This window comes from Pseudomonas sp. NPDC089534, assembly GCF_044749305.1.
GTDB classification, from domain to species: Bacteria; Pseudomonadota; Gammaproteobacteria; order Pseudomonadales; family Pseudomonadaceae; genus Aquipseudomonas; species Aquipseudomonas ekonensis.
Genome location: NZ_JBIVHR010000001.1, coordinates 57,672 through 173,014, shown reverse-complemented (window position 1 = coordinate 173,014; position 115,343 = coordinate 57,672). Strand labels below are relative to the sequence as shown.

General features: G+C 61.6%; 96 protein-coding genes and 2 pseudogenes (2 of these 98 cut by a window edge). 47 read left to right on the top strand and 51 right to left on the bottom strand.

What is annotated here, in order from left to right:
* Positions 1-847 carry the 5' portion of a sterol desaturase family protein gene (locus ACIP0B_RS00695; RefSeq protein ID WP_400828921.1) on the bottom strand. Its footprint begins 8 nt before the window's first position, so the window shows 847 of its 855 coding nt (coding positions 1-847); it begins with the start codon at positions 845-847; its stop codon lies off the left edge, out of view.
* A gap of 68 nt (positions 848-915) precedes the next feature.
* On the opposite strand from ACIP0B_RS00695, the gene ACIP0B_RS00690 reads away from it, so the two are divergent.
* A complete protein-coding gene (locus ACIP0B_RS00690) occupies positions 916-1,896 on the top strand; it encodes an AraC family transcriptional regulator ligand-binding domain-containing protein (protein WP_400828919.1) in 981 nt (326 codons plus the stop codon).
* 62 nt (positions 1,897-1,958) lie between these two features.
* The gene (locus ACIP0B_RS00685) at positions 1,959-2,459 is read left to right on the top strand and encodes a cupin domain-containing protein (RefSeq protein WP_400828917.1); all 501 of its coding nucleotides are present in this window, start codon (positions 1,959-1,961) and stop codon (positions 2,457-2,459) included.
* A gap of 64 nt (positions 2,460-2,523) precedes the next feature.
* Here ACIP0B_RS00685 and ACIP0B_RS00680 read toward each other — a convergent pair whose 3' ends face one another.
* From ACIP0B_RS00680 to ACIP0B_RS00630, 11 genes are all read right to left on the bottom strand, one after another.
* The gene (locus ACIP0B_RS00680) at positions 2,524-2,793 is read right to left on the bottom strand and encodes a hypothetical protein (RefSeq protein ID WP_400828915.1); all 270 of its coding nucleotides are present in this window, start codon (positions 2,791-2,793) and stop codon (positions 2,524-2,526) included.
* A 541-nt stretch (positions 2,794-3,334) separates the two neighbouring features.
* Entirely contained in the window at positions 3,335-4,072 is a 738-nt protein-coding gene (locus ACIP0B_RS00675) for an NUDIX domain-containing protein (RefSeq protein WP_400828913.1), read from the bottom strand.
* 230 nt (positions 4,073-4,302) lie between these two features.
* Positions 4,303-5,214 (bottom strand): LysR family transcriptional regulator, encoded by a 912-nt coding sequence (locus ACIP0B_RS00670; protein WP_400828911.1) that lies wholly within the window; start codon positions 5,212-5,214, stop codon positions 4,303-4,305.
* 142 nt (positions 5,215-5,356) lie between these two features.
* Positions 5,357-5,644 (bottom strand): LysR family transcriptional regulator, encoded by a 288-nt coding sequence (locus tag ACIP0B_RS00665; protein ID WP_400828909.1) that lies wholly within the window; start codon positions 5,642-5,644, stop codon positions 5,357-5,359.
* Between the two features lie 20 nt (positions 5,645-5,664).
* Positions 5,665-7,107, bottom strand: a complete 1,443-nt coding sequence (locus tag ACIP0B_RS00660; protein ID WP_400828907.1) for an efflux transporter outer membrane subunit — start codon at positions 7,105-7,107, stop codon at positions 5,665-5,667.
* Positions 7,104-10,244, bottom strand: coding sequence for an efflux RND transporter permease subunit (locus ACIP0B_RS00655; RefSeq protein ID WP_400828905.1), 3,141 nt, complete (start codon positions 10,242-10,244; stop codon positions 7,104-7,106). The genes ACIP0B_RS00660 and ACIP0B_RS00655 overlap by 4 nt, the downstream gene beginning before the upstream one ends.
* 14 nt (positions 10,245-10,258) lie before the next feature.
* On the bottom strand, positions 10,259-11,401 hold the full coding sequence (locus ACIP0B_RS00650) for an efflux RND transporter periplasmic adaptor subunit (protein WP_400828903.1): 1,143 nt from the start codon (positions 11,399-11,401) through the stop codon (positions 10,259-10,261).
* Positions 11,402-11,471: 70 nt separating this feature from the next.
* Positions 11,472-12,332 carry an oxidoreductase gene (locus ACIP0B_RS00645; RefSeq protein WP_400828901.1) on the bottom strand — a complete coding sequence of 287 codons (861 nt, stop codon included), beginning with the start codon at positions 12,330-12,332 and terminating at the stop codon, positions 11,472-11,474.
* Between the two features lie 221 nt (positions 12,333-12,553).
* Positions 12,554-13,510, bottom strand: a complete 957-nt coding sequence (locus ACIP0B_RS00640) for an SDR family NAD(P)-dependent oxidoreductase (RefSeq protein ID WP_400828937.1) — start codon at positions 13,508-13,510, stop codon at positions 12,554-12,556.
* Between the two features lie 41 nt (positions 13,511-13,551).
* The gene (locus ACIP0B_RS00635; protein WP_400828899.1) at positions 13,552-14,421 is read right to left on the bottom strand and encodes an oxidoreductase; all 870 of its coding nucleotides are present in this window, start codon (positions 14,419-14,421) and stop codon (positions 13,552-13,554) included.
* Between the two features lie 48 nt (positions 14,422-14,469).
* Positions 14,470-15,336, bottom strand: coding sequence for an oxidoreductase (locus ACIP0B_RS00630; RefSeq protein ID WP_400828897.1), 867 nt, complete (start codon positions 15,334-15,336; stop codon positions 14,470-14,472).
* A 104-nt stretch (positions 15,337-15,440) separates the two neighbouring features.
* Between ACIP0B_RS00630 and ACIP0B_RS00625 the strand changes: the two genes are divergently transcribed.
* Positions 15,441-16,367: an AraC family transcriptional regulator gene (locus ACIP0B_RS00625; RefSeq protein ID WP_400828895.1), complete on the top strand. Its 927-nt coding sequence runs from the start codon at positions 15,441-15,443 to the stop codon at positions 16,365-16,367.
* A gap of 107 nt (positions 16,368-16,474) precedes the next feature.
* Complete coding sequence (locus ACIP0B_RS00620; RefSeq protein WP_400828893.1) at positions 16,475-17,488, top strand: CobW family GTP-binding protein; 1,014 nt, start codon at positions 16,475-16,477, stop codon at positions 17,486-17,488.
* Between the two features lie 52 nt (positions 17,489-17,540).
* Here the strand turns inward: ACIP0B_RS00620 and ACIP0B_RS00615 are convergent, their stop codons facing one another.
* The 4 genes from ACIP0B_RS00615 to ACIP0B_RS00600 all read right to left on the bottom strand — a co-directional run bounded on the left by ACIP0B_RS00615 (position 17,541) and on the right by ACIP0B_RS00600 (position 22,288).
* Entirely contained in the window at positions 17,541-18,314 is a 774-nt protein-coding gene (locus tag ACIP0B_RS00615; protein ID WP_400828891.1) for an N-acyl homoserine lactonase family protein, read from the bottom strand.
* A gap of 222 nt (positions 18,315-18,536) precedes the next feature.
* Positions 18,537-19,307, bottom strand: a complete 771-nt coding sequence (locus tag ACIP0B_RS00610) for an SDR family NAD(P)-dependent oxidoreductase (protein WP_400828889.1) — start codon at positions 19,305-19,307, stop codon at positions 18,537-18,539.
* On the bottom strand, positions 19,304-20,731 hold the full coding sequence (locus tag ACIP0B_RS00605; RefSeq protein ID WP_400828887.1) for an MmgE/PrpD family protein: 1,428 nt from the start codon (positions 20,729-20,731) through the stop codon (positions 19,304-19,306). The genes ACIP0B_RS00610 and ACIP0B_RS00605 overlap by 4 nt, the downstream gene beginning before the upstream one ends.
* A 60-nt stretch (positions 20,732-20,791) precedes the next feature.
* Entirely contained in the window at positions 20,792-22,288 is a 1,497-nt protein-coding gene (locus ACIP0B_RS00600) for an aldehyde dehydrogenase (protein WP_400828885.1), read from the bottom strand.
* A 361-nt stretch (positions 22,289-22,649) separates the two neighbouring features.
* Between ACIP0B_RS00600 and ACIP0B_RS00595 the strand changes: the two genes are divergently transcribed.
* The 3 genes from ACIP0B_RS00595 (at position 22,650) to ACIP0B_RS00585 (ending at position 24,998) form a co-directional block, all read left to right on the top strand.
* Positions 22,650-23,099: a nuclear transport factor 2 family protein gene (locus ACIP0B_RS00595; RefSeq protein WP_400828883.1), complete on the top strand. Its 450-nt coding sequence runs from the start codon at positions 22,650-22,652 to the stop codon at positions 23,097-23,099.
* An 87-nt stretch (positions 23,100-23,186) separates the two neighbouring features.
* Complete coding sequence (locus ACIP0B_RS00590; protein WP_400828882.1) at positions 23,187-24,107, top strand: transporter; 921 nt, start codon at positions 23,187-23,189, stop codon at positions 24,105-24,107.
* A gap of 96 nt (positions 24,108-24,203) precedes the next feature.
* A complete protein-coding gene (locus ACIP0B_RS00585) occupies positions 24,204-24,998 on the top strand; it encodes an SDR family NAD(P)-dependent oxidoreductase (protein ID WP_400828880.1) in 795 nt (264 codons plus the stop codon).
* A gap of 70 nt (positions 24,999-25,068) precedes the next feature.
* Here the strand turns inward: ACIP0B_RS00585 and ACIP0B_RS00580 are convergent, their stop codons facing one another.
* Together ACIP0B_RS00580 and ACIP0B_RS00575 are read right to left on the bottom strand one after the other, a co-directional pair.
* Positions 25,069-25,995 carry an alpha/beta hydrolase gene (locus tag ACIP0B_RS00580; protein WP_400828878.1) on the bottom strand — a complete coding sequence of 309 codons (927 nt, stop codon included), beginning with the start codon at positions 25,993-25,995 and terminating at the stop codon, positions 25,069-25,071.
* A gap of 14 nt (positions 25,996-26,009) precedes the next feature.
* Positions 26,010-26,915 carry an alpha/beta hydrolase gene (locus ACIP0B_RS00575; RefSeq protein ID WP_400828876.1) on the bottom strand — a complete coding sequence of 302 codons (906 nt, stop codon included), beginning with the start codon at positions 26,913-26,915 and terminating at the stop codon, positions 26,010-26,012.
* Between the two features lie 100 nt (positions 26,916-27,015).
* Between ACIP0B_RS00575 and ACIP0B_RS00570 the strand changes: the two genes are divergently transcribed.
* On the top strand, positions 27,016-27,930 hold the full coding sequence (locus tag ACIP0B_RS00570; protein ID WP_400828874.1) for a LysR family transcriptional regulator: 915 nt from the start codon (positions 27,016-27,018) through the stop codon (positions 27,928-27,930).
* On the opposite strand, the gene ACIP0B_RS00565 is transcribed toward ACIP0B_RS00570, so the two are convergent.
* Positions 27,906-29,117 carry an MFS transporter gene (locus ACIP0B_RS00565; RefSeq protein ID WP_400828872.1) on the bottom strand — a complete coding sequence of 404 codons (1,212 nt, stop codon included), beginning with the start codon at positions 29,115-29,117 and terminating at the stop codon, positions 27,906-27,908. The two genes, ACIP0B_RS00570 and ACIP0B_RS00565, sit on opposite strands and share 25 nt — an antisense overlap.
* Positions 29,118-29,457: 340 nt before the next feature.
* On the opposite strand from ACIP0B_RS00565, the gene ACIP0B_RS00560 reads away from it, so the two are divergent.
* The gene (locus ACIP0B_RS00560) at positions 29,458-30,726 is read left to right on the top strand and encodes an acetyl-CoA hydrolase/transferase family protein (RefSeq protein WP_400828870.1); all 1,269 of its coding nucleotides are present in this window, start codon (positions 29,458-29,460) and stop codon (positions 30,724-30,726) included.
* Positions 30,727-30,731: 5 nt separating this feature from the next.
* Here ACIP0B_RS00560 and ACIP0B_RS00555 read toward each other — a convergent pair whose 3' ends face one another.
* The gene (locus ACIP0B_RS00555; RefSeq protein WP_400828868.1) at positions 30,732-31,655 is read right to left on the bottom strand and encodes a LysR family transcriptional regulator; all 924 of its coding nucleotides are present in this window, start codon (positions 31,653-31,655) and stop codon (positions 30,732-30,734) included.
* 467 nt (positions 31,656-32,122) lie between these two features.
* Here ACIP0B_RS00555 and ACIP0B_RS00550 point away from each other — a divergent pair, with 467 nt between their 5' ends.
* Positions 32,123-33,376 (top strand): OprD family outer membrane porin, encoded by a 1,254-nt coding sequence (locus tag ACIP0B_RS00550; protein WP_400828935.1) that lies wholly within the window; start codon positions 32,123-32,125, stop codon positions 33,374-33,376.
* Positions 33,377-33,436: 60 nt separating this feature from the next.
* Here the strand turns inward: ACIP0B_RS00550 and ACIP0B_RS00545 are convergent, their stop codons facing one another.
* On the bottom strand, positions 33,437-34,264 hold the full coding sequence (locus ACIP0B_RS00545) for an alpha/beta fold hydrolase (protein WP_400828866.1): 828 nt from the start codon (positions 34,262-34,264) through the stop codon (positions 33,437-33,439).
* Positions 34,265-34,554: 290 nt separating this feature from the next.
* Between ACIP0B_RS00545 and ACIP0B_RS00540 the strand changes: the two genes are divergently transcribed.
* The 14 genes from ACIP0B_RS00540 (at position 34,555) to ACIP0B_RS00475 (ending at position 50,295) form a co-directional block, all read left to right on the top strand.
* Entirely contained in the window at positions 34,555-36,174 is a 1,620-nt protein-coding gene (locus ACIP0B_RS00540) for a GMC family oxidoreductase (protein ID WP_400828864.1), read from the top strand.
* A gap of 22 nt (positions 36,175-36,196) precedes the next feature.
* Positions 36,197-37,669, top strand: a complete 1,473-nt coding sequence (locus ACIP0B_RS00535) for an aldehyde dehydrogenase (RefSeq protein ID WP_400828862.1) — start codon at positions 36,197-36,199, stop codon at positions 37,667-37,669.
* Positions 37,670-37,979: 310 nt separating this feature from the next.
* On the top strand, positions 37,980-39,125 hold the full coding sequence (locus ACIP0B_RS00530) for an acyl-CoA dehydrogenase family protein (RefSeq protein ID WP_400828860.1): 1,146 nt from the start codon (positions 37,980-37,982) through the stop codon (positions 39,123-39,125).
* A 33-nt stretch (positions 39,126-39,158) separates the two neighbouring features.
* Entirely contained in the window at positions 39,159-39,656 is a 498-nt protein-coding gene (locus ACIP0B_RS00525) for a MaoC/PaaZ C-terminal domain-containing protein (protein WP_209965898.1), read from the top strand.
* A 5-nt stretch (positions 39,657-39,661) separates the two neighbouring features.
* A complete protein-coding gene (locus ACIP0B_RS00520) occupies positions 39,662-41,020 on the top strand; it encodes an acyclic terpene utilization AtuA family protein (RefSeq protein ID WP_400828858.1) in 1,359 nt (452 codons plus the stop codon).
* Position 41,021: 1 nt separating this feature from the next.
* Positions 41,022-41,363: a hypothetical protein gene (locus ACIP0B_RS00515; RefSeq protein WP_400828856.1), complete on the top strand. Its 342-nt coding sequence runs from the start codon at positions 41,022-41,024 to the stop codon at positions 41,361-41,363.
* Positions 41,364-41,375: 12 nt separating this feature from the next.
* Positions 41,376-42,557 carry a lipid-transfer protein gene (locus tag ACIP0B_RS00510; protein WP_400828854.1) on the top strand — a complete coding sequence of 394 codons (1,182 nt, stop codon included), beginning with the start codon at positions 41,376-41,378 and terminating at the stop codon, positions 42,555-42,557.
* A 77-nt stretch (positions 42,558-42,634) separates the two neighbouring features.
* Positions 42,635-43,849, top strand: a complete 1,215-nt coding sequence (locus ACIP0B_RS00505; protein WP_400828852.1) for a CaiB/BaiF CoA transferase family protein — start codon at positions 42,635-42,637, stop codon at positions 43,847-43,849.
* 25 nt (positions 43,850-43,874) lie between these two features.
* Positions 43,875-45,032, top strand: coding sequence for a CaiB/BaiF CoA transferase family protein (locus ACIP0B_RS00500; RefSeq protein ID WP_400828850.1), 1,158 nt, complete (start codon positions 43,875-43,877; stop codon positions 45,030-45,032).
* 30 nt (positions 45,033-45,062) lie between these two features.
* Complete coding sequence (locus tag ACIP0B_RS00495; RefSeq protein ID WP_400828848.1) at positions 45,063-46,220, top strand: CaiB/BaiF CoA transferase family protein; 1,158 nt, start codon at positions 45,063-45,065, stop codon at positions 46,218-46,220.
* Positions 46,221-46,368: 148 nt separating this feature from the next.
* Entirely contained in the window at positions 46,369-47,007 is a 639-nt protein-coding gene (locus ACIP0B_RS00490; RefSeq protein WP_400828846.1) for an NAD(P)-dependent oxidoreductase, read from the top strand.
* A gap of 60 nt (positions 47,008-47,067) precedes the next feature.
* Entirely contained in the window at positions 47,068-48,363 is a 1,296-nt protein-coding gene (locus tag ACIP0B_RS00485) for an NADH:flavin oxidoreductase (protein ID WP_400828844.1), read from the top strand.
* A gap of 31 nt (positions 48,364-48,394) precedes the next feature.
* Positions 48,395-48,982: an isochorismatase family protein gene (locus ACIP0B_RS00480; protein ID WP_400828842.1), complete on the top strand. Its 588-nt coding sequence runs from the start codon at positions 48,395-48,397 to the stop codon at positions 48,980-48,982.
* A gap of 20 nt (positions 48,983-49,002) precedes the next feature.
* A complete protein-coding gene (locus ACIP0B_RS00475) occupies positions 49,003-50,295 on the top strand; it encodes an acetyl-CoA hydrolase/transferase family protein (protein WP_400828840.1) in 1,293 nt (430 codons plus the stop codon).
* Positions 50,296-50,388: 93 nt separating this feature from the next.
* Here the strand turns inward: ACIP0B_RS00475 and ACIP0B_RS00470 are convergent, their stop codons facing one another.
* The 11 genes from ACIP0B_RS00470 to ACIP0B_RS00420 form a co-directional block, all read right to left on the bottom strand.
* Entirely contained in the window at positions 50,389-51,708 is a 1,320-nt protein-coding gene (locus tag ACIP0B_RS00470; protein WP_400828838.1) for an MFS transporter, read from the bottom strand.
* A gap of 178 nt (positions 51,709-51,886) precedes the next feature.
* Complete coding sequence (locus ACIP0B_RS00465) at positions 51,887-53,089, bottom strand: acetyl-CoA C-acetyltransferase (protein WP_400828836.1); 1,203 nt, start codon at positions 53,087-53,089, stop codon at positions 51,887-51,889.
* Between the two features lie 10 nt (positions 53,090-53,099).
* Entirely contained in the window at positions 53,100-54,029 is a 930-nt protein-coding gene (locus tag ACIP0B_RS00460; RefSeq protein ID WP_400828834.1) for an electron transfer flavoprotein subunit alpha/FixB family protein, read from the bottom strand.
* On the bottom strand, positions 54,029-54,778 hold the full coding sequence (locus tag ACIP0B_RS00455) for an electron transfer flavoprotein subunit beta/FixA family protein (RefSeq protein ID WP_400828832.1): 750 nt from the start codon (positions 54,776-54,778) through the stop codon (positions 54,029-54,031). Before ACIP0B_RS00455 ends, ACIP0B_RS00460 begins: the two co-directional genes overlap by 1 nt.
* On the bottom strand, positions 54,775-55,602 hold the full coding sequence (locus ACIP0B_RS00450) for an HpcH/HpaI aldolase/citrate lyase family protein (protein WP_400828830.1): 828 nt from the start codon (positions 55,600-55,602) through the stop codon (positions 54,775-54,777). The genes ACIP0B_RS00455 and ACIP0B_RS00450 overlap by 4 nt, the downstream gene beginning before the upstream one ends.
* The gene (locus ACIP0B_RS00445; RefSeq protein ID WP_400828828.1) at positions 55,596-56,441 is read right to left on the bottom strand and encodes a MaoC family dehydratase N-terminal domain-containing protein; all 846 of its coding nucleotides are present in this window, start codon (positions 56,439-56,441) and stop codon (positions 55,596-55,598) included. Before ACIP0B_RS00445 ends, ACIP0B_RS00450 begins: the two co-directional genes overlap by 7 nt.
* Before the next feature lie 10 nt (positions 56,442-56,451).
* A complete protein-coding gene (locus ACIP0B_RS00440) occupies positions 56,452-57,609 on the bottom strand; it encodes an acyl-CoA dehydrogenase family protein (RefSeq protein ID WP_400828826.1) in 1,158 nt (385 codons plus the stop codon).
* Between the two features lie 46 nt (positions 57,610-57,655).
* Entirely contained in the window at positions 57,656-58,561 is a 906-nt protein-coding gene (locus ACIP0B_RS00435; RefSeq protein WP_400828824.1) for an SDR family oxidoreductase, read from the bottom strand.
* Between the two features lie 21 nt (positions 58,562-58,582).
* The gene (locus ACIP0B_RS00430; RefSeq protein ID WP_400828933.1) at positions 58,583-59,722 is read right to left on the bottom strand and encodes an acyl-CoA dehydrogenase family protein; all 1,140 of its coding nucleotides are present in this window, start codon (positions 59,720-59,722) and stop codon (positions 58,583-58,585) included.
* Positions 59,723-59,751: 29 nt separating this feature from the next.
* Positions 59,752-60,822 carry an acyl-CoA dehydrogenase family protein gene (locus ACIP0B_RS00425; RefSeq protein ID WP_400828822.1) on the bottom strand — a complete coding sequence of 357 codons (1,071 nt, stop codon included), beginning with the start codon at positions 60,820-60,822 and terminating at the stop codon, positions 59,752-59,754.
* Between the two features lie 26 nt (positions 60,823-60,848).
* Positions 60,849-61,712 (bottom strand): MaoC/PaaZ C-terminal domain-containing protein, encoded by an 864-nt coding sequence (locus ACIP0B_RS00420; RefSeq protein ID WP_400828819.1) that lies wholly within the window; start codon positions 61,710-61,712, stop codon positions 60,849-60,851.
* Positions 61,713-61,994: 282 nt separating this feature from the next.
* Between ACIP0B_RS00420 and ACIP0B_RS00415 the strand changes: the two genes are divergently transcribed.
* From ACIP0B_RS00415 to ACIP0B_RS00400, 4 genes are all read left to right on the top strand, one after another.
* A complete protein-coding gene (locus tag ACIP0B_RS00415; RefSeq protein ID WP_400828817.1) occupies positions 61,995-63,644 on the top strand; it encodes an electron transfer flavoprotein-ubiquinone oxidoreductase in 1,650 nt (549 codons plus the stop codon).
* Positions 63,645-63,668: 24 nt separating this feature from the next.
* Positions 63,669-64,025, top strand: coding sequence for a hypothetical protein (locus tag ACIP0B_RS00410; RefSeq protein WP_400828815.1), 357 nt, complete (start codon positions 63,669-63,671; stop codon positions 64,023-64,025).
* Positions 64,026-64,056: 31 nt separating this feature from the next.
* Positions 64,057-65,622: an MFS transporter gene (locus ACIP0B_RS00405; protein WP_400828813.1), complete on the top strand. Its 1,566-nt coding sequence runs from the start codon at positions 64,057-64,059 to the stop codon at positions 65,620-65,622.
* A 120-nt stretch (positions 65,623-65,742) separates the two neighbouring features.
* Positions 65,743-66,792, top strand: coding sequence for an NAD(P)-dependent oxidoreductase (locus ACIP0B_RS00400; RefSeq protein ID WP_400828811.1), 1,050 nt, complete (start codon positions 65,743-65,745; stop codon positions 66,790-66,792).
* 249 nt (positions 66,793-67,041) lie between these two features.
* On the opposite strand, the gene ACIP0B_RS00395 is transcribed toward ACIP0B_RS00400, so the two are convergent.
* The 3 genes from ACIP0B_RS00395 to ACIP0B_RS00385 form a co-directional block, all read right to left on the bottom strand.
* Positions 67,042-68,088, bottom strand: a complete 1,047-nt coding sequence (locus ACIP0B_RS00395; protein WP_400828809.1) for a hypothetical protein — start codon at positions 68,086-68,088, stop codon at positions 67,042-67,044.
* Between the two features lie 260 nt (positions 68,089-68,348).
* On the bottom strand, positions 68,349-69,938 hold the full coding sequence (locus ACIP0B_RS00390; protein WP_400828807.1) for a nuclease domain-containing protein: 1,590 nt from the start codon (positions 69,936-69,938) through the stop codon (positions 68,349-68,351).
* A 3-nt stretch (positions 69,939-69,941) separates the two neighbouring features.
* Positions 69,942-72,140 carry an McrB family protein gene (locus tag ACIP0B_RS00385; RefSeq protein WP_400828805.1) on the bottom strand — a complete coding sequence of 733 codons (2,199 nt, stop codon included), beginning with the start codon at positions 72,138-72,140 and terminating at the stop codon, positions 69,942-69,944.
* 292 nt (positions 72,141-72,432) lie between these two features.
* On the opposite strand from ACIP0B_RS00385, the gene ACIP0B_RS00380 reads away from it, so the two are divergent.
* Positions 72,433-73,356: a hypothetical protein gene (locus ACIP0B_RS00380; protein WP_400828804.1), complete on the top strand. Its 924-nt coding sequence runs from the start codon at positions 72,433-72,435 to the stop codon at positions 73,354-73,356.
* Between the two features lie 4 nt (positions 73,357-73,360).
* Positions 73,361-74,497: a hypothetical protein gene (locus ACIP0B_RS00375; RefSeq protein ID WP_400828802.1), complete on the top strand. Its 1,137-nt coding sequence runs from the start codon at positions 73,361-73,363 to the stop codon at positions 74,495-74,497.
* Between the two features lie 633 nt (positions 74,498-75,130).
* On the opposite strand, the gene pqqA is transcribed toward ACIP0B_RS00375, so the two are convergent.
* Positions 75,131-75,202 (bottom strand): pyrroloquinoline quinone precursor peptide PqqA, encoded by a 72-nt coding sequence (gene pqqA / locus ACIP0B_RS00370; protein ID WP_063607997.1) that lies wholly within the window; start codon positions 75,200-75,202, stop codon positions 75,131-75,133.
* A gap of 76 nt (positions 75,203-75,278) precedes the next feature.
* Complete coding sequence (locus ACIP0B_RS00365; protein ID WP_400828800.1) at positions 75,279-77,336, bottom strand: PQQ-binding-like beta-propeller repeat protein; 2,058 nt, start codon at positions 77,334-77,336, stop codon at positions 75,279-75,281.
* 441 nt (positions 77,337-77,777) lie between these two features.
* On the opposite strand from ACIP0B_RS00365, the pseudogene ACIP0B_RS00360 reads away from it, so the two are divergent.
* Together ACIP0B_RS00360 and ACIP0B_RS00355 are read left to right on the top strand one after the other, a co-directional pair.
* Positions 77,778-78,585: pseudogene (locus tag ACIP0B_RS00360) on the top strand (IS5 family transposase).
* Between the two features lie 343 nt (positions 78,586-78,928).
* The gene (locus ACIP0B_RS00355) at positions 78,929-83,428 is read left to right on the top strand and encodes a tetratricopeptide repeat protein (RefSeq protein WP_400828798.1); all 4,500 of its coding nucleotides are present in this window, start codon (positions 78,929-78,931) and stop codon (positions 83,426-83,428) included.
* An 835-nt stretch (positions 83,429-84,263) separates the two neighbouring features.
* Here the strand turns inward: ACIP0B_RS00355 and ACIP0B_RS00350 are convergent.
* The 3 genes from ACIP0B_RS00350 to ACIP0B_RS00340 all read right to left on the bottom strand — a co-directional run bounded on the left by ACIP0B_RS00350 (position 84,264) and on the right by ACIP0B_RS00340 (position 89,542).
* Positions 84,264-85,208 (bottom strand): hypothetical protein, encoded by a 945-nt coding sequence (locus ACIP0B_RS00350; RefSeq protein WP_400828796.1) that lies wholly within the window; start codon positions 85,206-85,208, stop codon positions 84,264-84,266.
* A 397-nt stretch (positions 85,209-85,605) separates the two neighbouring features.
* Positions 85,606-87,714 carry a hypothetical protein gene (locus ACIP0B_RS00345; RefSeq protein ID WP_400828794.1) on the bottom strand — a complete coding sequence of 703 codons (2,109 nt, stop codon included), beginning with the start codon at positions 87,712-87,714 and terminating at the stop codon, positions 85,606-85,608.
* Between the two features lie 151 nt (positions 87,715-87,865).
* A complete protein-coding gene (locus ACIP0B_RS00340) occupies positions 87,866-89,542 on the bottom strand; it encodes a hypothetical protein (RefSeq protein WP_400828792.1) in 1,677 nt (558 codons plus the stop codon).
* A 918-nt stretch (positions 89,543-90,460) separates the two neighbouring features.
* Here ACIP0B_RS00340 and ACIP0B_RS00335 point away from each other — a divergent pair.
* Together ACIP0B_RS00335 and ACIP0B_RS00330 are read left to right on the top strand one after the other, a co-directional pair.
* Positions 90,461-90,778 (top strand): hypothetical protein, encoded by a 318-nt coding sequence (locus tag ACIP0B_RS00335; protein ID WP_400828790.1) that lies wholly within the window; start codon positions 90,461-90,463, stop codon positions 90,776-90,778.
* Between the two features lie 201 nt (positions 90,779-90,979).
* Entirely contained in the window at positions 90,980-91,273 is a 294-nt protein-coding gene (locus ACIP0B_RS00330) for a hypothetical protein (RefSeq protein ID WP_400828788.1), read from the top strand.
* A 103-nt stretch (positions 91,274-91,376) separates the two neighbouring features.
* On the opposite strand, the gene ACIP0B_RS00325 is transcribed toward ACIP0B_RS00330, so the two are convergent.
* Positions 91,377-91,865: a hypothetical protein gene (locus tag ACIP0B_RS00325; protein WP_400828786.1), complete on the bottom strand. Its 489-nt coding sequence runs from the start codon at positions 91,863-91,865 to the stop codon at positions 91,377-91,379.
* A gap of 124 nt (positions 91,866-91,989) precedes the next feature.
* On the opposite strand from ACIP0B_RS00325, the pseudogene ACIP0B_RS00320 reads away from it, so the two are divergent.
* The 5 genes and pseudogenes from ACIP0B_RS00320 to ACIP0B_RS00300 form a co-directional block, all read left to right on the top strand.
* Positions 91,990-93,267 (top strand): annotated as a pseudogene (locus ACIP0B_RS00320) (RHS repeat domain-containing protein); the annotation flags it as partial.
* Positions 93,264-93,734, top strand: coding sequence for a hypothetical protein (locus tag ACIP0B_RS00315; RefSeq protein WP_400828785.1), 471 nt, complete (start codon positions 93,264-93,266; stop codon positions 93,732-93,734). The pseudogene ACIP0B_RS00320 and the gene ACIP0B_RS00315, both read left to right, overlap by 4 nt.
* A gap of 159 nt (positions 93,735-93,893) precedes the next feature.
* Positions 93,894-94,115 (top strand): hypothetical protein, encoded by a 222-nt coding sequence (locus ACIP0B_RS00310; protein ID WP_400828783.1) that lies wholly within the window; start codon positions 93,894-93,896, stop codon positions 94,113-94,115.
* A gap of 43 nt (positions 94,116-94,158) precedes the next feature.
* Positions 94,159-94,359: a hypothetical protein gene (locus ACIP0B_RS00305; protein ID WP_400828781.1), complete on the top strand. Its 201-nt coding sequence runs from the start codon at positions 94,159-94,161 to the stop codon at positions 94,357-94,359.
* Positions 94,360-94,521: 162 nt separating this feature from the next.
* Entirely contained in the window at positions 94,522-94,701 is a 180-nt protein-coding gene (locus tag ACIP0B_RS00300) for a hypothetical protein (protein ID WP_400828779.1), read from the top strand.
* 483 nt (positions 94,702-95,184) lie between these two features.
* Here ACIP0B_RS00300 and ACIP0B_RS00295 read toward each other — a convergent pair whose 3' ends face one another.
* The 6 genes from ACIP0B_RS00295 to ACIP0B_RS00270 form a co-directional block, all read right to left on the bottom strand.
* Positions 95,185-95,634 carry a DUF2846 domain-containing protein gene (locus ACIP0B_RS00295; RefSeq protein ID WP_400828777.1) on the bottom strand — a complete coding sequence of 150 codons (450 nt, stop codon included), beginning with the start codon at positions 95,632-95,634 and terminating at the stop codon, positions 95,185-95,187.
* Positions 95,635-96,018: 384 nt separating this feature from the next.
* Positions 96,019-96,966 (bottom strand): LysR family transcriptional regulator, encoded by a 948-nt coding sequence (locus ACIP0B_RS00290; RefSeq protein ID WP_400828931.1) that lies wholly within the window; start codon positions 96,964-96,966, stop codon positions 96,019-96,021.
* Positions 96,967-96,973: 7 nt separating this feature from the next.
* Positions 96,974-97,594, bottom strand: a complete 621-nt coding sequence (locus ACIP0B_RS00285; protein WP_400828775.1) for a TetR family transcriptional regulator — start codon at positions 97,592-97,594, stop codon at positions 96,974-96,976.
* A gap of 28 nt (positions 97,595-97,622) precedes the next feature.
* Entirely contained in the window at positions 97,623-99,011 is a 1,389-nt protein-coding gene (locus tag ACIP0B_RS00280) for an efflux transporter outer membrane subunit (RefSeq protein ID WP_400828773.1), read from the bottom strand.
* On the bottom strand, positions 99,008-102,148 hold the full coding sequence (locus ACIP0B_RS00275; protein ID WP_400828771.1) for an efflux RND transporter permease subunit: 3,141 nt from the start codon (positions 102,146-102,148) through the stop codon (positions 99,008-99,010). Before ACIP0B_RS00275 ends, ACIP0B_RS00280 begins: the two co-directional genes overlap by 4 nt.
* A gap of 43 nt (positions 102,149-102,191) precedes the next feature.
* Positions 102,192-103,322, bottom strand: a complete 1,131-nt coding sequence (locus ACIP0B_RS00270; protein ID WP_400828769.1) for an efflux RND transporter periplasmic adaptor subunit — start codon at positions 103,320-103,322, stop codon at positions 102,192-102,194.
* 217 nt (positions 103,323-103,539) lie between these two features.
* On the opposite strand from ACIP0B_RS00270, the gene ACIP0B_RS00265 reads away from it, so the two are divergent.
* A complete protein-coding gene (locus ACIP0B_RS00265) occupies positions 103,540-104,304 on the top strand; it encodes an IclR family transcriptional regulator (protein ID WP_400828767.1) in 765 nt (254 codons plus the stop codon).
* 140 nt (positions 104,305-104,444) lie between these two features.
* Here the strand turns inward: ACIP0B_RS00265 and ACIP0B_RS00260 are convergent, their stop codons facing one another.
* The gene (locus ACIP0B_RS00260) at positions 104,445-105,332 is read right to left on the bottom strand and encodes a LysR substrate-binding domain-containing protein (protein WP_400828765.1); all 888 of its coding nucleotides are present in this window, start codon (positions 105,330-105,332) and stop codon (positions 104,445-104,447) included.
* A gap of 119 nt (positions 105,333-105,451) precedes the next feature.
* Between ACIP0B_RS00260 and ACIP0B_RS00255 the strand changes: the two genes are divergently transcribed.
* Positions 105,452-106,405 carry an amidohydrolase family protein gene (locus ACIP0B_RS00255; RefSeq protein WP_400828764.1) on the top strand — a complete coding sequence of 318 codons (954 nt, stop codon included), beginning with the start codon at positions 105,452-105,454 and terminating at the stop codon, positions 106,403-106,405.
* A 205-nt stretch (positions 106,406-106,610) separates the two neighbouring features.
* On the opposite strand, the gene ACIP0B_RS00250 is transcribed toward ACIP0B_RS00255, so the two are convergent.
* Positions 106,611-107,363 carry an SDR family NAD(P)-dependent oxidoreductase gene (locus tag ACIP0B_RS00250; RefSeq protein ID WP_400828762.1) on the bottom strand — a complete coding sequence of 251 codons (753 nt, stop codon included), beginning with the start codon at positions 107,361-107,363 and terminating at the stop codon, positions 106,611-106,613.
* A 103-nt stretch (positions 107,364-107,466) separates the two neighbouring features.
* Between ACIP0B_RS00250 and ACIP0B_RS00245 the strand changes: the two genes are divergently transcribed.
* The 6 genes from ACIP0B_RS00245 to ACIP0B_RS00220 all read left to right on the top strand — a co-directional run bounded on the left by ACIP0B_RS00245 (position 107,467) and on the right by ACIP0B_RS00220 (position 114,602).
* Positions 107,467-108,378 carry a LysR family transcriptional regulator gene (locus ACIP0B_RS00245; protein WP_400828760.1) on the top strand — a complete coding sequence of 304 codons (912 nt, stop codon included), beginning with the start codon at positions 107,467-107,469 and terminating at the stop codon, positions 108,376-108,378.
* 252 nt (positions 108,379-108,630) lie between these two features.
* Positions 108,631-109,947, top strand: coding sequence for an alkaline phosphatase D family protein (locus ACIP0B_RS00240; RefSeq protein WP_400828758.1), 1,317 nt, complete (start codon positions 108,631-108,633; stop codon positions 109,945-109,947).
* 86 nt (positions 109,948-110,033) lie between these two features.
* On the top strand, positions 110,034-111,440 hold the full coding sequence (locus ACIP0B_RS00235) for a hypothetical protein (RefSeq protein WP_400828756.1): 1,407 nt from the start codon (positions 110,034-110,036) through the stop codon (positions 111,438-111,440).
* Positions 111,441-111,829: 389 nt separating this feature from the next.
* Complete coding sequence (locus ACIP0B_RS00230; RefSeq protein ID WP_400828754.1) at positions 111,830-112,654, top strand: MipA/OmpV family protein; 825 nt, start codon at positions 111,830-111,832, stop codon at positions 112,652-112,654.
* 72 nt (positions 112,655-112,726) lie between these two features.
* Positions 112,727-113,416, top strand: coding sequence for a response regulator (locus tag ACIP0B_RS00225; RefSeq protein WP_400828752.1), 690 nt, complete (start codon positions 112,727-112,729; stop codon positions 113,414-113,416).
* Between the two features lie 10 nt (positions 113,417-113,426).
* Positions 113,427-114,602, top strand: a complete 1,176-nt coding sequence (locus tag ACIP0B_RS00220) for an ATP-binding protein (protein WP_400828750.1) — start codon at positions 113,427-113,429, stop codon at positions 114,600-114,602.
* A 32-nt stretch (positions 114,603-114,634) separates the two neighbouring features.
* Here the strand turns inward: ACIP0B_RS00220 and ACIP0B_RS00215 are convergent, their stop codons facing one another.
* Together ACIP0B_RS00215 and ACIP0B_RS00210 are read right to left on the bottom strand one after the other, a co-directional pair.
* A complete protein-coding gene (locus ACIP0B_RS00215) occupies positions 114,635-115,177 on the bottom strand; it encodes a hypothetical protein (RefSeq protein ID WP_400828748.1) in 543 nt (180 codons plus the stop codon).
* A gap of 74 nt (positions 115,178-115,251) precedes the next feature.
* A protein-coding gene (locus ACIP0B_RS00210; RefSeq protein WP_400828746.1) for a PucR family transcriptional regulator crosses the window boundary here: on the bottom strand, positions 115,252-115,343 show its 3' portion. It continues 1,168 nt past the right edge of the window; only the last 92 of its 1,260 coding nucleotides appear in the window; its start codon lies beyond the right edge, outside the window; its stop codon occupies positions 115,252-115,254.

Here is a 115,343-nt window from a genome sequence, read left to right as displayed (position 1 = left end):
CCAGCTCCTGGTTGGCGGTTTTCCGGGGTTGCGGGCGCTTGTCGCGCACCAGCGGCCAGAACAGCTCGTGCTGCCAACTGACCGGTCGCATGTCCTCGATGCCGTAGTGCTCCGGCCGGCGCCGGGTGATCCTGGCCGAGCCGAACAGCACATCCCAGAAGAACAGTAGGTTGCCGAAGTTGCCCTTGTAGTGGGTCACGCCGTCGTCGGCATTGAGTCCGTGGTGTGCGGAATGGGTGGCAGGCGTGGAAATGGTGCGCTCCAGCAGCCACATCAACGGGCGCAGCACCGGGATGCGGTAGAGCCGCTCATCCCACGGCACGCTGCTGTGGGCCCCGAAGATCACCAGCATCTTGACGATCAGGTAGCCGAAGTACACCGGGGCCAGGCCCATGTAGAGCAGGGCGCCGGAGAACCACAGCCCGGGCATCAGCAGGTAATAGAAGCTGTTGTTGCGGTAGACGATGCGGATGCTCATGTACGGCGCCGAATGATGGGCGCGGTGCAGCGAGTACAGGAACGGCACCTTGTGGCTGAGGCGGTGCCACCAGTATTGGGTCATGTCGTCCAGCACCAGGAACAGGCACAGCCCAAGCAGCCAGTGCAGGCCGGCGAGGCTGTCTTTGGTCTGCGGCGCGAAACGGTCGAGCAGCCAGGCGCTGAGGAACGTCACCAGCGGCAGCGTGACGCCCATCAGCAGGCCAGAACCGATGATTTCGATGACCGCGTCTCGGCGTTGGGCACGGGGCTGCCTGAAACAGGTGCAGGCGATCTCTAAGACGATGAAGCCGATCAGGATGGCGCCGATGATCGGGATCGGACTGTTGGTTATTGTTGTTGTATTCATGGCACTCTCTGGTTGGGGCCGACAAGGCCGGTGCCAGACAATAAAAAACCAAGGGCCCGCCGCACGATATGCGCAAAACGGACAGAATCACCCGAGAAGCGGCCAACCCGATGCCGGAGCGGTTTCACCGCGGGCCATTGGGGCGGGTGCTGGAGCGTTATCTCCACAGCCGTTCCTCACAGCCGCGAACCCACTACAGCATGGTCGCCCTGGAACAGCTTTGGGCCAAGGCCGCCGTCCATGATCCGGCCATCGGCCTGCATCTTTTCTCGCATTTCCGCCGCCAGGACTGGCACGTGCTGGCCCATGCCTGCCTGTTCAGCGCCAATCTCGAAGAGGCGATCCGCTTCTGGGCGCGCTACGCGTCGCTGGCGTCGGACATGGACCATGTGGAACTGGTCGAGGAGGGTGACTGGCTCGGCGTCGAGTTGCGCATCGATGCGCCGGCGAGCCTGGCGCGTTACGTGGTCGAGCATTACTGCGTGATGTCGGTCAGCGTGCTGCGCGCCGGCATGGACAGGGCAGTGCTGCCGCAGCGAGCCTGCTTCGCGCATGAGAGGCCTGACTATCATGCCGAATACACACAGTGGTTCGGTGAAGATGTCCGGTTTGGTTGCGACCACAATCGTGTGTATTACGATCGCGTCAGTCTGCAGCGGCCGCTGCACACGGCACACGTCGGCATGATGGAAGTGCTGTGCCAGGAGCTGGACCGCCGTCTGGCCCGCCAGCATCAACTGAGCGGCTGGGCGGGAAGGGTGGCACAGGGAATCCGCCAGGGCTTGCTGGCGAGCCAGAAGCCCAGCCTGGAAACCCAAGCACAAGCGTTGCACCAAAGCGCCCGGACACTGCGCCGGCGCCTGGAAGAGGAAGGCCACACGTTTCGCCAACTGTTTGACCGGGTTCGCGCGGAGACGGAACAGTATCTGGAGCTGCAGGGGCTCAGCCGGGCGGAAATCGCGGCTCAATTGGGCTACAACGATCTGGCGGCTTACGTGCACGCGCGCAAGCGATGGCGTGGAGATTTGGATGACGAAACATGCGAATAAATTATAACTACGCTAAATGACTGTTTAGTTTAGTTATATTAATCAAGTCGAGGACCGAACGATTGAAGCGATATGACGCACTGGAACTGGCGGCCGCGCTCAACCTGGAGCCCCATGCCGAAGGCGGTTTCTACCGGCGCACGTATCAAAACGATCTTGAACCCATGATCGACACGCCCGACGGCAAACGCCATTTGATGTCGTCGATCTACTACTTGCTGACCGAAGATGCGCCCATCGGGCATTTGCATCTGAACCGATCCGACATCGTTCATTACTACCATGTGGGCGATGCGATCGAGTACAGCCTGATCCTGCCGGACGGCACATTGAAAACCGTCGTGATGGGCGCCGATGTCTTGGCCGGCCAGCACTTGCAGCTGTACGTGCCTGGCGGCGTCTGGAAAGCCTCGCGGTTACTGGGTGGGGAGCACGGATTCGGATTGATCAGCGAGGCGGTGTCGCCGGGCTTCGACTATGCGGACATGAAATTGGGCGAACGAGATGAACTCACTGAGCGGTTCCCGCAACATCGGGCATTGATCGACAGACTGGCCTTGTGATGCCCGGACAGGGCGCAATCGACAGGCTCTGGTGCGCACTCACGCACCAGGCCTGCCTTGACAATTACCACTGGCCGCTAACGAGACAGCCAACGATTTCCCAGCCGCTGTACTCCCACCAGGAATAGCGTTCATCGGAGCAACTTCTGGCCAGGCTCGCCAACTTGATCTCGCCAGCTTTTGGCTGCGTTCCGAATGGCGTATCCAGTGAGGCCGTCACAGGGCCGACGGTTTGCGGCGCCTGGATGGCGGTCGGATGCACAGAAGCGCTCGCGACCGTTGCGGTGAATACGAGCGTCGCGGATACGGCCAGAGCCGCTATGGACTTTTTCATGTTCGAATCCCTTCAGTTATCTGACATGCAACTTATGCATTGGCCAGACCTGCATGAACCAACAATCTGAACAGATCGGCCATTTGCGTGGAGTGACGCAATCAAAGGCTAACACCAGGCCGGATCCGGAACAGTCGCTCAAGTGTGCTATTGACAAGGCGGTGGTCGAAGGATTGGAAAGAGGCCTGAGTGGTCGTGATGCTGGCTTTCAATCTTGCCAAGACGGGCCCTGATGATCGCATAGGAATATGCGCATAATGTATATTATGTTAAATAGTGTGTCGGGTCAGAAGCGCTCATGATGTCCACTTCCACTAACCCCGGTCGGTTTTGCTGTGAACGTTGAGACCGAAACGGAATTCTGTCGCATCACCGGAAACAATCCCTTCCCAACGCGTTGCCCTCGACCAAATGACTTCCGATCAACTGCGTGCTCTCGCTGCGCAGTTGCTATCGAAGGTCGACACCATGGGCCGAGAGAGCCGTCGCGACAAGACCATCATCGAACAGCTCTCTCACGAGATCGCTATTTTTGTAGTGGTCAACAAGGAGCCGTAAAAATCTCTTGTTTTTTGTGAAGCCCGATGTTGGCGGAATACTCCGTGCAGACGAGCCCTTGGCTGAACGCTACATCGCTGACCAGCTGCCGGTTGGACAGGCTGTTGCAGGGGTCTGCCAGGTAGGCTTGCAGCTCTACCCATTTGGCTTCTTCGATCTCGGCGGTGTCCAGTACGTTGATACACTGCGTCAAGGCCGTCATTCGACAGATGAAGTGAATGTTAGATTTGCCAAATTGGTAGGGATGTTTGGTGGTAAACGCCACGATGGATTCGCACTTCGATTCGATCCCGGTCTCCTCCAGCACCTCGCGCTCGATCGAATCCTGAATTCGCTCGGCAGCGTCTACATGCCCCCCCGGCAGCTTGAACCCGGTGGTACCTCGCTCCTTTATGACGAGGAGTTCCCCTGCGTCGTTAATGACGATGGCGCCCGCACCTACGGTGTGAGTGGGTATGAATGGGACGAATGCCTGTTCGAATGGGCGGCGCACTAGGGTCAGCTGATCGGTCAGACAGCTATGGAAGGAGAAACCGGCGGCGGTGAAGACCGGAATGTCTTGAGCGTTGCTGATCGGCAGTGTGATCCAGGCCAGAGCCAGGCGCTCATGCTCGATTAGGGCGACTAACGCGTCGACGGCATCACGCAACGCTTGCGGGTCGTCCGGTAGCGAAGCGGCGTCGACAATGACGCCGTTGAATCTGTCCCGTCTGAATTCCACGGCTCACCTTTGGATTGATCGATCTGCCGAGATTGTAGTGAGGTGGGCACGGCTTTGCGAATGTATCGCGCGCAGAGTTTTTCAGGATATTGGCGTTAGCTAATAGCTTCGATATCGGCCGTTTTGTGTTAGGGCGCCTATTGTTTTAATTATTTAATCGGAGCGCGCCACCTATTATCCTGGCTTAAGGAAAAGTGCGTGACGTAATTATCTCCAGCACTCGATTGTTCCTAGGCCCTCCGATCACCCATGAATTGCTCAAGCTTCTTACGCAACCAGCGCTCTGCGGGATCGGAGTCCGTGACGCTCAGCCAGACCATCGACCACTCCAGATTCGGTGTGGCGAACGGCAATGGTTCACCCCGTAAAACACTGCTTTTGCCCATTGCCAAGGACAGGTGATCGGGCAAGTTACATAGCAGGTCTGTGCCTTCCATCAACGCCGGCAGAGTGCTGTATTGGGGGACCGACAGGACCACCCGACGCTTACGATTGATCGCAGCCAACCATTCATCGGCGAAGTTGGATATGTTAGCAACATGAGACACGACAACGTGCGGACGGGTGCAGTATTCGTTGAGGGTCAACGGATCATGTGAGCTATCGGCCCGAACCACCATTGGCTGTACTCTGCGCAACGATTTGCGTTTGGCATTGGCCGGCAGATCACGGACCAAGCAGACACCTGCGGTAATTTCAGCGGACATCAGCAGCTCAGAAATATTCCAGTAATTGGCCTGCTTAACGACGATCGTGACCCCTGGTGCCTCCTCACGGATATTCCGGAGCAGCGGCGGCAGCAGGCTGTATTCCACATCGTCAGACAGGCCAATGCAGAATGTCGTGCTGCTGCTGGCTGGATCGAAATCCTGCGTTAGGCTCAACGCTACGGACATGGCGTCCAAAGCGGGCGAGAGATAGTGGATGATCTCATTGGCCCGCGCGGTAGGTTCCATACGATGGCCGACACGAATAAACAGAGGGTCATTAAACAAGGCCCGCAGACGGTTGAGTGCAGCACTAATGGTCGGTTGAACAAGAAAGAGCTTTTCGGCCGCACGGGTAAGGTTACGTTCTTGCATCAGGGTCTCAAAGACCACCATGAGTTTGATGTCGGCCTTGCGCAGTTCATTGCGATTCATAAGTAGACCTTGGGTCGAGCATTTGTGTTGCATTAAAGTTGACATCGGGATTTTGACCGTCATTAAAACTCAAGGTCTCCCAAGAATTTAAAATTCATGAGCGACTCGACCCCATGACGGTCTAATTCCGATCATCCCTCTATCAATCTACCTTCAACATAGTTATCACTTCTTGAAGTTCGATGAGAATGGGGTTTAGCAAACCCGCAATCATTGTGGCGCGGGGAGTTGGGCTGACACCATTACTACAGCGAACGAACAGTGGATCGGCAAAGTCCCTACGAAGCCTGTTGAGCACATTACTGACAGCGGGTTGAGTCAGCCCCAACGCCGAGGCAGCACGCGACACCTGCCCTTCCCTTAAGACCACCATGAACACAACTAACGCATCGAAATCCACGCGCTTGAGTAATTGCTCGTTAAGTTGCATGTCAGTGTTACCTGAAGGTTTCAGGGCTGTTGGGAAGCGACGTTTTCCTGGTGACTGGCGACGGTTTCGCTGCGCCACCCTCCTCCAAGCGCCTTGAACAGGTTCACCTCGGCGACTAACTGGTCCAACCGGTTCTGGATCAGTTGCTGTTGGGCCGCGAACAACTCGCGCTGGGCGTCGAGCACAGCCATGTAGCTGTCCACGCCTTCGTCATAGCGCTGACGAGCCAGATCGTAATAGGCCTGGTTGTCCTCCACCCGCCCCCGTTGGCTCTGCAACTGCTGGCCGTAGGTGCCCCGCGCCGCCAATCCGTCCGCGACCTCCCGGAAAGCGCTCTGGATCGCGCCTTCGTACGCGGCCACGTTCATGTCGCGGCGAATCCGTGCGTAATCCAGATCAGCCTTCAGCCGACCGGCATTGAAGATCGGCAGGTTGATCTGCGGCATGAACTGCCACATCCCCGAACCGCCCTTGAACAGGCCGTCCAGCTCTGCACTGGAGGTGCCGGCGGCGCCCGTCAGAGTGATGCTCGGGAAGAACGCTGCCCGGGCCGCGCCTATGTCGGCGTTGGCCGCCAACAGCCGGTGCTCGGCGGCGCGGATGTCCGGCCGGCGCAGCAACGCTTGCGAACTCAATCCGGTGGGGAACGCCGTGAACATCGGTTCGGCCAACGGTCGGCCCGGCGGCAGATCCGCCGGCAATCGTCCGCCCAGCAGGCGCTCCAGTGCGTTGAGGTCCTGGGCCACCTGGCGGGTGTACAGGCTCTCCTGCACCTGGGCTTGGGACACCAGCGTGCGGGCTTGCCGCACGTCGATCTGCGAGGCGGTGCCGTTGTTGAAGCGGTCTTCGACAAGGGCCTGGCCGGCGGCCTGAGCCTTGAAGGTGGAGCGGGCCAAGGTCAGTTGCTCTTGGTCGCTGCGCCAAGCCAGATAGGCGCCGGCAACGTCGGCCACCAGCGACATCTGCACGCTTTGGCGGGCCGCATCCGAGGCCAGATACTGCTCGGCGGCGGCGCGGCTCAGGCTGCGCAAGCGACCGAACACGTCCAGCTCGTAGGAAACGCCGAACGCCACCTGGTACTGGCTCTGGATGTTCGCCTCGCCCGTGGGCGACAGGTCGGCGGGCATCCGCTGGCGGCTGCCGCCCGCGCCCAGTCCGACGCTGGGGAACTGCTCGGCGCGCTGGATCCGGTGCAGCGCCCTGTAGGCCTCGACATTCAGTGCGGCCTGACGCAGGTCGGTGTTGCTGGCCAAGGCTTGTTCGACCAGGCACTTGAGCGCCGGATCCTGGAACACCGCCTGCCAGGCCAGCGCACTGGCGTCACCGCCCGGGGCAGGTGCGGCATACGCCGCGCCCTGTGGCCAGGTAGCGGGAATCTCCGCCACCGGGCGTTGGTCGTCCGGGATCAGGCTGCAACCGCCCAATGCAAACGCCACCGCCACGCTCAAAATCTTGAGCTTCATACTGTTTCTCCTTCCGGCACGGCGCGTTTCTTGCCGCGCCGTTCGAACAACGCCACCACCGCCACGTAGAACAACGGTACGAAGAACACCGCAAGCACAGTGGCGGTGATCATCCCCCCCACCACCCCGGTGGCCAGCGAGTGCTGGCTGCCGGAACCTGCGCCGGCGGCGCGGGCCATCGGCAGCACGCCGAAGGTGAAGGCCAGCGAGGTCATCAGGATCGGCCGCAGACGCAGACGGGCCGCCTCCACTGCGGCCTTGGCCAACTGCATGCCTTCGCGCTCATAAAGTTCCTTGGCGAACTCGATGATCAAGATCGCGTTCTTCGCGGTCAGGCCGATGGTCGTCATCAGTCCGATCTGGAAGTAAACGTCGGCGCTGAGGCCCCGACCCAGGGTCGCCAGCACCGCGCCGAGAATCCCCACCGGCACGATGGCGATCACCGCAGCCGGCACCGACCAGCTTTCGTACAGCGCCGCCAGGCAAAGGAACACGATCAGCACGGTCAGGGCGTAGAGCATCGGCGCCTGGCTGCCGGTCTTGATCTCCTCGTAGGACAGGCCGTTGTAGCTCAGGCCGACGCCGGCGGGCATCTGCTTCATGATCTCGGCGATGGCGATCATCGCGTCGCCGGTGCTGTAGCCCGGTGCCGGCTGGCCGAGGATCTGCACCGCCGAGATGCCGCCGAAACGCTCGAGCTTCGGCGAACCGGCGACCCACCGTCCGCTGGCGAAGGCCGAGAACGGCACCATCTGCCCGCGGTCGTTGCGCACGTACCACTTGTCGAAGTCCTCGGGGCCGATCCGCGAGGTGTCCTCGCCTTGCAGGTAGACTCGCTTGATCCGCCCGCGGTCGATGAAGTCGTTGACGTACATCGAACCCCAGGCCGCCGACATGGTGTCGTTGATCGACTGGATGCTCACTTGCAGCGTGCGCGCCTTCTCTTCGTCGATCTCGATCTTGTACTGCGGCTCGTCACCCTTGCCGTTCGGGCGCACGGCCATCAGCACCGGGCTCTTGGCGGCCAACGCGAGGAACTGGTCGCGCGCGGCCATCAGCCCTTCGTGCCCCAGGCCGGCGTTGTCCTGCAGATAGAAGTCGAAGCCCATGGCGTTGCCCATCTCCAGGATCGCCGGCGGCACGAAGGCCATCACTGTGGCGTCCTTGATGCCGGCGAAACTGGCGTTGGCGCGGTTGGCGAGGCTGAACACGTCCTTGCCCGCCGCATGGCGCACGCCCCAATCCTTGAGCAGGACGAACGCCACGCCGGAGTTCTGTCCGCGGCCGGCGAAGTTGAAGCCGTTGACGGTCAGCACCGATTCGACGATGTCACCCTCGTTCTTGAGCAGGTAGTCGGTGACCTGGCTCAGCACCGCCTCGGTGCGCTCGGCCGAACCATTGACCGGCATGCGCGCCTCGATGATCAGCACGCCTTGGTCCTCGTTGGGCAGGAATGCATTGGGGATGCGGGTGAACAGGTAGCCGGTGCCGACCGTGATCAGCAGGAAAATCAGCAGGTAGCGACCTCGCCGGCCGAGCATATGCTGCACGCCGCGTTCGAAGCGTTGGGTGCCGCGGTCGAAGGTGCGGTTGAACCAGCCGAAGAAGCCTTTCTTCTCGGTGTGCCCATGCCCTTGCGGCGCCTTGAGTATGGTCGCGCACAGCGCTGGCGTGAACACCAGGGCCACCAGCACCGAGATGCCCATGCACACCACCACGGTGACGGCGAACTGCTTGTAGATGATCCCCGCCGAGCCGCCGAAGAACGCCATCGGCACAAACACCGCCGACAGCACCGTGCCGATGCCGATCAGGGCGCCGGAGATCTGCTGCATGGACTTGCGCGTCGCCTCCAGCGGCGAAAGTCCCTCGTCATGCATCAAGCGCTCGACGTTCTCCACCACGACGATGGCGTCGTCCACCAGCAGGCCGATGGCCAGGACCATGGCGTACATGGCCAGGGCGTTGATGGTGATGCCGAACAGCGGCAGCACCGCGAATGTCGCCAGCAGCACCACTGGGATCGCCAAAGTGGGAATCAGCGTGGCGCGAAAGCTTTGCAGGAACAGGAACATCACCAGGAAGACCAGCACCACCGCTTCGAAGATGGTATGGACCACGGAGTCGATCGATGCCGTGACCACGGGGGTGGTGTCGTAGGGAAAAATCACCTCGACGCCCTCCGGCAGGTTCTTCGCCTGCTTCTCCACCACTGCACGTACCGCCTTGGAGGTGTCCAGCAGGTTGCCGCCCGGCGCCAGGCGCAAGGCCAGGCCTGAGGACTCATGGCCGTTGTGGCGGATACTGATGGAGAAGTTGTCGGCGCCCAGGGCGACCTTGGCCACGTCCTTGACCCGCACCTGCGAGCCGTCGTCGTTGACCTTGACCAGCACGTCCTCGAACTCCTTTGCGCTGGTCATGCGGGTCTTGCCGATGATCGTGGCATTGAGCTGCACACCGCCACGGGTCGGCAGGCCGCCGATCTGGCCGGAGGACACCTGCACGTTCTGCTCGCGGATCGCGGCGGCCACGTCGCTCGGGGTCAGCTGGAAGCTGTCGAGTTTGCTCGGGTTGAGCCAGATGCGCATGGCGTAGGGAGCGCCGAACAGCATCACGTCGCCGACACCGTTGACCCGGGAGATCGGATCCTGGAAGTCCGAGGCGATGATGTTGCTCAGGTCGAAGTTGTCCAGCTTGCCGGACTTGTCCACCAGGCCCACCACCAGGAAGAAGTTCTGCTGGTACTTGACCACCCGCAGGCCTTGGCGCTGCACCTCCTCAGGCAGGCGCGGCGTCGCCAACTGCAGTTTGTTCTGCACCTGCACCTGGGCGATGTCCGGGTTCACCCCCTGCTCGAAGGTGATGATGATGGTCATGCTGCCGTCGGCGTTGCTCTCGGCGGACATGTAGCGGAAGCCGTCCAGGCCGCTCATCTGCTGCTCGATGACCTGGACGACGGTGTCCTGCACGGTCTGCGCCGACGCCCCCGGATAGGAGACCTGGATGGACACGGCGGGCGCTGCGATGTTCGGGTACTGGCTGATCGGCATGTTCGACAGCGACAACGTGCCGGCAAGCATGGCGACGATCGCCAGCACCCAGGCGAAAATCGGTCGGTCGATGAAAAAGCGTGACATCTGCCCTGCGCTCCTCAGTTGGCCGCTTGAGCGGTGTCGGTGAAATCGGTGACCAGCTTGACGTTGCCGGCCTCGGCCGGCTCGACCAGAAGGCCTTTGCTCAGGCGTTGCAGCCCTTCGGTGACGACACGCTCGCCGGACGCCAGGCCTTGGCCGATCAGCCAGGCGTTGCCGACCGTGCGTAGGGTCTGGACCTCGCGCTGCTGCACGTGATTATCCGCACCCACCACCCACACCAGCGGCTGCCCGCGGCCGTCGCGCACGACCGCCTGTTGCGGAACAAGCAGGGCCGCTTCGTTCAAGCCCTCATTGAGCCGAGCACGCACGAACATGCCGGGCAGCAAGGTGCGCCGGGGGTTGGGGAACTCGGCGCGCAGAGTCACCGATCCGGTGGTCGGGTCAACCCTCACTTCGGAGAATTTCAGGGTGCCCTTGAGCGGATAGGCGCTGCCGTCGTCCAGCGTCAGGCCGACCTCGGCCTGGCGCTCGCCGTTCTGCAGACGCCCAGACTCCAGGGCCCGCTGCAGACCGAGCAGCTTGGTGATCGGCTGGGTCACGTCGACATAGATCGGGTCCAATTGGGTCACGGTGGCCAGCTCCTGGGGCTGGCCGCTGGTGACCAGCGCGCCTTCGGTCACCGAAGAACGCCCGATGCGCCCGGAAATCGGCGACAGCACTTGGGTGTACTGCACGTTGATCCGCGCCATCTGCGCATCGGCCTGGGCCTGCAGCCAGTTGGCTTGCGCGTCGTCGTACTGCTGCTGGCTGACGGCGTTGGTCTGCAACAGGCGCTGGTAGCGCTGGGCTAGGTTACCGGCGCTGCGCAAGTTGGCCTCGGCGCGGCCCGACTGGGCGTTGTAGGTGCGTGGGTCGATCTGGTACAGCGCCTGGCCTTGCTTGACCTCGCTGCCTTCAACGAAGGTGCGTTTCTGGAGGATGCCCGAGACTTGCGGGCGCACTTCGGCCACTCGATAGGCCGATGTGCGGCCAGGCAGATCGCTGGTCAGTTCCAGCGGCCGGGCGTTGACCTGATAGACGCCTACCTGGGGCGTGACCACCGCTTGTGCCGCATCCTGCTTGCCGCAGCCGACCAGCGCTGCAGCGAACGACAGGGGCAGCAACGCCGGAATGGCACGCAGGGAAGAGCTAAGAGCCACCTTGAGGTTCTCCTTGAAAATGTCGGAAAGGAAAAGCGGCCAGCGGCGATCGCCGCTGGCCGTAGGGCACTCAGAGCGCCTGGACGGGGTTCTTCACAGCGTCAGCAAAGGCAGTGTCCTCGCCCCGGGCGCGCCAAGGTGCGATGTCGCGGTTGCGCGAGGCGACGGCGCCTTCCCACAGTTGATAGGCGTCTTCGCCGAGCAGCAGGCGCACCGGAGCGACCGCGCTGTTGACCATGTCGACGATCACCGCCGCCCCTTTGGCCGGATCGCCCATCTGCCGGCCGTTCTGGCTGGCGTAGTACTCGGCCATGCCGGCGTCCAGCGCCGCGTATTCGGCGATCTCGCCCTCGGCCTTCATCGCCGCGCTGCCGGCGAAGTCGGTGCGGAACGCGCCCGGCTCGATCAGCGTCACGCGGATGCCCAGCGGTTTGACCTCATGGTGCAGCGCTTCGGTGAAGCCTTCGAGGGCGAACTTGGAGGCGTTGTACAGACCGCTGCCGGGAAAGGCCACCAGGCCGGCGATGCTGGTCAGGTTGAGAATGTGCCCGGACTGCTGCGCGCGCATCTGCGGCAGCACTTCGCGCGACAGTTCGGCGGCGGCGAAGAAGTTCAGTTCCATCTGGGCGCGGATCTGCGCAGAGGTGAACTCCTCCAGCGCGCCGTAGGAGCCGGCGCCCGCGATGTTCGCCAGCACGTCGATGCGGCCGAATCCGTCCAGGGCCGCGCGCAAGGCGGCTTTGCGCGATTGGGCATCGGTAACGTCCAGCTTCACGGCCAGGGCGCGACCGCCGTAAGGCGCGGCCATCGCCTGAAGCGGCTCCAGGCGCCGGGCGCAAAGCACCACGTTATCGCCCTTGGCCAGTGCGGCCTCGGCCAATTCACGGCCGAGGCCGGACGATGCGCCGGTGATGAACCAGGTCTTGCTCATTGCGATTTCCTTTATGGCGAGGGGGCGATGCGGCCCGACGTGGTGGCCTCGTCGCCCGAGCATTCGAAGTGTATGAACAGCGATAAGTTACCGGGCAAGGACGGTACTTCCCATGCTAGAAAGTACTTAAAACTTTATTGATCGTACGTAAAGCTTTCCGATGACCTGCCTGCACGCCTGCACGCCTGCACGCCTGCACGCCTGCACGCCGAAGACCAGGCTCAGGCGAAAGCATCGACGCCCGTCAGTTCGGCCGACAGCGCCCACAGGCGCTGGGCCTGCTCCGGATCTATGGCAAAGCTGCGCACCCCGGACTCGGTCGGCTGCGGGCTGTCGTCACGCGCGGCGACGTCGCAGTCCTCGCAATACAGTCCGCCCTTGCCTTCGAGCAGGGCTGAGGTGGCGGTCCATACGGTGGTGGCCGCACCTTGCGGCGGCGCCTTGAACGTCGGGTCGATGACTTCGCCGGCCTCGTTGAGCCAGCCCAGCGACGTCATCTCGGCCATGTCCATGTGTCGTTGCAGCGGCGTGTAGATCTTGCCCGGGTGCACCGAGAACGAACGCACGCCCTTGGCCTGCCCCAAGGTGTCCAGTTGCTTGGCGAACAGTGCGATGGCGGTCTTGGACTGCCCGTAGGCCAGCCACTTGTCGTAGCCGCTGTCGAACTGCACATCGTTCCAGCGCATGGGCGAATAGTGATGGCCCATCGACGACAGCGAGACGATCCGCGCCCCCGGCGCAATGGCGGGCCACAGTAGGTTGATCAGCGTGTAATGCCCTAGGTGGTTGGTGCCGAACTGCGACTCCCAACCGTTGCCCACGCGGCTTTCCGGGTTAGCCATCACCGCGGCGTTGCAGATGACGATGTCGGTCTGCCGGCCGCTGGCGACGAACCGCTGGGCGCAAGCGCGCACGCTGCCCTGGTCGGCCAGGTCCAGCGTGTCGACCTCGACATTCGGCAGGCCGGCCAGGGCCTGGGCGGCCGCCGCCGGATTGCGCGCCAGTACCAGCACTTGGGCACCTGCACCGGTCAACGCCCGAGTGGTTTCCAGACCCAGGCCGGAATGGCCACCCGTGACGATGATCCGCTTGCCGGACAGATCGATGCCGGCCAGCACCTCGGTGGCTGTGCTGTGCCTGCCGAAACCGGTGTTCAGGGGCGTCTGCGGGTCCGACACGGCCTTACCCTCCTCCAGGCCCCAAGCTGTTGTGGTGGTCATTACAGTTGGATCTCCACCAGCTCGGCACCGTCGAAGGCGGTGTCCTCGCCGCGCTCGCGCCAACGGTTCAGGTCTTCCTGACGCTTGCTGAGGGTCGCCTCCCAGATCGAGAAGGCATCGCGCCCCAGCATCAGGCGGATTGGCGGCGCCTCGCTGGCGACCACTTCGAGCATGCGCTGCGCGGCCTTGGCCGGGTCACCCATCTGTTTGCCGGCGGAGGTCTCCAGGTACGTCTCGAACGGCTCGACCATCGGGCGGTAAGCCTCAATGCGATCCACCGGGCGCATGTTCACGTCGCCGGCGAACTCGGTGCGGAACGCCCCCGGCTCGACCAGGGTCACGTGGATGCCCTGCGGCTTGGCCTCGATGGCCAGCGACTCGGTCCAGCCTTCGATGGCGAACTTGGCGGCGCAGTAGGGTCCTGCGGCGTTCATCGCCACCAGGCCGGCGATGCTGCTGACGGTGAGAATGTTGCCCGCACCTTGCTTGCGCATCTGCGGCAGGACGGCACGGGTCATTTCCGCGGCGGCAAAGAAATTAAGCTCCATCTGCTCGCGCAACTGCTCCAGGCTGAACTCTTCGCAGGCGCCGGCCACGCCCCGACCGGCCACGTTGGCCAGCACGTCGATGCGGCCGAAGCGCGCCAGGGTGTCGGCCACGGCCTTGTCGCGGGCGTCGGCGTCGGTGACGTCCACGGCCAGCGGCAGTACCCGATCCTCGAACCCCCGGGCCATGGCTTGAAGGCGCTCAAGGCGGCGAGCGGTGATGACGGCGATGTCGCCGTTGGCGATCACCGCCTCGGCGAGGGCTTTGCCGAAACCGGACGAGGCGCCGGTGATCAGCCAGACTTTTGCGGATGGATTGCTCATGTTGTCGTCTCCTGGGTCAGTGCGACCCGGTGAAAGAGTTGGGGCGGATCAGCCGCCGATGGGCTTCAGCTCGACGCCGTCGAACGCGGTCGCCAGGCCCCGCTCCCGCCAGGCATCGATGTCCTGGATGCGCCGTTCGATGGTCTGGTCCCACAGCGCATAGGCATCAGCGCCCAGCATCAGACGAACCGGCGCCGCGGAACGGTTGACCGCTTCGAGGATCACGCCGGCCGCCTTGGCGGGGTCGCCGATCTCGTGGCCGGCGGACTGCTCCAGAAAGCGCTCGACCGGGCCGACGATGTCGCGGTAGGTGTTGAGACGGCGGGCCGGACGCACATTGACGTCGCCGGCGAAACCGGTGCGGAACGACCCCGGCTCCACCAGGGTGACGCGGATGCCCAGCGGCGCCACTTCCATGGCCAGGGTTTCGGTCCAGGCCTCCAGGGCGAATTTGCTGGCGCAGTACGGCCCGCAGCCGGTGATCGGCGCCAGGCCCGCGACGCTGGTCACGGTCAAGATATGCCCGCTCCCTTGTTGACGCATCTGCGGCAGTACGGCACAGCTCATCTGGGTGGTGGCGAAGAAGTTCAGCTCGAACTGAGCCCGCAGTTCGGCTTCGGTGAACTCCTCGACCGCACCCAGCGAGCCGCTGCCGGCCACGTTGGCCAGCACGTCGATGCGGCCGAAGCGCGTCAGGGTGTCGGCCACCGCACGTTCGCGAGCGGCGGCGTCGGTGATGTCCAGGGCCAGGGGCAGCACTTGCGCCTCGCGGCCTTGGGCCAGTGCCTGCAAGCGGTCTTGGCGACGGGCGGTGACGGCGACCCGGTGGCCGGCAGCGATGACGGCTTCGGCCAGGGCCTTGCCGAAGCCTGAGGAGGCGCCGGTGATCAACCAGACGGTGTTCGGCGTGTTCATAGGGTGTTCTCCAGATGACGATGGCTGTGAAGATACGCCTTGAGCTCCGAACGAGCCATGTCGTAAAGTCCGCTTATCTTTGTTAAAAGTACGGAATCACGGCCATGGATCCTCTGTCCGACGTGCTGTCGCTGCTACAGCCACGCAACCAGTTCTATGCCGGCTTCGACGCCGCCGGTGACTGGTCCTTCGATTTTCCCGCCCATGACGGCATCAAGTTCACCGCAGTGATCCGCGGCAGTTGCTGGGGCATCGCCGAGGGGCTGGAGCAGCCGATCCGGTTCGAAGAAGGAGACTGCTTCCTGCTCAACAGCGACCGCCGTTTCATTCTGTCCTCCGACCCGGACCTGCCGGCCGAAGGCGGCGACCGCATCCTGGAAGCTGTGAGCCGCGACGGGATCGCCGTGCACAACGGCGGAGGCGAAGTCTTCCTCATCAGCGGCCGCTTCGCCTTTTCCGGCGACCATGCCGCCGTGCTGTTCGAGGCCCTGCCTGCCGTCATCAACATCCCCAAGGCCTCAAGCCAGGCAAGTGTGCTGCGCTGGTTGCTGGACCAGTGGGCGAACGAGCTGCGCAATCCGCAACCCGGCGGCGCACTCATGTCCACCCACCTGGCGCACCTGATGCTGGTGCAGGTGCTGCGCCTTTATCTGCAAAGCGCCAACGAACTGCCCAAGGGCTGGTTTCTCGCCCTCACCGACCGGCAGATCAGCCTGGCCATCGCGGCCTTGCACGCCGAGCCGTCGCGGCAGTGGTCCCTGGAGGAACTGGCGCGAATCGCCGGCGTTTCCCGCACGGTGTTTGCGCAACGCTTCAAGGCGTTGGTCGGCAACACCGCGATGGACTACCTGGCGCGCTGGCGGATGCTGATGGCCGCCAACCGGCTGCGCACCGGCACCGACAACGTGTCGACCATCGCTTTTTCCCTGGGCTACGAGTCGGAGAGTTCGTTCAGCACCGCATTCAAGCGCATCATGGCCGCCACGCCGAGCCAGTACCGGCGCCGGGCAGTCAGCATCGCCATGGAGTGACGGCCGCTGGCGCAAACGCGAATTGCCGGTTCGGGATTTGCGAATTGGTCGCCGTTGGCCCGTGGAGTAGCTTACGAGGCTCCTGACACGGCCCGGGGCCCACACCAATGATGCAGATTCCCGTAACGATCCTGACCGGCTTCCTGGGGGCCGGCAAAACCACACTCCTCAAAAGATTGCTTGAGGAACGGCACGGTCAGCGGCTGGCGATCATCGAGAACGAATTCGGCGAAGAGAACATCGACAAGGAGTTCTTGGTCTCCTGCAGCGAGGAGCGGATCTACCAGATGACCAATGGCTGCATCTGCTGCTCCATTCGCGAAGACCTGTGCGAAGCGCTCATGCTGCTCGCGCAGAAGAAGAAAGACGGTCAACTGGCGTTCGACCGGGTCGTCATCGAAACTACCGGGCTGGCCGATCCGGGGCCCGTCGCGCAAACGTTCTTTGCCGATGCGGCGATCGCCGGCCTGTACCTGCTCGATTCCATCGCGACCGTGGTCGACGCCAAACATGCCTGGCACCAACTCGACAGCCGCAAGGAGGCCGGCCGGCAAGTGGGGTTCGCCGACCGTTTGCTCATCAGCAAGTCAGATCTGGTGACGGCCGACGACCTCGACCGGTTGCAGCAGCGCCTAGCCCGCGTCAATCCGCGTGCACCGCAAAGAATCCTCCGCCATGGTGCCGTCGACCTCCAGGATTTCTTCGATGTGCGGGGTTTCAGCCTCGACGGCATCCTGGATATCGCACCGTCCTTCCTGAGCGCGACCGAACACCATTGCCCGGCCGATCACGTACACGACGGCCATTGCAGCCACCACGCTCATGATGAAGTCACCAGCTTCGTCTTCCGCTCGGCGAAGGCTTTCGATCCTGAGCCGCTTCAACGCTTCCTCGCGCAGCTTGTGGAGACCCACGGCCCGCAGTTGCTCAGGTACAAGGGGATCCTCGCCGTGAGCGGCTTCGACCGCAAGTTCATCTTCCAGGGCGTGCACCAGATCCTGGGCAGCACCATCGGCCCGCGCTGGAAACCCGAGGAGAAAGTGGAAAGCCGGATAGTCTTCATCGGCACCGACCTGCCTCGGGTGCAGATCGATGAGGGTCTCAGGGGCTGCCTGGCCTGATCCGGCCGGCCATGCGGACGCTTGGCGCATCCGCCTGGCCGGATCCACCTTATCAGGCGTGCCCGCCCTCCACCGTTCCCAGGCGTTCCCAGTCGTCAGGGTCATGGGGCACCCAGATTTCCGCCTGGGTGCTGACGCTGATTTGCTTGATGCGCTGGATCGACTGAATGGCCTGCAAGGCATTGATGTCGACCGGGCACGGACACATGGCCACCAGCCCGGAACGCAGATGCACCGTGTCTCCGGCGATCAGGAAGGTTTTCGAAGGCAGCTTCACCAGCAGGCTGAGCTCGCCCAGGGTGTGGCCGGGCGTCTGGTAGAGCACGAGGCTGCCGTCCCCGAACAGGTCGAGATCCTCGCGTAAGGGATTCCAGTTGAAGAAGCGCGTGGCTTCCAGATCCTGGTGCCGGTAGAAGCCGCGGTAGGCCGCGTCAGGCCAGAACGCATAGCGGATATCGGCCTCGGACATGTAGAACTCCGCCTGCGGAAACAGGAACATGCCGCCGGTGTGGTCGAAATGGGCGTGGGAGATGATCACATGGGTCACGTCGCTCAGTGCGAACCCGGCCTTGTTGATCTGTTTCTCCAAGGTATTTTCCTCCGGGCACTCCAGGGAAAAGACGTCGACCAGGTCACCGTAGACGGCGCGCGGATCGTCCCATGCGTCGGGAACAAGGCCGGTGTCGAACAGGATCAGCCCGCGCTCATGCTCGATCAGGAAACACGGGATCGGTACCGTCAGCGGGCCGTGCGTGCCCAGGGAAATGAGCCCGCTGTCCAGCGTAATGAAGGCGCCCGCCAGCGGCCACAGTCTTTTTGCCGTCATGATGGGTTCCTCCCCGAAAGGGGCTGGCGCGACCGTACAGGCGAGAACTCGATAGGACTTGTTGTCATTGTGTTTTCCCGAGTCAGGACAAAGGCTGCGACGGATACCTGGTCCGATCCTTCGGCAGCGGGAGGCATGGGCGGCGAATGGCTGACGCGCATCCGCCGGGAGTCCAGGTCATGCCGTGAGCGCCGCGAAACGCGGCGAATCGAAGGCGGTCCGTCAGACTGCGGTGTAACCGCCGTCCACCACGATCTCCGCTGCGGTGATGTAGGCAGACTCGTCACTGGCCAGAAACAGCGCGGCCTGGGCGACCTCTTCCGGCAGGCCTGGCCGGCCCATGGGGATCGCGGCGGCGAGCGTCTGCATAAGGACCTCGTCCTGGGTGAAGTCCGTCGCCATCGGCGTCGCGATGAATCCCGGCAACACGGAATTGACACGGATCCCCTTGTGGGCGAAATCAACGGCGATGGCTTTGCTCAACATCCGCGAGGCGCCTTTGGAGGCGGCGTAGCCAGGGTTCACGTTGGGGAAGGCGACCATCGAACCGATCGAGCCGATGTTCACGACGGTGCCTGCACCTTGTTTCCCGAAGGCCGCCGTCAACGCTTTGATACCCAGGAACTGGCTGTTCACGTTCACGTTCATCAGCCGTGCGAGATCGTCGCGTTCGATGGCGTCGAGCCCGCCCTGCTGTCCCAGGACGCCCGCGTTGTTGACCAGAATGTCGACCCTGCCGTAATCGCCCAGCGCCCGTTCGACCACAGAATGCCAGTCGTCCTCCTGTGTGACGTCCAGTACCGCCGGCAGCGCGCGCAGGCCCTCGGCCCGAAGTTCGGCGCTCAACTCACTCAAGGCGTCCTCCCGCCCCTTGACGTCGGTGACGACGACACAGGCACCTTGCCGGGCAAACAGCCGCGAGATGGCGGCGCCCATGCCCGATCCGCTGCCGGCGCCGGTGATGATTGCGACTTTGCCTGCCAATCGGCTCATTTCGTGGCCTCCGAATGTTCTTTCCGTGCGTCAGCGCTGCCTGCGGTCAAGCCGGCTGCCAGAGCGCTAGCTCCGGCATCGGCCCAGATCAGTTCGGCCAATGCGTCCACGCGGGGAAATTGAGGCTGCGCCGCAAGGCTCTCGCCCTTGGCGACGATCTGCGCCTTGGACATGGGCTTGAGCGGCGTGCCCACGCTGTCGACCACCAGCGCGGAACGGCTCGTGCCATCGGCAAAGCGCATCGTCACGCCGCTGGCGAAGTGTTTGGGGTAGTACTGGGCCTCAAGCGCCTCGCTCACTTCAAAGCGCACTTTGGCCGCGATGCCCAGAATGGCCTGATCCTCGAGAAACGCCTCGCTGTAGGCGTCATACCGGTTGGGACCGTAGGCCAGCGTCGCGCCGACGATGTAGGGACAACTGTACTGGGCCGTCATCGTCGACTCGGCACGGGTCATGTGCTGTTCGGCAACCAGCCGCGGGCCGGTGATCACAATCTCGGTGATGAGCCGTGCATCCACCCGGAAGCCGTCGGTCACTTCGGCGAGCGCATCGATGGTCGAGTGGAACAGCCGGCAGCAGGCATAGGGCTTGAGGCTGATGTTGTGCACCTGCAACGTGTCGCCGGGCACCACGTCACGCAGTGCGCCGCCGAAGATCGCCGCGGCCCCGTACGTGCCTTCCAGTGCCAGGCGCGGTGCCGAAACCGCCGGCAGCAAGGCGAAATCCGCCGCCATGACGCCGTTGCGCGCGCCGATCCCGGCGTGCACCCGCTTCACCTCGCCGCCGGTCGTCTCGACCGAAAACTGCATCGACGCCCCCGCCTGCGACAACGCGTGCCCCCAGGCGGCGATGACGGTCTCGACGTCGACCTCGCGCTGTTCGCTGAAGGCCCGCAATGCGATGCAGGCCGTGGCCGCACCGAAAACGCCGTACACGGCGGTCGGGTGAAACCCTCGGTGCACGGTGTCGAGGCCGCCGGCCGTGCTGCCGATCAGGGCCATGGCTTCGTAGCCGGCGGCCACGGCACGCAGCAATTGCGTTTGCGGCGCATCGGTCACCGTGGCTACCGCCAGGGCCGCCGCGATCACCACGCAGCCGGGATGGCTGGCGGTTTCGTTGTGGGTGTCATCGAGTTCATAGCTGTGTCCGGCGGTGCCGTTGACCAGGGCGGCGATGGCCGGATCCGTGCACCACTCGCCGCCCAGCACCCGGCACGGCCCTGAGCCGGCGAAGCGCCGCGACCACTGCGCAATGGCCCGCACGGCGGGACGGCTGCTGCCGAGCAGCGAGACGATGAAGTGGTCGAGGATCAGCCGGCGCACGGCCTCGGTGTCGTGCGCCGTGAGCGGAGCGTTCGCGACCCGACTGACATGCTCGGCCAACCGGCGCGTGAGCCCGTCGATGGTGTGAGTGGTTCCTGACACGTGTGACTTCCTCTGGATGAGATGGTCGTATGGGTGACGGGCCTGACGACAGCCGCCTGTTCAGTCGTCGTAAGGGTTGCTGAAGCGCCCCTCAGTGCTGAGGATCGTGGTGCGGGTCTCCAGGTACGGATCGAGCGCGTCGATCCCGTTCTCGCGCCCCCAGCCGCTGGTCTTGAAACCGCCGTAGGGGGTCGACCAACGAAGGTAGGAATAGGTGTTCACCCAGACCATCCCGGCGGTGATCCGGCTGGCCACGCGGTGCGCCCGGCCGACATCCCGTGTCCACAGGCCGGCCGTAAGGCCGTAGGGGGTATCGTTGGCGATGGCCAGCGCCTGCTCTTCATCATCGAAGGGAATCAATGACGCGACCGGTCCGAAGATCTCCTCCCGGGCGATGCGCATCCGGTTGCTCACGCCGGCGAAAACCGTGGGTTCGACGAAATAGCCGTCCGCCAATCCGCCGGACAGGATCCTGCGGCCGCCGGCGACGAGTTCCGCGCCTTCCTGGCGACCCAGGTCGACGTAAGACAGGGTCTTGCGCAACTGCTCCTCGCTGATCTGCGGGCCCATGTGGCTGCTGTCCAGGGACGGCAAACCAACCCGCACGCTGGCCGCGCGCTCACGGAACACTTCGACGGCCCGGTCGTAGATCGGGCGTTCGACCAGCACCCGCGAGCCCAAGGCGCAACTCTGGCCAGTCAACCGCCAGGCGCAGGCCGTGGCGGCATTCAGGGCGCTGTCTAGGTCGGCGTCGGCAAAAATGATGTGCGGCGCCTTGCCTCCCAGCTCGAACGAGAACCGCTTCAGGTTGTCGCTGCCTTCGCGCAGCATGCGCTTGGCTGTGCCCCCTTCGCCGGTGAACGAAATCTTGTCGACATCGGCATGCTGAACCAGATGCGCGCCGGCGATGCGCCCCAATCCGGGCACCACATTCACCACGCCCGGCGGAAAGCCGGCGGCCTGCGTCAGGCGGGCGAACTCAAGGGCCGACACCGGCGTCTGCTCGGCAGGCTTGATCACCACCGTGCAACCAGCGGCAAGAGCAGGCCCGACCTTGAGGCAGATGGAAAGCAACGGCGCATTCCAGGGAATGATCGCTCCCACCACACCGACAGGAACGCGGGTGGTGAAGCCGTGCATCCCCTCTTCCAAGGGAATCGTGGTGCCGTGGGTCTTGTCGGCCAAGGATGCGAACCACTGAAACCACTGCGCCTGAGCGGTGAGGCTGGCGCGATGGTCTTTGACCAGGTTGCCGTTGTCCCGCGATTCGATGCGGGCCAGTTCCGGCACGGCGGCGAGCAGCAACTCAGCGAGCCGACGCAGCAGCGCCGCCCGTTGGTGGCCGGGCATCCTCCCCCACTCGCCCACGAGCGCCTGACGGGCCGCGGCCACGGCTCGGTCGATATCCTTTATCCCGCCCAAAGGCGCTACGGCCCAAGCCTTTCCGGTGGAGGGGTCGATGCTTTCGATCAACTGGCCGTCGAGCGGGGTCACCCATTGGCCGTCGATGTACAGGTGTTCGTAGCGCGGCAGTGAGGCAGATGCATTCGGTTCCATGGACGTTCAACGCTCCGGCAGCCGGGACGCAGGCCTCCGCCCTGACGGCGTCCCGTTGTCCCGCACATGATTGTTCTTGTTGTCGTCGATGCCGCCGGTTCAAGACACCGGCGGCGCGGCATTGCATTCACTGTAGAGAGGCACGCTCCCCTGACCAATTGAGTTCTGTCGAAGTGCCGATTCGAAAACCGCAAAGCGGTCCAAGCCATTCGGCCGGCGCGAATCGCCGCTTCGAATTTTTTGACTTTTCCGGTGTGAGCGCCCTGTCTAGGCTGGCGATTCTGATTTCGGCCATTACAAGAAAACCCGTCGGCCCGCATTGTGGGGCCGGCTTCACAAGGGCAAGCCAAAGAGGAAAGAAATGGACGCAAGGACATTGGAACAGAAGGTTCAATGGCTCATTGATATCGAGGCCATCAAGGATCTGATGAGTCGGTACTGTCATGGCATCGACAAGCAGGATGAGCAAGGCTTCATGAACCTGTGGGCGCCGGACGCAACCTACGAACTGCCGCGGGGCACAGGATCCGGCATCGCCGGCATCAACGAATTGCTGCACAAGGTGTGGCGCGAAGTCCCAAGGTGCCATCACCACATCACCAATCCTCTGATCACCGTCGAACAGGACGAGGCCAGCGCCTGCACCGACGTGATCTACTACCGCCAGACCGCCGACGGCTTGCTTCAACTGCTCTCCGGCACCTACGCCATGCGGTTCCGCCGGTCGGACGGTGCCTGGAAAATCCGGCACCTGACGTTCTCCGCCTTCGACACCCGCAGCCCGGCATTCACCGAGAACAACGCACGTTAGTCCTCACGGCCGCTGCGCGCCCCCGCCAGGCGGCCGACCGCCGACCACGCACTTTCCAACCACAACAATAAAAGTGGAGAGTTCCCCATGCGCCGATTCCAGCCGGTCTGGATGTTTTCCGTTCGCCTGTGCAAACGTCATGTCCCGCTTCTCATTCCACTGCTGCTCGTCGCGTTCGCCCCGCCGCCTGTTTACGCCCTGGGCACCAACCTCGGCGATGCGGTCGCCCCGCCACCGGGGCATGACCTGCTCGCGATCTATCTGCTCGACACCAAAAACTCCAAGCTCTACAGCAACGGCAGCGTCGTTAGCAAACAGGCCAAGCTGGACGCGGTCACCACAGTCGTCCGCTACGCACGCCCCATCCAGTTGGGCAACCTGATCGCCAACCCGCAGTTCGCCGTGTTCCACAACAACCTCTCGCCGGAGCACGTCGATGGTCTGCGCCATACCTCCGGTGTGGCGGATCCGTTGATCGGCTTTCCGGTCTACCTGCTCAGCGACCATGACGCCGGCGAGTACCTGGCCGTCGCGCCCTTCCTGTTCCTGCCCATCGGCGAGTACGACCACAAGGACATGCTCAACCCGGGCGAAAACCGCTGGAAAGCCACCTTGCAGGTGCTCTATCAGCGCCGTTTGGGCAATGGGTTCAACCTGGAACTGGTGGGCGAAGGCACGGCCTACGCACACAACGACGACTACGGTCCCGACCGCAAGACCCTGCGCCAACGACCCTGGTACGAAACCAAGGCAGCGCTGACCCATCAGTTCAACGACGCAGGCCACACGCTGGCCGGTGCGGGCGTGTACCGCGACTTCGGGGGCCAGACAAAGCTGGACGATCGTTGGCAGGACGACCGCATTGCCACGACGGGCTTCTTCATTGAGGCCAGTACCTTCCTCAGCCGCTCTGACCAAATCCTGCTGGGGCTCTACCGGGACACCGATGTCGAGAACGGCTTCAAGGTGAGCCAGCAGTTCCGTCTGCGCTACCTGCACATCTTCTGATTCCGGCTCCAACGATCCCCCCGGAGCGACGCCGATGCAGACGCGTCGGCTCCCCGCCCGGGCACCCTGACACTCACCAAAAGAAGGCAATATCCCATGGCGTTCAATCTGAACGGAAAAATCGCCGTCGTGACCGGCGGCACACAAGGCATCGGCTTCGCCATCGCCAAGGCGTTGCTCGAGTCCGGTGCCGAAGTCGTCATCAACGGCCTGGGGCAGGACAAGGTCGACGCCGCGCTGGACAGGCTCCGGCATCTGCACCCCGATGCCCGCCTGCAGGGCGTGGAGGCCGACCTGGGCAGCGCCGCCGGCTGCAACAGGTTGCTCAAGCAGGTGCCCCGTTGCGACATCCTGGTCAACAACGCCGCCATCTTCGAGGTGGCCGACTTCTTCGAGACCGCCGATGAGGCCTGGGATACGTATTGGGCGGTGAATATCATGTCCGGCGTAAGGCTGTCGCGCGCTTACCTGCCGGGCATGGCCGACAAGGACTGGGGACGCGTGGTGTTCATCGGCTCAGAGTGCGGCATCAGCACGCCGCCCGACATGCTGCACTACGCCACCACCAAGACCGCCCTCCTCGGCTTGTCCCGCGGCCTGGCCAAACGCATGGCCGGCACCGGCGTGACGGTGAACGCAGTGTTGCCCGGCCCGACCCTGAGCGAAGGCGTGGAAGGCATGCTGCAAGAGCAGATCCGCCGCACGGGCAAGACGATCGAGGAACAAGGCGCCGACCTGGTCAAGGCCATGCGCCCTTCCTCGATCACCCAGCGGTTCCAGAGCGCGGAGGAAGTCGCCAACCTCGTGCTCTACACCTGCTCGACGCTGTCCTCGGCCACCACCGGCGCGGCGCTGCGGGCCGACGGCGGAGTCGCCGACACACCGATCTGATCCCGGTCGCAAAACGCCCGCGCCCCCACCAGGCCAGAGCCTGGTGGGGGCGCGGGTGCTGCCGATGCGCTCAGAGGTGCTTGCGAAAGAACGGCACCAACTGCTCCAGGGCCTTGGCCACCGGCCCCGGCTGGTCATACAGGTCGTAGTGGGTCGCCCCTTCGACCACCTGCAGGGTCTTGTCGCCGGAACGGGCGCGGTCGAACAGGTCGAAACCGTCGCGGAACGAACCGAACGCACCGGGAGCCCCGCCGCCGACGACAATGTGCAGCGGTTGCGTCAGCAGACGCTCGGCGAGGAAGAACGCGTCCCAGCCCAAGGCCGGCGCCACGCTGGTGAAGCGCAGTTGGTTCGGCGAACCGGGCTGTTGGCCCCGCGGCGTCTTGTAGTAGTCGACGGCCTGCATCACATCCACATCGCGGATGCCGGCCTGCTCGCACTCGGCCTGGGAGTTGGGGATGTAGGTCACCACCAGCGGATCCGCGCCCCGCGCCTCGGCGGTGCGCTGTTTGCCGATGGCTTCCAGGGTCTTCAGCGCGGCGTCGGCGCTCATGTCGCCTTCACGCATGATCCGCCCGTAATTGGCGGCCACCACGGTGCCCACGGCCTTGATCCGGCGTTCGGTCATCGCCGCGTTGACGGCGTAGCCGCCACCCCCGCAGACGCCCAGCACGCCGATCCGCGACTCGTCGACATACGGCAGCGTCACCAGATAGTCCACGGCGCAACGGAAATCCTCGACCCGCAGGCTCGGGTCTTCACTGAAGCGCGGCTCGCCGCCGCTGGCGCCCTGGGTGGACGCATCGAAGGCCAGGGTGATGAAGCCCTGCTCGGCCAGTTTCTCGCCGTAGATGGCGCCGGACGTCTGCTCCTTGCAGCTGCTGATGGGGTGGGCGCAGATGATCGCCGGGTACTGGCGGCTTTCATCGAAATCCTTGGGGAAGCGAATGTCGGCGGCCACAGTCCACAGACGGTTTTTGAACGTGATGCTTTTCATGGGTTGTACCTCGATTAAAGGTGCTGTTTGAAGAATGGGCCCAGCTTGGCCATGGCTTCGGCCACCAGCTCGGGCTTGTCGTACAGGCCAATGTGCGAACCGCCGGGCACCAGGTGCAGGTGCTTGTTCTTACTCGCGGCCCGTCGGTACAGGTCTTCGCTGATCCATCGCGTTCCGGCTTCGGCACCGGCGACGATCTGGATCGGCTGGGTCAGGAACAGGTCCACCAAGTGAAAGGCATCGAACGTGGCCAACTGCATCAGGCTGCGCAGCGGCGCCTTGCTCGGCGAACGAAGGTTCTGGGCCCGTGGGGTGCGGTAGTAATCCACGGCCTCGGCCAGGTCTGCGTTGGGCGCTTCTTCGCGGCTACCGGGCACGATCGGGAAATAGGCGGTTTCGCTGCCGTTGGCCTCTTCCGTGCGTGCGTTGACTGCAGCCTCCAGTAGTGCGAACCCATCCTGCGGCTTGCCCGTGCCGTCCCACCCCTGACGCAGGATCGCGCCGTAATTGGCGGCACTGACAGTGCCCACGGCCTTGATGCGCCGATCGCCCATGGCCGCTGCGGCGGTATAGGCGCCGCCGGCGCAGATGCCCATGGCGCCGATTCGGTCACGGTCGACATAAGCCAGCGTCGTCAGGTAGTCGACAGCGGCGCTGATGTCTTCGATCCGCACATAAGGATTCTCCAACTGCCGCGGCTGGCCGCTGCTCTCGCCTTGGTACGACGCATCGAACGCCAAAGCGACGAAGCCTTGAGCGGCCAGACGCTCAGCGTACAGTCCGCTGGTCTGTTCTTTCACGCCTCCGGCGGGATGGGTGCAGACGACGGCTGCGTATTTGCGGTCTTCCGAGAACCCTTTCGGAAGATGCAGAACGCCGGCCAAGGTCTCGCCGCCGCTGGGAAAGTTGACTGCCTTCATGTCGAACCTCATTGAGTGTCGGTGTGGAAGAAGTTTACGGCGACCGCGACCCGGTTATAATCCCGCAAAATCAGCATGCGGTTATTAGCCAGGCTTCTTAATGAACGGAAACAACCTCAAGGATCTCACCGCCTTCCTGATGGTGGCGGAAGAAGGCAACTTCACCCGGGCGGCGGCGCGCCTGGGCATCTCCCAGTCGGCGCTCAGCCAGGTGATCCGGGGCCTTGAGGCGCGCCTGGAACTGCGCCTGTTCGCCCGCACCACCCGCAGCGTGTCGCTGACGCCGGCCGGAGAAAAACTGCTGCAGCGGGTCGGCCCGGCCATGGCGCAGATCGACGCCGGCCTGCAGGAAATCACTGAACTGCGCGACAGGCCGGCGGGCACCGTGCGCATCAACGCCGATGAGTACGCGGTGCTCAACGTGCTCCAGCCGGCCATCAGCCGGGCCTTGCCCGCCGAGCCGGACATCTGTGTCGAGCTGAGCATCGACTACGGCCTGAGCGACATCGTCACTGGCCGCTACGACGCCGGGGTGCGGCGCGGCGGACTGGTCGCCCGGGACATGATCGCCGTGCAGATCAGCCCGCCGCACCCTATGACGGTGGTCGCCTCACCCGATTATCTGGCGCGGCACCCCGCCCCCCGGAACCCGCAAGCGCTGACCGAACACGCCTGCATCAACCTGCGCCTGCCCACACACGGCGAGTACTTTCCCTGGGTCTTCGCCAAGGCCGGCAAGGAACAGCGCATCAAGGTCGACGGTCAGTTCGTCGGCAACAACATCGCCTCGGCCCGGGACGCCGCGCTCGCCGGACTGGGCCTGGCCTACCTGCCGCGCGAATACGTGCTGGGCCTGCTCGAGCGCGGCGAACTGGTCGAGGTGCTGAACGGCTGGTGCAAGACCTTCGAGCCCTACTACCTCTACTACCCCAGCCGCCTGCACCGTTCGGCCGCGTTCCTTTGGCTGCTCGACGTGCTGCGCCATGACCCTCAGGCGGCACCGCGCTCCAGTTGATGGCGGCGCAGCATGATCATGCAGGCGCTGACCAGGATAACCAGCGACCAGACCCAGACCATCGGTGCCACACCCAGGCTGGAGGCCGCCACGCCGATGAGCATCGGGAACACGGTCTGCAGCAGGTTGTTCACCGACATGGAAATCCCCAACGCCTCATTCACGCGCCCCGGCGGCGCCACCTCGTAGATCAGCGCCAGCGACACCGGCGCACCGATGCCCAAGGGCAATCCCAGGGCTGCACTCAGCACCACCAGCGAAACGGTGCCGTGGGCGGACGGGATGACCGCGTAGATGCCCGCCGCGAGCACCAAGGCAATCACCAACGTGATGTTCGGATTGGCGTGCTTGACCAGCAATGGCGTGCAGAACCGCGAAGTCAGGGTGCCGAAGGCGAAGGCGCCGAGCATCCAGCCGGCCTGTGAGGCGGCAAGGCCGATTTGCGCGGCATGCAGCGACAGGATGAACGGGTACAGCGTCTGGTTGGCGGTGAAGATGCCGCTGATCACGATCCACAGGCGCAGGTCGCCGGTCTTCAGCAGGTCATAGGCCCTGCGCGGCCCCGAGGCGTCGGCCGCCCTCTGCTCCTCCCGCGCATAGAAGTGAGGGACGGCGCGGGTGCCGATGACCGAGAGCAGCGCGAACAGCCCCAGCACGCCGATGGCCGGCACCGCACCGAAATGCTCGAAGGCATGCGAGGCGATGACCGGCCCGAAAAAGTTGAACAGCGAATAGCTGAGCACCAGGTAGCCCAGCGATTTCGCCCGCTCGCTGACCTTGACCCCGAGCCCGACCGCCCGCGTCGCCGCCATGTGGGTGAACACCCCGGCGGTGCCGATCAGCCCTGATACGGCCAGTAGGGTGTAGCGGCTCGGCAGCGCCCAGTACAGCAATGAAGCGAAGATGATCATCGAAGTCGCCAGCCCTATCGCCGGCAACGTGCCGGCACGGTCCATCCAGCGTCCGAACGCAACGCTCAGCACCATCGGCATGGCGGTGCAGGCTGCGGCTATCACGCCGACCAGCATGCTGCCGGCGCCCAACGAAATGGCGATCAACGGAACGATCAGGCGTGAGGATCCCAAGGCCGCCATGACGAAGCCGGAGATCAGGAACGTCCCGGACAGTCGGGCCGCACTGGCCCCACTGAAGCTTGTCGCCTGGGCCCCGTCGGTGGGCTCTTGCATCAGCAATGCCCTCCCGCCTGACAACGTGAGTGTATCCAGGGTGTTTTCAAGGGGGCATCGGGAAACCGCATCGACCTACCGTTCTATCGAAAAGGGAACGCCCGCGCGCGCATGAGCCATGCGGTGCACTTCGGGCAAAGGGGCACGGGCACGATGCTGATGGCTGGCAGCCGCCCGTTCAATGCGTGTTTTCCGAACCGCCGGTTCGATACAGCCGAATGCGCAGGGCCGGCACCGATTCGTCACCCGCGAAGCCAGGCTTGCGTAATCATCATTTGTTCCGGACGGGGACAGGATCAAAGATCAGGCGACCCACAGGCCAGGACACGCCGATACCTCCATGAACACACCGCACTTACCACAGCCCGACACGACCGCCTTCCCCGACCTGACGCGGCTGATCCGCCCCGGCGACACCGTCATGTGGGGACAGGCCAACGCCGAGCCCCTGACCTTGATACAGGCGCTGGTCAACCAACGCCATGCCCTAGGTCGCCTGCGGGTGTTCCTCGGGATCGGCCAGAGCGACCTGCTGCGCCCCGAACAGGCCGATGCCATCGACTTTCTGGCCTACTGCGGAAGCGGCACCAACCGCGCCCTGGCCCAGGCCGGCGTGCTGGACATCCTGCCGGTGCACTACTCGCAGTTTCCTCGCCTGATCGAACAGAGGATGTTGCGCATCGATGTGCTGATGCTGCAGGTCTCGCCCCCCGATGCCTTGGGGCGGTACAGCCTGGGCCTGGCGCGGGAGTACCTGCTGCCGGCGCTGCGCAGCGCACGGGTAATTCTGGCGGAGGTCGATCCGTCGGTGCCTTGGACCTATGGTGGCCCCTACCTGCAAGCCTCCGATTTTGCTCTGATGATCCCTTCTTCCTTGACGTCCGTCAGTGCGCCGGCATCGGCTCCGGGCCCGCTCGAAACCGCCATCGGACGGCATGTCGCCGGATTCATCGAGGACGGCGCCACATTGCAGACCGGCATCGGCAACATTCCCGACGCGGTGCTGGCGCAGTTGCGCGACAGGCGCGAACTTGGCGTGCACTCCGGGGCCATCGGCGACGGCATCGCCACCCTGGCGCAGGCAGGCGTGATCACCAACAGCTGCAAGGGGATCGACGTCGGCGTATCAGTGGGCGGCGTGCTGATCGGCAGCGACACCGTGCGGCGCTACGCGCACTTGAACGACGCATTGGAACTGCGCGGCACCGACTACACCCACAGCCCCCATGTGCTGGGCAAGCTCGACCGTTTCGTGGCGATCAACTCGGCCATCGAGGTCGACCTCGGCGGGCAAGTGAATTCGGAGGTGGCGGGCGACCGTTACGTGGGCGGTGTCGGCGGCATTCTCGACTTTCTCCGTGCCGCGCAATCGAGCCGGGGCGGCGTGCCCATCATTGCCCTGCCCTCCACCGCCGGCAACCGCAGCCGGATCGTGGCCTCGCTGTCAGGGCCGGTGACGGTGCCGCGCAGCGACGGCTGCGTGATCATCACCGAACATGGCGTCGCCGACCTGCGCGGGCTGTCGCTCGCCCAACGGGTGAACCGGCTCATCGCCGTGGCCGCGCCCGAACACCGTGAGGCGCTCGAGCGACAGGCCCGCAGCCGTTGAACGCTTTATGACTTGGCGGCGCCGGGCGGGCTGGTCAGATACTCCAGCAAGGTGCGCGCGGCGGGGCTCGGCAAGCGCCCGTGAGGCGTGGCAATCGCGATGATGCGGTTGGCCCAGGGCTCGGCCAGGTCCAGGACGGCGACGGTATCCAGCATGTCCCGGCTGACATGGCACTCCGGCTGTACGGTGACGCCGAAGCCGGCCTGGACCAGGCTGATCGCAACGCCGGTGCTGCGCACCGTGAAGCGCGCCTCGAATTCCTGCCCCAGGCGCTTCGCCGCGACGCGAAATACCGGCAGCATGGCTTTCACCGCAATGATGCTTTCCGGCAGCAAGTCCTCGAAGGACACGCTGGCCCGGCCGGCCAGCGCATGGTCGCGGGGCACGATGGCCACCATCCGGTCCTTGCGGTAAGGCGTGACGTCGACGCCGCTCAGGTCGATCTCGTGAGCCATCGCGAAGACGCCCACGTCGGTCTCGCCATTGGCCACGGTGCGCACGATCTCGGCATTCTCCACTTCGCTGATGTGCAGTTCGATCAACGGATAATCATGGGCATAGTTGCCCAGCTCGCGCGCCAGGAACGGCGCCAGGATCGAGCGTACCGAGGCCACACGCACATCACCGCGGACCCCTTCGGTGAACGAGCTGATCTCTGCGCGCATGTCGTCGAGCTGGCCGAAGATCGAGCGCAGGTAACGCACCAGCACCGCACCGGCCGGGCTGGGCTGCACGCCCTTGGGATTGCGCTCCAGCAGTTTCACTCCGGCGATTTCCTCAAGATCCTGGATGCGCTTGGTCGCGGTCGAGGCGGCGATGTTCTCGCGTATGGCCGCGAGCCCGATCTGCTGTTCCTCCACGGCGGACAGGAACAGCTTCAGGGTGAACAGATCTACCTGGCGGATGAGGTGCATCTTGTTGAAAGTCATAGGCGCTCTGAAGGTGTGCGAATCGTCTTGTCATTATTGAGCGGATGCCGGCTGCAGCCTGTCGCCGACCGGCATCCACACGGTTTCACGCTGCCATCGACTATACCCCCTCACCCGCCCGACCGCTTGCCCATTACTGCACGGCTCGCCTGTCCACGCGTTTTTTCCGGACGCTCTGGCGCAAGGCTTTGCGGGCGCTTCAGCGGGACTGAAGCGGGGCTTCAGGAATGGTCACTTGAGCGGCTCTGCCCCTGCTCCAATAGTGACCCCGACGGATCGCGCCGCGTCGCGCCAATGCGTGAACATTCCTGCCGCGACCGTCAACGACAAGCCCGCCGATCATCGCCGGCAACCCGGTTGCCGACGTGCGCGCGTCTGCCTGAAAACAATAAAAAGAGGGTTGTAGTGTGGCTGAAGCAAAGCAACTTCCACTCGCGTTGATCGTGACGTTGAGCCCCATCTTCCCGATGGCCGCCCACGCCGACTTCGTCACCGACAGCAAGCTGAACCTTGGCTTGCGCACGCTGTATTACGACAACGACTACCGCGACAACACCAGCGGCCCCTCTCGGACCGCCGAGCTGGCGCAGGGCTTCAAGCTGGACTATCAGTCCGGCTACACCGACGGGCCGGTCGGCGTCGGGATCAACGCCCTGGGCTTGATGGGCGTGACCCTCGACAGCGGCAGAGGCCGCCATCAGGGCAGCTCCATGATCCCTTCGGACGGTGACGGTCCGGCTGATGAATGGAGCAGGCTTGGCGTGACGTTCAAGATGAAGGCGTCGAAGACCGAATTGCTGGCCGGCACGCTGTTTCCCAAGCTACCCATCCTGGTCGCCAACGACGGGCGCCTGCTGCAGCAGACCTTTCAGGGCGCGATGGTCACCTCCAGCGAACTGGACGGCCTAACGCTGGTCGGCGGCAAACTGGACAAGGCCACAGGGCGCGGATCGACCGACCGCACGGGACTGGCGGTGGGCGGTGGACGCGAACAGAGCGACAGCTTCACCTTCGCCGGGTTCGACTACAAGCTGGGCAGCAACCTGCTGCTGCAGTACTACCACGCCTCGCTCAAGGACTATTACCGCCAGGACTTCATCGGTGCCGTGCACACGCTGCCCATCGGCGAGACGCAAAAGCTAAAGACCGACCTGCGTTATTTCCGCAGCCGCGCCCAGGGCGCCAACGCAGACGGCCAAAGCGGCTATCAGGTGGCCGGCTTCACCCAGGACGGTGACGGCAAGATCGACAACGACACTTGGAGTGCGACGTTCACCTACACCGTCAACGGCCACAGCTTGCTCGCCGGCTACCAGAAGGTCTCCGACCACAGCGCCTTCGTCCAGCCGAACCAGGCAAGCCTGGGCGGCGGGGTCGAAGCCGCAGGGTCGAGCACCTACCTGTACACCGACCGTCTCGCCTCCAACTTCACCCGGGCGGGCCAGGCCACGCGCTACGCACAGTACGGGTATGACTTCGCCGCGCTCGGCGTTCCGGGCTTGACCACGTCGATCATGTACCTAGACTCCGACTCGATCAAAAACGCCAAAGGCGGCGACCAGCGCGAATGGGAGCGCGACCTGTCATTGGGGTACGTGATCCAGAGCGGATCGTTCAAGGGACTCGGTTTCGTCTGGCTCAACGCCCTGCTGCACAGCGAAGCGGTGCCGAACCAGAGTCAGAACCGGTTGCTGGTGACGTACACGCTGTCTCTGTTCTGACCCGGGGCGCCCGCTTCTGCCTGACCGGACAAGGCAGGAGCGGGCGTATTGGTCAGCCCCTCAGCGGCCGACCTTGCGGATGAACTCAACCGCGACCTTGCCGAACGCGTCGTTGTCGTCGCCGGTCAGCATGTGCCCTGCCCCTTGCACCTCGATTTGGCTGGCGGACGGGCACAACGTCAGGAACTCGGCCACCGCCTCACGACTCAAGACGTCGGAGCGCTCGCCCCGCACCACCAAGGTGGGCACCGAGATCTTCCGCGCGCACTGCCCGAGCCAAGAGGCCCGCGAGGCCAGGTCGTCACGGCCATTGAGGAACCGCGGATCCCAGTGCCAATAGAACCGCCCGTCATCCGCCCGGCGCAGGTTCTTGGACAGGCCGTTCTTATGCCTCGGCGGACGGGGCTCGCCCCGGTAGCGCGTGATGGCGTCGGCGGCCTCATCGAGCGAAACGAAGCCCTGGGCATATTGCCCCATGAAGTCACGCACCCGCCCGACACCGTTGTCCGACGATCGATGGGCCACGTCCGCCAGAATCAGCGCGGACGCCTCCACGATCCCGTTCCCCAGAGCCGCAAGGCTGGTCAGCCCGCCCATTGAGGCGCCGATCAGCACGGGCGGCGCACCGAGCAGGCGAATCAGGCAGGCCAGGTCCCGTGCCATGGCGACTTCGCTGTAGTCGCCATCGTCCACCCAGTCTGAATCGCCATGGCCGCGTGCGTCGTAGGCCAATGCAAAGAAGCCGGACCGTGCCAGTTCATGCGCGGTGTGCCGCCAAGAGTGGCGTGTCTGTCCGCCGCCGTGCAGCAGCACCACCGGCGGTGCCGAGGGATCTCCCCAGCTGTCGCCGCAAAGTTGATTGCCGTCAGCGCCGATCCAGGTGTGCATCGGGATAGGGGTTCCGGGAAGCCGCATGCGTAGTGTCATGTCACAAAGCTCAGCCAAGGCAGGGGAAAGCTCCATGTTCGGGGGGATGCCGATGCCCGACCAAGTCGTGATTTTCGAATCGGCGCTTCAGCTTTTCTCACATGGATCCCTTAACCCCGACGCAGGCTTGTTTGATAGCGTGCAGGTTCCACGCGCTCACCGGAAAAGCCCTACAAAAATAACAGGAGGCAATATGAACCGAGTCGCGAGACCTTCCCCCGCGCCCGATGCAATGCTGGCAGAGGTGCACGATGCAGAGCTATGACTACATCGTCGTCGGCGCCGGCTCGTCGGGCTGTGTGGTCGCCAGCCGGCTCAGCGAGAATCCCCGCGTGCGGGTGCTGCTGATCGAGGCCGGCGCCAGCATGGACGACTTCTGGGTCAACACCCCGGCCGGCATGGCCAGGCTGTTCGGCAGCGAACGCTTCAACTGGCGTTTCAGGACCGCTCCCGTCGACACCCTCGACGGCCGTCAGGTGCAGTGGGATCGCGGCAAGGGGTTGGGCGGCAGCAGCGCCATCAACGGCATGATCTACATGCGCGGCCAGCCCGAAGACTATGACCGTTGGGCGCGGCTGGGCAATCCGGGCTGGGCCTGGAACGAGGTGCTGCCCTACTTCATGCGTTCCGAAAGCAACGTACGGGGCGCCGGCCCCTACCACGGTGAGCTCGGCCCGTTGTGCGTCAGCGACCCGACGGAAGTCCACCCGACGGCCCGGGACTTCATCACCGCCTGCGCCAATGTCGGCATCCCGCGTTCCGACGACCTGAACGCGCCGCCCTACCCGGCCGTCGGCATCCGCCAGTACACGATCAGGAACGGACAGCGCCATTCGGCCTACAAGGCGTTTGTCGAGCCAGTGCGGCACCGCTCCAACCTCGACATCCTCAGCAATGCGCACGTAACGAGAATACTGCTGGAGGGACAGGAGGCCAGCGGCGTCGAGGTACTGCACGAAGGCCAACGCCGCGCCATCACGGCCAGACGCGAAGTGATCCTGAGCGCGGGTGCCATCGCCTCCCCGCAACTGCTCCTGCTGTCGGGCATCGGTGACGCTGTGCAGTTGCGGCGCCACGGCATCGCCGTGCACAGCGATCTGCCGGGCGTGGGGCGCAACCTGCAGGATCACTGGTATGCCTCGTTCGCCTGGCGCTGTTCGTCGGACAGCTCGGTGAACCATCGCCTGAGCGGACTGCGCAAGTACCTGGAGGGCGCCCGTTATGTGCTCACCCATGGCGGCTACCTTGCGCTCGGCGCTGCGCCCGTGACTGCCTACACCCGCAGCGAACCGGGCGGCCCGGTCGACCTGCAGTTGTCGCTCAACCCCATGAGCTTTTCGGCCACGCCGTCCGGGGAAGTGGCCGCCGACCGTTTCCCGGGGATCTCCGGCTCGGTGGTGCTGCTTTCGCCGGAATCGCGCGGGCACCTGGAACTGGCCAGCGCCGACCCGCTCCAGCCACCGGTGCTGCATCCCAACTACTTCAGCGATGAGCGTGACGTACGCCGGCACATCGCCGGGCTGCGCCAGTTGCGCCAGATCCTGCAGACCTCGCCCCTGCGAGAGCGGGTGAGCGAGGAGATCAAGCCCGGCGCCCACTGCGCCAGCGACGAACAGCTGTTCGATTACCTCAAGCGCTTCGGCGGCACCGGTTGGCATCCGGTGGGCACCTGCAAGATGGGCCGTGACGCCGCGGCCGTGGTCGACGCCCGGCTGCGGGTCCACGGCGTGCGCCGCCTGCGGGTGATCGATGCGTCGGTCATGCCCGTCATCCCCACCGGCAACACCAATGCGCCCTGCATCATGATCGGCGAAAAAGGCGCGGACATGATCCGTGCGGATGCGCTCACGGCCCGCCCCCTCGCGGCCTGACGTTCAAGGAGACTCCACAGCGATGACTGACACCACACTCAACGTTCCCCATGCCGACCGCCTGTTCATTGGCGGGCAATGGGTCAAACCCTCGACATCCGGAACATTCGCGGTGCTCAACTGCGCCACCGAAGCGGTGGCCGCCCAAGTCGCCAGGGCGGAACACGCGGACGCGGCCGCAGCGGTGCAGGCCGCACGGCGAGCCTTCGACCATGGGCCCTGGCCGCGCATGACGCCCGTCGAGCGCGCCGGGTATCTTGAGAAGATCGCCGAACGCCTCGAAGCGCTGAACGATGACTTCGCGCGCATCTGGACCACGGAGTCCGGCGTGCTTTACCGGATCGCCCAACCCCGGGTCGGCCAGTACCTCAGCGGTGCCTTCCGGCAGTACGCGGCCATGGCTCACACCTATCCGTTCATCAAACCGGTGCGGTCGACCAGCGGCCACCAGGGCTACAACGTGCAAGAACCGGTCGGAGTGGCCGTGGCCATCGTGCCCTGGAACGGCCCCGCCGGCCTGATCGCCTACAAGGTCGCGCCGGCGCTGCTGGCCGGCTGCACGGTGATCATCAAGAACTCGCCCGAGGCGCCCTGCTCCGGCCACCTGTTCGCGCAGATCTGCCAGGACGTCGGCCTGCCGCCCGGCGTGGTGAACATGTTGACCGCCGACCGCGATGTCTCCGAAGCCCTGGTGAGCGACCCGGACGTGGACAAGATCACCTTCACCGGCTCCACCGCCGCAGGCCGACGCATCGGTGCCGTGGCCGCCGAACGGGTGGCGCGGGTGACGCTGGAGCTGGGGGGCAAGTCCCCTGCCGTGGTGCTCGACGACTACGATATCGAGACGGCCGCCAAGGCGTTGGGCACACCGTACTTCAGTTATCTGAGCGGCCAGGTGTGCGCCAGCCTGACCCGCATCATCGTGCCCCGGGCCAAACACGACGCCATGGTCGAGGCCTTGGTGTGCGCCGCCCGCGAAGCCGTGCTCGGCGACCCCTTCGACTCGGGCACCGCCATGGGCCCACTGGCCACGGGGCGACAGCGCGACAGCGTCGAACGGCTGGTCGCCGCGAGCCTCGCCGACGGTGCGCAGCTTGCCACGGGCGGCCGCCGGCCGGCGCATCTGCGACGAGGCTTCTTTTTCGAGCCCACGGTGTTGGCCCATGTCGACAACCGTTCGTTCGCCGCCCGCAATGAGTTCTTCGGCCCGGTGCTGTCAGTCATCTGCGCCGACGACGAACGTCATGCGATCGATCTGGCCAACGACAGCCACTTCGGCCTGAACGCCGCCGTATTCACTCACGACCCCGAACGGGCGATGCGCGTGGCGCGGCAACTGCGCTCGGGCACCGTCGGACACAATGCCTCGCGGTATGACTTCTCGATCGGTTTCGGCGGATTCAAGCAGTCCGGGATCGGCCGCGAGGGCGGCGAAGGCGGCCTCGAAGCGTTCCTGGAATCCAAGACCGTGGTGCTGGACCGAACCGCCGTCTGACCGTTTCCGCCCTCTCCGGCTGTCGCCCGCCAACCGGTGCGGCAGCCCTCTCCCGATGCCCTTGCGGCACCGTTGCGCATCTTGCGTGAGTGCACCGATCGCGCAAGAGCAGCGTCGGCGGCACCCGGCTTCACGTTGTCCCGTCCCCGTGCACCGGCGCTCTGCCCGGTGCAATCCCGTGCCCGGAAAAGACCTGCGCGGCCACTTCATTTCCCTAGAAATCCGACTTCGAAATTCGCAACTTGGATTGCCCGGCCCTGCGCCCTAGCTTACGGGGTGTCTACTCAACAACATAAAAAGGACCCCGGCCATGGCCAACTTCCTCGACCAATCGCAGCAGATGTGGCTCGACAGCGTGAACCGCTTCATGGACAACGAAGTCACCGTCGAATACATCCGCAAATGCGACCAGAACCGCGACTACCCCTATGAGGCCTACGAGAAAATCGCGCAGCAAGGATGGCTGGGCCTGCTGTTCTCGGAAGAAGAAGGCGGCGCCGGCGGCAGCATCTTCGACTACGTGCTGATGTCCGAGGGCCTGGGCAAGTACGGCTTCGACTTCGCTGCCGCCATCCTCGTGCCGACCTTCACGGCGATGAACATCGCCAAGTACGGCACACAGGCGCAGCGCGACAAGTACATCCAGCCCTTCATCGAAGGCAAGATCCGCTTCTCGGTGTCGATGACAGAGCCCGATGCCGGTTCGGACGTGTTCGCCACCAAGACCCATGCCCGTCGCAACGAGAACGGCGACTGGGTCATCAACGGCGCGAAGATGTTCTGCTCCGGAGCCCAGGCCGACAACACCGTTATCGCAATGCTCGTACGCACCGACATGAAGGACAAGCATGGCGGCCTGACCATGCTGCTGATCCCCAACGACACCCCCGGCATGGTCATCAACAAGCTGCCGACGCTGTCGCGCCATGCGACCGGCACCACCGAAATCTTCCTCGACGACGTCATCGTGCCCGGTGATGCGATCCTCGGCGTCGAAGGTCAGGGCCACGAGATCATCCTCAACCACCTGGAGCTTGAGCGCTGCGCCGTCGCCGGCGCCTACACCGGCAACGCGCAGGAGGCCGTGAACAACGCCAACCGCTACGCGCACCAGCGTACCCAGTTCGGCCAGCCGATCTTCAATTTCCAGGTGCTCAAGCACATGCTGGCCGAGAACCAAACCCGCGTCGATGCGGCCCGCCTGCTGGTCTACCGCGCCGCTGCACTCAAGTCCGAGGGCCAGCCCGCGCCGAAAGAAACGTCCATGGCCAAGCTGTACGCCTCCGAAACCCTCAAGCAATGCGCCCTCGACGGCATGCAGATCCTGGGCGGCTTCGCCAACCTGCCCGAGGCAGACATGGAGCGCTACCTGCGCGAAAGCGTGCAATGCACCATCGGTGGCGGTACCTCGCAGATCCAGCGGACCATCATCGCCAAATCCATGCGCCTGAACTAACGCCGCAGTCAGTCACCCATCAAGGAAACAGCCATGAGTCTGATCAACAACCAGATCAACCAGACCTTCGACGAACTGGAAGAAGGCCAGGTGTTCGCCTCCGGTGGCCGCACCATCACCGAAACCGACGTGGTGAACTACTGCGCGCTGACCGGCAACTGGATCGCGATCCACTCCAACACCGTCTATTCGTCCAAGACCCGCTTCGGCAAACGACTGGTGCAAGGTGCGCTCACCTACTCCATCGCCACCGGCCTGGTGCAGTTCGGCCTGGGCTTCCAGGCCAACTACGGCATCGACAACATGCGCTTCCTCAAGCCCGTGCTGATCGATGACACCGTCTATGCCCGAGCCACCGTGATCGGCAAAAAGGTCAAGGACGACAAGTACGGCGTGATCAAATTTCTTATGCAGGTGCTCAACCAGGACGGCGACGTGGTGCAGCAAGGCGAATGGAGCCTGCTGATGCTGCGCAAGCGCGAGGACCTCGATGCCCTGGTGGCCTCCACCCTGCCTACCCCCAAAGGCTGATCGCCATGAAGACTATCCGTATCGGTTCCGGCAGCGGGTTCTGGGGTGACAACCTCGACCCCGCCATCGAGATCGCCAAGCACGGCAACGTGCAGTACCTGGCTTACGACTTCCTCGGCGAGCCGACCATTCCGCTGTTGCAGAAGATGCGTCAGAAAAACCCGGAGCACGGCTTCGTGCCGGCCATCCGCGCCGTGGTGCGCGGGGTGCTGCCGATCTGCCTGGAAAAAGGCATCAAGATCCTCACCAACGCCGGGGCGGCCAATCCCCAGGCCTGCGCCGACACCATCCTTGCGGCGGCCAAGGAAGTGGGCATCACCCGGCTCAAGGTCGGTATCGTCACCACCAACGACATCCAGCGCAAGGTCGAGGATTTGCTCGATAAAGGCGTGCTCTTCAGCAACTTGGACACCGGCGACACCGACCTGGGCAAGGTGCGCGAACGCATCGTCGGCTCCTACGTGTACTCCGGCGCCTACGGGTACGTGGAGGCTTTGCAGGCCGGCTGCGACATCATCATCTCCGACCGGGCCACCGACGATGCCGCCATCCTCGCTCCGCTGGTGCACGAGTTCGGCTGGGCCTGGGACGACTGGAACCGGCTGGCCATCGGCATCACCGCCGGCCACTTGATCGAATGCGGGGCGGCGTGCTCCGGCGGCATCACCAGTCTGTGGAAGGAAGTGCCCGAACCTTGGAACATCGGCTACCCGATCGCTGAGGTCAACGAGGAAGGCGAGTTGTTCATCACCAAGGTCGATGGCACCGGCGGTCTGGTCAACAAGGTCACCCTGACCGAACACCTGCTGTACGAAGTGCACGATCCGGGCAACTACTTGATGCCCGAGGTCATCACCGACTTCACCCAGGTGCAGATGCAGGAAGTGGCCAAAGATCGGGTCAAGGTCTGGGGTGCCCGCGGCAAGCCCGCGCCGGCGACGCTCAAGGCCGGCATCGCCTACACCGACGGCTACATCGGCGAGGTCGAATCGTCGGTGACCTGGCCGGACGCTGTGGCCAAGGCGCGACGCTCGTTCGAGATCATCAGAAAGCGTTTCGAGATGGTCGACCTCAAGGCCGAGGAAGTGCGCTACGACATGATCGGCGTCGATTCCTGCCACTGGTCAGCCTCACCTGAGCCCGACCCTGACATCAACGAAGTGCGCATCCGGGTGGCCGCCAAGTGCGCCAACCGGGCGGAGGCCAGCAAGGTCGCCCGTGAGTGCGTGATGCTGATGGGCACCGGCCCGATCGGATCCACCGGCCAGCTGAACACCCCTGCCCCACGTGAGGTGTTTGCTCTCTGGCCCACGCTGATCGCACGCGAACACGTCGTGCAAAACGTCGAAATCCGGGAGCTTTGACATGGCCAAGCTGCAACTGAAAGACCTGGTGTACGCCCGTTCCGGCGACAAGGGCGACATCAGCAACATCGCCGTCATCGCCCGGGAGCCGCGCTTCTATCCGCTGCTGCAGAAGCACCTGACCGCCGAGCGAGTGAAGGACTTTTTCGGCGACATGGCCAAAGGCAAGGTAGATCGCTACGAGGTACGTACCCTGCACGCGATGAACTTCGTGCTGCGCAACTCGCTGGGCGGCGGGGCCACCCGCAGCCTGCGTATCGACTTCACCGGCAAGACCATGTGCCAGGCCATCCTGCGCATCGTCCTGGATGTCGATGAAAGCGACCTGCACCTGATGCACTGAAGGAGATCCGACATGGGCAACAAAGCCAGAATCATCGGCGTCAACATGGTCAAGTTCGCCAAGCCCGGCGCGCACGAACCCTACGAGGTGATGGGCGCAAAAGCCATCCAGGGCGCCCTGGCGGATGCGGGCATCCGCTACGACCAGGTGCAGCAGGCGTTCGCCGGTTACGTCTACGGCGACAGCACCTGCGGCCAGCGGGTCGCCTACGCCGTGGGCATGACCGGCATTCCGGTGTTCAACCTGAACAACTACTGCGCCTCGGGTTCGTCGGCTCTGTTCCTGGCGCGCCAGGCGGTGGAGTCCGGTGTGGTCGAGTGCGCACTGGCGTTCGGCTTCGAGGAGATGAAACCCGGCGCCCTGGCCAGCGCCTTCGGCGACCGCACCTCCCCGGTGGGCTGGATCTACGAGCGCCAGCAGCAGTTGGCGCCGGAGCTTCCCCAAGACGCACCCCGGGCGATCAAGGCCTTCGGTTCGGCGGGTTGGGAGTACATCAACCGCTATGGCGCCAATCCCGACATCTTCGCCAAGGTGGCGGTGAAGACGCGCAACCACGCGGTCAACAACCCCTACTCGCTGTTCAACAAGCCGCTGACCGTCGAGGAGGTGCTGCAAGCCACGCCGATGTATCCTCACCTGACTCGCCTGATGGCCTGCCCACCGACCTGCGGCGCCGCCGCCGCCATCGTCTGCAGTGAAGCCTTCGCGGCCCGCCACGGGATCACCGGCGCCGTGGAGATCGTCGCCCAGGCAATGACCACCGACACTGAGGCCAGCAAGCACGACCTGCTGAACCTGGTGGGTGCCGACATGACCCGCCGCGCCGCGCAGCAGGTCTATGAGGCGGCCGGCATAGGCCCGCAGGATGTGAACGTGGTGGAGCTGCACGACTGCTTCACCCCCAACGAAGTCATCAGCTACGAAGGGCTGGGCCTGTGTCCGGAAGGCGGCGCCGAGCGGTTCATCGCCGATGGCGACAACACCTACGGCGGCAAGTACGTGGTCAACCCGTCCGGCGGCCTGATGTCCAAGGGGCACCCGCTGGGCGCCACCGGACTGGCCCAGTGCACCGAGTTGGTCTGGCACCTGCGCGGCCAGGCCGGCCAGCGACAAGTCGATAACGCACGGATCGCGTTGCAGCACAACATCGGCCTGGGCGGCGCCTGCGTGGTGACCCTGTACCGGCGTGCCTGACCGCAGGACCTGGCCTGGCCGACACGCCGGGCCAGGTCCCGGCCAGGCCTCCAATAACAAGAATCGGAGTAAGCGTTATGGCAGGACCGCTTGCAGGGGTACGGGTACTGGACCTGACCTCGAACTTCATGGGCCCTTACGCCTCGCTGCTGATGGCGGACATGGGCGCTGACATCTGCAAGATCGAAGCGCCCTGCGGCGATCCCACGCGCGGCGTGGGCCCCTGCCGCAACCCGGGCATGAGTGCGATTTTTCTGCACCTGAACCGCAACAAGCGCAGCGCCGCGCTGGATCTCAAGCACCCGGAGGCGGCCCACGCGCTGCAGCGGATGATCACCTCGGCCGACGTGGTGCTGCACAGCCTGCGTCCCAAGGCCATGGCCAAACTGGGGCTGGCCTATGACCAGGTCAAGGCCGTGAATCCCCGCATCATTTATTGCGGCGCGTTCGGCTTCGGCCAGAACGGCCCCTACGCCGACCGCCCCGCCTATGACGATCTGATCCAGGCCGCCGTCGGCATGCCGGTGCTGCAGGCGCGCAAGTCCGGCCCACCCGCCTACGTCGCCACTGCCATCGCCGACCGCATCGTCGGCATGGCCGCCTGCAACGCCATCGCCATGGCGCTGTACTACCGGGAAAAGACCGGCCACGGGCAATCGGTCGAGGTGCCGATGTTCGAGACCTTCGCCCACTTCGTGCTCGGCGATCACCTGTACGGACACACCTTCGAGCCGCCCATCGGCGATTGGGGCTATGCCCGGATGATGAGCGCCGAGCGCCGGCCCTATCAGACCCAGGACGGCTACCTGGGCGTGAACATCTACACCGACCGCCACTGGCAGCGTTTCTTCCTCGCCGTCGGCCGGGCGGACATGGCTGAGGATCCACGCTACGGCACGATCTACGGCCGCACGGAATACATCGCCTACCTCTACAAGTTCCTGGCCGACACCTTCCAGACCAAGACGACGGCACAATGGTTGGCCCTGCTCACCGAAGCCGACATTCCGGTCATCGAGATGAATACCCCGCAGACCTTGCTGCAGGACGCGCACATGCAGGCCGTCGACTTCTTCCAAATGCAGCAGCATCCCAGCGAAGGCCTGCTGCGCATGCTCGGCATTCCCCAGCAATGGAGCGAAAGCCAACCCGAACAGCGTTACCCGGCGCCCCGGCTGGGCGAACACACCGTGCAGCTGCTGACCGAGTATGGCCTGAGCGAGGCCCAGGCGCAGCAGGTCGTCGCCGCGGGCGGCGGTGTGCAGGCCCCGCCGATGACTCACGGCGCTTAAGCGGCCCCCACTCAAGGAGACAACAATGACAAACGATCCAAGAGACGACCTGCCCCTGGCGGGCATCACCGTGGTGGAACTGGGCGACAGCGCCTCGGCGCCGTTCGCCGGCCATGTGCTGACCGGCCTGGGCGCAGAAGTGTGGAAAGTGGAGCGCCCGTCGGGAGATTCCTCCCGCGGCTGGGGCCCCAGCCAGTGGAAAGGCTGCGGCGCCGCGTTCCATGCCATCAACCGCGGCAAGCGCTCCATTTGCCTGGACATCAAGGATCCGGTGCAGTTGGCCACGCTGCACGACCTGATCGGCGGCCATGCCGACGTATTCCTGCACAACCTGCGTCCGGGCAGCGCCGACCAGTACGGGCTCGATGCCGACAGCCTGCGCCAGCGCAAACCACAACTGGTGGTGTGCGAGGTCGGTGCCTACGGCCACCTCGGTCCGCTGAACGGCCTGCCCGGCTACGATCCGCTGATGCAGGCCTTTTCCGGAATCATGACGCTCACCGGGGAAGACGGCCAGGCGCCGGTGCGCGCCGGCGTGTCCATCTGCGATTTCGGCACGGGCATGTGGGCCGTGATCGGCATCGTCTCCGCCTTGCTGCGGCGCGAACGCAAGCAGGTCGGCGCGACGGTCAACAGTTCGCTGCTGGAGACCGCGATCGCCTGGATGTCCATCGGCATCGCCAACTACGCCGCGGACGGCAATCCCGGCGGGCGCCATGGTTCGGGCGTGGCCTTCATTGTGCCGCACCGCGCCTACGAGACGGCAGACGGTCACGCCATCATCAGCGCGGCCAACGACACACTGTTCGCCCGCTTGTGCGACGCCTTGGGGCACCCCGAATGGGCCGCCGACGCCCGGTTCGCCACCAACTCCGGGCGCATCGCCAACCGCAAGGCCATCGACGGCCTGATCGGCGAACGCATGAAGCAGCACCCCCGTGCCCATTGGCAAGCGCACTTCGACGCACTGGGCATGCCTTTCGCCTCGGTGCAGACCACCGAAGAGCTCTATGCCCACGAGCAGACCCGTGCCCTGGGCATCTTGGGCAAAACCAGCGATGACGAGATCGAGCTGGTGGGCATGCCGTTGTCCTTCGACCGCCAGCGCCCTCCTGCCCTGTCCTCGGCGCCTTCGATTGGCCAGGACAACGAACGGTTGCGGCAGCTGCTTCACGCCGGTTGAGCCGGCGCAATCCACAGACGGGATGCACTGATGAAAACACAAGCGAAAGGCCCGCTCGCGGGGATCAGGATCGTCGAGGTCGGCAGCATCGGCCCGGCGCCGTTCTGCTGCATGCTGCTGGCCGACCTGGGCGCCGAGGTGGTGCGGATCGACCGTCCGGCGGGCCATGACGGCGGTGCGCCGATCGACGCCCGTTTCGAACTGCTCAACCGCAGCCGGCGCAGCGTCCAGATGAACCTCAAGCAACCCGAGGCGACGGCCGCCGTGCTGCGCATGGTGGAACAGGCCGACGTTCTGGTCGAAGGCTTCCGCCCCGGCGTGATGGAGCGCCTGGGGCTCGGCCCCGACACTTGCCTGGCGGCCAACCCGCGCCTGGTCTACGGGCGCATGACCGGCTGGGGCCAGGACGGTCCTCTGGCCCGCGCGCCGGGGCATGACGTCAACTACATCTCGCTGACCGGCGCCTTGCACGCCATGGGTCGCGCCGGTGAAGCACCGGCGATCCCGCTGAACCTGGTCGGCGACTTCGGCGGCGGCTCGCTGTACCTCGCGCTGGGCATCCTCAGCGCGCTGCTCGAAGCCCGCGGTTCGGGGCGTGGTCAAGTGGTGGATGCGGCCATGGTCGACGGCGCCGCGTCGCTGATGACCCTGATCTACGGCTTTCATGCCGCCGGTTACTGGAAGGATGAGCGCGGCAGCAATCGCCTGGATTCCGGTGCGCCTTGGTACAACGTCTACGAAACCCTCGACGGCAAGCACGTCAGCATCGCCGCCAACGAAGGGCGCTTCTACCGCGAGGCCTTGGGTGTGCTCGGCCTGGAGGAACGGGATTTGCCGGCGCAGCACGATCAGGCCGGCTGGCCCCTGATGAAGCGGCGTTTTGCCGAGGTGTTCAAGACCCGCTCCCGCGACGAATGGGCGGTACGGGCCGAGGGCACGCAGGCCTGCATCGTGCCGGTGCTGTCGCTGAGCGAGGCGCCGGGGCACGCCCATGTGCGCCAGCGCGGCAGCTTCGTCGAAGTGGGCGGCGTGGTCCAGCCGGCCCCGGCCCCGCGTTTCAGCCGCACCCCCGGCGCCATCCAGAACCCGCCGCCCCGGCCGGGCCAGGACACCGAAGCGGCCCTGGCCGACTGGGGGTTCTCGCCGCAAGAGCAACAGCGCCTGCGCGCGGCCGGCGCAGTGCTGTAACACAGCGTCCCGCGGCCCCTGGCGGGTAACCCCGCGTCCAGCCATCGGACGCTGACCACGAACGACGTCCAGTCGGGCGCGGGGCTACCCGCGAGGGGCTGCGGGGCACCTATTCGCCTCTTCCTTTGCCTTGATCGAGGAAACACCCATGAACATCGCCCTCATCGGAGCCAGTGGCTTCATCGGTTCCGCCTTGCTGGCCGAAGCGCTCGCGCGCGGCCACCGTGTCACAGGCCTTGTGCGCCAACCTGAGCGCCTGACCGCACACCCGCACCTGACCGCCATGCAATGCGATGTCTATGACACCGCCGACCTGGCGTTCCTGCTCGCAGGCTACGACGCCGTCCTGGTCTCGCTGCGCGGCCGGGGCAAGCACGACAACGGCCAGCATTACCTGACCGGCTTCCGCTCCATCGTCCAGGCGGCCCGCGAGGCGCACGTCAAGCGCTTGCTCGTCGTCGGCGGCGGCGGTTCGCTGCAGGTGGCCCCCGGCCTGGAGCTGCTCGACGCGCCCGGTTTTCCCGAAGAACACCGCGGCCCCGCCGAAGGCCCGCGCGAGGCGCTGAAACTGCTGCGCGGCGAAACCGTCCTGGACTGGACCATGTTGTGCCCCGGCGCCATCATCGAGCCGGGCAAGCGCACCGGCCGCTTCCGTCTGGGCACCGACCGGCTGCTGGTGGACGAGCGCGGCGAAAGCCGCATTTCCGTGCAGGACTTCGCCCTGGCGATGATCGATGAGCTGGAGCGCCCGGCCCATCCGCGCCAACGCTTCACCGTCGGCTACTGATGGCCGAATCACCGAATTGCGGCGGAGCCGGGTCTGGCGCTCCGCCTTAGGAGCCTGGCCATGAACGCCACCGCAAGCCTCACCCAACCGTTGTACACGCCGGTCACCCTCAACCGCCTCACCCTAAAGAACCGCTTGGTGCTGGCGCCGATGGCCGTGCTCAGCCCCGAGCCCGACGGACGCGCCAGCGAACAGACCATTGCGTTCCTTGAGGCCCGGGCCAAGGGCGGCGTCGGCCTGATCATCGCCTCCGGCTGCGCCTCGCAACGTTGCGCCGATGAGTACGGCAGCCCGATGCTGCGTTTCGACATCGAGGCCCATGTGCCGCAGCTCAAGCGCGTGGCCGATGCCGTGCACGCCCATGGTGTGCCCATCTTCGCCCAGCTGACGGCGGCGTTCGGCCGCATGGGTTCGCCCAAAAGCCCACGGCCGCTGATCTCGGCCAGCGCGAGAAACACCGTGATTCCCCAGCAGGCATTGCCCAAGGGGCTGGTGGTTCCCGGCGGACTGACGCTGCCGGAGCCGCTGCCGGTCAGCGCCGACGAGATCCGCGAGCTGGGCCAGGCCTGCATCAATGCAGCTCTGAGGGCGCAACGCGCGGGTTGGGACGGCGTGGAGATCCCGGCACACGGCAGTTATTTCCTCGCGTCCTTTCTTTCCCCTTGGACCAACTGGCGCACGGATCGGTACGGCGGCAGCCTGGAGAACCGCGCACGGGCCGTGGTCGAGATCGTCGAGGGCATCCGCGCTCAGACGGGGCCCGACTTCCCCATCGGCCTGCGGATCAGTTGCACCGAACCGGTGGAAGGCGGACAGGTGCCGGCGGAGTTCGCCCGGATCGCCAAGCTGATCGTCGAGGCGGGTGCCGATTACGTGGCCCTGCTCGACGGCTGCTCGGAACGTCTTGATCGGATCTTTTCAGACCGGGACGGCGGCATGCTCGACAGCGGCGCGGCCCGAATCTTCAAACAGGTCTTGCCGGTGCCCGTACTGCTTCAGGGGCTGCACGACCCGGTCACGGCCGCCCGGGCCATCGCCGCAGGCCATGGCGACATGATCCTGCTGGGACGGCCCTTGCTGGCCGATCCGGACTGGCCGCGCAAAGTCCGCCAGGGGCACCACCATACGATCGTGGTATGTAACCGCGACAACCACTGCCTGCACCGCACCCTGCTCAATCTTCCCGCGCAATGCCCGCTCAACCCGGCGTTCGGCAACGAAAGCCAGCAGCGCAGCCGGCTGCCTTTCCTTCCTCGGCTGCTGCGGGGCGTGCGCGAACGCCTGATGCTCAAGCTCAGCGGTTCCGGCCGTTTCATGCGGCTGGTCACCCGGCTGATGCTGCGCAAGACCAAGTGACTGATGATCTTTCTACCCCTAGGAGCACCCCATGACACCGAAACTGAAGGCGAATGAAGCGGTACTGGTACTGGGCGACCTGCAGATCGGCATCACCGATCTGCCCCTGACCGTCCCCCAGCAAAGCCTGGTGCGCTCGGCCGCGGGCCTGGCCCGACTGGCGGAAATCTTCGACATCCCCACCCTTGCCTTGTGCATCCCCAAGGGCGAAGACACCCACCCAACGATCATTCCCGAGATCACCCGCGTGCGCAGCAAGTTCCAGCAGATCCGCAGGACCTGCCCCGACTCGTTCGAGAGCCCGGCCTTTCGCGATGCCCTGGAGGCGACGGGCCGCAAATCGATGATCGTCTGCGGCGTGGCCACCGAAATCGTGGTGCAGTGGCTGGCCCTGTCCGGCATCGCCCACGGCTACCGGGTGTTCCTGGTGGTCGACGCCTGCGGCGGGCTGAGTCAACGCACGGAAGAGGCGTCCCTGCGGCGCCTTGAAGCAGCGGGCGTAGTGATGACCTCAGTCGTGTCGCTGGCCGGAGAGATTTCCGGTGACTTCACCACCTCTCCCGGCCGTGAAGCGATCGGCGTGGTGTTCCAGTTGATTGCGACCGGCTACGGTCACTGACTCCCGAGGCAGACAGCCCCATGCAAGCGACTCAAACCCTGGCTGCGCGGCTGCGCAGCCTGATTCGTCCCGGCGACACCCTCTGGTGGGGCCAGGCCATGGCCGAGCCCCTGACGCTGACCAGGGCCCTGGTGAAGGATCGGCACGCACTTGCCGGCACCGATCGGTTGACGATCTTCGCCAGCTACGGCAGCTCGGACACGCTGCGTCCCGAGCACGCCGACGTGTTTGACTTCGGCGGCTGCATCGCCGGCGGCACCCATCGCCGGCTCGCCGCTGCCGGGGTCTTCGATGTCTATCCAGGCCACTATTCGCAGGTGCCCGATCTGATCCGTTCCGGCACCTTGGCGGTGGATGTGGTGCTGGTTCAGGTCTCTGCGCCCGATGCCCGGGGCCGCCACAGCCTGGGGCTGATCCAGGAATACCTGCCCGCCGCGTTGGCGCGGGCGCGGGTGGTGATCGGCGAGGTCAACCCCGACATTCCGTGGACCTGCGGTGGGATCAATCTGCTGGCGGAGGAGTTTGATCTGCTCATTGAGGCCGAGCACCCGCCCCTCGAACCCGAACGCAGCGAACCCAGTCCCGTCGAACTCGCCATCGCCCGGCATGTCGCGGCACGGATAGAGGACGGCGCGACGCTGCAGATCGGCATCGGCAAACTGCCCGAGGCGGTGCTGGCGCTGCTGCACGACCGCCGCGACCTGGGCTTGCACAGCGGCGCGGCCGGCGACGGCATCGTGGCGCTGGCCGAGTCCGGCGCATTGACCAACGCCCGCAAGGGCCGCGACCTCAGCGTGAGCGTGGCCGGAATCCTGATGGGCGGCGAGCGCCTGCGTCGCTGGGCCCACTGCAACCCGGCCCTGGCCCTGCGAGGCACCGAGTACACCCATGATCCGGCCGTGCTCGCCAGCCTCAACCGCCTGGTGGCCATCAATGGTGCAATCGAAGTGGATCTCACCGGTCAGGTCAACGCCGAAGTGGCTGGCGGCATCTACGTCGGCGGCGTGGGCGGATCCGTTGATTTCCTGCGCGGCGCCGCGCGCAGCAAGGGCGGGTTGCCCATCGTCGCCCTGCCCTCCACGGTCAAGGGCGGAACGCGCATCGTCGCGCAGCTCAGCGGCCCGGTGAGCACCCCGCGCTGCGATGCGGGCCTGATCGTCACCGAGCACGGCATCGCGGATCTGCGCGGGCAGCCGCTTTCGCGCAGGGTACAGCGCATGATCGATATCGCCGCCCCGGAACACCGCGGCGAACTGGAGCGCCAGGCCGAGCAAGCGTTGCGGCATTGCGGCATGGCGCGGCGCCCCACTTGAACCTGCTGCGGCGTCAGTCCCGGTCAATGCGACGGCACCGACGCTCAAAAAAAAAGCCCCGGGGAACGATCCCCGGGGCTTTTGGCAAACAGATCAGACCTTCTGGCAATCCTTGTCCATCGTCCCGACCGGTTCACGTCGGGCACCTGTTCCCGGAATCAACGAAGCGAACAGCGCCGCCAGCACCGCCGGCAACGCGAAAGCATAGAAATTCCACTGATGGTCGAGATGGGCGCCGACGATCCAGCCGCCGATCATCGGCCCCAGGATCGCCCCGGCCCGGCCGATGCCCAGCGCCGCACCCACCGCCGCGCCACGGCAAGTGGTGGGGAAATAGGCGGCGAGGAAGCCATACATCAAGGTACTTGCGCCGATGGTGCCCAGGCCCGCGCCGAACACCGCCAGCATCAGCCACGCCACGTCCGGTTTCTGGCTCAAGGCCAGAAGCGACACCGCGCCGATCAGGTAGTACGGCACCACCACCTTCTTTGAACCGACGCGGTCGGCGAACACTGCCCCGGCCAGCGTGCCAATGACCGCGCCCAATTGCAGCACCAGCAGAAACTGCAGCGAAGACCCCAGCGGATAGCCGGCTTCGCGCATGAGGTGCGGCAACCAGGTGTTGAGCCCATAGATGATCAGCTGGGTGCAGAACATGCCGAAGATGAACAGGATCGCCGCACCGCGGAACATGCCGGAAAACAGCAGGCGGTAACCGATACTGCCCTGCATGACAGGCTGCGGCCTGTGCTGGGCCGCCTGTTCCTGAAGCAACCGATCCACATCGATCGCGTAGCGCTGGCCCAATGTCCGGGCCTCGTCCAGGCGGCCGCGGCTGACCAGGTAATTGACCGACTCAGGCAGCAGGAAATACATCACCGGAAGCACCAGCACGTAAAGCCCGCCCAGCGCATAGAGCGTCCGCCAGCTGTGCTCGGGCAACAGTGCCAGCGCCGCCAGCGCCGAGACGATGCCGCCCACCGAGTAACCGGTCAGCATGAGGCCGTTGTACAGTTGCCGCCGTTGCCGCGGTGCGTACTCGATGGTCAGTGCCACCGCGCAAGGCACTACGCCGCCCAGGCCGATGCCGCTGAAGAAGCGGAAGACGCCGAGCATCTGCGGCGACTGGGCGGTGGCGCACAACGCCGAGCCGACCGAGAACCACAGCACGCCGACCATGATCAGATTGCGCCGGCCCAGGCGGTCGGTCAGCCAGCCGCTCACCAGAAAGCCCACCATCAGCCCGGCCAGGGTCCAGCCGCCGATCATCCCGGCGACGGCCGGGGTCATGTTCCAGCCAGGCTCGGCCATCAGGCTGGGCACCGTGGCGCCGTAGACGATCAGGTCATAGCCATCGGCAACGATCGTCAGGAAACACAGGACGACCACCAGCAGCCCGCTACGGGCAGTCACGTTCGTTTGTTTCATATTCGCTTGCCTCCAGCCAGGCACGGCCGCACGAAGCCCAAAGGGCATCGGTGACGCGACCCGGCATTCAGATGATTGTTTTTGTTCTGCGATCGGCACCGCCGGACGACGGCGCCGACTCCAACGGCAAACAGTGTTCGGTGACTCTCGAGGGTCGCCCTGCCTATCGACCCGCACGTTCGAAAATGGCGGCCAGGCCCTGGCCGCCGCCGATGCACATGGTCTCCAGGGCGTAACGCCCCTGGCGACGCTGCAGTTCGTGCAGCACCGAGGTCATGATGCGCATGCCGGTGGCCCCCACCGGATGGCCCAGGGAAATGCCCGAGCCGTTGACATTGAGCCGGTCGGGATCATCCCAGCCCCACCCCTTGAGCACCGCCAGCGCCTGGCAGGCGAAGGCTTCGTTCAGCTCGACCAGATCCATCTGCCCGAAGCCCAGGCCGGTGCGGGCAAACAATTTGTTCACCGCCGGCACCGGGCCGATGCCCATGGTCGCCGGTTCGCAACCGGCCGCTGCCCAACTGTGCAAGTAGCCGATCGGCTCCAGGCCAAGTTCGCCCAGTTTGTCTTCGGCGACGACCAGGCAGGCCGCCGCCGCATCGTTCTGCTGCGAGGCGTTGCCGGCGGTGACGGTGCCGTCCTTGATCAGCGCGCGCAGGCCCGCGAGCTTCTCAACGGTCGTGTCGCCGCGCACGCCTTCGTCACGGCTCACCCACACCGGTTCACCGCGTTTCTGCGGCACGCTGACCGGCACGATCTCGGCGTCGAAGCGTCCTGCTTCCCAGGCTGCGGCGGCGCGTTGCTGGCTGCGGGCGGCAAAGGCGTCGGACTGTTCGCGGCTGATGCCGTATTCACGGGCCAGGTTTTCGGCAGTCTCGATCATTCCCGAAATGCGTCCGAAACGGTGCTCCGGCTGCGACCGCTCGCGGCCCCGGTCCAGGCGGTCGTGCAGGGTCACGGAACCGGCCTTGGCGCCCCAGCGCATCTCGGTGCTGTAATACTCGATGTTGCTCATGCTCTCCACGCCCCCGGCCAGCACCACATCGGCGGCGCCGGTCTGCACCATCATCGCGGCCGTGACCAGGGCCTGCAGGCCGCCGCCGCAGCGACGATCCAACTGCATGCCCGGCACGCTCACCGGCAAGCCCGCCTCCAGGGCGATCCAGCGGCCTACGCAAGGGGTTTCGGAGTTGGCGTAGGACTGGGCGAACACCACGTCATCGATACGCTCAGGATCCAGCTTGGTTTGCGTCAAGATGGCCTGGACCACCGCCGCGCCCAGGCGCTCCACCGGCACGCCGCGCAGGCCACCGCCAAAGGCACCCACCGGAGTCCGGCGGGGTGCCACGATCGCTGCTCTTCTCATTGCATGCTCCTCAAAGTTCGGCCTGAAGTTGCGGCACGACCTCGAACAGGTCGCCCACCAGTCCGTAGTCGGCAACCTGGAAGATCGGCGCCTCTTCGTCCTTGTTGATGGCCACGATGACTTTGGAATCCTTCATCCCGGCCAGGTGCTGGATCGCGCCGGAGATGCCGACGGCGATGTACAGCTGCGGCGCGACGATCTTGCCGGTCTGGCCGACCTGCATGTCGTTGGGCGCATACCCCGCGTCGACCGCGGCGCGCGAGGCCCCGACCGCCGCGCCGAGCTTGTCGGCGAGGCTGTACAGCAAGGTGAAGTTGTCGCCGCTCTGCATGCCCCGACCGCCGGACACCACGATCTTCGCGCCGGTCAGCTCTGGACGGTCGGATTTGGCCAACTGCTCTCCCACGAAGCGCGACAGTCCCGCATCGGCCTGCACGGCCACGGCTTCGACACTGGCGTTGCCGCCTTCGGCCGGCGCCGGGTCGAAACCGGTGGCGCGCACGCTGATCACCTTGACCGGCGCAGTGGACTGCACGGTGGCGATGGCGTTGCCGGCGTAGATAGGCCGCTTGAAGGTGTCAGGGCTGACCACTTCAATGATTTCGGAGATCTGGTCGACATCCAGCAGCGCGGCCACCCGCGGCAGGTAGTTCTTGCCGTGGGTGGTGGCCGGCGCCAGGACGTGGCCGAAGCCTTTGCCCAGCTCCGCCACCAGCGGCGCGAGGTTCTCGGCGATCTGGTGGGCATACGCGTCGGCGTCGGCCACCAGCACCTTGCTGACCCCTTCGATGCGCGCTGCGGCCTGGGCGACCGCCTCTACCTGCCGGCCCGCCACCAGCACGGCGATGTTGTCGTCGATCCGCCGTGCGGCGGCGACGGTGTTCAGGGTCACGGCAGCCAGCGCGCCATTACTGTGTTCAGCGATTACCAGGACAGCCATCAGATCACCTTCGCTTCGTTCTTCAGTTTCTCGACCAGTTCGGCCACGGATTTCACCTTGATGCCGCCGCTGCGCTGCGCCGGGGCCTCGACTTTCAGGGTCTTGACCGTCGATGCGAGGGATACGCCCAAAGACTGCGGCGAAAGCACTTCCAGCGGTTTCTTCTTGGCCTTCATGATGTTCGGCAGCGAGGCGTAGCGCGGCTCGTTCAGGCGCAGGTCGCTGGTCACCACCGCCGGCAAGGTCAGTTCCAGGGTCTGCAGGCCGCCGTCGATCTCCCGGGTGACGTTGAGCCGGTCGCCCGCCACTTCGACCTTGGAGGCGAAGGTGCCCTGGGCGTAGCCGGTCAAGGCGGCCAGCATCTGGCCGGTCTGGTTGTTGTCACTGTCGATCGCTTGTTTGCCGAGGATCACCAGATGCGGCTGCTCCCGGTCGACCACTGCCTTGAGCGCCTTGGCGACGGCCAACGAACCGAGCTCGTCGCCGGCTTCCACCAGCAGCGCCCGGTCGGCGCCCAGGGCCAGGGCGGTGCGCAGCTGTTCTTGGGCTGCGCCGCTGCCCACCGACACGACCACCACTTCGTTGGCCACGCCTTGCTCCTTGAGCCTGACTGCCTCCTCCACGGCGATTTCGCAGAAGGGATTGAGGGCCATTTTCACGCTGGCCAGTTCGACGCCGGACTGATCCGCCTTGACGCGAACCTTGACGTTGAAATCGACCACGCGCTTGACTGCGACTAGGACTTTCATGCTTGCGAATCTCCAACAGGGCTGGAACGGGAAAGGATGCGGCGCGCGCGTTCGATCAACGGGCGATCGACCATCGCCCCGTCGACTTGCACGGCGCCGCCTGTGCGTACGGCTTCCAGCACCCGGCACGCCCATCTCACGGATGCGGCGTCGGGCAGGAAGGCCTCGGTGATCGGGGCCACCTGACGGGGGTGGATGGCCAGCTTGCCGCCGAAGCCGAGCTGGCTGGCGGTCAATGCGTCCTTGTGCACCGCGGTCGGGTCGTCAAAAGCCGGAGTGACGCCGTCCAGGGGCGCCGGCAGGCCCGCCAGACGGGACTGCAGAACCAATGCGCCGCGGCAATGGGCGAGCGCCTCCCAGTTGGGCAGGCAGCCCAGATCCAGGGCCAGGTCCAGCGAGCCGAACGCCGCCTGCACCACGCCCGGCTCGCTCAGCAGCCCCTGCAGGTCCCGGTAGGCCGCCGCGCTTTCCACCAGCGCGATGACCGGCACCGGACGGCCCATTAGGGCGTGGACGAGACGGATCTGCGCGGCGGTTTCGGCCTTGGCCAGCATCAGGGCGGCGAAACGGGTGTTGCGCAGGGCCGTCAGATCAGCCAGGCAATCCTCGGTGGTCGTCGCATTGATGCGGATGATCACCGGCACATCGTCGATGCCATGGTCGGCCACTGCCTCGCGGGCCGCGGGCCTGGCCTGGGGCGCGACGGCATCCTCCAGATCCAGGATCACGGCATCCGCGCCGCTGGCGGCGGCCTTGGCGAAGCGTTCGGGCCGGTCGCCGGGCACGAACAACGGGGCCATCGGGGCCCGGAAGTCATTCAGCATGTCGCACTGGCCTCCATGTTCAGGTTGCCGTCCGCGTCCTGGCTCCAAGCGTTCAGGCTGTCGCCCTGGTGCACCCAGGAAGCGGCGGCGCGGAAAGGCCGGCCGGCGATCAGCGGCACCAGGCCTCGGTAGGCGAAGCGCGTCGGCACACGCCCCGCGTGACGCGCAGCGAGGTTGAACAGCACGCTCGCCTGGAGCGGCCCCTGCACCACCAGTCCCTGATAGCCCTCCACCTGGGTCGCGTAGGGAAGGTCGTAATGGATGCGATGGGCATTGAAGGTCAACGCCGAATAGCGCATCAGCAGGGTCGGCGGCGTGTCGATCCAGTGCTCCAGCTCCCCTGCCCGCTGTGCTCCGCCGCCGGGCGGTGCGCCGGCAACGGCGGGTCCGCGGTAGACGATGTCCTGGCGTTCGCGGATGGCCACCACGCCTTTGCACGACAGCTCGTGCCCGACGCTGACGAAGCACAGCTTGCCGCTGCGACCTTCCTTGAAGCGGATGTCGCGGATGGTCGAGACGCGCTGGATCGGCTTGCCGACCGGTAGCGGCGCCAGTGTCTCCACCTCACCCCCGGCCCACATCCGTCGCGGCAACAGGATAGGCGGGAGGAAGCCGCCCCGGCGCGGGTGGCCGTCCTCGCCGAGTTCGGCCATGCGCGCCGCCGCCGGGCCGGGTGCCAGGCACCAGTGCAGGCCGGGCGGCGCGAAGCCTTCGGACTCCCACAGGTGCGGCGCCAGGGTGGCGCGATAGGCCTCCAGCATCTGCGGCGTAATGACCGACTCGCACCGTTCCTGACGTCCCAGCCACTCTTGCAGTTGGCCCAGATCGATATCGCTCATGACGGTGGCCTCAGAAAGAGCGCGGCAGCTCGAGCAAGTGCTCGGCGACGTAGCTGAGGATCAGGTTGGTGGAGATCGGCGCCACCTGGTACAGCCGCGTCTCGCGGAACTTGCGCTCGACGTCGTACTCGTTGGCGAAACCGAACCCGCCGTGGGTCTGCAGGCACGCGTTGGCCGCCTCCCAGCTGGCCTTGGCCGCCAGGTACTTGGCCATGTTGGCCGCCGCGCCCGCGTTCTTGCCGCTGTCGTACTCGGCACAGGCGCGCCAGCGCATCAGGTCGGCGGCCTCGATCTCGATGTGCGCTTCGGCGATGGGGAACTGCACGCCCTGGTTCTGCCCGATCGGCCGGCCGAACACCACGCGGTCGCGGGCGTACTGGCTGGCCTTCTCGACGAACCAGCGGCCGTCGCCGATGCACTCGGCGGCAATCAGGGTGCGCTCTGCATTGAGGCCGTCGAGGATGTAGCGGAAGCCCTTGCCCTCTTCGCCGATCAGGCTGTCGGCAGGGATCTCCAGGTTGTCGAAGAACAGCTCATTGGTCTCGTGGTTCACCAGGTTGGCGATCGGCTGCACGGTCAGACCGTTGCCGATGGCCTCGCGCAGATCCACCAGGAAGATCGACATGCCGTCGACCTTTTTCTGAACCTCGGCCAACGGTGTGGTGCGCGCCAGCAGGATCATCAGGTCGGAATGCTGCACCCGGGAGATCCACACCTTCTGGCCGTTGATGACGTATTTGTCGCCCTTGCGCACCGCGGTGGTCTTGATCTTGGTGGTGTCGGTGCCGGTGGTGGGTTCGGTGACCCCCATCGACTGCAGGCGCAGTTCGCCGCTGGCGAGTTTCGGCAGATAGTGGCGCTTCTGTTCCTCGCTGCCGTTACGCAGCAAGGTGAACATGTTGTACATCTGCCCGTGGATGGTTCCGGAGTTGCCGCCACAGGCGTTGACTTCCTCCAGGATCAGCGAGGCCTCGGCCAGGCCCAGCCCGGAGCCGCCGTATTCCTCGGGGATCATCGCCGACAGCCATCCGGCGTCGGTCATGGCCTTGACGAAGGCTTCGGGAAAGCCCTTGCGCTCATCGATGCGCCGCCAGTATTCGGCCGGGTATTCCGCGCACAGGGCGCGCACGCCCTCACGAATTTCCTGGTAGCCCGCTTGGGCGCTCATTGCACTCATAACACTCGACCTCTTGTATTCGTTGACGGCGGGTGAATCAGACCGGATCCCAGCAGAACACGTCCGCGCTGACCTGCAGCGGGGTGAACGAGCCCGACAGCGCCGGCATGCCGTGCTCGGCGATGGCCTGCGGTGTCCAGCCCTCGCCCTGCTGCACCGAGCGCACCGGACGGTTCTGGCTCATCAGCAGCAGTTCGTTGCGGCGCACGGTGAACACCTGGCCGTTGACGTCCTTGGCCCGGTCGGACAGCAAGTACACCGCCAGCGGCGCGTTCTTCTCGGGGGTCATCTGCTTGAGGCGCTCGACACGCGCCTTCTCTTCGGGAGTGGTGTCGGGAATGGCGCTGGTCATGCGGCTCCAGGCGAACGGCGCCAGGCAGTTGGAGCGTACGTTGAAGCGCTGCATGTCCAAGGCGATGGATTTGCTCAGCGCCACCATGCCCAGCTTGGCCGCCGAGTAGTTGGCCTGACCGACGTTGCCGATCAGCGCTGAGGTGCTGACCATGTGCACAAAGGCCCCGCCGTTCTGTGCGCGGAAACGCTCGGCGGCGGCGCGGCTGATATAGAAGCTGCCGTTGAGGTGCACATTGATCACCGACTGCCAGTCCTCCACGCTCATCTTGTGAAAGATCACGTCGCGGATGATCCCGGCGTTGTTCACCACGCCATCGATACGGCCGAAGCTGTCCATGGCGCAGGCTACGATGTTCTGCGCCCCGTTCCAGTCGGCGACGCTGTCGGTGTTGATCACCGCACGCCCGCCGAAGCCTTCGATCAGTTTCAGCGTCTCCTGGGCCGGGGTGGACGAACCGCCCTCGCCGCCCAGGGACACGCCGACGTCATTGATCACCACCGAGGCGCCGGCACGAGCCATCTCTACGGCGATGGCGCGACCGATGCCGCCACCGGCACCGGTGACCACCACTACTTTGTTGTCGAGCATGTCCTTCTCTCCGTCGTTCGGTTACAGGCCGAGCATTGCCTTGGCCAGGATGTTGCGCTGGATCTCCGAGCTGCCGCCGTAGATGGTCGCGGGGCGCGCCTGGAGAAACAGGCCGGTGGGGTTGAGGTTGCCGTTGCCCTCGATGGGGTCCAGGTAGGCGGCGTATTCCCCCGAGATCTCAAGCATGTAATCGGTGATGCGCTGGAACAGCTCGGTCTGGTGCACCTTGAGCAACGACACGTCGGCTCCCAGGCTTTCGCCCCGGCGCAGGCGCTCGGCGAAGGTCTCGAACAGCAGCTTGTGGTCGTCCAGGTCCAGGCGAAGGCGGGTCACGCGGTCGCGGAATCCCGGCTCATCGTGCAATCCCAGGTGTTCGCCGAGGATCTCCAGGCGCGTCAGGGCGTTGGCCGATTGCTTGGGCGAACCGAGAAAGATCCGTTCGAAGCCCAGCAGCGCCTTGGCCATGGTCCAACCGGCGTTCATCTCGCCGACCAGGTTGGCCTGGGGCACACGCACATCGTCGAAGAACACCTCGCACAGTTCGTCGTGCAGATCCAGGTTGAGGATCGGCCGCACGGTCACGCCCGGACTGTCCATCGGCACCAGCAGGAAGCTGATGCCTTCTTGTTTCTTGGCGGTCTTGTCGGTGCGCACCAACAGGAAAATCCAGTCGGCATCGGTGGCCAGGGTGGTCCAGATCTTCTGGCCGTTGACCACCCACTCGTCACCGTCTGGCAGAGCCTCGGTGCGCAGGCTGGCCAAGTCGGAACCGGCGTTCGGTTCGCTGTAGCCCTGACACCAGATGTGCTCGCCGGACAGGATGCGCGGCAGGAAGTACTGCTGCTGTTCGGGCGAACCGTAGCGGATCAGCAGCGGGCCGAGCAGCATGATGCCGTGATCCGGGGTGCGGGCCACGCCGTAGTCCTCGAACTCTTCGGTGTAGATCAACTGCTTGGCCGCCGACAGGCCCATTCCGCCGAACTCGCGGGGCCAGCCGGGGCACAGCCAACCGTGGGCGGACAGCGTCATGTACCAATCCTTGACCTCTTCCCAGTGCAGGCGTTTGGGCAGATCGCGCAGCGCTTCGGGGAAATGCGCGCGCAGGAACCCGCGTACCGTCTGGCGGAACGCGTCGTCGCTCAGGGCGTTGAAATCGGGCAGTTGCGGTTTGTCGCTCATGGTCGGGATCCTCAGGCGCTGGCCAGTCGTGGCATGCAGGCGTCGTAGCGGCGACGGTGCCGCTCGGATGAGCCGTACTGGTTGGCCAGGGTCATGGCCTTGCGCAGGTACAGGCCCACGTCGCATTCGTCGGTGTAGCCGATGGCGCCGTGCAGCTGGACGGCCTGGCGGGTCACCAGCAAGGCGGCGTCGGCGGCGCGGGCCTTGGCCCGGGACACTGCTGCCCGGCGCTGGTTGACCGGGGCACCGGCATCGCAGGCCGCCGCCGCTGCCCCCAGGCTGGCGCGCCAGAGGGCCAGTTGCAGCTTCAGGTCCACGGCGCGGTGCTGCAGGGCCTGAAAGTTGCCGATGGTCTGGCCGAACTGCTGGCGGGTGCGCAGGTAATCGAGCGTCAGGGTGAAAGCCTGCTCGGCGACGCCCAGCAGGTAGGCCGCCGTGCCGAGCGCCGCTTCGTCGAGGGCGTCGGCCAGCGCTTGGGCGTTCAACGCAAGCGGCTCGAACGCGGCATCGTTCAACAGCAAATGGCCGAAGTGACCGCCGTCCTGAGTGCTGACGATGTCGAGGTTAACGCCGGGCGCGTCCCGTGCCACCAACGCCAGGCCCTCCTGGGTGCTGACCAGGAAACCGTCGGCCCCGGCCGCGGCGGCGATGCAAATCTTGTGGCCGCTCAGTTTGCCGTTGCGCACAAGCGCCCAGCCTTGCGCAGTGTCGAGGCTGCCGATCTCTTCTTGCAGCGCAGGCAGCAAAAGGCGCTCCCCTGACAGTTGGGCTTCCAGAAGCTCGCCTTCAAGCAGGCGGGCGCCGAGCACGGCCGGGACGAAAGGTTCGGGCAGCAACGCTGCGCCGAACACTTCCAGCAAGGCGCAGTATTCGGCCATGCCCAACCCCACACCGCCCTGTGCCTCGGGGATCGCCAGCCCCAGCCAGCCGTTGTCGGCGATTTCCCGCCATACCGTCCTGTCGAAGCCCGGCAACTTGTAGCGCAGGCCCCGCACCCGGGCCAGTTCGCCGACGGGTGCGAAAGCGCAGGCGCTGTCTCGGATCATGCGGATATTGTCTAAACGTTCTTCAGGCGAATACATGTCAGTCTCCTGGCCTGGAAATGGATTCAATCTGCGGATCCGGCGAACGTCGCCAGACCGTTGCTCACCACCAGTGCGTCGCGCTCCGGCACCCGCGCCCTGAACGAGCCGTCGCGCCAGATCTCGCAGCGCAGGGTCTCGCCCGGCAGCACCGGCGCCGAGAAACGCAATGCCATGCCGCGCAGGCGCGAGGCGTCGTAGTCGGCGAGGGTCTTGAGCAAGGCGTGGCAAACCACACCGAAGGTGCACAGCCCATGCAGGATCGGCCGGCTGAAGCCCGCCTCCCTGGCGACCGATGGGTCGGCGTGCAGCGGGTTGTCGTCGCCGTTGAGGCGGTAATAGAGCGCCTGCTCCGGACGGGTGGGCAGATCGACGAGGAAGTCCGGTTCGCGGTCCGGCACCTGATGGCTGCCGAACCTCGGTGTGCCATCGCCACCGAACCCGCCGCCACCACGCAGGAAGGTGGTGCTCAGGGTGCTCGCCAGCAGTCGTCCGTCGCCGGCATCGCGCACCTCCTTTTGGGTGTAGAGCAGCGCGCCCTGCCCCGGCCCCTTGTCCACCACGCCGACGATGCGGGTTTCGCCGATCACCTCACCTTCTACCGGCAGCGGGGCATGCAGGGTGATCCGCTGTTCGCCGTGCACCACGCAGCGGGGATCGACGCCCGAATCGGGATCACCCAGCCAGAAACCCGGATGCCCCAGTACCAGGGCCATCGACGGCATCGCGCACAAGTCGCGGCCGTAGTCGACGTAGGCCAGTTGTCGCTCATCCGTCGGATCGCTGCCCAATCCCACGGACAAGGCATAAAACGCCGACTGTTGGCGAGTCAGGGTCTGTCGGACTGCCGGTATTGGGTAAGCCAGCAGCTTTTGCAGCTCAATGGGCATGACACCATCCCTTTGTTCTTGTTGTTCACGAGTTGAGGGGATGGTTGAGCAAGGCCTCCTTCAATTCAATTTACGAATTCGAAAGTGCCTCCTCGGTTAAACCGCATCGAGTCCGGTGCTGTCCGGGCGGGGGGGCGCGACGGTTTTGTCTTCGCCAAACCCGAAGTGGCACTTGGGATTTCGCAAATTGAATTCCCTGTCCGGCTGCCGAATCATTCGGCCCAATGAGTCCCGTGCGCGGATACCGGGCGGGACAACGAATCGTCACAGAGAGGCCGAGCAGTGGAACGTGAATCAATGGAGTTCGATGTCGTCATCGTCGGTGCCGGCCCTGCAGGGCTGTCCGCCGCCTGCCGGCTAAAGCAGAAAGCGCTGGAAACGGGGCAGCAGATCAGTGTCTGCGTGGTGGAGAAAGGCTCCGAGGTCGGGGCCCATATCCTGTCCGGCGCCATTTTCGAACCCCGTGCGCTGAACGAACTTTTTCCGGACTGGCAAGCACTTGGCGCGCCTTTGAACACACCCGTGGCGCGGGACGACATCTATTTCCTGCGTGACGCCGAACGGGCCAGCAAGGTCCCCGGCTTCTTTGTGCCGCGCACGATGCACAACGACGGCAACTACGTCATTTCGCTGGGCAACCTGTGCCGCTGGCTCGCCCGGCAGGCCGAGGAACTGGGCGTCGAAATCTATCCGGGCTTCGCCGCCCAGGAGGCGCTGATCAACGACAACGGCGCGGTCTGCGGCATCGTCACCGGCGACTTGGGTGTCGACCGTGAGGGCAAGCCGAAGGACGGCCTGTACACTCCGGGCATGGAGCTGCGCGGCCGGTACACGTTGTTTGCCGAAGGCTGCCGCGGCCATCTCGGCAAGCAGCTTATCCAGCGCTTCAGCCTGGACAGCGAGGCCGATGCGCAGCATTACGGCCTCGGCATCAAGGAAATCTGGGAGATCGATCCGGCCCGCCACGAGCCGGGCCTGGTGGTGCACACCGCCGGCTGGCCGCTGGACAACGACAACCCCGGCGGTTCATTCCTCTATCACCTGGAGAACAATCAGGTGGTGGTCGGGTTGATCGTCGATCTGTCCTACAGCAACCCGCACCTTTCTCCGTTCGATGAGTTCCAGCGCTACAAGCACCATCCGGTTATCAGTCAGTACCTGGAGGGCGGCAAGCGCATCAGCTACGGCGCCAGGGCGATCTGCAAGGGGGGGCTGAACTCGCTGCCCAAGATGGTGTTCGCCGGCGGCGCGCTGATCGGCTGCGACCTGGGCACGTTGAACTTCGCCAAGATCAAAGGCAGCCACACGGCGATGAAGTCCGGCATGCTCGCGGCCGAAGCCGTCGCCCAGGCGTTGCAGGCCGGGCGCAGCGGCGACGAACTGACCGCTTATGTCGACGGTTTCAAGGCCAGTTGGCTGCATGACGAACTGCTGCGCAGCCGCAACTTCGGGGCTGCCCTGCACAAGTTCGGCGCCATCGCCGGCGGGGCCTTCAACTTCATCGACCAGAACCTGTTCGCCGGTAAGCTGCCGTTCACGCTGCGCGACCCCCTCCCCGACCATGGCTGCCTCAAGCCTGCCGCCGAGTCGCCGCGCATCCAGTACCCCAAACCCGACGGTAAGCTCAGCTTCGACAAGCTGAGTTCGGTGTTCCTCTCCGCCACCAACCATGAGGAAGACCAACCGATCCACCTGCGGCTCAAGGATCCCGGCATACCCGTCTCGTTCAATCTGCCCCGCTACGACGAACCCGCGCAGCGCTACTGCCCGGCGGGCGTCTACGAAATCGTGGCTGACGGCGACGGCGACCGGATGCAGATCAACGCCCAGAACTGCCTGCACTGCAAGACCTGCGACATCAAGGATCCAGCGCAAAACATCACCTGGGTCGCACCGGAAGGTACTGGCGGCCCGAACTACCCCAACATGTAACGGCGGCCGAAGGAGGCTCCCCCCATGAGAATGATCGTCGCAATCGCTGCGGCAGCCACGCTGGCCGGCTGCGCCAAAGGCTTCTTCGCATCGCACTCCACCAGTTTCTCCGAACGCAGCGACAAGCCCGCGCTCGCTTACGTGCAGTGCCTGGAGCCCAAGTGGCAGGCCCCGGGCACCACGACCTCGAAGATCAAGACCCCGACCGGCTACACCCTGGAGGTCTCCACGCCCCATACCGGCCCGGTCGCCCTGGCGGTCGTCAACGAGGCGCCGCCCGGCAGCGACGTCGATATTTTCCTGCCCACCGCCCAAGGGCGTGCGGAGCGCTGGGAAGACTTGGCCAGGACCTGCCTGACCGCAGCCGCCCCAGGCAAATGATCCGACGCATCGAACAGGTGAAAACCCGAACATGATCCCCACCTCCGCATCAGCCCCTGCCGAACCCATGACGCAAGCTCGGGGCTGGTCAAGCCTGCTGTTCCCCCTGGCCATTGCCCTGTGCGTGGGACTGGACTATTTCGACAATTCCGCGTTTTCGTTCTTTATCAAGGAAATCGCCGGCGGCGTGGGTGCACCGCCGGACGAACTGGTGTGGTCCTCCAGTGCCTACGCCGTCGCCGGGGTGCTGGGGATCCTGCATCATCAGTGGTGGGTCGAACGCATCGGCCACCGCAATTACATCGCCCTGAACCTGTTGCTTTTTTCGGTGGGTGCCGTCGCCTGCGCGTTCTGCGAAAACTCGGTGGAGCTGGCTTTCGCCCGGGCGCTGCAGGGCTTGGCCATGGGCCCGATGCTGGGCGCCTGCCGCATTCTGCTGCAATTGAGTTTCCCTCCCGCCAGACGGGGTTCGGCGGTGAAGATCTTCCTGATCCTGATTCTGCTCTGCAGCGCGCTGGGGCCGATGCTCGGCGGCACGCTGGTGGCGCTGTTCGGCTGGCGCGCCGTGTTCATCTGCACGCTGCCCATGGCGTTGATCATCGCCCTGCTCGTGATGAGGGTCGTTCCCGTGAGCGGCCAGGTGCTGCCCGAAGAACGGGAAACGTCCGCGCTTTGGCCGTGGTTCGCCGCGGCACTGGCCCTCGGTGGCCTGCAGATTGTGGTGCAGCAGGTACGGTTCGCGCCTTTCAGCGAATCTCCCGGAATGGAGGCGCTGGCACTCGTCGGCCTGCTGGTGCTGCTGGGCGTCATCTGGCACCAATGGCGCAATCCCAACCCTTTGCTGCGTTTGCATACCCTTAAGGAGGCTAGCTTCCGCAGCGGCCTGGTGTTGTATGCCGCGTATTATTTCATCACCAACGCGCTGGCCTACCTGATTTCGCAGCTGTTGCAGACCGGACTCGGCTATCCGGTGGAGAACGCAGGGCAATTGGTTGGCGCCACGTCGCTCTGCTCTGTGGCCGGCGCCCTTCTCTACTTCCGTTACGCGGGTAAAGTCCGTCAGAAAAAATGGATTTTCGTCCCAGGGTTCCTACTGTCGGCATTTGTCTGTGTCTGGCTTGCGAAAATGCCACCTAACGTCAGCACGAACTGGCTGTTGACGCCCCTGGTGTTGCGCGGACTGCTATTGATGTTCATTGCGTTGCCGGTCGCCAATGTGGCTTTCCAGCCTTTCTCCTTGGATCTATACCCGCACGGCTACCGCATCAAGAACATCGTCAAGCAAATCGCCTATTCTCTAGCTACTGCGACGGTCATCGTACTGCAACAACACCGCCTGGAATTTCATGAAAGCGTGTTGTCGCAGAACTTGTCGATGAGCAATCCGGTGTTCCGCAGGGCGCTGGAAACCCTCTCCCAGCATTTCGAACAGGCAGGCCTCGGACTTTCTGCCGCGCACGATGTGGCGCTGGAGCAGATACATAGCACGATGATCACGCAGGCAAACTTTCTGAGTTACATGGACGGTTTCGTTTTGCTCGCGACGCTTTGTCTTGTGGCGGCTCTGTTTGCATCTTTGCAACGCCAAATTAATTAGTCACTTTTTGCGCTTCGCGATACCGCTGCACAAGCCGCGTCACCTGATAAACCAGATATCGCTATCCAGGGCATCATGGGTGGCGAAGTGTGTAGGCACGTCTTCAAGAGGAGTATGCGCATGGCGTTCACCACTCTGATACTCGACGCCCCCGGCCCGCCGTTGTTGTTTGAGGAAGTCGACCGCTTCCTCGAGCGGGGCCTGGCCGTAACCCTGAACCTGCACTATTTAACCGACCAGGACAGCATCAAACGCCATTACGGTAAGCGTATTCACTACGTAGAGATCAATTGTCACGACAAACGCGCCTTCACCACGGCGGTGCAGCAGGCTGGCGGTTACAGTGTGTTCAAGACACGTTTGAATATCCCTCTTGATGGCGAACTGATCGGTGCCGCCGCCGCTCCTGACTTGGCAACGCCATTACGCGCCATTGCCCAGGCAGGCGTAGGACTCAATCATATCGACCGGCAGGCGGCCGAGCGTTTTGGCGTAGCGATACTGAACACACCCGGCTCTAATGCTGTCGCCGTCGCTGAATACGTAGTGGCGCAGGCGTTGTTTTTGTCCAGAGACCTAGGCCAGTACAACGCCGAGACCCACAAAGGCCATTGGTCCAAGGGCAGGCTGGTTCCCAGCCCGGAATTCTGCGAACTGACGCTGGGGCTGGTGGGTACGGGCGGCATAGCAAGAGAGGTGGCGCACAAGGCCAGGGGGTTGGGTATCAAGGTGCTTGCCACCGGTTCGGAACGTTTTACGGAGCAGGTCGCACAGAGCCTTGGACTCGAACGAAGGCAAACCCTCGAGCAATTGCTGGGTGAAGCCCACATCATTTCGATTCATACCCCGCTCACACCGCAAACTCGAGGCCTGTTCGGCACTAGGTCGTTCAGCCAAATGCGCCAGGGCTCGATCCTGATCAACACAGCTCGTGGTGGCATCGTCAATGAGGAGCAACTGGCAGCCTTCATGACCCGTTTCCCGGGGCATATCAAAGCGGTCGCCATCGATACCTTTGCCCAGGAAAAGGACAGCTTCAGTTCACCACTAGTACACATCGCCAACGCGCAACTGACGCCGCATATCGCAGGCAACACCACCAAGGCGATCAGGACGGCCTCCCGCGAAATTGTCGACAAAATCTGCGCCTTCAGCACTGTAGCCAAATAACGCTAGTCTCGTATTACACAAGGAAGCTCATATATTGCAGCTTATGAACACAACTGAAGTCACCCGTAAGTCAGCTGAGTAGGAGCCTCATCGCGTCTCTCAAGGGCGTTGACGCCGCTTATGTTGCAAGGCTTGCTACGCGGCATAGCGCGTCTGATTCAACTGTTCGGAGCGCCTCACTCGCATCGGAACATTGATATCTCGAAGACCCAGACTGCAGGTCTGAGTACCCTTGCACCTAGGGACGCTCTAGTTTCGCGCTTCCAGAAGCAAAGTCGTCATGAGGTCATTCAGGATGCATTGCATTTCCCTTGGAGTTAGCCATCCAGCATTTGCGCCCAGTTGCAGCTGTAGCGCTCTGAGTCGTTCGTCGTTGGCGCTCGCGATGAACGACTCCAGAGAGCAGCGCACTATTTGCTCCGGAAGGTCACTTTGAATCACGGGAAATTTCACGTCTACTCGCCCAATCAGATACTGGTCGGACGCGAGCGGCAGAATGACGTCGACAAGTTCATCATCCTTGTCCAGGTAAGGCTTATATTGACAATCCCCCTTCACATGGAACAGGACGATAGAATCGCCCAGTGGCAGGTTCTCCGGCTCAAATGGCTGCACCGAGTAATGAAGATGTTGGAAACGCCTCAATCGTGCTGCCGGGGAAATAGACTCGCTTAGGGCACGAACATGGCTTTTTTTGATCACGTCCGGCATTCCCTGCCTGAGTCCGGCAGCGAGAGTGGGGATCATGGTGGCTAACCTCTCGATGACTGGCTTCAATGCCTGTTCCATAGTCTGCCCATTCAGGGTGAGGACGGTCTGGAACTGATCGTAGGTAAGACCCGCCTTGGAAAGCTCGTCTTCAAGCGCGGGAGATCCGGGCTTGAAATGCTTCGCCAGCAACGTACTCAAAACGGTTGGATCTGAAAGCTCCCTAAAGAGATGCTCAGCGATGTGGTCGACCGCAGAATGCATGTTCGAACGAAAGTGCCGACTGCGAATTTCGAAATGGGCCAATAGTTCAGGTAAAAGGTGCGCTACTCCCTCTACCCTACCTGCTCGCAATTCATCTACGACTGGCGAATAGACAGTGCCTTCCCTATCGGTGATTTTGTCATCCAGCTCAGACTCAGTAGCCGCAGCATAGAAATGACGCTCTGTGGCGTTTTTGGAGATATTGGATGGTCGAACCTTTCCCCCTCGCTCGTACACCCAGCATCGGACGATCTTGCCGTTTCCCTGGCTGCGAAACCCTTTCTGGAGAAACTTTGGAATGAAGTGTTGCGATATACCAGACATCCATTTCTCCTGAGTTTCCAGTTTGACCTTCCAACGCAGAATTACGCTGGCGCGGAAAGCGTCGGCAACTATATCAATTAAAGGCTGGCACGGTACGCAAGTCCAAGTGCTCGACCGCTATCGAAGCGCCGTAGCGGCCACCAAGAAGCGCTGACTCATGACTCGCGCCGTAAGCCTAGGCAGCAATCGACAGAATTTGCTTTTCGAAATCAAAATCCAGTCTGTTTCCTCAAGACTTGTTGCACTTACAGTACTGCAGGTCAGGTCAGAGCACGCGCCGGAGCGGCCGCGATTGGTGCAGCAGTCAGAATACGCTTGAGCTCTATTCCCAGCGTTTCCCCTTCTGATTCAGCTCCGATTTGCCAAGCTCCAACCCCATAGTCCGCATGATAGATCGGGCTGGCCAACATCGTAACCTCGTCCGCCCGAGGGATCAGAAGCAACGAAGCGTCAGGCTTTATGCCCTTCCACCGCAAACTGTCGTGATAAATGTGCGCAGACTCCATTGCATCCAAGACGCTGGCGCGGGTACTGCGATATTTCGCGTCAAGAACCACGAAGCGCTTCGCCGAAGGCGAGTCCAGCGTCACGACGATGTCCGGGTATCGCTCTCGCGATAAGCTTTGAAAACCTCGATGCGCTGCTTGATCGATTGCAGGGCATCGAGCTTGGTAACACACCTCAACGGTTATGTCAGCCGCTGCTCCCCGCCACACGATTTCTTTTAAACCCACCGATCTACATTCACGGCGCCAAACGAGATCAGGAAACTGACGTTGTAGCTGTGAGACTACCGTCACAAAGCACCACCGTTCATAGATCTCCCATGTTGGGCTGATCCACAGCGTCTCGTCAGCATCCTTTCCCAACCACCCTGACCGTAATGCGTACCAACCAAACCGATAAGCTCGCGCATATGCAGGGTGAGCCGAGATCGCATTCAATCCTGCGGAAGATAGACGTCTGGCAGTCAATATGCAGAAAGGTTTTAGGCGTTGAAGCCGTTCAAGTTTGCGAGCAAGCGACTCGGTGAACGCGATTCGACGTACCAGCCTTGGCGTTAATGCTGATCGGGTATCGCTGACCACCTCAGCAGCCACCGCCTGTTGAAGCCCACTCACTACCTGCCGGCATCGTCTAATGACATCGAAGAGAACAAGTCCAACAGCCTGATTCGCGGGATTGTCCTCCTCCTCGTATGATCTGCTGACCTCAAAGCGCACAGTGTTCAAGGCCGGACGCTGAGTGCTAGCGGGGTGCAGCAGTGCCTGGCCCGTTGGCCCTCTCAGTGCCTTATGTACGGATGCGGAATCCAGCCGCTTCACCGTGTGCGCGCTCACCGACGCGCGATCGCACTTCAAGGTTGTCAGCGGCCGCTGAGCTATTTGTTTGAGCGCAAAGTGTAGCCGATCCCCATAGCGTCTCAGCCTCGCATACTGCAGATGCGGGTTGGTTAGTGCTCCATCATGGCCAATACCAAACTGAGCCTCCTCTGTGCCCAGAACGAGAGCCGGGTCGAAATCAAGAATCGACTCAACCATGGCAGCGAATGCCTGGCCTCCAAGCTTATTATCAGATGCTGACACGTCCAGCCGGTAACTCGCGGCAGTCCGACCCTGGTCATCCAGGAGCTCCGCCGCGACCTCACCTGCATAAAAGCCCGGCGACCATAGCCAGGCAAACGCCCCGGCTTGATCGACTGTCTCAATCAAGACGTCATCAATGTAGAACGAAAAGCCTTCAAGCGCGGTAAAACAATAAGCCTTTTTCTCCATGAAACCTGGGTTCAACTGACCTGGGGATACATCAAATTGAGCATCCCCCTGCGATACCTGCAAGATGATCGACATGGTCTACCGCCAGAACCTGGTCGAGCCGGAATGAGCCAGGTCGTCGGACATTTCTTTGACCTTGCGCAGTGACATCCCCAACCCAGCATGTTTGAGCGTGGTGTGAAGCAATGTGAAGACCTCCTGAAGCCGAGGACTGTCTTCACCGCGCAGCTTGGGGAGTATTTTTGAATAAATGGCATGGTCGAGTGCACGTGAGAACTCGATGACACCGCCGGCCTGTGTTTGCTGCAGATAGCCAATTACGTCGTTGATCGTGCGCCAACCGAAATGGAGTCGAGCCGGACGAAGCACATCCATGAGTGAGGACATGAGATTTCTGACGAGCGCGATCTGTTCATCCTCAAGCGAGCTCTTCTGCCAGCCAGGGAATGCCTTGACCTCAATGTCCCAGAATTCGATAACAGAGGCCCGATCCAGCACTTTGTCGCTCAATCCATGAGTGGTTTCGTCCATGTTCACGGTACCGATAATCACCAGGTTACTCGGATACGGGATGCCTGGAGGAACACCATCAATGTCGTCGACTTGACCGTGAAAAACGATGGTCTCGCCGGTCTCCATCGCTGAGAGCAGAGGCGCCAAATACTGTTCAGGATGAGAGAGGTTCATTTCATCAAGAACCAGTGTGTAAGGCTTCGTCGGGTTGGCGCTTGCTTGCAGGAGGAAATCCAGAACGCCGGTACGAACGTACGCATCTGACTCCAACGGATTAACATAGCCGAGCAGGCTCGTGTAGTCATGCCAACCTGGCTGAACGGGCACAATCAGCAATCCTTCGCTTGGCTCGGGATCTCCCTGCCACAGGCTCAGCGCATAGTTACGGGCCAGTTGCGTTTTGCCCGCACCGCTCAAGCCTGTGAGCACTGCGAAATGACGCCTCGGGTGTCCCCACAATCCAGCATCGAGTTGTCCGATCAATTCTTCTGGAAAGCGAAACTCTTGATCAAATAGTGCAATCAGAGCGCCCAGCTTCGGCCTCTCAATTTCGATATCGAGCTGTAGTAGGGGTACTTGAGCCAAGGAAGGGCTGATGCCTGGAACACTCGCAAGGCCCCTAGGCTCCCAGTGAATTCGATTAACCCACTGCCTACCCCTTTCGGTGAGGCTGAGCACTTTCTCGTGAATCGTGGCCAGATCAAGGTACCTGAACCAACCGATCATTGCTGATGGGGCAAAGTCAGACGTCCACCGAGGGTTCGCCTTTCTGAGTGTCAGGATGGCATCACGGTTAGATAAAGGGGAGTCACGCAATGCTGCTAGCAAATAATCAAACCCCAAGATCCGTGTGATCATCCAGTCAATGATCTCATCTGGATCACCCGACTCTAGGAATGCCTCGCCACGGGGAGTTAACTGCAGGTTATTTGCGTTGGCACGCAGCACGCCCCATTCGGCGATCAGAGCGTTTAGCTGAGTGCTGCAAGTCGACGTTTTTGATTGAGGGCTAATTGATTGCAAGTGTTGGATGAAGTCTTCACGTGTGCACCCATCTGTTGCAAAGTCGATCATGCTCTGAATGGTGGCTGTCCCTCCGCCAATCGCCAGCAGACCACGCCTCCTTCTCTCAGGTGGTAAGGGCTTGAGTACTTCGTCACCTGTCTCCAGGTCGGATATCTCGGTGGCTTCGCCTTCTGAGTTCTGAACATAGTTGATGAACAGCAGCCAAGGCAGCGTCAAACGTGAGACGCCCTCTCTGGAATAGACGTCAGCCACCTCACCCAGTACGGAATCTAACCGGTTCAATACGAGGCGGTGCAGATGACGCCTCTGACCGCTGAGAGGAAGCCCCATGGCATGAGCCAGCTCGCGCAGTTTTCGATGATGCGCTACCGATGTGAAAGCGCCTGGGCAAAGCAATGCGAAAACTCGGTACATCTTGAGTCGAGGGTTTCTTTTCGTCAGCCCAGCGACCGCGGACGCAATTTGAGCCCAGGCATCGGCGATCAGCATCTCGTTCTCAGAGGGATCGCTGGTCTGCGCGTACTTCTGCTTCAGATGCCAGAGGCCCTCTGCGATTGCCGAGTTTTCGGCGACCGCGGAAATGTTGATGCGCCCCATGCCTGTCGCCGAAACAGCCTCAGTGTCCCAGAGAGCTAGTTGGAAGTCCTTGCTTAGGAACTCCTCATGAGACACATCCCTGACCCGCACCAACCATTTCCGGAATTCGGTGATCCAGCTTTGATTACCCGCCAAGGACATTACCTGCTCCTGGAGGCTGATACACGCAGTCCTCAGCTGTTCGTCATCCTTAAGATCCAGCAAGTCCATTCTCCACCAGCGATATTTATAGATGGCGAGATAATGTCACCGCTTGGGGATGGAGGCCAGATCCGACCTCTGTATTACCAGCTTGATGGGTTAGCCATTGTCGATCGAATCAGCCAATGCATCGTCGACTTACTGACAAATTGCCACTAGACATGATGCCTCAACCTCCGTAGCGTTCTGACGGAGTGGGGTTGCTAGACATTTATTATTCAAGGGACGTGTGATGGGCGAATGGTCAAAAAAACTGGGCGAGCGCGGTGAGAACATCACTGAGTCTCTGCTCAACTTGATAGGTTGGAAGGCGGCACGCAAGGGACACGAATTCGACTGTGTTAAACCTGTCCCTCACAGCACAACCGGCAACCCCAGAAAAACTCATGGCGCCGATTTTGTCTTCAGCTGCCTATCCCCGCTGGAAGACGGCATCCTCAAGCACCTGGTCATTTCTTCGAAATTCACATCGGGCCCCTACCCGACTTCACCTGGGGCAATATTCAAAGACCATTTCTCCGACCTTGCCACGACAGTCGAGTGCTTCAATCGCTCGCCATTGAAAAGGTCGGTCAATCAAGGCTATCCCAGCGCGAGTGGTCAGTCGCTCGCAGGCATCCTTTGCTGGTTCAGCGCCGCATCGGACGCAGACGCTGATGTAGTCAGCCAAGTCGCAGGGGCGCGGAGTCTGGACAGCGCGAATTACGGCACGATCTACGTGATTGATAATCACCGAGCAAGCTTCCTGTTCGAGACCATCACATACGCAAGAAATCGCTTCGGTGCGGAAAATGTTCGCTTCCTCTACCCCTCCACTGGGAAAAACGTGAGCCCCGTAGAGAGGGTCACCAACGGGACGATACTGCCTCCCGAATATCTCAACAGTGGCTTGATCCCGTTCTTCATCCAGGAGCACAAAAAGAAATCCCTGCTTATCTGCTGCCAGGATCCTTTCAGCATCGAAGCGGTAAAACGCATGATCGGGTTTTCGATGGATATCGCCATGGAGTTTCCCGACAAGGTGGCCCTCGCGTTCCCTGACTACAACTACGTAGATCATGAGGAAATCGCAGACATCGCAAAGCTGTCGATCGCGAACAAGGAGTTCGCTTCAATCGTCGAATTCGAATCCTATCAAGCAGATTTCAGGGGATGATGCAGTGAGTAATCAAAATATTGACTCTATCCTTCCCCAAGGTGAGGCGCTGCGCACCTATTTGGCTCAGCCTTACATCGGTGCTGGCGATATCAAAACGGTTCTGAAGAGTCGAGGCGTCTTCATCAGTAGCTCAGAGAAAGAGCACTCCATCCCTGCCCTCACCCTGTCGCTGATTCGCCCCAGCGAGTTTTCAAAGCTCCAGCTCGCCTACACGACCAAGGAAGACAATCCTAAGATCACCACCCAGACAATCAAGTGGCAAGGTGAGGATACTCTGCTGGATGCTATACCTACCGTCATGGATGTCAACAAGCTGCTGGATCTTGACTTCGTGAACTTCAAGGTCTTGGGAACACCGGAATTCTATCCAGTCAACAAAGACCTCGACACGATCCGGATGGACTATCTGCTGGAGCGGATTGACCGCTCCAAAAGCTGGGCTGACTCGCATAAACATTTCAAAGGCTCCATCGAGATCAAGAAAAACAAGGCTCAGGACGAGCTCATCCTGATTTCCACACACACTGCGCCAGAAACGCGGACAACCAACAAAGCGATGTCGAAGCATCTGATTTCACATTTCAAATCGATCAAGCAAATCAGCGAAAGTGAGCAGGCGACATCGATCCGCTTTTGCGATTTCACCAACCAAAACAGGTTCAGCTATCTCTTAGGACTCACACAGCACAGCAAGTTGACCGCCCTGTCATTTGTAGAAGTCGTCGACATCGGGATCTCGCCCGATCCAGACATCCTTCTCCCGGCAGCCCTAGACTGGATGAAGGAAAAGATTCGAAATCTGGACTTGAAGGGCTTCAGCCTTGAGCACTCTGACTTTCTTTCAGATGTGTCTTATCGCCCTAGCCTTTTCCTGCACAGGATTGATGCAAAATTCCGGTTCAGCACGTCGGGCCTGGATGGTGACTGCGTCATCTCGCTGGGCTTCCCAGAGTTTTCTGCGGGCCAGAAAAAAGACAGTGAGATTGAGTTGAGAATCAAGCAGATCAGCTTTGACAACACGGGACGGTCTATTGACAAGAACGACGCCAAGGAAACGATTCTGAAGGAGTTGGAATCCGAGAAGATTGAGACCTTCAAGACTCTGTCGATCCCTGCGAGCGGCGTGGTAGCCCCTTAGTATCGAGTAGTTTGGAAGAGCTTCATGCGGTGGTCGCCGACGTAGTGCAGGAGTGAAGTGGGTCAATTGTTAGCTGATCGGTGGCGACAGCGCAGTCACCTTGCGCAACCTCCATTATTACCATCGCTATCTAGGCGGCGGGACTGTGCACGATATGCCAAACCTCGCCTTCAAGAGCGGGGTTTTCAATTTCCGCTTCTGAGGTTTTAGATCGGCAGCAGAAGGTCAGCGTAAGAGTCAGGTATTGGCGGGGCAAGACCCAGATAGACATATTCGAAGTACCAACTACTCGAATAGCCAACTGCCGCCCCCACTCAGCAAGGCGGAGAGCACTTAGCCTAATGTCGGCTTCGACAATGAACAGACATCAAGGTCTGCCGTTGAGTCAGGAGTGAGTGTTTTGGCCCATACAGTCAGGTGGCGCAATGCTTCCAAGGCATCCCGGCTGGGCCACCACCCGGGTTGAAATCGGTTTGGCCTTGGATTAAGCCTTGGCAAAACAAATCCCGATCGACGATTCCGACTGTTCCTGCTTTGTTCGTAGGTTCGAACCTGTTCCTGTCTCTGATGCCAGTCAGGGCAGTTAAGAAGGCGTCAAGCCTAGGCTGACGCCTCCTTCGAATGCCTCAGCACTCAACGATTAGCAAAGTACATCGTCACTTCAAAGCCAATGCGCAAGTCGGTATAGCTGGGTTTGGTCCACATAGTGCGTGCTCTCTCGGTTGGTGAATTGATAAAAGGCAGCGTCCGTCCTTGTCCGCTGCGTAAACCTCGTGTTCGTTCAGGGATTGCCGGCCACCGGTGCCTTACCCTCATGGGCGTCCCAAGCCTGGTTGATCAGGTAGGCAAAAACGGCCTTGAGCTGATCATCGGTAAAATCCGCAAACGCCGGCATGCCGCCGCCAGCCTTGGAAAGTACGCCCTGGCGCACGACGGCTTCGAAGAAGTCGTAGCTCGGTGGCGGCGCGTAGATGAGGTTGGGCACACGGCCGCCAGCAGCGTTGCCGCGTAGACCATGACACTCGATGCAGCCGCTGCCCTCGAACAGCTTGCGGCCAAGGGCTGTCAGTGCTTCTGGCTGTCGTGGCGTGATCGGCGCCGGCACCTTTTGCACTTGTGCGAACGGTGGGTAGTCCTTGACGCCGCCCAACTTGAACGCCAGCAGCCGTGGCGTGGTTCTGGCCTTCGGCGTGGAAGCCGCGTCTGCGTTCAGCGACCCGGTCGCTGCGGCGGTGCCGGTACCGGTCGCTAGCAGAACGTATTGCTCGCCGTCAACCATGACGGTCGACGGTGCGGCCCGCACCGCGCCACCGATCTCGTGGTTCCACAGTGTCTTGCCCGTCGCTGCGTCCAGCACCTGCATGCGCCCGTCACCGGTGCCTTGGAACACCAGGCCACCGGCCGTATGCAGCAGGCCGCCGTTGGTAGGCATCGGCAAGCGCGAGCGCCACTTCACGCTGTTGTGGCGTACATCCCAGGCAACGGTTTCTCCGTAGGTTTCGTACTGGCCATCGGCAGAGCGCTGAATGGGCTCGAACGACTGGCCGCCGAGCGCGGAATCGGGATCGTCCTTGACCAGCGTCGGCTGAGACATGGCAGGAATGAACACCGTCTCGTCGTCCGGATTGAAGGCCAGCGCTTCCCAGCCGTGGGCACCCAGGCCATTGGGCAACTGCATGTACTGCTTGGCGTCATTGAGCCAATACTGCCCTTCCCGCTTCATGATCGGACGACCATTGGCGTCCAATCCTGAAGCCCATTCCATCGGCATGTAGGCACCGCCGGAAATGAACTTGCCGGTCTGAGCATCCAGCGCGTAGGCGAAGCCACTCTTCGGCACGCTCAGCACCGCTCGTTTCGACTGCCCGTTCACGGTGATGTCGGCGATCATGATGCCGACGCTGGAGTCATAGTTCCAAGCATCCTGGGGCGTTTGCTTGAAATGCCATTTGTACTCGCCCGTGCTGGCGTCCAGGGCCACGATGGAGTTGGTGAACAGCTCATCGCCTGCCTGTTCGCCACGCTTGGACGGATCGAACGGTGCCGGGCCCCCTACCCCTATGTAGAGCAGGTTCAACTGTGGGTCATAGGTCATGGCGTCCCAGGCGCTGCCGCAGCCATGGGTCTTCGAGTACCAGTCTTTACCCCAAGTCTTGGCCGCATTCTCATACAGCGCCGATTGCGGCTTCGAGGGATCGTCAGGCACCGTGTAGAAACGCCAGCGATGAGCGCCGCTCTTGGCATCGAAGGCATCGACATAGCCACGGGTCGTTCCGGTATCGAGGCAGGCATTGCCGGTGAACACCAAGCCATTGCCCACCCGTGGCGCCGCGGTAATCGCGTACATGTCGGCGGAGTCGCACGATGTCGCTTCCCATACTTTCTTGCCGGTGCGCTGGTCGACCGCGATCAGGCGGCAGTCACCCGAGGCGATGACGACATTGCTGCCACTCAGTGCCACGCCGCGATTGAATCGACGCCCCCAATAGCCTGCGAACGATGAGCCCTGCTGCGCATTCTCATCTTTGAAATTCCAGATCAGCCGGCCGGTCTTTACGTCGTTGGCAATGACCTGGCCGTTGGGTGCCCCTTGAAAAACAATACCGTCCTTGACCAAGGGGTTGCCCACAAGACCGTCGCCGACCGGGAGGTCCACCCACCAGGCCAGGCCCAGTGACCCAACGGTTTCCTTGTTGATGGCCTTCAGCGACGAGGAATGCTGCATTTCGCTGGAGTTTCCAAGAAACTCCCAGTCTGTATTGGGTTTCTCAGCCGGCTGTTCGTTCAGCCCGCAACCCGCAAGCGATGCCACCAGTGATGCGACGATTATTGTTCTCATACCAACCCTCTACCCATAAATGCACCCAGGCCAGGGAGATGGTTTGGTCATCAACCATCCGATCGGCCTAGCAGTCATCAAGATCACGATCAAACGACTGGATCATTTGATCAGTCTCTAGTTGAGCATTTGATCAGCAATGCCGCGAGCACGCTACAAGAATTTTTTATGGCTTATGAATCAATCAGATATGATCTTTTTACCGATTGGGATGCAGGTTGCGGGGTAGGACAGATTGCGCCAGGCGGTAGCCGTTGAGGCTGTCGACGCCGTCGCAAGTGCCGGCGCTCAGTTCTATTCGGACAGACAATGGCAGGGATTGAAAGTCAGAGCTTTAGATCGGTGCTTAGGCTCTTTACGAAATCCCGAGATACCCATTCGTCCCCCCCTCGAACGCTGAGATTTTGTAGTCCCCCACCATCAACGGAAAGGAATTCTGTGATGGCAAGGCGTCACGATCTCTCGGGCGAGGCCTGGGGCGTGTTCGACGATCTCTTCATCGGAACCCATTGCCGAGGCTTGAGCGGCCGGCTGATGCTCGATGGTGTGCTCTAGGGGCTCTGCTCTGGTGCTGCGTGGCGAGATATGTCGGAGCGCTTCGGCCCGTTGTTAACGGTCTATCAAAGGTTTCGGGGCTGGCGAAATCTGAGCATTCGACCAGATGCTCAAACGTCTGCACCTGAAATTGAATGGGCAGGGTTTGATTGATCTGCAAACTTGGATGATCGACTCAACCGCCGTACGCGCAACACGAGCCTCATCTGGCGCCGGGAAAAAAGGGGGCCTGACGATCACGATCTAGGCCGCAGTCGCGGCGGCGTGGCAACCAAAATCCACATGCTCTGCGACGCCAAAGGGACACCGTTGCGCTTCCTTCTCTCTGGCGGTAAAGCCAGTGACATCAGCTACGCTCCGCCACTGCTGGATGAAGTCAGTAACGTGGCCGCCCGCGCAAACGCTGTAAATGGCTGCTTGCCGATAAGGGCTACGCCGCTACTGCGATCAATATCGAATGCAGTCCGTCATCTTGCTGCGATCAATGATGCGCAAACTCAAGCCTGGCTTACCCAGATGGTTTGATCGGCCCAAGTACCGGCAGCGCAACATCATCGAACGGATGTTTGGTTGGCTGAAAGAGAACCGCCGGATCGCAACGCGCTTCGACAAGCTCGCAAAAAGCTACGCCGTCGTGGTCTCAAGGGCTTGTTCCATGAGGTGTTCGCGATATCTCTTTTCGTACAGAGCCTAGGGATGATGAGAGCGACAAATCGCTTTCCGAATATATTTTCAAACCACCGGTTATCGCCAATACATATCGCTACTTGCAAGAGTGGTATCCCGTTATCGTAACCCCATCAGTCATCAACCAGAGCCGTCTTTCTCAATTCGATCTTGTCCAGGCTGCACGCAGTTGGGCCGAGCAAACGGCGGCGTAGAAACCCCTTCACCTGACTACGCATTTCAATTGGTGGCCTGTAAAATGCCCCCATAATCAGCGTTGCGAACCAAGTATGGCAAAGGCTCCAAGGAAACAGCCCCCAAGGGTAGCTCCAACCAAAGAAGGCGTGCCTGCGAGAAATCGTAGGAAGAATGTGGCGAGTCCGGTATCCACCGGCGATCGCGGTGGTTCATTCGAGCGCCGCGTACAAGCTGTCCGCGTACTGGCCATGTGTCTCGGTTTGCAGTGCCCAGGTGCCCGGGATGGATTCGTCATCACTCGCTTGCTATTCCAGGGGCGAGTCTTCGATCACGACACCGACGACCTAATCATCGATCTCTGGCATCCCGTTACCGGGCAGAAAGCTACTCAACGCCTGCAGATGAAGCGGTCGCTCAAGCCAACGGACAACAAGAATTTCAACGAATCGGTAGGCCTTGCTTGGGAAGATTTCTGCAAGCCCGATTTCCGTCGCAATGTTGATGAACTCCTTATCGTCTATAACTCCTCCAGCAACACTGCCATGCATGCTGCGCAAGAAGTGCTTCGTTACGCCGTGAATTCCGGTACGGCTGACGATTGGTACTTGCGAGTGCACGCCGAAGGTTCCAGCAACGAAAGCAACCGCAAAGCCTATTTCGCAATTAAGCGCGCGGTAGAGCTTCAATTGGGATCGGAGGTGGACAAGGTAGATCTCTACCCATTTGCGCTCCATTTGAAGTTCATGCCGCATGATCTGGACTCCGACCGCACGATAGAAGTCGACACCCAGAAACAACTCATTAGCCAACGCACCCATAACCGCCAAAGTGGCGACGTATGGGCTGCGCTGCAGGCTCTGTGTGCTGAACTCAACGGGACGGCTGGTGAAATTTGCTTGGATACAGCCGAGCGTCATTTAGGCTCGTTAGCCACTGAGTTTCAAGCCACCCGCGCCCTTTGGGACGGATACCAAGCGCTTCAAAGCGCAAGGCAGAACAGCCTGGGCCCTGGCTCATTGGGTGACCAGGCCGGCGCTCTCTTGAACCCTGAGGCGCATAGTCAGTTACAACCGCTCGCAGAGTTGTTGAGACCGCTGCTTGGCGAGGCTGGAATCCCCCAGAGTGCTGTGATGGCGGATGAGCTTCCATCAGCCCGAGCGACCTCCTCTGACCCACACATCTCGCGACACCTCGATCGAATCACCGAATGGCAACGAGCTCACAGATACCAAGACTGTCTCAATCAGTTAGAGCTTCTTGAAAGTGATCTGGATGAGTTTGACGACCACCAAAAGGCCAGATGGTACCTCCTGCGCGGCCTTTCGTTGTGGCACCAGGGGGAGGACATCGCTGCAGCGAATGATTTCGACGCTGCTGTAAATCTCTGTGATTCCGATGACCGAGTCTCCGCTGCGGCAGTCCGGGCATGTATGCTCCGAGACCAGGTGCAGCAGGCTGTGGAAATTGGTACGACCTTGCTGGAGCGTTTCCCTGAGTCCTTCATCGTCTGGGCCACTACGACCAATGCTCGAATTCTTGCGGGCGAGCGGGTCAATGAGGACGATATTCCAAGCGCTTTTGTCGACAAGGCGGCTGCCTGGCAGTTGGTTGCCTCCTCATATGCGGGAGCAGATGACGACCAAGGTGCACTTCGCGCAATGCGCATCGCGTTAGATAAACCAGATTGTTCATTTTTCACCCTCGAATCTTATTTGCGCTACGCCATACGGTTGGCAACCCTCGATCCGGTACGGGTCAACTGCCGATCGCTACTGGCTGCCCACGCAGAGATGTTGCTGGACGCAATGTCGCGCTTTGACAATCGCGACGATACGGTCTGGTCTGCACAGAGTCCCAAGACTATAAGCGATGTGGTTGGGCACCTTGCGTACTCTATGGTACTGCTCGAACGTGCAGAGGAAGCCTTGGAGCTGCTCCAGCAAGCCCGGATGAAAGGCGTACACTTTACTGAGATCATGGTTCGGGTCGAGATCGAAGCTATGTGCGATCTGAACCGCTGGCAGGAAGTGACTGAGCGCTTCCAAAGCACGCTTGATTCCATGCCAGACGAGGCTTTGCTGCGGTATGGTCATGCATGCATGGCGCAGTCGCGAGTTGACTTATTGCAGATCGCGCGTGAGGAGGTGGCACGTCGGACGGGGTCTGAGGTCGCGCCTCGCATAGCAATCATGCTGCAGCATCTACGCTGGGAATTATTGCTACAAGATGGCGATTCAACTGTAGTACGTGATGAACTAGAACAAAAAGGCGTTACACCGCATAGCACCTCTGTCATTGATCTATGCTTTGCGTGCCGTGCTTATGAGCGCGAAGAGACTCTCCATAATCGTTATGTTGATCGTGTTTCCCACTTAGCGCCCGCCTCTTCCGATCCCCAGGAGCTAGCCATCGGTGCTCGGGCGATGGTTCGAGCGCAGCGCTACGATGATGCTATCGGCCTGCTCGAAAAGCTTCTGCCTGTTGATGCGTTTACGGCTCTGCATGTCGATCTGCTTCATTGCTACATCCTCACAGGAATGCAGGCTAAAGCACTTAATCTACTGCAATCGATGCCTACTACATGGCGCGGATCGCCGGAGGCACGCGAGCAGGCACTCTTCCTCTATAACAGCGCGGGCGACTGGATTCGAATGCGCGAGATTATGGAGCTGAACCTTTCTGAGTCTCCTATGGATGCTAACGCATGGCTTATGTTTCTCCGTGTGACGGCGTGCGAAGGTGTTTTGGATTTTGATTCTAAAGTGGCGGACATCCCTGTTCTGGTTGAAGGTCAGGTCAAGACACTGTTGCTGTTGGCCAGTATTGAAATGCGTCATGGACAGGTTCAAAAAGGTCTCGATCGAATCGCCTACGCAATGCGTTCGGCCTTGGGAGATGTTGAAGCCGCTGCGACTCACGTGCAGGTCATGCTGACGGTCTCGGAAGAGATATCGGAAGAAATGCGGAATGTTCACCGGGCTCCGGTAATGGTTACGCCTGGTACGTCGATAGAACTGGCTGATGAACAGGGTTGCGTGCGCCATGTCACCATTGATTTTGAGGGGGCTACCTATCCTCCCGGCTCTTCTGAGTTCATTGCTCCACATTCAGAGCTCGCCTCAAGCTTGCTCGGATTGGGTATCGGTGGAACGGTATCTGTCAGTAATCTGATGGGTTCGCAACATTTTGAAGTGAAGGGGTTATGTTCCTTTCATCGCCGGCTGCTGGAGCTATCGCACAAGCTGATCAGCGATTCTGTTGTTCCGAGTAAAAGCCTTGTATCGATGACCATTGCGCAAGACGCGAATGGCGAAATGGATTTTTCGTTTTTCCTCAAGCAACTTGACCAGCAACGTGCTCAGGTAAATGATCTATTGGCGCTTTATTCAGAGCATCCGGTAACGCTTGGCTTGGTCGCCAAGCGGTTGGGGCGGGACATCATCGATATAGTGCGCGGCTGGGATCATGATGGCCCATTGTTGCAAGTCACCTCGGCTGCAGGCGATACCCATGATGCTTTTCCTGGCCTGCTTGAGGGCTCTATCTGGGTGGTCGACCTGGCAATGCTCACGGAGCTCGCGACTCTGGGCCTTCTCGATGTTCTCGGTCACCTAACCAAGGTCTATGTCAGCACTGCCACTCGCAGAGCACTGGACATGAAGATCGAATCCTCATCAGTATTCCACAATAGCGGCACAATGTTTTCGCATGAGGGGCAGCTTGGATACCATGAGGAAACAGAGGATTCTCATGCCCTGAATCGGGCTTTCCTGAAAAGTATCGACCTGGCAATTTCTAATTACTGTATTGTCGTACCGGCATATGGGCCGCTCCACCCTACACCCGTCTTGCAACGTCTTAGAGATCTACTCGACATGGAAGAGCATGCTTGCCTGACGTTGTGTCACGAGTATCAGGCTGGGTTGTTATCCTTGGACGGCCGTCTTCGCCAGCTCGCACAGTCGCTCGACGTTATTTCTGCGACGCCCCAAATGTTGCTCAAAGCTATGGTCGATGACGGTGTGTTGAGGCCCGTCGAGTACTCTCGTGCACTCATCAGGATGATCATCGCTCGACGTAACTTCATTTCGATCAGTTCCTCAGACCTCTTAGCCATGATGGATCAAGGGTTGGCCTTCGCGAATGCGGGCATCAAAAGTCTACGCCGGTACCTCGCCGTGCCTACCGTAGTTTTCGGTTCTGCGGCTACTGTCACCATGGAGTTTATCTGTGAGATGTACAGATCCGGGCGCTGTACATTTGTTGTACTGCTGGAGCTGATCAAGCATCTGGTGGAACCACTTTTCCGGCATCCCGACTGCCCTGAGAATTTTGTCGATCAAAGTCAGGGGGTTCTAGGGCGGGGCATCCCCGACTTAACATCGATGCACTTGGAGTTCATAAAGCTACAACTTGTCTGTGCTAAAGGAGAGGCGCAGAGTCCAATGAAGATAGTGACTCTGGATGCCTATGATATCTGTCTTCGATTTGCACCGCAGTACAGGCACCATGACAACTCGTCCTATCTGACACATCTTGTGGATCATACCCCCGCAGAGGACGAGCAAGCTGCTAAATATCTCGTCCAGGACGCCGCTGAGGTGCTCCAAGAGCAAGCAGCGGCCTACTCATCAGCACAGCCAGAGTCAAGGACCAAAACGGGCGATAGTTGAATGCGTATCTACAACACACATATCGACTTACATCAGAAGGCACCTTTACCGGTGCCTTCGATCTAGAGTCTGATGGAGTGTGGGGTTGTGCTGCTCACATCCGTATTGAAGGGCTATCATGATCCTTCCAGCAGTAGGGAGATCGAACTCGGTATAGGTAGCTGTGGTTACCCATGGATTCGGCGTTACCGACTCGTCAAACCAAAGGATGAACACTTCAGGGCAAATCAAGTTCGGAATCCAATGCAGATCCTGCTTCCATGCCTTGAGGAACTGAACCTATCTACTCCAAATTTTTGAATACTTTCGACGTTCCAGGCGTCCTCCATCAGATCATGGTGTAACAGCTACTGAACAATCCTTTCGCTATCTTGCCGATGGGAATCTTTTAGCAGCCCGGCTGCGTTCCCAGCGATCCCCATCAATTGCTGAATGCCATCGCGCGAAGCAGTCGAAAAATATAAGTCTGACCAGCGTTGGCGTCTATAAGGGCAGCCCTTCCCCCCCCTCGGTATGAAACACTCGATAACGCGCCTTGCCATCAGACAAAAGCATCTTTTGCGAGTTGTTTCACTCTTCATGCCCATAACCGTTTGTCTCTGGGAAGCCGCTCGTGCCTTTGACTCCCGAAAGTATAAAATACTGGTTTTTGTTCCAAAAAAATGGTGTCTGAATGTAGAGTGCCATGGCCAATCTCGTCCTTGGAAACTGAAAAATTCTGGTTTGCTTAACATAGTCGTCTGCGCGAACCACAGAGGGACGCTGCGTTGGCGTCTTAGCTGGTTATCGATAGTTCAATAAAAATCCTTAAGCTCATAGGTTAAATGTCTCGAATTTATTGTTTTATTTCATAAATCCAAGGAGAAAGATCGGAAAATTTCACTTCTCTTTCCTTGATCACTAGCTCAGAGGGAAACAAATAATATTTGCCTTCCATCTTAATAAAGTAGTAGCGGCCACCCATAACGATCTTTTCTTCTGGATCTGGATGCGCGACTCGGAACTGACATTCTGTGTTGCTTAGATCGTAAAGGTCACCCGCATGCACAAAAATAAAATCCAATATATAATCACTAGGTGTATACTTGTACTTATTGTGGACAGAGCACTTGTACCTCTCTTGGGTAGTTGAGAGCCTTGTAAAATCCTGAAGATAATTTATCTTATCGGAAAGCTCGCCGCGCCCGCCCATCAAAAAATCAAGGAAAGACAACATGGCATTTTGATTATACCAAGGGCGCCCCTCAAAACCGTACGCAACGTACTGATAAATAAGTTCATTAATTATTCTAAATTTATTAACTCTTATGTTGTCCGCCCCATAGCTTAAACCTCCATCTTCGTAAGCTATATTATGATGGAGCATTTTGTTTCTCAGTTTCGTACAAAAAACATAAAGCTCAAGCAGGAAAATATCAGATATCAGTGACGAGTCTATTTTGTTTTTTATAATTTCAGCCTTCGCACCAAAATAAGAATTCGCACACCCAAACCTCTTATCTACGTGCAGATCCAGAAGGTCAAAAAAAATTGGAAAAGCCACCATTTTGGCATAATCATTAACCATGTGTGGCTGCCAGCTAAAACTACCAATACACAAGGTTTTAAATATTCTATAGCCTCCATTATCGCCAAACGGCTCCTGAAAAAGACTATGGGTTCTATCAAGTTCATTTAAAAAAGCGTTACTGAGGATTGCTTGGGTGATGCGTGCATGCTCAACGATTGAGGCCTGATCTATTTTTTTTGCCATTTTTCCACTTTTCATTAGTTTCGACATGCATTAAGCAGTGCGCGGTGCAAATCACACAATAAAAATCACTATGTCCTACCTAAAAAATAACATTATGCGGTGTATGGTTCCAGGTCGGAACTGTAGATAGGTGCCGCCGTCGATTTCCGACGCTGTGGCGATGATGTCAGCTTTTTTATGCTGCTAATGGACATTCGGGAGGTCCCACAGCCCTTCCTTCTATAAGCATATTCGGGTCATCTTAATGAACAGCGTTCTGGCGTAAATTGACATATATCTGAATTATTTGATGCCGTGTGTTGGTAAAGTCATTCAACATCGACAATCTGAATCGATCCTGTCTTTCTGAACGCATTCGCCCGGCTCCCTTTGGGCGAATGGTAATTGGGGCAGTGTGCACTGGCAGTACGGCTCACTGCCGGGCCTATCCATCCGGTTGGCGGCGAACCTCGATGTCGACAATGTGGCGAGGTGTTCGCCCAAGCCGGGGATCGCCATTGGCGACTGCGACGATGTCCTTCTGTTCGTCGCCAGCCCAAAGACCGACTAGGTAGTGCAGGAAGAAATCCGCATAAGAGCAACTAGCATCTCGCACTTGAGTCGCCACGACCGAGGTTTTACTCGTATGCAGTTGGGTCAAGTTTCTGACCAGCCGGGCCGGGGCAACCCAAAGCGTTGGGCGCGGCCAAGCTGGTGTCGCGAACAGATAGTAGGCGTGCTCTGACTGGGTAAGCATGTCCTCGCATTGCCGCAGGTCGATGCTTATCGTCGAACTGAAGCTTTTCCCCGACTCAGTGCCGCTGCGCTTTTTCACCTGCACAAAAGTGGCCCGCTGGATCACTGCTTTGCCCTCGTCCACGATACGGGTCAAGAACAGCACGTCCGCCCCCAGAGGAGCCCCGGCAGTCGTACTGGTCCCCTCTTCCCGCTTGTTGGGCTGGCGCACCTTCACCGATAGGGTCGGATACGTCGCCCGCGTTGTGGCAGAGAGCTGGCGCAGTTGAAGACTCGCATTGCTAGCTGCTTCCTGGGTCAGGGTCAAAAGACGCGCCGTATGGGCTTCCTCGTCCTCTCCCCAGCTCGCCGAATACTCGCGGCAAAACTTTTCCTCGATCTGGCTGAGCGCCCTATGGATGACACGCTCCACGGACGGGTCACCTATCCAGGTTTGGGCGCCGACGAAGGGTAGCGCAGTGGTATCCTGACTCTGGTCTGCCGGCCCTGCCAGATCCAGTGCACCATGCTTTGACCGTATCAGCCCCATTGCCCTCAGTTGCAACTGTCTCGGCTCAGCATTGGCGAGTCGGGTCGCAAAAGCCAAGTAATCCTCTTCATCCATCAAGCGTAAAAGCACCGGCTCGACTTCGCCGAACGCCGTCTGCTCGAGCCAAAGGCAGGTAAAGTAGAGCAGACCCTCAGCCAACTCTGGCTCCCCCCTCACCTGGTCGAAAAGAATCTGCCGCCAAGCCTCGCGGGCGGCAGGTCCCAATTGGCTCCACAGCCCCTCCCTCCCCCAACCTCCGGATGGCAACTCTCTGAGACTTAAGACAACGCTTTGCTGACCGGATCGGGGCGGGTCTCCGACCTCGTGCCAAGCCGCGGCAAGCGCGAGATCCGAGGGCATGGCGTCCGCAATTAACCTAGCAAGCGTCGAGTAGGCTATGCCGACGCATGCCTTGATCTCGTTTTTCTTCTTTGTATCAGGATGGAAATGCCAGCGCAGGAACAGGTTGCGCACATCGTTCGCCACGATCGTACTGCAATGCTGGATCAATCGAGGAAACACTTTTGGATCAGCTAGATTAAGAACCAACTCGCAGGCCCAGCGGGACGCCTGCACCTTTGACGAATGTGCATACAGTAAGAAGACAACGTCAGGCACGTTGTAGGCTGAATCCGCCTGAGTCTCCAAGTAGTTGCATATATACGGCCAATACTGTTCGACCAGTTGCTCGAAAGCCCAGTTATTCTCGCTCTGACCGGGGGCGACCAGTTCAAGGACATCAAAACAATCATCTTCCGATGTACTGGCCAGCAGGGCTGCCATGATCTCCTGATCCTCCAAAAAGCGAGACCGGTCAGAGGATTGTGCATTAAGTAGCCAACGTACCCATATCTGACGGGGCGCGATCGCCGATATGATGGTTTCGCGCAAGGCGCGGGAGTTGCCCTCAAGCGCGTCCTTGCTGAAGGCCGCCTTGGCGCCCCCATAGGCATTCTGATCCAGGATGGACGATGAACCCTGGATCCCGGTGGAACCATGCCCGAGAATGGCGAGGGTCAGTGCTATGGCCCCCTGCCGTGCGGCGCCCTCGAAGTTGACCGTAAAGTTCTCACGATCGGGTAGGCTCATGAATAGCCAATCGCATGCAACGCTGCTGTGCTCGGCAGACAAGTGAGCATAGTCCAGCCGAAGTATGCCTTCCTGAACATCAAAGTAGCGCGCTAGGTGTTCGACCAGCGGCGGAGCCCAGTCGGCCAGTGGTATGCTGGCAATAGCCAATTCATTGTCGAAGTTAATCTTTACGCTCAAAACGGCTCTTCCTTTTCCCGTGGTTGGCGCCTGCAAGATGAGGCGTGTAGGTTCGCCATCGTCCATCTGCAACCAGGCTGTTCATCAGTGGGTTCCTTCGAAAGTGTTGCTACACCCGAGGTTGCTCTGCCAACGCCGTGCGTGACTATACTCAACGCAGACCATGTGGCCTTCTCATTTCGGGCCCATTATCGATACCCATAGCGTGCTGATAGTTAGTTCCGACATTTGTATAATGCTGATGTACTCGCTGCTGGAGGTCTAAACTATAGTCTCCGCCCCCTACCGCCACCACGATGAGTCGGCTGGGGAGAAGCTGGCGATGGCCACCGCTTAGAACGTCCAGAGCGTCTTCATCGTCCATCAACTGGCGCCCTACCCCACTGGTAGCGCTGCATAGGCCAAAAGCAATGAAAGCGGGCCAGTCCCAACCGTGTTTGCGGGTATGAACCTTGATGGATCCGGCTTTCAAATCAGTGGCCGGCGATACAAATGTGCTCACGCGATTAAGCGTCGGCCAGGGAACACTCGCCTGTCGTAATCCACGGTGATAAAATACATAGAAATCTCGTTGCGGGTCGTTCAGTTTTTGTAACTGGGTCAGTTTCTGCGGGCCGCTGGGTGGACTGCCAATATCTGCTATACCATTTTTACTGACCTTGCCTTGTACCAAGGCGACCTTCCGCACTACCAGGCCACCGACATTAATTTCTACGATAATGCCGAAATCTGCCCCTAGACGCGCTTCGGCCGCGGTTCCACCCAGCGCCAACGTTCCCATGAAAGACGTCACCTGCGGATAACCCATGGCGTCGATCCTCGGCCCCGCCCATCGCTCAACTTCCGTGCGAAAGCTGTGAAGAAAAGCACCCGTAGAATGTTCTTCGTGCGCCTCGGCCAGTGACATATCTTTGGCAAACCGTTGGGCGGTTTGAAAACAGGCCCAGTACACAGCCCATTGCAGCCAGTGCACAACATGTTCAGGACGGGTTAATTGGTCGGCCATGTGGTACCAGCGATCCACGGGTTCCAAGTCTTGCAGCACGGCTTGTCGAACAGACGATGCACATCCTGCCAGTACCAGCGCTGTGGCATCGGTCACGATGGCGCCGAAGGAAGCCAGTGCCGTGAACCCTACCCCGCCTTCACTGCGCGCTTGCTTCAGAAATTGCTGGGCTTCTCCACCCCACGCCGCGATTTGCTGCGGAGCAGGCATCACCTGAAAAATCAGCTTTTTGCCTTCCTCGAACGCCGCCAAGATGTCACGTTGCTCCAGCTTGTAATGCATTTGCTTGAGCACCGCCGCGGTATTACTGCTGGCCCAACCATGGCGCCACAACGTCTGCCTCAACAAACTTAACCGTACTTGCAGATTATGGCCTGTCTTTAACCTAATGTTACCCTGTTCGATCGTCTGGCCGACCTGCTTGCGTTGCTGCGCCACATCAGCAACGTAATCATTGTGCAGGATGACCTGTCCCGCTCGAAGCGCAGTTTCGCTGGGACTACGGGCAATGCTTTGCTGCTCAGCCAAAACCCGTGAAGCCGCAGCAATTGCCCTGTTAGCCTGAAACTTCGCGACGGGCTTGCCCCAATGGCTTTCAGCCTTAATGGCGCGAAGTCTTTGTTGAGCCTGATGCAGCCCTTCCGTGGCTGACCGAAGGTATTCAGTAAGTGCGATGGCCTCGGTTGTGAGTTGCAAGCGCGGCAATCGATCATATCTTTCCTGTGCTCGCCGCACGGTTAATGCCAGCTCTTCAGTGGCGTCATTCAAGGTCGATTCAACAAGCTTGAAATTGTCTATAACATTGGAAGAAGCGGCGCGCATCAATCAAACATATCCTTTTGAGGGGGCGACAGTACTACCACTTTAGCGTACAGCCTAAGTAACCCCTAGCAAAAAGCCATCGCTGTTGGGTGGACTCATGTTCGCCTGCCCGACCTTCTGCGACGCGGGAGCGCATCAGCTACCCTACTTATTCCAATGTCATACTTGATGCGCAGCAAGAGAGGGGCACAGTGGATGCAGTATCCCCGTGGGGGGTGTTCAACATCAGCCCTTGAAGATCAGACCCTTTAAGAGTGGTGCGACGACCTGTACTCGAGGGACCAAGCCATGGGGGCGCCCGAGCGGTGGGTGCCAGGCTCCGCTCAGCCATCGTACACATTTAGAATTTTAGCCGTCACCCACGGCTACGAGCGTAGGCGCCCAGGCGCGGTTGACGTATGACAAGGAGAAAGCACGCAATCATCATATTACAGGCGTGACTGGCCTACGGTTGGATGAAGAACGGATGACGCGGCACTTAGCAAACATCTTCTTACAGATTAATTCTGAATCGATCGCAGGAAGACTTCAGCGATGAAACCTTCTGTGTCGACCGCGTAGCATTCATCACAGCTTCGTCCCTGTTTTTCGCACTTGGCGACGCTGGCATCAGGTATGCCGTTGAGAAAATCGACGCACCTGAAAGTGGGTGGCAACAGTCGGTAACCAGACTCTCATTGACAGCCCCCCTTTCGATCCGCATTTTGAATCCGTGTTTCGCTGACACGTTCAGCTACATGCCCAGCCGTCACGATCTTTATAGACGGCGCTGCGGGTCACCGCAGGATCCACCCAATGTTCGCTACGCTTCCGGCAGAGCGAACAGTCGACCTAGGTCGATGGAAGCACGATTCATCTACCCACGACGGGCCTATCCCCGTCGCTGGGGACAGGCCTTTTTGTTTTTTGGAGGCCTTAATGAAAATGGATCTGGCTCTGTACCAGGCGCTGATTTCGATCAACGTCCCCGAGCCCAAAGCCGAAGCAGTAATCCAAGCACTGGAGTCCGATTTGAATACTCTACTGGCGACTAAATCAGACCTGACGACGCTGCGAAGCGACGTGAAGGCTGACATGGCCGCGCTTCGTAGTGATGTGAAGACTGACCTGGCCTCCCTTCGCAGCGATGTGAAGGCTGACTTGTCTCATCTGGAACTGAAACTGACCATCCGCATGGGGGTCATGATGTCTGCTTTGGCGGGCATTCTCATCGCCGGCATCAAGTTCATCCACTGAACGGCTCCCGGCAGTCCGTTCCAAGGTGATCTGACGTTTTCTTCAGGTGCTGTTTTGCCTGTTGATGTGGCTGCTGTTCATTGACCGCTACAGCTTCCGACAGCGCGGTCAGTCGACGAGATGTCGATGGAAGCATCTCTCCCCCACCCACGACGGGCCTTTCCCGTCCTGGGGAAAGGCCTCTTAGATTTGGAGGTCTTCATGAAAACCGAGCTCGCGCTGTACCGTGCGCTCATCTCGATCAATATTCCTGAGTCCAAAGCTCATGCTTTTGCTGAAGCCATGGAGACGGATATGCGCATGTTTCTTGCGACAAAACACGACGTCACCAAGGCTCACAACGACCTGATGGCCGAAAATTCGAGATTGCGTGCGGATATCGATAGGACTCGGCTGGAGGTGAGCCATCTGGCTGAGAAATTGACGGTTCGGATCGCGACGATGATGGTCGTTTCGGTCGTTGCAATTGTTGGCGCGATGGGCCTGATCAACTAATCCGTGGGCTGTCTGCACAGCTTGGAGCCACCTGTCTTTGGGCAGGTGGCTTTTTCTTTTTTGGGGCTTGGGTTGCGCTGAGCTGGAGTGGGTTGAATGTCGTTCAGGACATGCGATACATGCCACCCATCATATGCCCTTGGGATAGGCGCGTTTTCAGGTCAGCATCCAGGTCCTGATCATCGGCCGAATACTCTTTGACGCGCCGAAAAGCTTCCGTCCGGTTGATGTCCGGGCCAAGGGAGTCCCAGACCACGCGGGCGCATAGAGGGGTTCGGCGATCGCAGGCCGTGACACCCAGCTTCAAGCCATTCAGCCGGGGATGCTGATGCTTGAAACTGGGCGCCAGGATGGTTTGGTTGATCTCGCTCGAGCCCGCGGACTCGTAGTCGATCAGATACAGCCGGTCACCCAAGTAGTAGATCACGCCCTCATACCGAACGTGCCTCGTCTGGCCAGAGCGTTCTGATGCAAGGCGCTCAACACGCTCATAGACCAAGTGCCCGTCGGTATCCTGAATGCTCACTAAGGCGCAATGAACGTTGCCTGGCTGCGCCATCGAGTGAGCGTACTCGTGGTAGTAGCCGGTCATGTGAAGCAGGCGAGAAGAGGACTGCCGGCGAAGGTGCTCGACAGCCCTTTGGGGAGCCGTGATCAACGGCAAAGCGCCCCGCCGCTCTCTATCACTTAACAGCCGCAGGAACTGCTCCGTTGGCAGCCTGGCCAACGTCAAGGGCAACCGTCTGCTGATGCAGGGCGACCGACACTACGACTACGACGCCCACGGCAACCTGATCCGCGAACGCCGCGGCGCCGGCCAGAAGCTCGTCACCGAGTACCGCTACGACGCCCAGCACCGCCTGGCCGGCGTCACCCTGCCCGGCGGCAGCACCGCCAGCTACAAATACGACGCCTTCGGCCGACGCATCGAGAAGACCGTCGACGGCCACACCACCGAGTTCCTCTGGCAAGGCGAACGCCTGATCGCCGAAAGCGCCGACAACCGCTACCGCAGCTACATCTACGAACCGGGCACCTTCCGCCCGCTCGCGATGCTCGACGGCGAAGGCCCGCGCCGGGCCACGCCGTTCTACTACCAGCTCGACCACCTCGGCACCCCGCAGGAACTCACCGACTACAGCGGCGAGATCATGTGGTCGGCCAAATACCGCGCCTACGGCAACCTCGCCGCCCTCGACGTGGCCGAAATCGACAACCCGCTGCGCTTCCAGGGCCAGTACTTCGACGCGGAGACAGGCCTACACTACAACCGCCATCGCTACTACAATCCGGGGACTGGACGGTTTTTGACGCCGGACCCGATCAAGCTGGCGGGTGGGTTGAACAACTACCAGTACGTGCCTAACCCTACGGGGTGGGTGGATCCACTAGGATTGGACAACTGCCCTGGAGCAGATTGTAAACCCCCGAACAATACCGCAAATGCGACCAAGCCTGATCGCATCCCGATGACGCAATCTAAATATGATGAGATTATCAATTTAGAACGAGGCAATCGGCCTGGGAGTGCGCGTGAGTACTTGCCGGAGCAGTATGTAGACCTTCACGAAGAGGCTTTTAGACAACAAGGTGGCTCATTTGTTGTTATTGATCAGTGGATTGAGCGATCCTCCTATCCGACGTTCCCCCCTAGAAAATTTGTAGGCCTACCGTCCGAAATGGACAGTGTAGTTGCAAAATACAAAGCAAGTGGTGGAGACTGGGAGGTTCTAAACCGAGAGCTAAATCTGGGCTCGAACGATCTTTCGTCAGCTAAAATTTATCTAGTAAAAATTAAACCTGATGACCCACGATTCAAATACGAAATACCGAACGGGAACGAAGCCGGTGCTTACCCTAAAGAATGGGTTCCTGGTGGCGAGACCAAGAGCGGCACAAAAGAGGCAGCGCTCATCGGCTCCGAGAAAATCGATCACGGTGCCGACATGAAGAAACTTCTAAGCCAATTTGATGATTGGGAACAGCTCCAATGACAACAAATTTTGAAATAGCCTTAAATAAAAATGAGTTCCCCGATTATTTTAGAGGGAATGGCGAATACTTCACAAGAGATCCTGATTGGGGAACCCAGCTGCATATTATAAATTGGCAGGGACTATGTGGTTACTTGAAAACACTGGATAACTCGACAGAGATATTGAAGGGGGCGTTTAGCGCCTACTTGAACTCGGTTGAACTTACCAAAAGTGACGCCAATGATCTGCTTGAGAACATTGGATGCTACTATTACCTGCGAAATAAGCATCCTTTTTTGTCGAAACATGGATTCGACCTTGTGCGAAATGCCGCTGATAGTGAAAAACAGAAAATCTCGCTCGTCATGGCATTCCTAAGAAAGACTGTCGTAACCGACAACAACCCACAAGACATAGAGCTTTATAATCGTCGCATGAACAAACTCATTGACGACGGTGGCCCAGCCAACATCGATAATCTTTAATTTATCTTTGACGACGGAGCCCATCAGCTTATTTCGCATTGATGGGCACGTCACCTCCCGTGAACAAGGTACACGTGGTGCGCATTTGCTGAGCCTCCGAAACCAGTCAATCCGACTTCATCTGCGTGCAGGATGTCACTTTTATCCGGAGAAATGGCTGTGCTAACCGAGCTGCAGGCCCGTACAGCGCTCAAAGAATTAATTGAGAAATATCTCAAGGACAAATCTCTCGACTTCGACCACCTAATCGAAATTGTTCAGAATCCCTCGCGACAAGTCCCGATCAAAGGGGTGCTGGAAGATATCCGCCGCTACAACAAAATTGAGTACACGCCAGAAGAGCTTCAACTGCTCGACAATCTTCTATACATGTATGGGTAATTTGCTTACTGCTAATAACCGGAGACCAAAAAAAGAAGACACCATGAACACCCCTAAGCTTGACGACAAGCCAATATCGCGGCATGAAATGCATAACACTCTCGACTACCCACAACTAGCCGATGGCAGGCTAAATACCTATCCAGCTACAAAAAGTGAACACCGTTATCGTTGGCATGCTGGCAACCTTCAAAATGACACAAAGGGCAAGCCACTTAACCCCTTAGCTCCAGAGGAATTTTGACATGCCTAAGATAAGCATTTCGTGCAGCAATCCTGTAAAGGATATAGAGGCAACATTTTTTTGCACAAAACACTTGGGTGGGCTGTAGGCAGCGCATCAAACATGTTAGCTATGGGTGAGCAGGGTTTTTTCTACACCTGTCAACTCTATCTGAGCGACCACATGAAACATGACGAAAATATAAGGGCAATAATTGACTTTTTCCAAGGAAAGAAAATCCAACTAACAATAATTGAAATTAGTGATGGCGAAGAATGGGCTTCGGTAGACCCAAATGATTTGAATGATGTAAAAATAAGTGAAGAACTCATGCTAAATGAATTAAATAGTTCGGATGATTAAGCTCTGTCTGGAATCTCAGGAAACAGACATGCGATCCCGGATCGACCTGGATTTTGCACAGTCGCCAACCTTTCCGGAAAGCAATCCTGCATTGACATCGAGTTCCTGATCAACCTGCTCATCGGCATCTACCTTACAGACGGTGCTGGTTTGGCGGTTCGCTTGGGAACTAATGCCTCCAGCAAAATAAAACCCGGCGGAGCATTCAAGTATCCAGAAGTGTTGGCTGAGCAGTTAATGACTGCCAGCAGAAAAATGGCCTCCCGCCCCATACGAAACTGCCCAAGCTGGTGATGCTAAAGGCTAAGAATGCACAACAGGGTGCAAACAAAATAGCCCCTCTGTTCTTCTGTATTGTCTATCATGGCCAGTCGTCCTTGTGGGTGATGAAAAGATTCTAGCTCAGCACATGAATGATCGATGATCGATGATCAAGATGTCCTGCACACCTGAGTAACAAGAGTGCAGGATTACGTCATGCAATCATTGCGAGACTGCAAGTGTGCATTTCTGAAGGTGTGCCTGACCAACTGCCTCAGGAACCACCTCAAGACTTGCACCACCTACAAAAACACCAATCTTAATCGATTGACGAACGTAGTAGTTTTTACCAGCTACCACCACCAAATCGATCACGTTGTCACTAAACTCTGACTCCGTACCCAGCTTGTGCAAACCTGGGGTAAGCAAGCGATGGAAATAAACTCGGTTTGCAGTCTCACCGATAGCCTTGCCATCCACTGTGACTGTTTTCTTCAAGCCCTGCCCTGCAAAGCTATCACGGTAGATATACAACCCGGCTTGATCGGCGGGAGGTGGAGAAAACGTCTTGAGTGCTGCGTCAGCACTAGATGATTCCATCGGCACGGAAGCACAACCAGTTAGGATAGCGAAGCCGAGCACGGCTCCAAGTAGCTTGATGCGAGAGTACATGGGAAGTCCTTAGTCAAATCTAAACCTATGGTTTGGCAAACCATGAATGGCATTGTGCCACTGCGCCGCACTAATTCACCAGAGTAGCGGTCTAGACTTCAGAGCTACGCAAAGGCAGCTATGCCGAACCCACCACACCCCATATTCGCCTAAGAGGCGTTAGGTCCTGCACGAAACCCGAGAAACTTAATTGGTACCTCCGGCGGCAGCACCGCCACAGAACACCTGACTGCCGAAAGCGCCGACAACTGCTACCACAGCTACATCTACGACCCCGGTACCTTCCACCTGCTTGCGATGCTCGACGGCGAAGGCCCGAGAGGCCGACAAGGCCTGCACACCGCTGGCCAACCACTGCTAGACCACCACGCACAACGTGCTGGCTCATGAGGCGCTCACACGCTGAGCCGCCCAGTAGCGCGGGTTCTCCAGCGTAAGCCGGTCACGCTCGAACGCCCTCGGCAGATGCGCCTTGAGATGCTCGACCCAGGTGCGGATCTTGGCGTCGAGGAAACGCCGCGACGAATACAGCGCGTAGACCTCGCGCGGGTGCAACTGGTGGGTCGGCATCAGGCGCAGCAAGCGCCCTTCGCTCAGTGCCTTGGCCGCGACGAAACTTGGCAGCAGGCAGATGCCCATGCCGTTGACGGCGGCCTGGCAGGCCGCCTCCGGCTGGTTGACCCGCAGCACGTTCTGGAACCTGAAGATCGCCTCTTCGCCGAAGTACCAGCCCTGCGGATACAGCGGATCGGCCAGCATGATGCAGCGGTGCCCGTCCAGCTGCGACGGCGTTTCGGGCACCCCGTGCATCTCCAGATAGGCCGGGGCGGCACACAGCACGCTGTGGATCTGCCCCAGCCGTTGGGCGACGAATGCCGAATCCGGCAGGCCCAGCGACAGCGTCACCAGCACATCCAGCCCCTCCTCCAGCAAGGCTGGCGTCTCTTCCGTGAGTGACAGGTCGATGGCGACCTCCGGGTGCTGCCCGATGTAACTGCCCACCAGCGGCATGAGGTACTCCAGGCCGAACTCGGTGATCGTATGCAGGCGCAGGCACCCGGAGGGCCGGGACTGGGCGCTGGACGCCTCGGCCGCGGCAGTTTCGATCTCGGCGAAGATAGCCTTGCAGCGTTTCAAGTAACGCTGCCCGGCCTCGGTGAGCGCAAGCGACCGGGTGGTGCGCTGCAGCAGGCGGGCGCACAGCTGTTCCTCCAACGCAGCGACTTGCCGCGAAATGGTCGGCGAGGAAATCTCAAGCCCCTGCGCCGCCCGGGAAAAGCTGCCGCTCTCCGCTACGCGCACGAACGCCTGCATGCACTGCAGCATATCCATGGCCATGCTAACCGCCCTCCATGCCCGGCAAGAGCAAGGCCAGGATGAAACGCTCGACCTCCCGCCCGATCGGATACTGCTCGCCCGGCAGCCCCAGCAACAGGGCCTCGCTGAGCGCGCCGAACATGAAGACCCCGACGGCCCTTGCCCGGGCGTCGCGCTCGCCGAACGCTAGGCGTCCCGCGCCGGCCTGCTCTATCACCAGGGCCACGTAGCGACGGATGCGCTTCTGCATCCCTTGCAGGCGTGCCTGCACCCGCTCGCTGACGTGCCTGAGCTCATGCCCCTGCAACAGGATCGAAGCGCTGCGGCGCAGGTGCGGCTCGGTCAGGGTCTGTTGTATCCCCTGCCCGAGCACGCTGGCCATCTGCGGGATACCGGGCAACGGCTGCGCCTCGGTCTGCTCGGCCGGTAACTGATCCCAGGGGAACCAGGCCCGATCGATCACGGCTTCGAGCAGTTCCGGCTTGCCGTCGTAGTGCCAATAGATGGAACCCCGGGTCAGGCCGGCGACATCGGCGATGTCCTCCAGCCTGGCGACCGCGTAGCCGCGGTCGCTGAACACCTGCTCCGCGGCATCGAGCAGGCGCTGGCGCGTCCGCTCGACTTCGGCCTTGCAGCGCCTCATCGCCCTGCTCCCTTGGACGGCCGCGGCATCACTGGCTGCCTCCGCCCAGTGCCTTGTACAACGCGATCAGGTTCTGGCTGCGCGCCAGTTGAGTGCTCACCAGTTCCTGCTGCGAAGCGAACAGGTTGCGCTGGGCGTCCAGGCTGTTCAGGTAGGTGTCCACCCCCGTCTCGTAGCGTTGCTGGGCCAAGGTGTAGCTGCGGGCATTGGCCTGCATCAGCAGGGTCTGGGCGGTGACCTGATTGTCCAATTCGCGTCGGGCGACCAAACCATCGGCGACCTCCTGGAAGGCGACCTGGATCGCCTTCTGGTAATTGGCCACCTCGATGGACGTCTGCACCTTGGCCACGTCGAGGTTGGCCTGGTTGCGTCCCCAGTTGAAGATCGGCACGTTGATCGACGGCACGAAACTCCAGGCGCCTTGCCCCCCCGAGAACAGGTCGCCCAGTTGGCGGCTGGCCGATCCCGCCGAGGCGGTCAGGCTGATGCTCGGGAAGAACGCCGCCCGGGCCGCGCCCACGTTGGCGTTGGCGGCCTTGAGCGCATGCTCTGCGGCGAGGATGTCGGGACGCTGGGCCAGCACCTGCGAGGGTAGCCCTGCCGGCAGTGACGCGCCCAGCACCATCGCCTCAGGCGTGGAGCCGGCCATCTGCCCCGGCGCCAGCGGCTTGCCCGCCAGCAGCACTAGCGCATTGCGGTCCTGTTCCACCAGGCGCTGGTACTTGGCCTCGCTGGCCTGGGCCGAACGCACGGTGCTCTCCGCCTGGCTCAGATCCAGCTCGGTGGCCACATCCTCCTGGTAGCTGCTGCGGGTGGTGAGGTAGCTCTGCCGCTGGCTTTCCAGGGTCTGCTTGCTCAACGCCAACGACTGCAGGTCCGCCTGCAATTGGTAATAGGCGTTGGCGACCTCCGCCACCAAGGCGATCTGCGCACTACGCCGGGCCTCGACGGTCTGCAGGTAGGTCTCCAGCGCCTGCTCGTTGAGGCTGCGCACACGGCCGAAGAAGTCCACCTCATAGGAAGCGAAGCCGACGCCGGCGTCATAGCGGTGACTGGTGCCCGTGCGGCCGTCGGCGGACAGGTCCGCCGGTGTGCGCTGGCTGTTGCCGGACACCGTCGCGTCGACCGAAGGCAGCAGGTCGGCGCGGCTGATGCGGTACTGCGCCCGCGCCTTCTCGATGTTCAGCAGCGACACCCGCAGGTCGCGGTTGTTCTCCAGCGCTTCGCCGATCAAGGCCTTGAGCTGCGGATCATTGAAGAAGGTCGCCCAGGGCAGCACGGCGCCGCTCTCGGCGCTCGGCGCATGCCATTCTTCAGCCACCGGCGCCGAAGGCCGTTCATAGTCGGGGATCAGCGAGCAGCCGCCGACCAGGCCCACGGCCAAGGCCAGGGCCGTTTTCAGTTTGCCGTGGCTCATGCGTGCTCTCCTTGTGCCTCGGTGTTGGCCTGCTGCGCCTTGCGGCTGAACAGGCGGGTGATGACCACAAAGAACAGCGGCACGAAGAACACCGCCAGGAAGGTCGCCGTCAGCATGCCGCCGACCACGCCGGTGCCGATGGAGTGCTGGCTGCCTGACCCCGGACCGCTGGATATCGCCAGGGGCAGCACGCCGAGGACGAAGGCCAACGAAGTCATGATGATCGGCCGCAGGCGCTGACGCGCCGCCTCCGCCGCCGCCTGCAACAAGGGCATACCTTCCTCGTGCAGCGCCTTGGCGAATTCGACGATGAGGATGGCGTTCTTCGCCGACAGGCCCACCGTGGTCAGCAGGCCGACCTGGAAGAACACATCGTTGGCCAAACCTCGGCCCAACGTGGCGAGCACCGCGCCGATGACGCCCAGCGGCACGACCATGATCACCGCCAACGGTACCGACCAGCTCTCATAGAGGGCCGCCAGGCAGAGAAACACAATCAGCACGGACACCGCGTAAAGCGCCGGCGCCTGGGAGCCGGACAAGCGCTCCTCGTAGGACATGCCGGTGTATTGCAGGCCCACCCCGTCAGGCAGTTGGGCAACGATGCGCGCCACGGACTGCATAGCGTCGCCCGAGCTGTAGCCCGGCGCCGGTTCGCCCTGGATCTCCACCGCCGGCACGCCGTTGAAGCGTTCGAGCTTCGGCGACCCGTAGGTCCAGTAACCGTGGGCGAAGGACGAGAACTTGACCATCTCGCCGTTGGCGTTGCGCACGTACCACTTGTCGAAGTCTTCCGGCGAGATGCGCGAAGCGATTTCGCCCTGCACGTACACCTTTTTCACCCGACCGCGGTCGATGAAGTCATTGACGTAGGACGAACCCCACGCAGTGCTCATCGTGCTGTTGATGTCGCTGATGCTCACCTGCAGCGCACGGGCCTTTTCCTTGTCGATCACGATCTGGTACTGAGGCTCGTCGCTCATGCCGTTGGGGCGCACGTTGGCCAGCACCGGATCGGCCGCGGCCAGGCGCAGGAACTGGTTGCGGGCCTCGATCAGCTTCTCATGGCCCAGGCCGACGCGATCCTGCAGATAGAAGTCGAAGCCCATGGCGTTGCCCAGCTCCAGGATCGCCGGAGGCACGAAGGCAATGACCGTGCCGTCCTTGATCTGCGAGGCGCGGGCCTGAATGCGCTGCGACAGAGCGAATATATCGGTGCCGTGCTCGCCGCCGCGCGCTTCCCAAGGCTTGAGCCCCACGAACAGCATGCCCGAGCTCTGGCCGCGGCCGGCGAAGTTGAAGCCGTCGACCGTGTACGCCGACTCAATCAAGCCACCCTCGTCGTGCAGCAGGTAATCGCGGATCTCGTTGAGCACCACCTGGGTGCGCGCGGCGCTGGTGTTGGTCGGCATCTGCACCTGGACGAACATCGTGCCCTGATCCTCACCCGGCAAGAACGCCGTGGGGATCTTGGGGAACAACCAGCACAGCGCCACTACGATCAGGCCGTACACGCCCAGGAACAGGGCCTTGCGCTTGGCGATCCCCGTTACCCCGACCTTGTAGCGATCCGCGTTGCGGTCGAAGGTGCGGTTGAACCAGCCGAAGAAGCCCTTTTTCTGATGATGGTCATGGTCGATCGGCTTGAGCAGCGTCGCACACAACGCCGGGGTGAAGATCATCGCCACCAGCACCGACAGCGCCATGGCCGCGACAATGGTGATCGAGAACTGGCGGTAGATGATGCCCGTGGCGCCGCCGAAGAACGCCATCGGCACGAACACGGCCGAAAGCACCATGGCGATGCCCACCAGGGCGCCTTGGATCTGCCCCATGGATTTGCGTGTGGCGTCCTTGGGCGAAAGCCCCTCCTCCACCATGACCCGTTCGACGTTTTCCACCACCACGATGGCGTCGTCCACCAGCAGGCCGATGGCCAGGACCATGCCGAACATGGTCAGGATGTTGATGGTGAAGCCGAACGCCGCGAGCACGCCGAAGGTGCCCAGCAGCACCACCGGCACCGCCAGGGTGGGAATCAGCGTCGCCCGCAGGTTCTGCATGAACAGGTACATCACCAGGAACACCAGGACGATGCCTTCGAACAGGGTCTTGACCACCTCGTGGATCGAAGCGCCGACCGCCGGCGAGGTGTCATACGGGTAGATCACCTTCAGGCCTGCCGGCAGGTAGGGCTCCAGCTCGCCGACGGTGTCGCGCACCCGCTGCACGGTATCCAGCAGGTTGGCGCCCGTGGCCAGGCGCAGGGCGATGGCCGCAGCCGGCTTGCCGTTGTAGGTGCCGGAAATGGAGAAGTCCTCGGCGCCCAGGCCGACGGTGGCGACGTCCTTCAGGCGCACCTGGGAGCCGTCCGGATTGACCTTGAGTAGGATCTCCAGGAACTGATCGGCGCTCTGCATCCGCGACATGCCCAGCACGGTGGCGTTGAGCTGCACGCCTTTGTGGGTCGGCAGGCCGCCCAGCGAACCGGAGGACACCTGGACGTTCTCGGACCTTACGGCGTCGATCACGTCCTGCGGCGTCAGCTGATAGCTGAGCAGCTTCTTCGGATCGGTCCAGATGCGCATGGCGTACTGTGCGCCGAGCATCTGGAAGTCGCCCACGCCCTTGACCCGGGTGATGGGATCCTTGAGGTTGGAGGCGATGTAGTTGCCGATGTCGAAGTCGTCCATGCTGCCGTCTTCGGAATACAGGCCGACGATGAGCATGAAGTTGATCTGGTACTTGGCCACACGCAGGCCCTGGCGCTGAACCTCCTCGGGCAGCAGCGGGGTCGCCAGTTGCAGTTTGTTTTGCACCTGCACCTGGGCGATGTCGGGATCGGTGCCCTGGTCGAAGGTGACGATGATGGTCATGCTGCCGTCGCTGTTGCCCTCCGACGAGATGTAGCGCAGGCCGTCGAGGTTGTTCAGTTGCTGTTCGATGACCTGCACCACCGTGTCTTGTACGGTCTGCGCCGAGGCGCCCGGGTAGGTGACGGTGATGCTCACCGCAGGCGCGGCGATGTTGGGGTATTGGTTGACCGGGAGCTTCATGATACTGAAGCACCCGGCGAGCATGATCACGATAGCGATCACCCAGGCGAAGATCGGCCTGTTGATGAAGAACGATGCCATTTGAATTTACCGAAAAGTGGCGGCGCTGCCGGAGCAGCCCTGGTTACTTCGAGCTGACGATGGATTGCAGCGGTGCGACGTTGCCGGCGGCCACCGGCTTGAGCGCGATGCCCGGGCGCACCCGCTGCACACCCTCGGTGACCACCCGTTCGCCGGCGCTCAGGCCGGACTCCACCAGCCACTGGTTGCCCACGGTGCGCGAGGTGCGGATGTGGCGCAGTTCCGCCTTGTCGCCCTCGCCCAGCACCCAGGCGGTCGCCTCGCCCTTGAGATCGCGGGTCACGCCTTGCTGCGGCACCAGCAAGGCCTTGCGGCGCACGCCTTCGACCAAGGTGCCGTGGACGAACATGCCCGGCATGAGGATGCCGTTCGGGTTGGGGAATTGCGCACGCAGCGTGACCGCTCCGGTGGTCGGGTCGACCGTCACTTCGGAGAACTTCAACGCGCCCGGCTGCGCGTAAGGCGTGCCGTCTTCGAGGGTCAGGTCGACCTTCACCTGGCCGGGCCCGACCATCGCCAGGTGCCCGGCATCCAATTCGCGGCGCAGCCGGAGCATTTCGGTGGAGGCCTGGGTGACGTCCACGTAGATCGGATCCAGCTGGTTGATCGAGGCCAGTTCCTGACTTTGTCCGGCGCTGACCAGCGCGCCTTCGGTGACGTTCGAGCGGCTGATCCGGCCGTCGATCGGGGACAGCACACGAGTGTATTCAAGGTTGATGCGTGCGGTCTTCAGTTCGGCCTCGGCCTGTTTCCAGCTGGCCTGGGCGTCGTCGAACTGCTGGCGGCTGATGGCCTTGGTGTCCAGCAAGCGCTGGTAGCGCTGGGCCAGGTTGCGCGCGGTGTCGCGGTTGGCCTCAGCCTTGTCCACCGCGGCCTGATAGAGCGCCGGATCGATCTGGTACAGCTGCTGACCTTTGCGCACCACGGTGCCTTCGCTGAACAGGCGCTTCTGCACGATCCCGCTCACCTGCGGCCGCACCTCGGCCACCCGGTAGGCGGTGGTGCGGCCAGGCAGGTCACTGCTGAGCAACAGGTCCTGCTCCTTCAGTTCAACGACCCCCACTTCAGGGGCTGAGGCCGGAGCCGCCTTGGGCTCGGTCTTTTCGCACGCGGACAGCGCGAGGGTCATCGACAGCAGGGCACCGAGGCCCCGCGAGGTTCTGCTGATCATCATTTCTCCTTGGACAAGACGCCGGCCCGGATGCCGCACAGGGGACTGGCGGTGTCTCGGACATTGAGCGATTCTTAATGTACCGCATTACGGTACCGTGTACCGCATTATGATACAAGCAATGCGATAAAAGAAATCCGTCGCTGCCGAGCGCAGGACGAACCTGTACACTCGCCCGGCCGTCAAGGTGCAGGCGGCAAAGCCGTTTTCGAGGAAAGTGATGAGCAGCGACAAAGACAACGCAGACGAACAGCGCAGCGGCGGCATTCAAGTCATCGCGCGCTCCAGCGCCATCATGCGGGCCTTGGGTGCCCAGCCCCAGGGCTTGAGCCTGGCCGCCATCGCGCAAGCCACCGGCCTGCCCCGCTCCACCGTGCAACGCATCATCGGCGCGCTGGAGGCCGAGGGCCTGGTCGAAGGCCTGCCGGGCAGTGGCTATCGCCTGGGCCCGGCGCTGGGCCAACTGATCCACCACGCCCATGGCGACATCATTTCCGTGGCCCGGGAGTCGCTGGAGCAACTCGGCGAGACGCTGGGCGAAACTGTGGTGCTGTCGTGCATCCGCGGCAAGCAGACCAACGTCATCATCCGGGCGATCAGCGAGCAGGAACTGCGCGTGGTGATCCCGCTCGGCCGCTCGCTGCCCATGCACGCCACCGCCGATGGCAAGGTGCTGCTGTCCACCCTGAGCGACGACGCCATCCGCGAATGGCTACCGGCCTCCCCGGAAAAGCTCACGCCCAACACCCTCGACCTGCCCGCCCTGCTGTCGCAGATGGCGGACATCCGCCGCGACGGGCTGGCCGTGGACATCGAGGAGCACACCCCGGGCGTGAGCGCGGTGAGCCTGTTGATCCCCACGTTCATGGGGCCGCACGCCGTGTCGGTGGTTGCCCCCACCGCGCGCTTCAAGCCAAGGCTGGCGGAGTTCCGCGCAGCCTTGGCCCGGTTCAAGGTCGCCCTGGACAAGCAATTCGAAGCCTGACCGGAGGGCTTCGCCCCCCTGAACCTTCAAAAGGCCTTGACCACGGTCAACCGCAGCAGCGAGCCCATAGGACTGGCCTCGCTGCCCGCCGTGGCGCTCACCTCCTTGTAGATGGACATCGAGACGATCGACTACCGGCCTCAGCCTAGCTCACGGCTGCTGAGCAGCTCCAGGTAGCGTTGCGTAGCGCCCCACGCCGTGCCCTGGCGAGTGACGGCCACGAGTTCCGAGATCGGGACACTGCCCGCAAGCTTCCGGTAGATGACATTTGGCGCTGCCACATGACGCAATGGTGCTGGCACCAAGGCCAGCCCCAAACCGGCACCGGCCAATGCCAGGACCGACAAGGTGCTGCCCACTTTATGGGCAATATGCGGCTCGGCCTCCAACAACTGACGCAGCATCACCCTCTGTCCCTCGTCATCCTTGTCCGCGGCATAGGTGACAAAAGGCTCATCGCGTAACTCGGCGGGCCGTAACGTGCGCCTGGCGGCAAAGGGATGTTGGCTGCTCATGGCCACCATCCAGGACCAAGTACCCAATGACCTCAGGCTCAAACCGGGAGGCAGGTCCGCCCCCAACAACGCGCAATAGCCCACGTCCAGCCGCCCACCCAGCAACGCCTCGAATTGCGCGGCTGGCGCCATCTCATGAAGTTCCACTGCAACTTCAGGGCAGGCCGCATGAAAGGCCAGCAGATCCTCGGATAGACGCCCGGCGGCGACCGCGTTCCCCACAAAGCCGATACGCACCAACCCGCTTTCACCGCGCACGGCCCGTTGCATCACGCGTTGGGTGTGCTCCGCCTGCTCGACTGTACGCCGGGCTTCCACCAACAGGATTCGACCGGCGTCCGACAAGCTGACCTTACGTGTACTGCGCTCGAACAGCGTGACACCCAACTCCTCCTCCAGCGCCCGAATCTGCGCGCTGAGCGCTGGTTGCACGATGTGTAGTCGCTCAGCGGCACGGCCAAAATGCTCTTCTTCGGCCAAGGCAATGAAATAGCGCAAATGACGCAGCTCCATAGCTCACACTCATCATCAATTATGATTAATAATAATTTTTAAACTATTGGAGTGATAATTCAAGCCGACCTACTCTGCGCCCAGACGTTACTCCCCCACCTGAGCAAAGGAGCAAGACCATGTCCCCGACAAACCGCATTGACGTTCATCAGCATGTTATCCCGCCATTCTGGGCCGAGGCGCTGCCGGCACACGGTGGTGATCCATCAGGCTGGGGCAGCCCGCAGTGGAGCCCCCAAAGCGCTATCGACTTCATGGACACCCAAGGTATCGCCACCGGCGTGCTGTCGCTTACTGCGCCAAGCGTGCAAGGCTGGAGCGCCCAGGCCAAACGTGAGATGGCTCGCAAGGTGAACGAATACACCGCGGGTCTGGTGGCGCAACACCCGACCCGCTTCGGTAACTTCGCTACATTGCCGATGCCTGACATCGAGGGCTCGTTGCTGGAAATCGACCACGCTTTCACTGTGCTCAAAGCCGACGGCGTAGTCCTACTGAGCAATTACGGCGGCCAGTATCTGGGTGATCCTGAGTTCGAGCAGGTTTGGGCTGCCCTTGACCGCCATCAGGCCACGGTGTTCATCCACCCAGGCAAGCCAGCCATCGAGACCCTGCCGGGGATGCCGGGCCCACTGGTCGACTACCCCTTCGACACCACCCGCACCGCCGTGCACATGGTGCTCAATGGGGTGATGAGCCGCTACCCGCGCGTCAACGTGATCCTGTCCCACGCCGGCGGCTTCCTGCCCTATGCCGCGCATCGCTTCGCCGAGCTGGCGCCAGGTGTACGCAGCGACGTGCCATCGACCGAAGAACTGCTGCAACTGTTCCAGCGCTTCTATTTCGACACGGCGTTGTCGGCAGGCCCTGCCGCCCTGCCGAGCTTGACGGCGTTCGCCGGCGTCGGCCGCATCCTTTACGGCAGCGATTATCCCTATGCGCCAGCATCGGTAGGGGCGTCGTTCACCGCAAAACTGGATGCTTACGACATCCTGCCGCCTGCCGAACATGCGCTCATCAACCATGGCAACGCACTGACGCTGTTCCCGCGCTTGGCTCAGCAATTCGCCTGACCGTCTGAACACGTTCTGACTGATGACAATGCCCCTGTGCTGTTGCAAGGGGCATTTGTCTATGGTCGATCCTGTGTAACGTCCCGATCTGCGTCAGTCTTTAGCTTTAAGGAATCGGGTGGGCTGGCGCCTCAAGAAGTCAAACAGCTCAACGCCCTAAAGCGTTGAGCTGGAGACCGTACTGCTGAAAGGCAGATCGTCAAGATCAGATCTGCGCCTGCCCCCCGTCGACAAACAATTCAGCCCCATTCACAAAGCTCGAATCATCACTCGCAAGGAACACCGCCGCATTGGCGATCTCGACAGGCTCACCCACTCGTCCCATCGGCACTTGCGAAGCCAGGTAGTCGAGCAACCCTTGCTGCTGCGCTGCATCTTGGCCAGCCAGGTCGACCAGGCCGGGCGTACGGGTCGCACCTGGGCTCAGGGTGTTGACCCGGACTGCACGGTCCTTCAGATCCAGGATCCAGCTGCGGGCGAAGGCCCGTACCGCGGCTTTAGAGGCTGAGTAGACGCTGAACGCCGCAGTGCCCGAGCTGCCGGCCGTGGAGCCTGTGAGGATGATGGAGGCGTTCTGTGCCAGCAGAGGCAAAGCCTTCTGAACGGTGAACAGCACGCCTTTTACGTTGCGGTCGAAGGTGTCGTCGTAGTGGGCTTCGGTAATTTCGCCCAGTGGCAGCATCGAGCCGCCGCCGGCGTTGGCGAACAGCACGTCGAGACGTCCGTGGGTCTGGTTGATGCGGGCATACAACGCATCGAGCTGGTCGAGCCGCGTGGAGTCGACGGCGATGCCGGTTGCGTTGCCGACCAGTTCCACGGCCTTGTCCAGTTCCGCTTGGCGGCGGCCGGTGATGTAGACGTGGGCGCCCTCCTCGGCGAAGCGTTTGGCGGTGGCCAGGCCGATGCCGGTGGTGCCGCCGGTGACCAGTGCGATTTTGCCTTCGAGTTTCTTGCTCATGATGTTTCTCCCGTGGGGGTTGTGATTCGGTGTGGGAGAAGCGTATCGACCTCGGGATGCTTTCAAAATAGAATCATTTGAAAGTCATCATTGCAGAATTGAAATGCCAAGAATTCCGGATTTCGAAGGGCTGGCGATGTTCGCCAAAGTGGCCGAAGAAGGCTCTTACGCGGCTGCCGCCAGGGCCATGGGCGTGTCGGTGCCTACGGTGTCGCGAGCGGTCGCGCGCCTGGAGGAACGGCTAGGCGGTCGCTTGTTCAACCGCACGTCACGCCAACTCTCAATGACGGAGTTTGGCCGGCGCATGGTCGAGCAAGCGAGTGCGATGTATCGCCAGGCCGAAGAGATGGAAAGCGACGCCCAGGAGCTGTCTGTGCAGCCACGGGGATTGGTGCGGCTGGCGGTGCCCATGTCGTTCGGCTTGCGCTGGGTCACACCGTTGCTCCCTGAGCTGTTGGCGCGCTACCCGGCGCTTGAGCTGGATCTGCACCTGTCGGACTCGACCGTCGACCTGGTCGCCGATGGCTTCGATGCGGCCTTGCGGATCGCCGCCCTCCCCGACTCGTCGCTGGTCGCTCGACGGATCTGTTCGGTGAGCCAGCACCTGGTGGCAGCCCGGTCCTATCTGGCCCGGCAGGGCCATCCGACCCATCCGCGCGATTTGGCCGCCCATGCGTGCATGAGCTACGCCTACCGGGCACGCAGCCAGGTATGGCGGTTCACCCACGATGACGGGAGCGAACAGGATGTAACACCCAGCGGCCCGCTGCGCGTCACCAACGCTGACGCCTTGGTCGCGCCTTTGCTGGCCGGGGTGGCCATCGCTGAGCTTCCGGAATTCATCGCCGCCGAATACCTGGCCGATGGACGTCTGGAGCGCATCCTGCCTGAGTGGCACATGACGCGAGGCGGTCTGTACTTCGTGACTCCGTCAGCGCGTGCGCGGCCGAGAAAGGTTCAGGCCCTTTCCGATTTCTTTGCCGAGCATCTTTCGAAGCCTGGCTGGCGGAAGTAAATGCCAGCTTGCGGTACCTTGCTTCGAGAATGAAAAACCAATACGACTCAATTGCTGGAGCAGATGTTTTTTGCAGGGTGCCTGGCAGTCCTCAATCGCAAATCTACAATCCACTCACGCGCTCATGACTCCTGTCACGAAACCATTTGCTCGTCAGAACAAGCCGTTCGATTCGTAGTGTCCTAAGCGCCACTTGACTAAGCCGCAATGGCTTAGAACGTTATGGAAACGCCTGCAAAAAGGAGCATTCGAATGCCAAGGCTTATTCTGGGGCACACCACCGATACCACTGCCAGGGTCTGGGTCAGAGCATCAAACCGCTGGCCGATCGCTTTCCTTCAGTTGGTCAACCCTGCCAACAACAAGATCTTGTCGCAACTTTCGGTCCCTACAGCGGAAGCGGAGTTCTACACCGCGGTTCATGACTTCGTAGGCTTGAGCGCCGATACGGACTACAAGGTCAAGGTGGCTTTTGGCAAGACAGCAAATGACCCGCCGGATGCACGTATCAGGGATGCCTATGCCGAGGGTCGGTTCAAGACATTCCCAACCACGAACCAGCAGCCTTTCACCTTCCTGCTCGGTTCCTGCAACTTGCACTCACTCGGGATTCTGGAGCGACCGGATCAGTCCTGGATGACCATTTCCCGGGTCGCAGCAAAGACCCAGGCACGGTTCATGATTCATGCCGGCGACCAGATCTATGCCGATATACCGTTCAAGCCCGATGCGAGCCTGGAGCATTACCGGGACAAGTATCTGGACGCCTGGGATGACTGCGTCCCGGCCAAAAGAGTGCTGACAGAGTTGCCGCATTACATGATCCTGGACGATCACGAGATCTTTGATAACTACGAGCACGGCAGCGGAGAACTCGGCAGTACCCTGCCCCGCATCGCCCTCAAGGCCTACTGGGAATTCCAGCATTCGCACAATCCGAAAACCCTGGGAACAGCCGACCAGTATTACTACACATTCAGCTATGGCAGCGTTCAGTTCTTCGTGCTGGATACGCGGACGTCACGCATTTCCAGCCTCAACCAGATGATCGACGACAAGCAGCTCAAAAGTTTGCTCAGTTGGATGACCCAGTACAAAAGCAACACCAAGTTCATCGTGACCAGCGTGCCATTCGTGGGGGCCGTGAAAAATCCGGAGCGGGACAAATGGTGTGATCCAGCCTTCACGGTTCAACGAGAAAAAATCCTCGAGCATATCCTGAAGAACGGCATCAGTGATGTTGTGTTCCTGACCGGAGACATGCACACCTCGTACTGTGCCGAGATGAACATCTCTGACAGTGCCGGCAACAAAACCGTCATCCATGAACTGATGTCCAGCCCGATCAACCAATTTACCCCTAGCCTGCCTCTGGAGTTCTACTACGACAGCCCGAACACACAAACCGGAAGTGGTCTGCAATACCAGTCCACGATCAGGAAAAACACCTACTACGGTGGCCATTCGAACGTCATGAGCATCACGGTCACCAGCGGCAAGCCCATTGAGTTCAGCATCTTCAGAACTACGACGGATGTCATGAAACCCGAGCTCAAGGGTAAGCTCTGAGCCGGACTGAAGTCTGGCTTGACGCTGTTTGCGACGGGGATCCGGCAACGGGTCCCCTCACTTCTCCCCGTTAGAGGCCCGGCGCCATGACGATTTTCAGACTCAATCCGAAACTGATGGCAATCGGCGACTCCCTGCCGCAGGGCTGCAGAAGCCTGACGGTGAAGGCCCAGTTCTGTGCGCAATCCTGGCCAGCCAGAATTGCCGCCGAACAAGGCTGGAGTTTCGTATCGCCCGATCATCCGCGTCCGGTGCTTTTTGACCTTGAAGAGGAACTCAGGCGCCTGGATCCCGTGCTGTTCTCTCCCAAGACACTGGCACTGGCAGCGGGCCTGCCTCTACGGCTGACCAACAACCTGAAGCAGTGGCGCACGCAAGCGCCAGGCTCAAAGAATCAATCCTTCGACAACGTGGCCATCGCCGGCAGTGAAGTGCACGACTTGTACAGTCGCTCGGCCAAGCACTACGAAAGCGACATCCGCGATCACACCCAAGGCAACATACTGGAACACCTCGACAGCATTCCGAATCTGCACATTGCGATTAACGGTAAGTACGTGCTGAATCCGCAGGGCAATCCCGACTTCGACGACTTTTCCCAGTTGGACTGGGTCGAAGCCCGGCAACCAGAGATACTGCTGATCCAGTCAGGACACAACCACGGACTGTTCGAGTTCGGATTCCAGGGGAAACACGGACTGGGAATTACTCGAGGAGTCGACCCGCAAGGACGGGACTACTTCGAGCAATGGGCTGTGGTGGCGCAGCGCATTGCGCGGTTGCCCGACGCTGTCCGCCATGTCGTGATTGTCCTGCTGCCGAAGGTCGGCGGCGTTGCTTCGCTGATGCCGAGGACCAACGATCGCGAGAACGGTTACGCCGAATCCTATCTGGTACGCCTGATGCCCCAAGTGCCCAGCCTGGCGGGCACATTGGTCGCCAGCGTCGACCATACGATCGTGGAGGTGAATCAGCGGATCCAGGACATCTTTCTCGATGCGTCGCGATCAACACAGACGCAGGATAGGCTGCACTTTGTCGACAGCTACCAACAGCTGGAGGCGATCGACTACAAGAATCGCCTGGATCCGGCACTGCGCCTGCGGGCGACTTCGGAGCAGTTGATCGACAACCGATACCTGGATGGCAAACTGGATTTTTCCGCAGCACGCCTGACTCGGCTAAAGGCTGGAGGCTATCTCAGTGTGGATGGCATGCACCCAAGCGGATTTGGTTACGCCGATATCGCGTCGAAGGTCATGACCGAATTGAACCTGCCACACAAACGGGAACCGCTGCTGGCAAGAGCGTTCAGGGAAGACGAACTGCTGAGCAACTACCCGTTGGAGCTGGACGCCGTGACCCGCTATATCGATTTGCTCAGGTCATTCAGTCAGGCCAACTGGTTCGTTGCACAGGAGACGCCAACACTGCGAGACGACACCCATTTGACCCAAACGCTGGAAGTGTTCTCGAAGGCTTTTTTCCGGTAGCACAAGGCGAAGGCATCGGTTTTGGCTCTGATCTGAAGTGGATCTACCCGCAGCTCAAGGGCACGCGAATCGACTGCCGCTGGGGCGGCCCGGTTTCGGTGAACGCGGACATGGTGCCGGAAATCAGCTTCATCGAGGACGAGCGCATCATCTACTCAGGCGGTTGGAACGCCAGCAGGGGCGCGACTGATGCCCGGGGCGTGCCGCAGCGCAGAGCACCTCGGCCATTTTTCCCATCTTGATCAAATCTTGAAAAACCCTTGAGCCGGCCTTGTGAATGGCTCCGTAAGCTCCCTCCGTCTGCTCGTTGCGGAACCGTGCAAACCCTCATCGACGGTTCCCCGACGAAGCCCCTCTTCCTCTTTTTGATCTTGATAAGGAATACCCGCGTGCGCGTCATCAATGGACTTCGTAAAGGTCTGATCCTCTCCTTGACATTCAATGCCTCGCTGATCGCCACCGGCGCGCAGGCCGATGAGCCGCGTTCCGGCGACACTGGAATCTTGGGCGACAAGACCGATGTCACCCTTGGCCTCGGCGCCGCCTACGGCCCTCGCTACCTGGGCTCGGAGAACTACACATCGACGGCCCTGCCGATGCTTCGCGTCGAACGCGGGATGTTTTTCTTTGACCTCAAGGAAGGCCTGGGCCTGCAATGGCAATCGCCTTCAGGCTTCAGCGCCAGTGCCTCGATCGGCCAGGACACCGGCCGCGCGGACGGCGACAGCAAGTACCGCTACGGTTCGGACAAGCTCAAAGGCATGGGCGAAGTCGGCAGCTCCACCGTGCTCAACCTGCATGCCGCCCAGCAGCTCACCTCTTGGCTTGCACTGAGGGCCAAGGCCGAGCTGCGCACCGGCGGGGAGAAGCGCGGCGATCAGTACGCCCTTGGTTTCGAAGGCAAGCTGTTCGACGGCGACCGCGACAAGGTCACCTGGGGCTTCGATGCCCATGCCGGCAACGCACGCTTCAACCAGACCTACTTCGGCGTCACCGACCAGCAGAGCGCCAAGTCGCGTTTCGCCAGCTACAAGGCCGACAAGGGCATCTATGCCTACTCGTCCGAACTGTCCTGGATGCATGCGTTCGATGAGCACTGGTCGACCATCGCCGGCGTCGAGCTGACCCACTACACCGACCAGGTCCGCCACAGCCCGATCATCACCAAGGACACCACGGCCGTGAGTTATCTCGGTGTAAACTACGCGTTTTGACGGCACGCCAGCCTCCCCCGAACCTTGCCGTCGCCTGCCCGGGCCTCGGCAAGTCTTGTCTTCGAGCCCTTTATGACCAGCAAACTGATCCTCATCGTCGAGGATGACGCCGACAGCGCGAGCATTCTCGAGGCTTACCTGAAACGGGATTTCTTCGATGTGGCGATCGCCAAGGACGGACTCATGGGCATCGAACTGCACCAGCGGCTCAAGCCCGACCTGGTGCTGCTCGACATGATGCTGCCGGTGATGAACGGATCCGAAGTGCTCAAGACGCTGCGCAAACGCGGCGACACGCCGGTGATCATGGTCAGCGCCATGGGCGATGAGCCGGAGAAGCTCGGCGCTCTGCGGTACGGCGCAGACGACTACGTGGTCAAGCCGTGCAACCCGAAAGAAGTCGTCGCCCGGGTGCATGCGGTGCTGCGCCGGGTCCAGGCCGGCGCCAAGGCCGTGTCCCGGCTGCGTTTCGAATCGCTGTGGCTGGACATGGACAGCCGCTCGGTCGGCGTGGTCCAGGAGGACGGCACGGACCTGCCGGTCGAGCTCACCCCGACCGAGTTCAATCTGCTGGCGATCCTGCTGGGCGCGCCGCAGAAGGCGTTCAGCCGGGAGGATTTGCTGGCCCGCTGCCTGCCGGACAGCGATGCGCTGATCCGGGTGGTCGACACGCATATCCACAATATCCGACGCAAACTCGAGCTTCAGGGCATCACCGGCGTGCTGGTGACGGTGCGCTCGATCGGCTACCGATTCCACTGAGGCCGCTGCGATGAACAAACCGGTCACGCTGTGGAAATGGGTCGGTTGGCGCATGGGAATCATCGCCGGCAGCGCCGTCGTCTCGATGGCGATGATCATGTGGGTCCGCTACCTCTGGTGGCAGAAAGAGGTCAACGCCAACATTCCTCTGAGCGCGCAACAGCGCTTCGCCTCGCTCATGGAGCAACCCGCCGGCCATGAGGCCGAACTGTGGGCCTACATCACCCGCTACTACCATTTCGATGACATCCGCCCGGGCATCACCGGCGCCGACTGGTGGACCATCGCCCTGCTCCTCGCCGCCGCGCTTCCGCTGATCGTCGCCACCGGTTTTCTGCTGGTGCGCCCGCTGTCGAGGCGGTTCATCGGGATTGCCGCGGCGGCGCAGAAGGTCGCGGGCGGCAACCTCAACGTGAGCCTTCGCGTCAGCGAAAGAATGCCGCTGGAGATGCAGCGCCTGACCAGCGACTTCAACAGCATGACCCGTCGGCTCAGGCTCTACGAACAAGAGGTGCAGGCGTCCAGCGCCGTGCTGGCCCACGAACTGCGCACGCCCCTCAACGCGGCCATGGGCCGGGTTCGCGGGATGATCGACACCGTGTTCCCCGCCAATGAGGAGCAGCTCGGTCTGGTGCTCAATCAGTTGGAGCACCTGAACCTGCTGGTCGATGACCTGCTTTTGCTGTCCCTCGCCCAGGCGGGCCAATTGCCCCTGACGAAGACCACCTTCAGCGTCGAGGAGCTGCTGCACGAGCGCATCAACTGGTTCAAGCCGCAACTGGCCGACGCCGGGCGGGAGGTCAAGGTCAGCGGTCTTTCGCCGCTGCCGATCAGCGCAGACCGCAACCGCATCGGCCAGCTGTTCAACATCCTGCTGGACAACTACCTGCGCTACGCCGCCACCGGGGGCGATCTGCACATTCAGGGGCGTCCGGATCCGGAGCGCTTCACGCTGATCTTCAGCGACCGCGGCCCCGGTTTGTCCGAAGCGGCGCTGCAGCGCGTGTTTCAGCGATTCTGGCGCCAGGAGCCGTCGCGCAGCCGCGGTGCGGGCGGGAGCGGGCTGGGGCTGTCGATTGCGTTGGCGATCTGCACCGCCCACGGCGGCGAGATCGCCGCACGCCGAGGCGCGCAAGGCGGAATGGAGATTGAGATCAGCTTGCCCTGCTCGCGCTCAGAGGCATAAGGCTTCCAGCCGATCTGAAGATCGGCCAGACCTCAGATCAAGAATGAAGCCCCGGTCATCAGCAGCCCGAAGATCAGCAACATCGTCGTCACCCGCGTGCTGACCCGAAGCTTGGGCTGATGCTCGACCACCTTGCCGACCGCAAAATACAGCCGCTCAAGAATCTGCTGCTCGTCGAGGTCCTTCGACTCGAAGATCGAGTCGATCACAGACCCCGCGTTCGGAAACGGATCATGCAGGAACGGCGCCGCGTCGAACGCGCCTTGCTGCAAGGCACGGGCCGAGAGCATGGCGGAAGCGACCAGCGAGCCTAGCGCCAGTACCGCGCACCCCGCCTCCAGCGCGGTGATCATGTCGAGGCTGGCGGACACGCTGAAGCGCAGTATCGCGCCGTACAGCGTCACCACGCCCGCCAGCGCGCCGAGCGACAGCGTGAACATCAGGCGCAGATAGACCGTCACCAGTCCCCGCGAGACGGAAATTTGCTCAAGATAGATTTTGACCAGCGTTTCGATGGTCAGACGGCGGGCTTCGAATGCAAAACGACGTTCTTCTGCCGGAGTTACGGGGTGCATCGACAGCTCCTCAAAAACAGCAAAAAGGGATGATCAACACTATAGAAACCAAATGAACAATGAGCGGAGCCGGCTCACGCAAGGCTGTCGTCTTCATTCAACGGGGTGTTCCAGATCAACAGTTCAAGGGCTGCGGCAATCTGGATACGGTGGTCGGCAAACTCGA

Coding starts and splice junctions, on each gene's coding strand:
- ACIP0B_RS00690 (WP_400828919.1), top strand. CDS start 916: ATGCGCAAAACGGACAGAATCACCCGAGAAGCGGCCAACCCGATGCCG.
- ACIP0B_RS00680 (WP_400828915.1), bottom strand. CDS start 2,793: ATGAAAAAGTCCATAGCGGCTCTGGCCGTATCCGCGACGCTCGTATTC.
- ACIP0B_RS00670 (WP_400828911.1), bottom strand. CDS start 5,214: ATGAATCGCAATGAACTGCGCAAGGCCGACATCAAACTCATGGTGGTC.
- ACIP0B_RS00665 (WP_400828909.1), bottom strand. CDS start 5,644: ATGCAACTTAACGAGCAATTACTCAAGCGCGTGGATTTCGATGCGTTA.
- ACIP0B_RS00660 (WP_400828907.1), bottom strand. CDS start 7,107: ATGAAGCTCAAGATTTTGAGCGTGGCGGTGGCGTTTGCATTGGGCGGT.
- ACIP0B_RS00655 (WP_400828905.1), bottom strand. CDS start 10,244: ATGTCACGCTTTTTCATCGACCGACCGATTTTCGCCTGGGTGCTGGCG.
- ACIP0B_RS00645 (WP_400828901.1), bottom strand. CDS start 12,332: ATGAGCAAGACCTGGTTCATCACCGGCGCATCGTCCGGCCTCGGCCGT.
- ACIP0B_RS00635 (WP_400828899.1), bottom strand. CDS start 14,421: ATGAGCAATCCATCCGCAAAAGTCTGGCTGATCACCGGCGCCTCGTCC.
- ACIP0B_RS00630 (WP_400828897.1), bottom strand. CDS start 15,336: ATGAACACGCCGAACACCGTCTGGTTGATCACCGGCGCCTCCTCAGGC.
- ACIP0B_RS00625 (WP_400828895.1), top strand. CDS start 15,441: ATGGATCCTCTGTCCGACGTGCTGTCGCTGCTACAGCCACGCAACCAG.
- ACIP0B_RS00620 (WP_400828893.1), top strand. CDS start 16,475: ATGATGCAGATTCCCGTAACGATCCTGACCGGCTTCCTGGGGGCCGGC.
- ACIP0B_RS00615 (WP_400828891.1), bottom strand. CDS start 18,314: ATGACGGCAAAAAGACTGTGGCCGCTGGCGGGCGCCTTCATTACGCTG.
- ACIP0B_RS00610 (WP_400828889.1), bottom strand. CDS start 19,307: ATGAGCCGATTGGCAGGCAAAGTCGCAATCATCACCGGCGCCGGCAGC.
- ACIP0B_RS00600 (WP_400828885.1), bottom strand. CDS start 22,288: ATGGAACCGAATGCATCTGCCTCACTGCCGCGCTACGAACACCTGTAC.
- ACIP0B_RS00595 (WP_400828883.1), top strand. CDS start 22,650: ATGGACGCAAGGACATTGGAACAGAAGGTTCAATGGCTCATTGATATC.
- ACIP0B_RS00590 (WP_400828882.1), top strand. CDS start 23,187: ATGCGCCGATTCCAGCCGGTCTGGATGTTTTCCGTTCGCCTGTGCAAA.
- ACIP0B_RS00585 (WP_400828880.1), top strand. CDS start 24,204: ATGGCGTTCAATCTGAACGGAAAAATCGCCGTCGTGACCGGCGGCACA.
- ACIP0B_RS00580 (WP_400828878.1), bottom strand. CDS start 25,995: ATGAAAAGCATCACGTTCAAAAACCGTCTGTGGACTGTGGCCGCCGAC.
- ACIP0B_RS00575 (WP_400828876.1), bottom strand. CDS start 26,915: ATGAAGGCAGTCAACTTTCCCAGCGGCGGCGAGACCTTGGCCGGCGTT.
- ACIP0B_RS00570 (WP_400828874.1), top strand. CDS start 27,016: ATGAACGGAAACAACCTCAAGGATCTCACCGCCTTCCTGATGGTGGCG.
- ACIP0B_RS00565 (WP_400828872.1), bottom strand. CDS start 29,117: ATGCAAGAGCCCACCGACGGGGCCCAGGCGACAAGCTTCAGTGGGGCC.
- ACIP0B_RS00560 (WP_400828870.1), top strand. CDS start 29,458: ATGAACACACCGCACTTACCACAGCCCGACACGACCGCCTTCCCCGAC.
- ACIP0B_RS00555 (WP_400828868.1), bottom strand. CDS start 31,655: ATGACTTTCAACAAGATGCACCTCATCCGCCAGGTAGATCTGTTCACC.
- ACIP0B_RS00550 (WP_400828935.1), top strand. CDS start 32,123: ATGGCCGCCCACGCCGACTTCGTCACCGACAGCAAGCTGAACCTTGGC.
- ACIP0B_RS00545 (WP_400828866.1), bottom strand. CDS start 34,264: ATGCACACCTGGATCGGCGCTGACGGCAATCAACTTTGCGGCGACAGC.
- ACIP0B_RS00540 (WP_400828864.1), top strand. CDS start 34,555: ATGCAGAGCTATGACTACATCGTCGTCGGCGCCGGCTCGTCGGGCTGT.
- ACIP0B_RS00535 (WP_400828862.1), top strand. CDS start 36,197: ATGACTGACACCACACTCAACGTTCCCCATGCCGACCGCCTGTTCATT.
- ACIP0B_RS00530 (WP_400828860.1), top strand. CDS start 37,980: ATGGCCAACTTCCTCGACCAATCGCAGCAGATGTGGCTCGACAGCGTG.
- ACIP0B_RS00525 (WP_209965898.1), top strand. CDS start 39,159: ATGAGTCTGATCAACAACCAGATCAACCAGACCTTCGACGAACTGGAA.
- ACIP0B_RS00520 (WP_400828858.1), top strand. CDS start 39,662: ATGAAGACTATCCGTATCGGTTCCGGCAGCGGGTTCTGGGGTGACAAC.
- ACIP0B_RS00515 (WP_400828856.1), top strand. CDS start 41,022: ATGGCCAAGCTGCAACTGAAAGACCTGGTGTACGCCCGTTCCGGCGAC.
- ACIP0B_RS00510 (WP_400828854.1), top strand. CDS start 41,376: ATGGGCAACAAAGCCAGAATCATCGGCGTCAACATGGTCAAGTTCGCC.
- ACIP0B_RS00505 (WP_400828852.1), top strand. CDS start 42,635: ATGGCAGGACCGCTTGCAGGGGTACGGGTACTGGACCTGACCTCGAAC.
- ACIP0B_RS00500 (WP_400828850.1), top strand. CDS start 43,875: ATGACAAACGATCCAAGAGACGACCTGCCCCTGGCGGGCATCACCGTG.
- ACIP0B_RS00495 (WP_400828848.1), top strand. CDS start 45,063: ATGAAAACACAAGCGAAAGGCCCGCTCGCGGGGATCAGGATCGTCGAG.
- ACIP0B_RS00490 (WP_400828846.1), top strand. CDS start 46,369: ATGAACATCGCCCTCATCGGAGCCAGTGGCTTCATCGGTTCCGCCTTG.
- ACIP0B_RS00485 (WP_400828844.1), top strand. CDS start 47,068: ATGAACGCCACCGCAAGCCTCACCCAACCGTTGTACACGCCGGTCACC.
- ACIP0B_RS00480 (WP_400828842.1), top strand. CDS start 48,395: ATGACACCGAAACTGAAGGCGAATGAAGCGGTACTGGTACTGGGCGAC.
- ACIP0B_RS00475 (WP_400828840.1), top strand. CDS start 49,003: ATGCAAGCGACTCAAACCCTGGCTGCGCGGCTGCGCAGCCTGATTCGT.
- ACIP0B_RS00465 (WP_400828836.1), bottom strand. CDS start 53,089: ATGAGAAGAGCAGCGATCGTGGCACCCCGCCGGACTCCGGTGGGTGCC.
- ACIP0B_RS00460 (WP_400828834.1), bottom strand. CDS start 54,029: ATGGCTGTCCTGGTAATCGCTGAACACAGTAATGGCGCGCTGGCTGCC.
- ACIP0B_RS00455 (WP_400828832.1), bottom strand. CDS start 54,778: ATGAAAGTCCTAGTCGCAGTCAAGCGCGTGGTCGATTTCAACGTCAAG.
- ACIP0B_RS00450 (WP_400828830.1), bottom strand. CDS start 55,602: ATGCTGAATGACTTCCGGGCCCCGATGGCCCCGTTGTTCGTGCCCGGC.
- ACIP0B_RS00445 (WP_400828828.1), bottom strand. CDS start 56,441: ATGAGCGATATCGATCTGGGCCAACTGCAAGAGTGGCTGGGACGTCAG.
- ACIP0B_RS00440 (WP_400828826.1), bottom strand. CDS start 57,609: ATGAGCGCCCAAGCGGGCTACCAGGAAATTCGTGAGGGCGTGCGCGCC.
- ACIP0B_RS00435 (WP_400828824.1), bottom strand. CDS start 58,561: ATGCTCGACAACAAAGTAGTGGTGGTCACCGGTGCCGGTGGCGGCATC.
- ACIP0B_RS00425 (WP_400828822.1), bottom strand. CDS start 60,822: ATGTATTCGCCTGAAGAACGTTTAGACAATATCCGCATGATCCGAGAC.
- ACIP0B_RS00420 (WP_400828819.1), bottom strand. CDS start 61,712: ATGCCCATTGAGCTGCAAAAGCTGCTGGCTTACCCAATACCGGCAGTC.
- ACIP0B_RS00410 (WP_400828815.1), top strand. CDS start 63,669: ATGAGAATGATCGTCGCAATCGCTGCGGCAGCCACGCTGGCCGGCTGC.
- ACIP0B_RS00405 (WP_400828813.1), top strand. CDS start 64,057: ATGATCCCCACCTCCGCATCAGCCCCTGCCGAACCCATGACGCAAGCT.
- ACIP0B_RS00400 (WP_400828811.1), top strand. CDS start 65,743: ATGGCGTTCACCACTCTGATACTCGACGCCCCCGGCCCGCCGTTGTTG.
- ACIP0B_RS00395 (WP_400828809.1), bottom strand. CDS start 68,088: ATGTCTGGTATATCGCAACACTTCATTCCAAAGTTTCTCCAGAAAGGG.
- ACIP0B_RS00390 (WP_400828807.1), bottom strand. CDS start 69,938: ATGTCGATCATCTTGCAGGTATCGCAGGGGGATGCTCAATTTGATGTA.
- ACIP0B_RS00385 (WP_400828805.1), bottom strand. CDS start 72,140: ATGTCCTTGGCGGGTAATCAAAGCTGGATCACCGAATTCCGGAAATGG.
- ACIP0B_RS00380 (WP_400828804.1), top strand. CDS start 72,433: ATGGGCGAATGGTCAAAAAAACTGGGCGAGCGCGGTGAGAACATCACT.
- ACIP0B_RS00365 (WP_400828800.1), bottom strand. CDS start 77,336: ATGAGAACAATAATCGTCGCATCACTGGTGGCATCGCTTGCGGGTTGC.
- ACIP0B_RS00350 (WP_400828796.1), bottom strand. CDS start 85,208: ATGTCGAAACTAATGAAAAGTGGAAAAATGGCAAAAAAAATAGATCAG.
- ACIP0B_RS00340 (WP_400828792.1), bottom strand. CDS start 89,542: ATGCGCGCCGCTTCTTCCAATGTTATAGACAATTTCAAGCTTGTTGAA.
- ACIP0B_RS00335 (WP_400828790.1), top strand. CDS start 90,461: ATGAAAATGGATCTGGCTCTGTACCAGGCGCTGATTTCGATCAACGTC.
- ACIP0B_RS00330 (WP_400828788.1), top strand. CDS start 90,980: ATGAAAACCGAGCTCGCGCTGTACCGTGCGCTCATCTCGATCAATATT.
- ACIP0B_RS00325 (WP_400828786.1), bottom strand. CDS start 91,865: ATGACCGGCTACTACCACGAGTACGCTCACTCGATGGCGCAGCCAGGC.
- ACIP0B_RS00315 (WP_400828785.1), top strand. CDS start 93,264: ATGACAACAAATTTTGAAATAGCCTTAAATAAAAATGAGTTCCCCGAT.
- ACIP0B_RS00305 (WP_400828781.1), top strand. CDS start 94,159: ATGAACACCCCTAAGCTTGACGACAAGCCAATATCGCGGCATGAAATG.
- ACIP0B_RS00300 (WP_400828779.1), top strand. CDS start 94,522: ATGAAACATGACGAAAATATAAGGGCAATAATTGACTTTTTCCAAGGA.
- ACIP0B_RS00295 (WP_400828777.1), bottom strand. CDS start 95,634: ATGTACTCTCGCATCAAGCTACTTGGAGCCGTGCTCGGCTTCGCTATC.
- ACIP0B_RS00290 (WP_400828931.1), bottom strand. CDS start 96,966: ATGGATATGCTGCAGTGCATGCAGGCGTTCGTGCGCGTAGCGGAGAGC.
- ACIP0B_RS00285 (WP_400828775.1), bottom strand. CDS start 97,594: ATGAGGCGCTGCAAGGCCGAAGTCGAGCGGACGCGCCAGCGCCTGCTC.
- ACIP0B_RS00280 (WP_400828773.1), bottom strand. CDS start 99,011: ATGAGCCACGGCAAACTGAAAACGGCCCTGGCCTTGGCCGTGGGCCTG.
- ACIP0B_RS00275 (WP_400828771.1), bottom strand. CDS start 102,148: ATGGCATCGTTCTTCATCAACAGGCCGATCTTCGCCTGGGTGATCGCT.
- ACIP0B_RS00270 (WP_400828769.1), bottom strand. CDS start 103,322: ATGATGATCAGCAGAACCTCGCGGGGCCTCGGTGCCCTGCTGTCGATG.
- ACIP0B_RS00265 (WP_400828767.1), top strand. CDS start 103,540: ATGAGCAGCGACAAAGACAACGCAGACGAACAGCGCAGCGGCGGCATT.
- ACIP0B_RS00260 (WP_400828765.1), bottom strand. CDS start 105,332: ATGGAGCTGCGTCATTTGCGCTATTTCATTGCCTTGGCCGAAGAAGAG.
- ACIP0B_RS00255 (WP_400828764.1), top strand. CDS start 105,452: ATGTCCCCGACAAACCGCATTGACGTTCATCAGCATGTTATCCCGCCA.
- ACIP0B_RS00250 (WP_400828762.1), bottom strand. CDS start 107,363: ATGAGCAAGAAACTCGAAGGCAAAATCGCACTGGTCACCGGCGGCACC.
- ACIP0B_RS00245 (WP_400828760.1), top strand. CDS start 107,467: ATGCCAAGAATTCCGGATTTCGAAGGGCTGGCGATGTTCGCCAAAGTG.
- ACIP0B_RS00240 (WP_400828758.1), top strand. CDS start 108,631: ATGCCAAGGCTTATTCTGGGGCACACCACCGATACCACTGCCAGGGTC.
- ACIP0B_RS00235 (WP_400828756.1), top strand. CDS start 110,034: ATGACGATTTTCAGACTCAATCCGAAACTGATGGCAATCGGCGACTCC.
- ACIP0B_RS00225 (WP_400828752.1), top strand. CDS start 112,727: ATGACCAGCAAACTGATCCTCATCGTCGAGGATGACGCCGACAGCGCG.
- ACIP0B_RS00220 (WP_400828750.1), top strand. CDS start 113,427: ATGAACAAACCGGTCACGCTGTGGAAATGGGTCGGTTGGCGCATGGGA.
- ACIP0B_RS00215 (WP_400828748.1), bottom strand. CDS start 115,177: ATGCACCCCGTAACTCCGGCAGAAGAACGTCGTTTTGCATTCGAAGCC.